This window comes from Stenotrophomonas sp. YJH_SMC_33 (genome assembly GCF_059372295.1).
Map to the genome: position 1 here is coordinate 1 of NZ_JCAFVJ010000001.1, position 113,767 is coordinate 113,767.

The 113,767-nt window shown below is 67.2% G+C and carries 99 protein-coding genes, 1 tRNA gene, 1 other RNA gene and 1 riboswitch (1 of these 102 cut by a window edge); of the genes, 53 read left to right on the plus strand and 48 right to left on the minus strand.

Features of this window, described 5'->3' with window-relative positions; genetic code table 11:
- Window positions 1–415 precede the first annotated feature (415 nt).
- The 5 genes from fdhE (at window position 416) to selD (ending at window position 5,982) form a co-directional block, all read left to right on the plus strand.
- Window positions 416–1,399: a formate dehydrogenase accessory protein FdhE gene (gene fdhE / locus AC5P9W_RS00005; RefSeq protein ID WP_456115440.1), complete on the plus strand. Its 984-nt coding sequence runs from the start codon at window positions 416–418 to the stop codon at window positions 1,397–1,399.
- 4 nt (window positions 1,400–1,403) lie between these two features.
- On the plus strand, window positions 1,404–2,828 hold the full coding sequence (selA, locus tag AC5P9W_RS00010) for an L-seryl-tRNA(Sec) selenium transferase (RefSeq protein ID WP_188250302.1): 1,425 nt from the start codon (window positions 1,404–1,406) through the stop codon (window positions 2,826–2,828).
- The gene (gene selB, locus AC5P9W_RS00015; protein ID WP_329866035.1) at window positions 2,825–4,756 is read left to right on the plus strand and encodes a selenocysteine-specific translation elongation factor; all 1,932 of its coding nucleotides are present in this window, start codon (window positions 2,825–2,827) and stop codon (window positions 4,754–4,756) included. The genes selA and selB overlap by 4 nt, the downstream gene beginning before the upstream one ends.
- Before the next feature lie 24 nt (window positions 4,757–4,780).
- A tRNA-Sec gene (locus tag AC5P9W_RS00020) sits at window positions 4,781–4,876 on the plus strand.
- A 26-nt stretch (window positions 4,877–4,902) separates the two neighbouring features.
- Window positions 4,903–5,982, plus strand: coding sequence for a selenide, water dikinase SelD (selD, locus tag AC5P9W_RS00025; RefSeq protein WP_329866037.1), 1,080 nt, complete (start codon window positions 4,903–4,905; stop codon window positions 5,980–5,982).
- A gap of 57 nt (window positions 5,983–6,039) precedes the next feature.
- Here the strand turns inward: selD and AC5P9W_RS00030 are convergent, their stop codons facing one another.
- The gene (locus AC5P9W_RS00030; RefSeq protein WP_019661992.1) at window positions 6,040–6,900 is read right to left on the minus strand and encodes a YicC/YloC family endoribonuclease; all 861 of its coding nucleotides are present in this window, start codon (window positions 6,898–6,900) and stop codon (window positions 6,040–6,042) included.
- A 124-nt stretch (window positions 6,901–7,024) separates the two neighbouring features.
- On the opposite strand from AC5P9W_RS00030, the gene rph reads away from it, so the two are divergent.
- From rph to pepQ, 7 genes are all read left to right on the plus strand, one after another.
- Window positions 7,025–7,750, plus strand: coding sequence for a ribonuclease PH (gene rph, locus AC5P9W_RS00035; protein ID WP_014648280.1), 726 nt, complete (start codon window positions 7,025–7,027; stop codon window positions 7,748–7,750).
- Window positions 7,747–8,136: a VOC family protein gene (locus AC5P9W_RS00040; RefSeq protein WP_188250306.1), complete on the plus strand. Its 390-nt coding sequence runs from the start codon at window positions 7,747–7,749 to the stop codon at window positions 8,134–8,136. Before rph ends, AC5P9W_RS00040 begins: the two co-directional genes overlap by 4 nt.
- The gene (gene rdgB, locus AC5P9W_RS00045; RefSeq protein ID WP_005410891.1) at window positions 8,133–8,729 is read left to right on the plus strand and encodes an RdgB/HAM1 family non-canonical purine NTP pyrophosphatase; all 597 of its coding nucleotides are present in this window, start codon (window positions 8,133–8,135) and stop codon (window positions 8,727–8,729) included. Before AC5P9W_RS00040 ends, rdgB begins: the two co-directional genes overlap by 4 nt.
- Before the next feature lie 56 nt (window positions 8,730–8,785).
- Window positions 8,786–10,012, plus strand: coding sequence for a radical SAM family heme chaperone HemW (hemW, locus tag AC5P9W_RS00050; protein ID WP_019661994.1), 1,227 nt, complete (start codon window positions 8,786–8,788; stop codon window positions 10,010–10,012).
- A gap of 195 nt (window positions 10,013–10,207) precedes the next feature.
- Complete coding sequence (locus AC5P9W_RS00055) at window positions 10,208–12,487, plus strand: DUF1631 family protein (protein ID WP_329866039.1); 2,280 nt, start codon at window positions 10,208–10,210, stop codon at window positions 12,485–12,487.
- Complete coding sequence (locus tag AC5P9W_RS00060; protein WP_021203954.1) at window positions 12,484–12,858, plus strand: PilZ domain-containing protein; 375 nt, start codon at window positions 12,484–12,486, stop codon at window positions 12,856–12,858. The genes AC5P9W_RS00055 and AC5P9W_RS00060 overlap by 4 nt, the downstream gene beginning before the upstream one ends.
- A 75-nt stretch (window positions 12,859–12,933) precedes the next feature.
- A complete protein-coding gene (pepQ, locus tag AC5P9W_RS00065) occupies window positions 12,934–14,265 on the plus strand; it encodes a Xaa-Pro dipeptidase (RefSeq protein WP_111102389.1) in 1,332 nt (443 codons plus the stop codon).
- Between the two features lie 552 nt (window positions 14,266–14,817).
- Here the strand turns inward: pepQ and AC5P9W_RS00070 are convergent.
- Together AC5P9W_RS00070 and AC5P9W_RS00075 are read right to left on the minus strand one after the other, a co-directional pair.
- A complete protein-coding gene (locus AC5P9W_RS00070) occupies window positions 14,818–16,140 on the minus strand; it encodes an aminopeptidase P N-terminal domain-containing protein (RefSeq protein WP_111098876.1) in 1,323 nt (440 codons plus the stop codon).
- Between the two features lie 5 nt (window positions 16,141–16,145).
- Window positions 16,146–16,694, minus strand: a complete 549-nt coding sequence (locus AC5P9W_RS00075) for a UPF0149 family protein (RefSeq protein WP_495218590.1) — start codon at window positions 16,692–16,694, stop codon at window positions 16,146–16,148.
- Between the two features lie 153 nt (window positions 16,695–16,847).
- Between AC5P9W_RS00075 and AC5P9W_RS00080 the strand changes: the two genes are divergently transcribed.
- From AC5P9W_RS00080 to AC5P9W_RS00115, 8 genes are all read left to right on the plus strand, one after another.
- A complete protein-coding gene (locus AC5P9W_RS00080; protein WP_005410898.1) occupies window positions 16,848–17,069 on the plus strand; it encodes a TIGR02449 family protein in 222 nt (73 codons plus the stop codon).
- Window positions 17,066–17,362 carry a cell division protein ZapA gene (locus AC5P9W_RS00085; RefSeq protein WP_019661999.1) on the plus strand — a complete coding sequence of 99 codons (297 nt, stop codon included), beginning with the start codon at window positions 17,066–17,068 and terminating at the stop codon, window positions 17,360–17,362. The genes AC5P9W_RS00080 and AC5P9W_RS00085 overlap by 4 nt, the downstream gene beginning before the upstream one ends.
- Before the next feature lie 97 nt (window positions 17,363–17,459).
- Window positions 17,460–17,645: non-coding RNA, 6S RNA (ssrS, locus tag AC5P9W_RS00090), on the plus strand.
- Between the two features lie 84 nt (window positions 17,646–17,729).
- Window positions 17,730–18,323: a 5-formyltetrahydrofolate cyclo-ligase gene (locus AC5P9W_RS00095; RefSeq protein WP_021204571.1), complete on the plus strand. Its 594-nt coding sequence runs from the start codon at window positions 17,730–17,732 to the stop codon at window positions 18,321–18,323.
- Window positions 18,320–18,799, plus strand: coding sequence for an EVE domain-containing protein (locus tag AC5P9W_RS00100; protein ID WP_005410901.1), 480 nt, complete (start codon window positions 18,320–18,322; stop codon window positions 18,797–18,799). Before AC5P9W_RS00095 ends, AC5P9W_RS00100 begins: the two co-directional genes overlap by 4 nt.
- 22 nt (window positions 18,800–18,821) lie before the next feature.
- Window positions 18,822–19,469, plus strand: a complete 648-nt coding sequence (gene rpiA, locus AC5P9W_RS00105) for a ribose-5-phosphate isomerase RpiA (RefSeq protein WP_005419003.1) — start codon at window positions 18,822–18,824, stop codon at window positions 19,467–19,469.
- A gap of 21 nt (window positions 19,470–19,490) precedes the next feature.
- Window positions 19,491–19,937 carry a DUF192 domain-containing protein gene (locus AC5P9W_RS00110; protein ID WP_014648292.1) on the plus strand — a complete coding sequence of 149 codons (447 nt, stop codon included), beginning with the start codon at window positions 19,491–19,493 and terminating at the stop codon, window positions 19,935–19,937.
- Between the two features lie 157 nt (window positions 19,938–20,094).
- Window positions 20,095–20,940 carry a SirB1 family protein gene (locus AC5P9W_RS00115; RefSeq protein WP_019662001.1) on the plus strand — a complete coding sequence of 282 codons (846 nt, stop codon included), beginning with the start codon at window positions 20,095–20,097 and terminating at the stop codon, window positions 20,938–20,940.
- Between the two features lie 59 nt (window positions 20,941–20,999).
- On the opposite strand, the gene AC5P9W_RS00120 is transcribed toward AC5P9W_RS00115, so the two are convergent.
- On the minus strand, window positions 21,000–21,224 hold the full coding sequence (locus AC5P9W_RS00120; protein WP_456115443.1) for a rubredoxin: 225 nt from the start codon (window positions 21,222–21,224) through the stop codon (window positions 21,000–21,002).
- A gap of 34 nt (window positions 21,225–21,258) precedes the next feature.
- Between AC5P9W_RS00120 and thiE the strand changes: the two genes are divergently transcribed.
- Window positions 21,259–21,885 carry a thiamine phosphate synthase gene (thiE, locus tag AC5P9W_RS00125; RefSeq protein WP_100446658.1) on the plus strand — a complete coding sequence of 209 codons (627 nt, stop codon included), beginning with the start codon at window positions 21,259–21,261 and terminating at the stop codon, window positions 21,883–21,885.
- Between the two features lie 16 nt (window positions 21,886–21,901).
- On the plus strand, window positions 21,902–23,191 hold the full coding sequence (gene hemL / locus AC5P9W_RS00130) for a glutamate-1-semialdehyde 2,1-aminomutase (RefSeq protein ID WP_019662003.1): 1,290 nt from the start codon (window positions 21,902–21,904) through the stop codon (window positions 23,189–23,191).
- Between the two features lie 71 nt (window positions 23,192–23,262).
- On the opposite strand, the gene azu is transcribed toward hemL, so the two are convergent.
- Window positions 23,263–23,712 (minus strand): azurin, encoded by a 450-nt coding sequence (gene azu / locus AC5P9W_RS00135; RefSeq protein WP_021203640.1) that lies wholly within the window; start codon window positions 23,710–23,712, stop codon window positions 23,263–23,265.
- Window positions 23,713–23,835: 123 nt separating this feature from the next.
- On the opposite strand from azu, the gene AC5P9W_RS00140 reads away from it, so the two are divergent.
- Entirely contained in the window at window positions 23,836–24,438 is a 603-nt protein-coding gene (locus AC5P9W_RS00140) for an HAD-IA family hydrolase (protein WP_495218591.1), read from the plus strand.
- A gap of 93 nt (window positions 24,439–24,531) precedes the next feature.
- Here AC5P9W_RS00140 and AC5P9W_RS00145 read toward each other — a convergent pair whose 3' ends face one another.
- On the minus strand, window positions 24,532–25,758 hold the full coding sequence (locus AC5P9W_RS00145) for an acetylornithine transaminase (RefSeq protein ID WP_134731315.1): 1,227 nt from the start codon (window positions 25,756–25,758) through the stop codon (window positions 24,532–24,534).
- A gap of 63 nt (window positions 25,759–25,821) precedes the next feature.
- On the opposite strand from AC5P9W_RS00145, the gene AC5P9W_RS00150 reads away from it, so the two are divergent.
- The gene (locus tag AC5P9W_RS00150; RefSeq protein WP_206621367.1) at window positions 25,822–26,694 is read left to right on the plus strand and encodes an ion transporter; all 873 of its coding nucleotides are present in this window, start codon (window positions 25,822–25,824) and stop codon (window positions 26,692–26,694) included.
- 102 nt (window positions 26,695–26,796) lie between these two features.
- Here the strand turns inward: AC5P9W_RS00150 and AC5P9W_RS00155 are convergent, their stop codons facing one another.
- The 3 genes from AC5P9W_RS00155 to AC5P9W_RS00165 form a co-directional block, all read right to left on the minus strand.
- A complete protein-coding gene (locus AC5P9W_RS00155) occupies window positions 26,797–27,738 on the minus strand; it encodes a YiiG family protein (protein WP_495218593.1) in 942 nt (313 codons plus the stop codon).
- Window positions 27,739–27,898: 160 nt separating this feature from the next.
- A complete protein-coding gene (locus AC5P9W_RS00160; RefSeq protein WP_021203635.1) occupies window positions 27,899–28,891 on the minus strand; it encodes a YiiG family protein in 993 nt (330 codons plus the stop codon).
- Window positions 28,892–28,984: 93 nt separating this feature from the next.
- Complete coding sequence (locus AC5P9W_RS00165) at window positions 28,985–29,803, minus strand: SDR family oxidoreductase (protein WP_207048897.1); 819 nt, start codon at window positions 29,801–29,803, stop codon at window positions 28,985–28,987.
- A gap of 108 nt (window positions 29,804–29,911) precedes the next feature.
- On the opposite strand from AC5P9W_RS00165, the gene AC5P9W_RS00170 reads away from it, so the two are divergent.
- Window positions 29,912–30,595, plus strand: a complete 684-nt coding sequence (locus AC5P9W_RS00170) for a hypothetical protein (protein ID WP_021203633.1) — start codon at window positions 29,912–29,914, stop codon at window positions 30,593–30,595.
- On the opposite strand, the gene AC5P9W_RS00175 is transcribed toward AC5P9W_RS00170, so the two are convergent.
- From AC5P9W_RS00175 to AC5P9W_RS00185, 3 genes are all read right to left on the minus strand, one after another.
- The gene (locus AC5P9W_RS00175; RefSeq protein ID WP_242542406.1) at window positions 30,535–31,032 is read right to left on the minus strand and encodes a DUF4288 domain-containing protein; all 498 of its coding nucleotides are present in this window, start codon (window positions 31,030–31,032) and stop codon (window positions 30,535–30,537) included. The genes AC5P9W_RS00170 and AC5P9W_RS00175 overlap by 61 nt on opposite strands.
- A 157-nt stretch (window positions 31,033–31,189) precedes the next feature.
- Window positions 31,190–31,678, minus strand: a complete 489-nt coding sequence (locus AC5P9W_RS00180) for a DUF2867 domain-containing protein (protein ID WP_456115445.1) — start codon at window positions 31,676–31,678, stop codon at window positions 31,190–31,192.
- A 14-nt stretch (window positions 31,679–31,692) separates the two neighbouring features.
- On the minus strand, window positions 31,693–32,355 hold the full coding sequence (locus tag AC5P9W_RS00185) for a serine/threonine-protein kinase (protein WP_495218595.1): 663 nt from the start codon (window positions 32,353–32,355) through the stop codon (window positions 31,693–31,695).
- 85 nt (window positions 32,356–32,440) lie between these two features.
- Here AC5P9W_RS00185 and AC5P9W_RS00190 point away from each other — a divergent pair, with 85 nt between their 5' ends.
- The gene (locus tag AC5P9W_RS00190) at window positions 32,441–34,468 is read left to right on the plus strand and encodes a bifunctional DedA family/phosphatase PAP2 family protein (RefSeq protein WP_206621369.1); all 2,028 of its coding nucleotides are present in this window, start codon (window positions 32,441–32,443) and stop codon (window positions 34,466–34,468) included.
- 145 nt (window positions 34,469–34,613) lie between these two features.
- On the opposite strand, the gene AC5P9W_RS00195 is transcribed toward AC5P9W_RS00190, so the two are convergent.
- The 3 genes from AC5P9W_RS00195 to AC5P9W_RS00205 form a co-directional block, all read right to left on the minus strand.
- Window positions 34,614–35,192, minus strand: coding sequence for an LON peptidase substrate-binding domain-containing protein (locus tag AC5P9W_RS00195; RefSeq protein WP_021203629.1), 579 nt, complete (start codon window positions 35,190–35,192; stop codon window positions 34,614–34,616).
- The gene (gene mpl, locus AC5P9W_RS00200) at window positions 35,189–36,553 is read right to left on the minus strand and encodes a UDP-N-acetylmuramate:L-alanyl-gamma-D-glutamyl-meso-diaminopimelate ligase (RefSeq protein ID WP_049437195.1); all 1,365 of its coding nucleotides are present in this window, start codon (window positions 36,551–36,553) and stop codon (window positions 35,189–35,191) included. Before mpl ends, AC5P9W_RS00195 begins: the two co-directional genes overlap by 4 nt.
- Window positions 36,554–36,884: 331 nt before the next feature.
- Entirely contained in the window at window positions 36,885–37,448 is a 564-nt protein-coding gene (locus AC5P9W_RS00205) for an adenylate kinase (RefSeq protein ID WP_019662016.1), read from the minus strand.
- A 136-nt stretch (window positions 37,449–37,584) separates the two neighbouring features.
- On the opposite strand from AC5P9W_RS00205, the gene AC5P9W_RS00210 reads away from it, so the two are divergent.
- The 3 genes from AC5P9W_RS00210 to AC5P9W_RS00220 all read left to right on the plus strand — a co-directional run bounded on the left by AC5P9W_RS00210 (window position 37,585) and on the right by AC5P9W_RS00220 (window position 40,315).
- A complete protein-coding gene (locus AC5P9W_RS00210; protein WP_456115446.1) occupies window positions 37,585–38,841 on the plus strand; it encodes a 6-phosphofructokinase in 1,257 nt (418 codons plus the stop codon).
- A gap of 165 nt (window positions 38,842–39,006) precedes the next feature.
- Window positions 39,007–39,801 (plus strand): hypothetical protein, encoded by a 795-nt coding sequence (locus AC5P9W_RS00215; RefSeq protein WP_019662018.1) that lies wholly within the window; start codon window positions 39,007–39,009, stop codon window positions 39,799–39,801.
- Between the two features lie 121 nt (window positions 39,802–39,922).
- Window positions 39,923–40,315, plus strand: coding sequence for a DUF488 domain-containing protein (locus tag AC5P9W_RS00220; RefSeq protein ID WP_019662019.1), 393 nt, complete (start codon window positions 39,923–39,925; stop codon window positions 40,313–40,315).
- Between the two features lie 74 nt (window positions 40,316–40,389).
- Here the strand turns inward: AC5P9W_RS00220 and AC5P9W_RS00225 are convergent, their stop codons facing one another.
- Window positions 40,390–40,893, minus strand: a complete 504-nt coding sequence (locus tag AC5P9W_RS00225) for a hypothetical protein (RefSeq protein WP_207048894.1) — start codon at window positions 40,891–40,893, stop codon at window positions 40,390–40,392.
- 360 nt (window positions 40,894–41,253) lie between these two features.
- Here AC5P9W_RS00225 and AC5P9W_RS00230 point away from each other — a divergent pair, with 360 nt between their 5' ends.
- Window positions 41,254–43,281 carry a sodium-translocating pyrophosphatase gene (locus AC5P9W_RS00230; protein ID WP_019662021.1) on the plus strand — a complete coding sequence of 676 codons (2,028 nt, stop codon included), beginning with the start codon at window positions 41,254–41,256 and terminating at the stop codon, window positions 43,279–43,281.
- A gap of 43 nt (window positions 43,282–43,324) precedes the next feature.
- Here AC5P9W_RS00230 and AC5P9W_RS00235 read toward each other — a convergent pair whose 3' ends face one another.
- The 6 genes from AC5P9W_RS00235 to AC5P9W_RS00260 all read right to left on the minus strand — a co-directional run bounded on the left by AC5P9W_RS00235 (window position 43,325) and on the right by AC5P9W_RS00260 (window position 46,700).
- Window positions 43,325–43,630, minus strand: coding sequence for a hypothetical protein (locus AC5P9W_RS00235; protein WP_111101879.1), 306 nt, complete (start codon window positions 43,628–43,630; stop codon window positions 43,325–43,327).
- Window positions 43,631–43,747: 117 nt separating this feature from the next.
- Window positions 43,748–44,467: an energy transducer TonB gene (locus AC5P9W_RS00240; protein WP_207048893.1), complete on the minus strand. Its 720-nt coding sequence runs from the start codon at window positions 44,465–44,467 to the stop codon at window positions 43,748–43,750.
- Window positions 44,464–44,889 carry a TonB system transport protein ExbD gene (gene exbD, locus AC5P9W_RS00245; RefSeq protein WP_164144704.1) on the minus strand — a complete coding sequence of 142 codons (426 nt, stop codon included), beginning with the start codon at window positions 44,887–44,889 and terminating at the stop codon, window positions 44,464–44,466. Before exbD ends, AC5P9W_RS00240 begins: the two co-directional genes overlap by 4 nt.
- Window positions 44,890–44,898: 9 nt before the next feature.
- Window positions 44,899–45,627 carry a tonB-system energizer ExbB gene (gene exbB / locus AC5P9W_RS00250; RefSeq protein WP_456115452.1) on the minus strand — a complete coding sequence of 243 codons (729 nt, stop codon included), beginning with the start codon at window positions 45,625–45,627 and terminating at the stop codon, window positions 44,899–44,901.
- On the minus strand, window positions 45,614–46,081 hold the full coding sequence (locus tag AC5P9W_RS00255) for a YbaN family protein (protein WP_021203620.1): 468 nt from the start codon (window positions 46,079–46,081) through the stop codon (window positions 45,614–45,616). The genes exbB and AC5P9W_RS00255 overlap by 14 nt, the downstream gene beginning before the upstream one ends.
- Window positions 46,082–46,112: 31 nt before the next feature.
- Entirely contained in the window at window positions 46,113–46,700 is a 588-nt protein-coding gene (locus AC5P9W_RS00260; protein WP_188250314.1) for a biliverdin-producing heme oxygenase, read from the minus strand.
- 106 nt (window positions 46,701–46,806) lie between these two features.
- Between AC5P9W_RS00260 and AC5P9W_RS00265 the strand changes: the two genes are divergently transcribed.
- A complete protein-coding gene (locus tag AC5P9W_RS00265; RefSeq protein WP_006390068.1) occupies window positions 46,807–47,064 on the plus strand; it encodes a DUF2789 domain-containing protein in 258 nt (85 codons plus the stop codon).
- A gap of 108 nt (window positions 47,065–47,172) precedes the next feature.
- Here AC5P9W_RS00265 and AC5P9W_RS00270 read toward each other — a convergent pair whose 3' ends face one another.
- The 4 genes from AC5P9W_RS00270 to AC5P9W_RS00285 form a co-directional block, all read right to left on the minus strand.
- Window positions 47,173–50,091: a TonB-dependent receptor gene (locus tag AC5P9W_RS00270; protein WP_495218600.1), complete on the minus strand. Its 2,919-nt coding sequence runs from the start codon at window positions 50,089–50,091 to the stop codon at window positions 47,173–47,175.
- A 229-nt stretch (window positions 50,092–50,320) separates the two neighbouring features.
- Complete coding sequence (locus AC5P9W_RS00275; protein WP_495218602.1) at window positions 50,321–51,256, minus strand: FecR family protein; 936 nt, start codon at window positions 51,254–51,256, stop codon at window positions 50,321–50,323.
- 104 nt (window positions 51,257–51,360) lie between these two features.
- Complete coding sequence (locus AC5P9W_RS00280) at window positions 51,361–51,861, minus strand: RNA polymerase sigma factor (protein WP_134731341.1); 501 nt, start codon at window positions 51,859–51,861, stop codon at window positions 51,361–51,363.
- Window positions 51,862–51,933: 72 nt separating this feature from the next.
- On the minus strand, window positions 51,934–52,407 hold the full coding sequence (locus tag AC5P9W_RS00285) for a hypothetical protein (protein ID WP_312546319.1): 474 nt from the start codon (window positions 52,405–52,407) through the stop codon (window positions 51,934–51,936).
- A 185-nt stretch (window positions 52,408–52,592) separates the two neighbouring features.
- On the opposite strand from AC5P9W_RS00285, the gene ppa reads away from it, so the two are divergent.
- Complete coding sequence (gene ppa, locus AC5P9W_RS00290; RefSeq protein ID WP_005410935.1) at window positions 52,593–53,129, plus strand: inorganic diphosphatase; 537 nt, start codon at window positions 52,593–52,595, stop codon at window positions 53,127–53,129.
- Between the two features lie 152 nt (window positions 53,130–53,281).
- Window positions 53,282–54,403, plus strand: a complete 1,122-nt coding sequence (locus tag AC5P9W_RS00295; RefSeq protein ID WP_495218604.1) for an HDOD domain-containing protein — start codon at window positions 53,282–53,284, stop codon at window positions 54,401–54,403.
- A gap of 55 nt (window positions 54,404–54,458) precedes the next feature.
- Here AC5P9W_RS00295 and AC5P9W_RS00300 read toward each other — a convergent pair whose 3' ends face one another.
- The 6 genes from AC5P9W_RS00300 to thiC all read right to left on the minus strand — a co-directional run bounded on the left by AC5P9W_RS00300 (window position 54,459) and on the right by thiC (window position 63,955).
- A complete protein-coding gene (locus AC5P9W_RS00300; protein WP_010483987.1) occupies window positions 54,459–54,668 on the minus strand; it encodes a hypothetical protein in 210 nt (69 codons plus the stop codon).
- A gap of 170 nt (window positions 54,669–54,838) precedes the next feature.
- Window positions 54,839–57,697 carry a TonB-dependent receptor gene (locus AC5P9W_RS00305; RefSeq protein WP_010483986.1) on the minus strand — a complete coding sequence of 953 codons (2,859 nt, stop codon included), beginning with the start codon at window positions 57,695–57,697 and terminating at the stop codon, window positions 54,839–54,841.
- A gap of 49 nt (window positions 57,698–57,746) precedes the next feature.
- A complete protein-coding gene (locus tag AC5P9W_RS00310) occupies window positions 57,747–58,646 on the minus strand; it encodes a helix-turn-helix transcriptional regulator (RefSeq protein WP_010483985.1) in 900 nt (299 codons plus the stop codon).
- Between the two features lie 114 nt (window positions 58,647–58,760).
- Window positions 58,761–61,085, minus strand: coding sequence for a winged helix-turn-helix domain-containing protein (locus AC5P9W_RS00315; protein WP_111101875.1), 2,325 nt, complete (start codon window positions 61,083–61,085; stop codon window positions 58,761–58,763).
- Between the two features lie 260 nt (window positions 61,086–61,345).
- Window positions 61,346–62,017 (minus strand): ion channel, encoded by a 672-nt coding sequence (locus tag AC5P9W_RS00320; protein WP_191863601.1) that lies wholly within the window; start codon window positions 62,015–62,017, stop codon window positions 61,346–61,348.
- Between the two features lie 93 nt (window positions 62,018–62,110).
- Window positions 62,111–63,955, minus strand: a complete 1,845-nt coding sequence (thiC, locus tag AC5P9W_RS00325) for a phosphomethylpyrimidine synthase ThiC (RefSeq protein WP_111098780.1) — start codon at window positions 63,953–63,955, stop codon at window positions 62,111–62,113.
- An 82-nt stretch (window positions 63,956–64,037) separates the two neighbouring features.
- Window positions 64,038–64,138, minus strand: a riboswitch (TPP riboswitch).
- 245 nt (window positions 64,139–64,383) lie between these two features.
- Between thiC and AC5P9W_RS00330 the strand changes: the two genes are divergently transcribed.
- Window positions 64,384–65,961: a BCCT family transporter gene (locus AC5P9W_RS00330; RefSeq protein WP_495218609.1), complete on the plus strand. Its 1,578-nt coding sequence runs from the start codon at window positions 64,384–64,386 to the stop codon at window positions 65,959–65,961.
- A gap of 640 nt (window positions 65,962–66,601) precedes the next feature.
- Here the strand turns inward: AC5P9W_RS00330 and ggt are convergent.
- Window positions 66,602–68,320 carry a gamma-glutamyltransferase gene (gene ggt / locus AC5P9W_RS00335; RefSeq protein ID WP_111099071.1) on the minus strand — a complete coding sequence of 573 codons (1,719 nt, stop codon included), beginning with the start codon at window positions 68,318–68,320 and terminating at the stop codon, window positions 66,602–66,604.
- A 659-nt stretch (window positions 68,321–68,979) separates the two neighbouring features.
- On the opposite strand from ggt, the gene ilvC reads away from it, so the two are divergent.
- The 9 genes from ilvC to leuB all read left to right on the plus strand — a co-directional run bounded on the left by ilvC (window position 68,980) and on the right by leuB (window position 78,634).
- Window positions 68,980–69,954 (plus strand): ketol-acid reductoisomerase, encoded by a 975-nt coding sequence (ilvC, locus tag AC5P9W_RS00340; protein ID WP_021202138.1) that lies wholly within the window; start codon window positions 68,980–68,982, stop codon window positions 69,952–69,954.
- A gap of 39 nt (window positions 69,955–69,993) precedes the next feature.
- Window positions 69,994–71,730: an acetolactate synthase 2 catalytic subunit gene (ilvG, locus tag AC5P9W_RS00345; RefSeq protein WP_495218611.1), complete on the plus strand. Its 1,737-nt coding sequence runs from the start codon at window positions 69,994–69,996 to the stop codon at window positions 71,728–71,730.
- On the plus strand, window positions 71,714–71,965 hold the full coding sequence (locus AC5P9W_RS00350) for an ACT domain-containing protein (protein WP_005410947.1): 252 nt from the start codon (window positions 71,714–71,716) through the stop codon (window positions 71,963–71,965). The genes ilvG and AC5P9W_RS00350 overlap by 17 nt, the downstream gene beginning before the upstream one ends.
- Window positions 71,966–72,061: 96 nt before the next feature.
- A complete protein-coding gene (locus AC5P9W_RS00355; protein WP_459389972.1) occupies window positions 72,062–73,153 on the plus strand; it encodes a threonine dehydratase in 1,092 nt (363 codons plus the stop codon).
- Complete coding sequence (locus AC5P9W_RS00360) at window positions 73,150–74,736, plus strand: 2-isopropylmalate synthase (protein ID WP_495218613.1); 1,587 nt, start codon at window positions 73,150–73,152, stop codon at window positions 74,734–74,736. Before AC5P9W_RS00355 ends, AC5P9W_RS00360 begins: the two co-directional genes overlap by 4 nt.
- A 10-nt stretch (window positions 74,737–74,746) precedes the next feature.
- Window positions 74,747–75,526, plus strand: a complete 780-nt coding sequence (locus AC5P9W_RS00365; RefSeq protein WP_019662044.1) for a class I SAM-dependent methyltransferase — start codon at window positions 74,747–74,749, stop codon at window positions 75,524–75,526.
- A 60-nt stretch (window positions 75,527–75,586) separates the two neighbouring features.
- Window positions 75,587–77,005: a 3-isopropylmalate dehydratase large subunit gene (gene leuC / locus AC5P9W_RS00370; protein ID WP_021202143.1), complete on the plus strand. Its 1,419-nt coding sequence runs from the start codon at window positions 75,587–75,589 to the stop codon at window positions 77,003–77,005.
- Window positions 77,005–77,583 (plus strand): 3-isopropylmalate dehydratase small subunit, encoded by a 579-nt coding sequence (gene leuD, locus AC5P9W_RS00375; protein ID WP_021202144.1) that lies wholly within the window; start codon window positions 77,005–77,007, stop codon window positions 77,581–77,583. Before leuC ends, leuD begins: the two co-directional genes overlap by 1 nt.
- Window positions 77,573–78,634, plus strand: a complete 1,062-nt coding sequence (leuB, locus tag AC5P9W_RS00380) for a 3-isopropylmalate dehydrogenase (protein ID WP_495218614.1) — start codon at window positions 77,573–77,575, stop codon at window positions 78,632–78,634. The genes leuD and leuB overlap by 11 nt, the downstream gene beginning before the upstream one ends.
- Before the next feature lie 107 nt (window positions 78,635–78,741).
- On the opposite strand, the gene AC5P9W_RS00385 is transcribed toward leuB, so the two are convergent.
- Entirely contained in the window at window positions 78,742–79,515 is a 774-nt protein-coding gene (locus AC5P9W_RS00385) for an SDR family oxidoreductase (protein WP_021202146.1), read from the minus strand.
- 117 nt (window positions 79,516–79,632) lie between these two features.
- Between AC5P9W_RS00385 and AC5P9W_RS00390 the strand changes: the two genes are divergently transcribed.
- On the plus strand, window positions 79,633–80,538 hold the full coding sequence (locus tag AC5P9W_RS00390; protein WP_495218616.1) for a LysR family transcriptional regulator: 906 nt from the start codon (window positions 79,633–79,635) through the stop codon (window positions 80,536–80,538).
- Between the two features lie 278 nt (window positions 80,539–80,816).
- Here AC5P9W_RS00390 and AC5P9W_RS00395 read toward each other — a convergent pair whose 3' ends face one another.
- Window positions 80,817–83,978 carry an efflux RND transporter permease subunit gene (locus AC5P9W_RS00395; RefSeq protein ID WP_188250322.1) on the minus strand — a complete coding sequence of 1,054 codons (3,162 nt, stop codon included), beginning with the start codon at window positions 83,976–83,978 and terminating at the stop codon, window positions 80,817–80,819.
- Window positions 83,979–83,982: 4 nt separating this feature from the next.
- Window positions 83,983–85,113 carry an efflux RND transporter periplasmic adaptor subunit gene (locus AC5P9W_RS00400; RefSeq protein ID WP_111099200.1) on the minus strand — a complete coding sequence of 377 codons (1,131 nt, stop codon included), beginning with the start codon at window positions 85,111–85,113 and terminating at the stop codon, window positions 83,983–83,985.
- A 117-nt stretch (window positions 85,114–85,230) separates the two neighbouring features.
- Between AC5P9W_RS00400 and AC5P9W_RS00405 the strand changes: the two genes are divergently transcribed.
- The 3 genes from AC5P9W_RS00405 to AC5P9W_RS00415 all read left to right on the plus strand — a co-directional run bounded on the left by AC5P9W_RS00405 (window position 85,231) and on the right by AC5P9W_RS00415 (window position 88,069).
- Window positions 85,231–85,911, plus strand: a complete 681-nt coding sequence (locus AC5P9W_RS00405; RefSeq protein ID WP_019662051.1) for a TetR/AcrR family transcriptional regulator — start codon at window positions 85,231–85,233, stop codon at window positions 85,909–85,911.
- Window positions 85,912–86,046: 135 nt separating this feature from the next.
- Window positions 86,047–86,694, plus strand: a complete 648-nt coding sequence (locus tag AC5P9W_RS00410) for a protein-L-isoaspartate O-methyltransferase family protein (protein ID WP_019662052.1) — start codon at window positions 86,047–86,049, stop codon at window positions 86,692–86,694.
- A gap of 16 nt (window positions 86,695–86,710) precedes the next feature.
- Complete coding sequence (locus AC5P9W_RS00415; protein WP_005419128.1) at window positions 86,711–88,069, plus strand: TolC family outer membrane protein; 1,359 nt, start codon at window positions 86,711–86,713, stop codon at window positions 88,067–88,069.
- 66 nt (window positions 88,070–88,135) lie between these two features.
- On the opposite strand, the gene AC5P9W_RS00420 is transcribed toward AC5P9W_RS00415, so the two are convergent.
- Window positions 88,136–89,362 (minus strand): APC family permease, encoded by a 1,227-nt coding sequence (locus tag AC5P9W_RS00420; RefSeq protein WP_227852079.1) that lies wholly within the window; start codon window positions 89,360–89,362, stop codon window positions 88,136–88,138.
- Window positions 89,363–89,587: 225 nt separating this feature from the next.
- Window positions 89,588–90,886, minus strand: a complete 1,299-nt coding sequence (gene waaA / locus AC5P9W_RS00425; RefSeq protein WP_111098065.1) for a lipid IV(A) 3-deoxy-D-manno-octulosonic acid transferase — start codon at window positions 90,884–90,886, stop codon at window positions 89,588–89,590.
- A gap of 60 nt (window positions 90,887–90,946) precedes the next feature.
- Here waaA and AC5P9W_RS00430 point away from each other — a divergent pair, with 60 nt between their 5' ends.
- The gene (locus AC5P9W_RS00430; RefSeq protein ID WP_058983548.1) at window positions 90,947–91,864 is read left to right on the plus strand and encodes an LpxL/LpxP family Kdo(2)-lipid IV(A) lauroyl/palmitoleoyl acyltransferase; all 918 of its coding nucleotides are present in this window, start codon (window positions 90,947–90,949) and stop codon (window positions 91,862–91,864) included.
- A 107-nt stretch (window positions 91,865–91,971) separates the two neighbouring features.
- On the opposite strand, the gene AC5P9W_RS00435 is transcribed toward AC5P9W_RS00430, so the two are convergent.
- The 4 genes from AC5P9W_RS00435 to AC5P9W_RS00450 form a co-directional block, all read right to left on the minus strand.
- Window positions 91,972–92,421 (minus strand): REP-associated tyrosine transposase, encoded by a 450-nt coding sequence (locus AC5P9W_RS00435; RefSeq protein ID WP_021204348.1) that lies wholly within the window; start codon window positions 92,419–92,421, stop codon window positions 91,972–91,974.
- Between the two features lie 137 nt (window positions 92,422–92,558).
- The gene (locus AC5P9W_RS00440) at window positions 92,559–93,890 is read right to left on the minus strand and encodes an O-antigen ligase family protein (RefSeq protein ID WP_021204349.1); all 1,332 of its coding nucleotides are present in this window, start codon (window positions 93,888–93,890) and stop codon (window positions 92,559–92,561) included.
- Complete coding sequence (locus tag AC5P9W_RS00445) at window positions 93,871–94,986, minus strand: glycosyltransferase (protein ID WP_019662058.1); 1,116 nt, start codon at window positions 94,984–94,986, stop codon at window positions 93,871–93,873. Before AC5P9W_RS00445 ends, AC5P9W_RS00440 begins: the two co-directional genes overlap by 20 nt.
- A 15-nt stretch (window positions 94,987–95,001) precedes the next feature.
- Window positions 95,002–95,199 carry a zinc-finger domain-containing protein gene (locus AC5P9W_RS00450; RefSeq protein WP_495218619.1) on the minus strand — a complete coding sequence of 66 codons (198 nt, stop codon included), beginning with the start codon at window positions 95,197–95,199 and terminating at the stop codon, window positions 95,002–95,004.
- A gap of 422 nt (window positions 95,200–95,621) precedes the next feature.
- Here AC5P9W_RS00450 and AC5P9W_RS00455 point away from each other — a divergent pair, with 422 nt between their 5' ends.
- Both AC5P9W_RS00455 and AC5P9W_RS00460 read left to right on the plus strand, forming a co-directional pair.
- On the plus strand, window positions 95,622–98,966 hold the full coding sequence (locus tag AC5P9W_RS00455; RefSeq protein WP_206621381.1) for a GH92 family glycosyl hydrolase: 3,345 nt from the start codon (window positions 95,622–95,624) through the stop codon (window positions 98,964–98,966).
- Window positions 98,963–99,706, plus strand: coding sequence for a basic secretory protein-like protein (locus AC5P9W_RS00460; RefSeq protein ID WP_111098063.1), 744 nt, complete (start codon window positions 98,963–98,965; stop codon window positions 99,704–99,706). Before AC5P9W_RS00455 ends, AC5P9W_RS00460 begins: the two co-directional genes overlap by 4 nt.
- Window positions 99,707–100,158: 452 nt before the next feature.
- On the opposite strand, the gene AC5P9W_RS00465 is transcribed toward AC5P9W_RS00460, so the two are convergent.
- The gene (locus tag AC5P9W_RS00465; RefSeq protein ID WP_021204353.1) at window positions 100,159–102,450 is read right to left on the minus strand and encodes an NADP-dependent malic enzyme; all 2,292 of its coding nucleotides are present in this window, start codon (window positions 102,448–102,450) and stop codon (window positions 100,159–100,161) included.
- A 229-nt stretch (window positions 102,451–102,679) separates the two neighbouring features.
- Complete coding sequence (locus AC5P9W_RS00470; protein WP_021204354.1) at window positions 102,680–104,023, minus strand: dicarboxylate/amino acid:cation symporter; 1,344 nt, start codon at window positions 104,021–104,023, stop codon at window positions 102,680–102,682.
- Window positions 104,024–104,351: 328 nt separating this feature from the next.
- Here AC5P9W_RS00470 and AC5P9W_RS00475 point away from each other — a divergent pair, with 328 nt between their 5' ends.
- Both AC5P9W_RS00475 and AC5P9W_RS00480 read left to right on the plus strand, forming a co-directional pair.
- Window positions 104,352–105,521: an OprO/OprP family phosphate-selective porin gene (locus tag AC5P9W_RS00475; protein ID WP_111098062.1), complete on the plus strand. Its 1,170-nt coding sequence runs from the start codon at window positions 104,352–104,354 to the stop codon at window positions 105,519–105,521.
- A gap of 66 nt (window positions 105,522–105,587) precedes the next feature.
- Window positions 105,588–108,230, plus strand: coding sequence for a hybrid sensor histidine kinase/response regulator (locus AC5P9W_RS00480; RefSeq protein ID WP_495218621.1), 2,643 nt, complete (start codon window positions 105,588–105,590; stop codon window positions 108,228–108,230).
- Between the two features lie 558 nt (window positions 108,231–108,788).
- Here the strand turns inward: AC5P9W_RS00480 and AC5P9W_RS00485 are convergent.
- The 4 genes from AC5P9W_RS00485 to AC5P9W_RS00500 are packed head-to-tail and all read right to left on the minus strand — an operon-like array spanning window position 108,789 to window position 112,593.
- Window positions 108,789–109,439, minus strand: a complete 651-nt coding sequence (locus tag AC5P9W_RS00485) for a response regulator (protein WP_005414428.1) — start codon at window positions 109,437–109,439, stop codon at window positions 108,789–108,791.
- Between the two features lie 28 nt (window positions 109,440–109,467).
- Window positions 109,468–110,523 (minus strand): ABC transporter substrate-binding protein, encoded by a 1,056-nt coding sequence (locus AC5P9W_RS00490; protein ID WP_495218623.1) that lies wholly within the window; start codon window positions 110,521–110,523, stop codon window positions 109,468–109,470.
- A complete protein-coding gene (locus tag AC5P9W_RS00495; protein WP_031270791.1) occupies window positions 110,520–111,911 on the minus strand; it encodes a sensor histidine kinase in 1,392 nt (463 codons plus the stop codon). Before AC5P9W_RS00495 ends, AC5P9W_RS00490 begins: the two co-directional genes overlap by 4 nt.
- The gene (locus AC5P9W_RS00500; protein WP_019662067.1) at window positions 111,904–112,593 is read right to left on the minus strand and encodes a response regulator transcription factor; all 690 of its coding nucleotides are present in this window, start codon (window positions 112,591–112,593) and stop codon (window positions 111,904–111,906) included. The genes AC5P9W_RS00495 and AC5P9W_RS00500 overlap by 8 nt, the downstream gene beginning before the upstream one ends.
- 232 nt (window positions 112,594–112,825) lie before the next feature.
- Between AC5P9W_RS00500 and AC5P9W_RS00505 the strand changes: the two genes are divergently transcribed.
- On the plus strand, window positions 112,826–113,767 hold the 5' portion of the coding sequence (locus AC5P9W_RS00505) for an OprO/OprP family phosphate-selective porin (protein ID WP_111098059.1). The gene runs 198 nt beyond the window's last position; 942 of the gene's 1,140 nt are visible here — the first part of the coding sequence; its start codon is at window positions 112,826–112,828; the stop codon falls past the right edge of the window.

The following is a 113,767-nucleotide window of genomic DNA, read 5'->3' on the forward strand; positions in this document are numbered from 1 at the left end:
GCTGTGCGTTCGGGCGCTTGCGAAGCAGTGCTTCGCAAGCAAAGCGCCCTCACCCATGTAAGCTCGGTCGCCGCTTGCTCGTGTGCGCTGTCCTGCGCACACGGCAAGACCGGGGTTGGGCGTCCTGCCCAACCCGCCCGAAGCATGCCTCGGGCCCATGCGGTTCACGCCCCCGCAACCGGCCCCACCCCGCCCTCGACAGTTGGCCGCGATCTGTCGGTGGGTGCCGACCGTTGGTCGGCACTGATCGAATCCCGACCAACGCTCGGGATCCACTTTCAACCAACCGATGGGGTCAGATCCGTTTTCCTGTGGAAAACGGATCTGACCCCAACCTTTCAAATGGCCGGCAACACGCTGGACGCCAGCGCTGACAACGGCGAGGATGGAGCCTGGTTCTTCTGGCTGGCCCTGCATGGCGCAACGGATCCTTGAACCCGGTGAGATCGAGACGCTCGACTCGCGCGATGTTCCGCGCATCATCCTGCCCGATGTCACATCACTGTTCGCTGAGCGCGCGACGCGCCTGCGCAGCCTGGCCGCGCACAGTGCCATCGGCGGCTACCTGCAGCTGCTGGCGGCGTTGGCCGATGCACAGCAGGCGCTGCTGGACGGGCTGACACCGCAACAGCGCGAGGCACTGCAATGGCAGGCACGTGCGCAGCAGTCGAGTGCGGCGGCCGGTGCCGGCATGCCGTTGCGGCCGGCCAACACGCTTCACCTGGATGGACGCTGGCGCGACTGGCTGCGCACGCTGTGCCAGCACTGTGCCAACGAGGCCGGGCTGCCGGTGGAAACCCGCCAGGAGCTGCATCGCGTCGCCGCGGCCGACGATGCCTGGCTGGATGCGCAGGCCCATGCCGTGCTGGAGCGTGATGACGCGCCATCGGTGGATGCGGTCGCTGCACTGCTGGTGATGAACGCACTGCAGGTTTACTGGGCGGTGCTCGCAGCCAGCTTCCGCCCTATCGACCTGAAGCCGCTGGCTGATGCGCCAGGGCTGTGCCCGCTGTGCGGCACGTTGCCGGTGACCAGCGTGGTGCAGGCACGCCCACCCTATGCATCGTACCGTTACCTGTCGTGCTCGCTGTGCGCCTGCCAGTGGCACTACGTGCGCGTGCAGTGCAGCCAGTGTGGTGCCGCCGGCAAGGACATCGCCTATCGCGCCCTGGCCGATGTGGACGGCGACAGCGGCGAGGCGGTGCGCGAGAGCGCGGTACGCGCTGAGACCTGCGACCACTGCCACAGCTATCGCAAGATCCTGTATCTGGAGAAAGACCCGTCACTGGAGCCGGTGGCCGATGACCTCGGCACGCTGGCGCTGGATCTGCTGCTGGCCGAGGAAGGCTATGCGCGTGCCAGCCAGAATCCGCTGCTATGGCAATCCGACGGCGATTGAGGCGATGACAGCCATGCCCCCCGCCCCGGCATCGGCCGCCGCCCTGCCCTCGCTGGACCGGGTGCTGCGCCTGCCTGCACTGGCGCCACTGATCGAAGGCCACGGTCGAAGCCGCATCACCCAGCTGCTGCGTTCGCACCTGCAGGTGCTGCGCGACCGTATCAGCGCCGGTCAGTTGTCGACCGCGCAGCTGCAGGAAGCGGTCGACGGCCCGGCGCTGGCGACGGCAGTCGAGGCCGCACTGGCAGCCGATGCACGGCTGGACCTGCAACCGATGTTCAACCTGACCGGCACCGTACTGCATACCAACCTGGGTCGCGCATTGCTGCCCGAGGCTGCGGTGCAGGCCGTCACCCGCGCGATGACCGCGCCGGTGGATCTGGAGTTCGACGTCATCCGTGGCCGTCGCGGTGACCGCGATGCGCGGGTGCAGGCATTGATCTGCGAACTGACCGGCGCCGAAGCCGCCACCGTGGTCAACAACAATGCGGCGGCGGTCCTGCTGCTGCTCAACAGCCTGGCCAACCGCCGCGAGGTGGTGGTGTCGCGCGGCGAACTGGTGGAGATCGGCGGTGCCTTCCGCATCCCCGATGTGATGCGCAGCGCGGGCGCGCGGCTGCTGGAAGTGGGTACCACCAACCGTACCCATCCGGCCGACTTCACCAACGCCATCGGCGCGCGCACAGCGCTGCTGATGGAGGTGCATGCCAGCAACTACGCGATCACCGGATTCACTGCCAAGGTCGACACCGCGGCGATGGCTGCGATCGCGCACGAACATGGCCTGCCGCTGGTGGTGGACCTGGGCAGTGGCAGCCTGTGCGAGCTGGCGGCCTTCGGCCTGCCGCACGAGCCCACCGTGCAGGAAGCACTGGCGGCCGGCGCCGATCTGGTTTCGTTCAGTGGCGACAAACTGCTGGGCGGGCCCCAGGCCGGGATCATCGCCGGCCGCGCCGACCTGATTGCACGGATCAACCGCAACCCGCTGAAGCGGGCACTGCGCATGGACAAGATGGGCCTGGCCGCACTGGAAGCGGTGCTGGCCCTGTACCGCGAACCCGAGCTGCTGGCACAGCGGCTGCCGACACTACGCACGCTCTCGCGCACGCAGGAGCATATCGATGCGCAGGCCCAGCGCCTGCTGCAGCCGATGCGTGCCTCGCTGGCGGCGGACTACACCCTCGAGCCTGCTTCGATGCACAGCCAGATCGGCAGCGGCGCCCAGCCACAGGCGCAGCTGGCCAGCGCCGGACTGCGCATTACCAGCGCGCGCCGTGGCGGACTGGATCGCTTGGCCAGGCATCTGCGTCAGCTGCCGCGCCCGGTGCTGTGCCGCATTGCCGATGACGCGTTGTGGCTGGACCTGCGCTGCCTGGAACCCGCCGACGAAGCGGCCTTCCTGGCCCAATGGAGCATGCTGCAGGCATGATCGTCGGCACCGCCGGGCATATCGACCATGGCAAAACAAGCCTGGTACGCGCACTGACCGGCATCGAAACCGATCGCCTGCGGGAAGAGCGTACGCGCGGCATATCGATCGAACTGGGCTACGCCTATGTCCCGGTGGAAAGCGGGGACGTCGAAGGTCCGGCCGCGACGCTGGGCTTCGTCGATGTGCCGGGCCATGAACGCTTCGTGCATACGATGGTGGCCGGCGCCACGGGTATCGACGTCGCCCTGCTGGTCATCGCTGCCGACGACGGCGTGATGCCACAGACCCGCGAGCATCTGGCCATCCTGCAACTGCTGGGCGTGAACCGCGGTGCGGTGGCGCTGACCAAGATCGACCGTGTGGATGCGGCGCGCCTGGCCCGGGTCGAGATCGAGGTCGCTGCCCTGCTGGCCGGCACGCCGCTGCAGGATTCCCCTGTGTTCATCTGCAACAGCACCGCACCCGACGATGCTGGCATCAACGCGCTGCGTACCCAGCTGCACGCTTGGGCGGCGGACGACGCCAGCACGCGCCAGGCCGAACTGCGCAGCGAGCTGTTCCGCATGCCGGTGGACCGCGTGTTCTCGCTGGCCGGCCACGGCACCCTGGTGACCGGCGCAGTGCACGGCGGCATCGCCGCGGTGGGTGAGCATCTGCAGCTGATGCCGGCCGCCACTGAAGTGCGCATACGCAGCATCCACGCGCAGAACCAGGCCAGTGACCACGCGATGGCCGGGCAGCGCTGCGCGCTGAACCTGGCGGCCATCGCCCGTGATGACATCCGCCGCGGTGACTGGATCGCCGACGCACGCGCACTGCTGGCCACCACCCGCGTTGATGTGCGGTTGCGGCTGTCCGCGTTGGCCGCACCGTTGCGCGACTGGGCACCGCTGCATATCCACTGGGGCACGATGCACCGGCAGGCCCATGTGGTGCTGCTGGAGGACCATGACCACGGTGATGGGCAGTTGGTGCAGCTGGTGTTCGATGCTCCGGTCTGTGCGATGTGTGGCGACCGCTTCATTGCCCGCGATTCAGCGGCCACCCACACGCTGGGCGGCGGCCTCGTGCTCGATCCGGACCCGCCACAGCGGCGCCGGCGCAGTCCTGCACGGCTCGCATGGCTGGGAGCACTGGAGCAACTGGCCGCGGGTGCGGGAATCGGCCCACTGTTGCAGCAGGCGCCCTTCGGTGTTGCCATGGCCGCGCTGCAGCGCTACTGCCGGCGCGCCGCCGACCGGATCGTTCTTCCCGCAGGCGCACAGCGCGTCATCACCCGCGAAGACACGGTGGTCATCCTCGCCTCGCACTGGCAGGCATTGCGCGAGCAGGTGATCGCCTCACTGCGTGGATGGCATGAGCGACGCCCGGACGAACCCGGTGTCGACAGCGGCCGCCTGCAGCGCAGCACCCTGCCCTCGCTTGCAGCGAGCCTCTGGAATGCCCTGCTGCAGGAGCTACTGGACGACGGCAGTGTGCAACGCGTGGGTGCCTGGTGGCGCCTGCCCGGCCATGACCATGCGCCACCGGAACGCGAGCGTCTGCTGCTGGAACGCGTGCTGCCGCAACTGCACGCCGGGGGCTTCGATCCACCGTGGGTGCGCACCCTGTCCGCGGAGATCGGAATGGCCGAAGACGAGGTCCGCGCCGTCCTGCGCCGCGCCGCCACACGTGGCGAACTGTTCCAGGTGGTACCGGACCTGTTCTATGCACCCGCACGCATTGCCGAACTCGCCGCGATCGTCGCGCAGCTGTCACGGGCCAGCGGCACGGTGGATGCGGCCACCTTCCGCGATGCCATCGGCCTGGGCCGCAAGCGCAGCATCCAGATCTTGGAGTTCTTCAATCGCGTTGGCTACACTCGACGCGTCGGTGACCAGCATCGGCCGCGTGGCGACCTGCAGTGGAACGCAGCCCGCGACTGAGCCCACCGCTACCGCCGTACTTTCGGAAGGCATGCGCATCCGGGCATGCGGCTGGGCTTCAAACCCAGTAGGGGGCGTCGATCGTTCCCTGGTAGGTTCGACTCCTGCTGTCTTCCGCCATTCGTGTTTCCGCTGGAGATGTCGGCATGGCCACGCACGTGCAGTCCCCCGCCCCGTCAACGGCCGATGCCCCGCAACGACTGACATCTCTCGCGCATGGCGGCGGCTGCGGCTGCAAGATCGCGCCGGGCGTGCTGAGCGAACTGCTGCGCGGCGTTCCAGCACTTCCGGCACCGGCCGAACTGCTGGTTGGCCGCGAGACCAGCGACGACGCCGCGGTGTACCGCCTCGATGACCGCCAGGCGATTGTCGCCACCACTGATTTCTTCATGCCGATCGTCGACGATCCATTCGACTTCGGCCGCATCGCCGCCACCAACGCGCTGTCGGACCTGTATGCGATGGGCGCGCGCCCGCTGTTCGCGCTGGCCATCGTCGGCATGCCGATCAACACGCTGCCGCAGGACACCATCCGCGGCATCCTGCAGGGCGGCGAACGTGCCTGCGCCGATGCCGGCATCGTGGTGGCCGGTGGCCACAGCATCGATTCGGTGGAACCGATCTATGGCCTTGCCGCGATCGGCGTGCTCGATCCGCAGCGGCTCAAGCGCAATGCCGATGCCCGCGCCGGCGATGTGCTGGTGCTGGGCAAGCCGCTGGGCGTGGGCGTGTATTCGTCAGCACTGAAAAAAGAAGTGCTGGATGCCGACGGCTACCGGCAGATGATCGCGTCGACCACCCGACTTAACACCGTGGGCGTGCCGCTGGCCGCGCTGGACGGCGTGCATGCCATGACCGACGTGACCGGTTTCGGCCTGCTCGGCCACCTGCTGGAAGTGTGCCGTGCCAGTGGCGTTGCCGCCGAGGTGGACAGTGCACAGGTGCCGCTGCTGCCACAGGCACTGGAGCTGCTGCAGCGTGGCTGCGTGACCGGCGCCTCCCACCGCAACTGGGCTTCCTATGGCACCGAGGTGCGCTTCGCCGAGGGCTTGCCAGCACATTGGCAGCCGCTGCTGACAGATCCGCAGACCAGTGGCGGCCTGCTGGTGTCCTGTGCCCCGGAAGCGGTGGACGCGGTGCTGGCCTGTTTCCACGACGCAGGGTTCGTCCAGGCGGCCGTGGTGGGGCGGCTGGCCGAAGGCGCGCCGGGCGTCAGCGTGCGCTGATGCGCTGGAACGACAAGGGCGCCCGAAGGCGCCCCTGCTGTATCGCTGGATGCAACATCATTCGATGTTCTGCACCTGCTCGCGGATCTGGTCGATCAGCACCTTCAGCTCCACCGCGGCATTGGACGTGCGGCTGTCCACCGACTTCGAGCCCAGCGTGTTGGCTTCGCGGTTGAACTCCTGCAGCAGGAAGTCCAAGCGGCGGCCGACCGGCTCGCGCTGCTTGAGCACGCGGCGGATCTCGACGATGTGGCTGCCGAGCCGGTCCAGCTCTTCATCCACGTCCAGCTTCTGCAGCCACAGCACCAGCTCCTGTTCGGCACGACCAGGGTCGACCGGGTGCGGCAGGTCGGCCAGGCGTGCGGCCAGCTTGGCGCGCTGGCCGTCGCGAATGGCCGGAATCAGCGTGCGCACTTCGGTGGCGATGCGCTCGATGCCGTCCACGCGCTCGCTGATGGCCGCAGACAACTTGCCGCCTTCGCGCTCACGGGCCTCGACGAAGCCATCCAGCACCTGGTCCAGCAGCGCCAGCGCCTCGACCTGCAGGGCGGCGGCATCGGTGGCCTCGCCACGGGTCACGCCCGGCAGTTGCAGCAGGTCGGTGAAGCTGACCTGGAGGTTGGGGAAATCGGAGGTCAGCCGGTGCGCAAGGCGACCCAGCTGGCCCAGCAGCGCCTCGTCCACCTGCAGGTTGGCCGCCGCTTCCGGCGCGCGCAGGCGCATCACCAGATCCAGCTTGCCACGGCTCAGGCGCGCGGCGATGCGCTCGCGCAGCTGCGGTTCCAGCGCCCGCAGCTCCTCGGGCAGGCGGGTGCCGACCTCCAGGAAGCGGTGATTGACCGAGCGCAGCTCGCAGCCCAGCGTGCCCCACGGGGTGACCCGCTCGCCGCCGGCATAGGCGGTCATGCTTCGAATCATGGAATGTGTCCGGTGCGTGCAAAGGGGGAATGGTACCCTAGCGCCCTCACCAGAGCCCCCTTGCCCGCCCCATGAAGGCCGCGGGCGTGGCGGCGTACTCCCTCGCCATTACGGAACCCGCACCATGTCCGATTCCCGCCCCAGCGGCCGCCAGCCCGACCAGCTCCGCCCGGTCGTCATCCAACGCGGCTTCACCCGCCACGCCGAAGGTTCGGTGCTGGTGTGCTTCGGCGAAACCCGCGTGCTGTGCACCGCCAGCGTCGAGAACCGCGTGCCGGGCTTCCTGCGCGGCAAGGGCGAAGGCTGGGTCACCGCCGAGTACGGCATGCTGCCGCGCGCCACCCATACCCGCAGCGACCGCGAAGCGGCCCGTGGCAAGCAGGGCGGCCGCACGCTGGAGATCCAGCGCCTGATCGGCCGCAGCCTGCGTGCCTGCGTGGACCGCAATGCGCTGGGCGAACGCACCATCACCCTCGACTGCGACGTGCTGCAGGCCGACGGTGGCACCCGCACCGCCGCCATCACCGGCGCCTACGTGGCCCTGGTCGATGCGGTGAACGTGCTGATGAAGCGTGGCGACATCAAGCGCAACCCGGTCCTGGGCGCAGTGGCTGCCGTGTCGGTGGGCGTGTACCGCGGCACCCCGGTGCTGGACCTGGACTACGCCGAAGACAGCGACTGCGACACCGACATGAACGTGGTGATGAACGACGGTGGCGGCTTCATCGAGCTGCAGGGCACCGCCGAAGGCCACGCCTTCCGTCGCGATGAACTGGACGCGCTGCTGGGCTTGGCCGAGAAGGGCGTGGCCGAGCTGCTGGCCGCGCAGCAGGCGGCGCTGTCGGCATGAACCGCCGCATCGCCCTGACCACCCTGGTGGTGGCCGACTATGACGAAGCCATTGCCTGGTACACCGGCAAGCTCGGCTTCGCACTGTTGGAGGACATCGACCAGGGCCACAAGCGCTGGGTGGTGGTCGGCCCGACAGACGGCAGCGCCGCCGCCCTGCTGCTGGCCCGCGCCAGCGACGAGGAACAGCGCAGCCGCATCGGCAACCAGACCGGCGGCCGCGTCGGCTTCTTCCTCAACACCGACGACTTCGGCCGCGACCACGCGGCGATGGTCGCCGCCGGCGTCGAGTTCCTGGAAGCGCCGCGCGAAGAACCCTATGCAACGGTTGCGGTATTCCGCGATCTGTATGGCAACACCTGGGACCTGCTGGAGCCCCGTCAATGAAGAAACTGGTACTGGCCAGCCACAACGCCGGCAAGCTGGTGGAGATGCAGGAGATCCTTGCCGATCTGCCGCTGCAGATCACCTCGGCCGCCGAACTGGGCCTGGGCGATGTGGAAGAGACCGGCCTGACCTTCGTCGAGAACGCGCTGCTGAAGGCACGCGCGGCCTGCGAAGCGACCGGCCTGCCGGCGCTGGCCGATGATTCGGGCCTGATCGTCGATGCCCTCGGCGGTGCGCCGGGCCTGTACAGCGCACGCTATGCCGGCCACCCGACCAATGCTGCGGCCAACAATGCCAAGCTGCTGGACGCGATGGCCGACATTCCCGATGGCCAGCGCAGCGCCCGCTTCTATGCGGTGATCGTGCTGCTGCGCCACGCCACCGACCCGCAGCCGCTGATCTGCGAAGGCCGCTGGGAAGGCCAGATCATCCGCGAACTGCGCGGCACCAATGGTTTCGGCTACAACCCGGTATTCCTGGACACAACCCACGGCCTGACCGCCGCGGAAATGGAGCCGGCACTGAAGAACGCCATCAGCCACCGCGCCATTGCCCTGCAGCAGCTCAAGCAGCAACTGGCGACGCTGTACTGACGCCACCCGATCGACCCTGGGAAGCCGGCCAGCGGCCGGCACTACCGAAGAAGCCCATGCCGCACGCCCACGACCACTGCAACCACCTGCCCGGCGAAGCCTGCTCCGCCGACCACGACAACCCGCCGCGGCTGGTGCCGCCACCGCTGTCGTTGTACGTGCACCTGCCGTGGTGCGTGCGCAAATGCCCGTACTGCGATTTCAATTCGCACCAGGCCAAGGGCGAGCTGCCGTTCGACGCTTATATCGATGCGCTGCTGCGCGACCTCGACCAGGACCTGCCGCTGGTCTGGGGCCGGGTGGTGCACAGCGTGTTCTTCGGTGGCGGCACGCCCAGCCTGTTCCCGCCGGAGGCGATCGACCGCTTCCTGCAGCAGGCCAGCGCGCGCCTGCGCTTTGCCCCCAACGCCGAAATCACCCTGGAAACCAACCCGGGCACCGCCGAGCATGGCCGCTTCGACCGCTACCGCGCGGCCGGCGTCAACCGCCTCAGCTTCGGCATCCAGAGTTTCGACGATGCGATGCTCAAGCGCCTGGGCCGCATCCACGACAGTGGCGAAGCCGAGCGCGCGGTAAAGATGGCGCAGGACGCGGGCTACGACAACTTCAACATCGACCTGATGTATGCGCTGCCGGAACAGACCCTGGCCGGTGCCGAGGCCGACCTGGAACGCGCGTTCGCGCTGCAGCCGGCACACATCTCCCACTACCAGCTGACCCTGGAACCGAACACGGTGTTCTTCGCGCGGCCGCCGCAGGGCATTCCCGACGAAGACAACGCCTGGGACATGCAGGAACACTGCCAGGCATTGCTGGCACAGGCCGGTTTCGGCCAGTACGAGGTCAGCGCCTATGCGCGCCCCGGCCGGCAGAGCGCGCACAACCTGAACTACTGGCGCTTCGGCGACTACCTGGGCATCGGTGCCGGCGCGCACGGCAAGATCAGTTCCGGCGCCGAGGAGCATGTGCTGCGGCGTTGGAAGCTGAAGCACCCGCAGGCCTACCTGGACAGCGCCGGCACGCCCGCCTCGTTCGGCGGCGACGACGTGATCGCACCGGAGCGCCTGCCGTTCGAATACATGCTCAACCTGCTGCGCCTGCACGAAGGTTTTGGCCTGCGCGATTTCGAGTCGCGCACGGGGCTGCCGCGCAGCGTGCTGGACGCTCCCCTGGCCGAGGCCGTGCAGCGCGGCTGGCTGGACATGACCGATGGCCATGTGCAGCCGACCGAGCTGGGCCGCCGATTCACCAACGATGTGGTGAGCCTGTTCCTGGAGGAGTGATCTTCGCTTGGCAGAGGGTAGTGCCGGCCGCTGGCGCTCCGGTAAAGACAGCGCTGCCGGCCAGCGGCCGGCAGTACCGCACATCAGGGCCATACCGGGCGGATGCGATTCACGTTCAGCCTAAAGTAGCGCCGACTGCGGCCGACACGGTAGATTCACAAGATCGATCCGCGGGAATCCGGATACCGCCTGCCGATGTCAGCTGTCTTTTCCCTCACCTCCGCCGACAAAGCCCGGCTCGCCGCCAGCAACCTGCCACCGCGGGTGCGCGAGTTGTTGGGTGCGTTGATCGGCCTCTGCCGACAGACGCTGGCCGCGCCGCTGATCCTGACCGTCGAAGCGTTGGAGCAGACCCTGCTGCACGATGCCGATCGCGCACGCAATCCGCAGCAGCAGGCCGAGCTGATGGCCCAGCGTGGTCAGTTGCACGCCTTTTCCGGTCATTTCGCTGACCGCATGCTTGATGCCGTGGCCGATGCGCTGATACGGCTGCGCGAACCCACGGCCCACTTCAGCCCCGGTTCCACGCCACCGCCGCTGCCCGGCATGCTCGGGCTGTCGCTGGTCGATGAACATGAAGTGGACCGCGACCTGCTGCTGACCGAGATGGTGCGGCGGGAGACGCTGCGTTCGACCAACACGCTCAACTTGCTGGGCCAACGCCTAGGCGTACTGGCGGCAGCACCGGCCTTCGAGGCCGACACCCTGCCACTGGCACCGCAGGCACTGTGCGCCATGCTGCGCCGGATTGCCGAACAGGATTCGCTCACTGTCGACGTTCAGCTGGCGCTGTACCGCAGCTTCGAACGCCAGGTGCTGGAACGCCTGGGCGACATCCTCGACCGTGCCAATGCCCTGTTGGCCCAGCACGGCGTGCTGCCCGGCCTGGTCTACACCCCCTATCTGGCGCGTTCATCGAGCACCCGGCGGATCATCACCCAGTCGGTGGGCGGTGGTCGCGCCACGCAGCCGGCAAAGCGTGCCGCCGCGCCACTGACCGGCTGGAACGGATCGGCACCGGCCGGCTCCTGGTCGAGCCTGGTGCAGGACGCTTTCCAGGATGACAGCACAGCCGGCGCGGCCTCGCCGGGCCTGACCACCTCCACGGGCAGCGCGCTGCATGCGCTGCTGCAGCAGGCACGCCATGCCAGCGCAGCACCTGCGGATCGCGATGCAGTGCCGAGCGCGGCCGTGGATGCGGTTCTCGCACGCCTGCAGGCGCAGTCCAGCGCCGCCACCGGCGTAGCCGACCTGCAGGCGGCCGTGGTGGCGCAACTGCGCAGCGAGCATGGCACGCAGGCCCAGCTGGGCAGCCACGACCGCGACAGCCTCGATCTGCTGCACATGCTGATGCAGCAGGTGCAGCAGCAGCAGCGTCCGGACCCGGTGCCGGCCGCCCTGCTGGCGCGCCTGCAGGTACCGCTGGCACGTGCGGCAATGGCCGACCCCGGCTTCTTCGTGCGCGACGAGCACCCCGCGCGTGAACTGCTCAACCAGATTGCCGAAGTCGGCGCCCACTGGCTGGTCGACGATGATGTCGACCCGCAGTTGCTGCAGCGCATGGCGCAGAGCGTGCAGGGCCTGCTGGGCCAGGATGCGCGGGCGCCGGAGGCCTTTGCCGCCGCCAGTGAAGACGTGCAGCAGCACCAGCGTGCGGCGGCCCATCGTGCCGAACTGGCCGAGCGCCGCCATGTGGAAGCCGCCCGCGGCAAGGAGCGGCTGGAACTTGCCCGCCGCCAGGCCACCGCGCAGATCGACCAGTGCTGCGACGCGCAGTCGCCGCCGCGCTTCGTGCAGACCCTGCTGCGCCAGGCCTGGGCCGATGCACTGACCCTCACCCGCCTGCGCCATGGCGACGATTCACCGCAGTGGCAGGAACGGCTGCAACAGACCGAGCGCATCGCTGCCATTACCGCCCAGGCCATCAATGCCCCCGGCGGCACCGATACCGCGCTGGCAGCGGACGTGGAGGCGGCCCTGCTGCAGGTCGGCTACCACGCCGAGGAAGCCGCCGCCGTCGCGCGCAGGCTGGCCACGCCCGGTGGCGAGGATGAAAGCACCTCGCGTACCGAGCTCAGCGCACGCCTGAAGGCACGTGCGCGCCTGGGCGAGCACGCTGGTACACCCACCGGCACCTCGCCTGCAACGCCCCGCAGCAGTGCCGAAGAAGCCGCCTACCAGCAACTGTCCACGCTCCCGTTCGGCAGCTGGTTCGACATCGATACCGGTGATGGCACGCTGCGACGCCAGCGCCTGTCCTGGTACAGCCTGCTGACCGGCCACGCCCTGTTCGTCAATCCGCGCGGGCAGAAGATCGCCGATACCGACCTTGATACGCTGGCCCGGCAGATCAGTGCCGGCCGCGCGCAGCTGGTCACCGAAGACAAGGGCCGGCTGGTCGACCGTGCCTGGGAAGCCAGCCTCGGCACGCTGCGCGCACTGGCCACGGGCCGCGCACAGGAGACCCCCGCATGAAGGCCGTACCGCCGCAGGACACCCGCCGCGCGCCGCGCCGCCAGGTCTCGGACCTGGTGCCGGTCACCGACCAGATGCGCGAATGCGTGGTCGGGCGCCTCGGCAATGTCTCCGAAACCGGCATGCTGATGCTGGCCAGCGTGCCGCTGCGCGAGGATGCGCTGTACCAGCTGCGCTTCCCGTTGCCACTGGGTGATGGCCGCCAGCAGGCCATCGACGTGGGCGTGCATCTGCTATGGAGCGAGCCCGCGCACGTACCCGGGCAGAGCTGGACCGGCTTCCGCTTCCTCACCCTGTCACGCGAGCATCGGCAGCTGCTGCGGCAGTGGGTGGGCGAGGACGGCGACGAGGGACCGGTTTCGACGGCCTGAGTGCCGGTTCCGGCACAGCGGTTTTTCGCGGTATGCGGCAGAATCTAGGACCGTTTTCCGTGTCGAGCCACCGCAATGATCCAGCAAGACCCCGGCGCCCTGTATTCCGACCACCTGGCCGTGCTGTGCCGACGTGCCGAACAGGCGCTGGCCCGCGGCGGCTTCGACCATCTGGTGGTGCCCAGCGGCACCCTCCACTACCAGGTGTTCGACGACCGCGATTACCCGTATGCGGTCAATCCTCAGTTCAAGGCCTGGTTGCCGCTGACCCGCGTGCCCAACAGCTGGATCGTGTTTACTCCGGGCAAGCGCCCGGCCGTGATCTTCCACCAGCCCTTCGACTACTGGCACGTGGTGCCGGACGCCCCCAGCGGCTGGTGGGTGGAGCACTTCGACATCCACATCATCCGCAAGCCGGACGAAGCACTGGCCCTGCTGCCGGCCGACCCGTCACGCTGCGCCATCCTCGGCGAGCCGCAGAGCGCGCTGGGCAACTACGTGCCGAACAACCCGGCGCAGGTGGTGAACTATCTGGAATGGCACCGCGGCAGCAAGACGCCGTATGAGATCGCGCTGATGCGCCAGGCGCAGGTGCTGGGCGTGCGCGGCCACCGCGCCGCCGAGGCCGCGTTCCGCAATGGCGCCGACGAATTCAGCATCCACATGGCGTACTGCCAGGCCGTGGGCCAGGATGCCAACGAGCTGCCGTACGGCAACATCGTGGCGTTGAACGAACACGCCGCCGTGCTGCACTACACCGAGCTGGGTCGCAAGGCACCGCAACCGCTGCGCAGCTTCCTGATCGATGCCGGTGCCAGCGCGGACGGCTACGCCAGTGACATCACCCGCACCTACGCCGCCCAGGGCCACGACGAATTCGCCGCGATGATCGCCGCCGTCGACGCCGCCCAGCAGCAGATGTGCGCGGCGGTGCGCCCGGGCTTCGACTACAAGCAGCTGCACGTGGACGCGCATCTTTCGCTGATGGGCGTGCTGAAGGACTTCGGCGTGATCAAGGTCTCGCCGCAGACCGCGCTGGAGACCGGCGTCAGCGCCGCGTTCTTCCCGCACGGCATCGGCCACCTGATCGGCCTGCAGGTGCACGACGTGGCCGGCTTCGCGGCCAGCGACGAAGGCGGCCGCATCGAACGCCCGGCCGGCCACCCGTACCTGCGCCTGACCCGCGTGCTGGAACCGGGCATGGTGGTGACCATCGAACCGGGCCTGTACTTCATCGACATGCTGTTGAACGAAGTGAAGGACGCCGGCCATGGTGATGCGATCAACTGGGACCGTGTGGACTTCTTCCGTCCGTATGGCGGCATCCGCATCGAAGACGAAGTGCTGTGCACTGAGGGCGAGGCGGACAACCTGACGCGGCCGGCGTTTGCGGCGGCCAACGGCTGAGCCCCTCGTGGTTGGTCGCTTGGAGCAAAAGCCGCGCTTTGCCGGGCGGGGTGGGTCTGCAGGACACGCCGTAAACCCATCCATGGGGGCTCGATGGCGCCATCCATGGCGCCAACGGTCCTGCAAACCCACGCCGCCCGGCCTTTGACAGTTTCCTGCGCGCGTCCAACCACGGAAAAGAAAAAGAAAAGCAGAAGCGGGTCGCTCGCTGCGCTCGCTCTGTGTCGACCACGGTCGACACCTACCCAACAGCCGCAATTGCCAGTAGATCCACGCCATGCGTGGATGATTCATTCGATATCTGACAGATGTGCCGACCAACGGTCGGCACCCACCAACAGCCCCGTGAACCTGTCGAAGGCGGGGTGCTGTGGGTTTGCGGGGTGTGAGCCGCATGGATGCGGCGACCAAGCCTACAAGGACGTACTTGCGGCGGCCCCGCAAACCCACAGTACCCCGCCATCCCACGGAATGCCTGCTGTTGCTGTTGAGGTTGCCGGCCAGCGGCCGGCACTACCGCGGGTGCAGGGCGGCAAGCCCTGCAGGACACCCCTACCCCGCCATCACCGCTTCGATCTCGTCGGCGCTGCGCGCCAGGCCTTCGGTCAGCACGCGATGGCCATCGTCGGTGATCAGCACGTCATCCTCGGTGCGGATACCGATACCGCGCCAGCGCGGCTCCACCGTCGTGTCATCCACGCCGATGTACAACCCAGGCTCGATGGTGAACGCCATGCCCGGCTCCAGCAGACGCGAGTCACCGGCCAAGCGGTAGTCGCCCACGTCGTGCACGTCCATGCCGATCCAGTGCCCGGTCTTGTGCCGGTAGAAGCGCTGGTACAGGCCCTCGGACAGGTTCTTTTCCAGCGTGCCCTTCAGCAGGCCCAGCCGCAGCAGGCCCTCGGTCAAGGTCTGCACTGCGGCCAGATGGCCGGCCTCGTAGGGCACGCCCGGCCTGGCCTGGGCCAGCGCCGCCGCCTGCGCCTCGCCGACCAGGTCGTGCAGCGCGCGCTGCTCGGCACTGAAGCGGCCGTTCACCGGGAAGGTGCGGGTGATGTCGCTGGCGTAGCCGCGGTACTCGGCACCGGCATCGATCAGCACCAACTCGCCATCGCGCGACCGCGCGTTGTTGTCGCGGTAATGCAGGATGCAAGCATTGCGGCCGGCGCCGACGATGCTGCAGTACGCGGGCACCGCATCGTTGGCGCGGAACACGCGTTCCAGCTCGGCCTGCAGTTCGTACTCGTGGATGCCGGCCCTGGCGGCCTTCATCGCCGCCAGATGCGCACGCACGCTGATCTGCGCGGCGTGGTGCATCAGTGCCACTTCGGCGCCGGACTTGAACAGACGCTGCTCGTGCAGCAGGTGGCCCAGCTCCAGGAACTCATGTGGCGGCTGCGCACCGTGGCGTACCTGCGAACGCACGCGGTTGACCCAGCCGATCAGCTTCAGGTCGAAGTCGGCGTCGCGGCCGAAGTGGTAATACACGCGCGAGCGCCCTTCCAGCAGGCCCGGCAGGATGTCGTCCAGATCGTCGATCGGGTAGGCATCGTCCATGCCGTACTGGGCCACCGCGCCTTCCTGGCCGGCGCGGCTGCCATCCCAGGCTTCGCGCTCGGCATCGCGCTCGCGGCAGAACAGGATGGCCTCGCCGTGGCGTCGGCCCGGAATCAGCACCAGCACCGCTTCCGGCTCCGGGAAGCCGCTCAGGTACTGGAAATCCGAATCCTGCCGGAACGGGTAATGGGTATCGAGGCTGCGCACCTTTTCGGCTGCGGCTGGCAGCACCAGGATCGCGTCCTCGCCGGCCATGTCCATCAGCTGGCGGCGACGACGCTTGTATTCGCCGGCCGCAATGCCGGTGCGCTGCTTGATGTCCATCAGTTCAGGCGCTGGCGGTGGCGCGAGGCCAGCACCACGTCGCCGTGCAGCAGCAGCACCGCCACGCGGATGAATTCCTCGATCTCCGACAGCGCTTCGTCGTCATCATCGCCGCCGGCCTCGAAATCCTCGCTGGAGGCGCGTGCCAGGCTGGCCATGTCGGTCAGCGCTTCTTCACCCTCTTCGGACAGGGCCGGGCGACGGCCGCCGCTGCCCAGGCCGAAACCACCCAGGAAGGAACGGGTCCAGCTGAACATGGCATCGGCCTGTGCGGACACCTCGTCGGTGTCAGCCAGCAACAGCTCGAAGGCGAAGTCACGGTCTTCCAGCTGCTTGATGGTGGCCTGCAGCAGCTGCCCCAGCACGCTGTCGGCGGCCACCGGCGGCAGGTTGTCGTCGGCCAGCACGCGCGCCGGCCAGTCGTTGCCGGGGGCACCGCCGGCGGCCAGCCAGCCACACAGCGCACCATGCAGCTCGGCAGCGGTGGCGTCCAGGCCCAGCTCCTGGCTGGCGCGGGTAACGTCGTCGACGGAGGGAAGTTCGGTCATCGTGCGGCTCGTTCGGAAAGGAAACCCGGAGCGCGCACGCGCGCGCCCGTGAGACCCCGTAGTGTAGCAACCCGGCGGCATCCTCCCGGTAGCCCTCCGGCCTTGCTGCGACAGCGCTTGACCGCCCTTGCCCGGCTTGCCTATCGTGCCTGCATGGAACCCGCCGACCCCCTTGCCCAGCTGCAGGACTTCGCCGCCCGCGTGGAAGCGTTGCTTGAACGCAACCAGCGCCTGGCCGAGGAGAACCGCAGCCTGCGCCACCAGCAGGAACAGCTGGTGGCCGAGCGCTCGACGCTGCTGGCCAAGAACGAGCAGGCGCGCTCGCGGGTGGAAGCGATGATCAGCCGGCTCAAATCCCTGGAGCAGCACACATGAGCGCCGAACCGGTCAGCGTCCGCATCCTCGATCGTGAATACACCGTGGGCGTCGGCGCCGACGAACGCGACAGCCTGATGGCGGCTGCGCGCCTGCTCGATGCGCGCATGCGCGAGATCCGCGGCAGCAACCGCATGGCCGCCGTGGACCGTGTCGCCGTGCTGGCCGCGCTGAACCTGGCCCACGAACTGCAGCTGCTGCGCGACGAGAACGCCCGCCAGGCCGTGGCCCTGCAGCAGACGCTGGCGGACCTGAACCGGCGGCTGGACCGCGCCATCGACGGCGGCACCTGAAGACCGTGCACAACGCGTCTTCTCATATCTGAATTGGCACGTACTGTTGCCGACGAACGGCCTATCCAGATCCGGCGCGCTGGCTATAATGGCCATGCGTTCTCTGCGGTACTCGACGGCATGTGCAAACATTCGCCTTGTCCCTTAAGAACGACACCGGGAGCGCGACAGCGCCGGGAGTGCAGGTCCGCCTTGTAGCGGGAAGCCCGATGGTTCTCCAGCGTTCCCACTTGAGCCCCCGGGTTCAAGGTCGTTTCGCATGCATCGACATTGCGGAGAATGCAATATTCCAGCAAGGGCGGCGTCTTCGGGCGTCGCCCTTGTTCTTTCCGGCACAATGACGGCTGTTCCCCCGCCGCACGCTGCCATGACCGACCCGCGCCAGGCCCTGCGCCACGACCTGCGGCAACGCCGCCGTGAACTCTCCGCAGCTGCGCGCATCGCCGCCGCCGAATCGCTGGCCGATGCCCTGCTCGCCCTGCCGTTCGCCCCGCGCGAAGGCGCCGTGGCCGGCTACTGGGCGCTGGATGGCGAGATCGCCCTGCACCGCTGGCAGTTGCAGTTGCCCGAAGGCCTCACCTACTGCCTGCCGGTGCTGGCCGGCGACGTGCTGCGCTTCGCGCCGTGGCGGCCGGGGCAGCCGCTGACCAGCAACCGTTACGGCATTCCCGAGCCGGACGTGGCGCTGGAAGACACCCTGGAACCAGCACAGATGGCGCTGGTGGTGGCCCCGCTGGTGGGTTTCGACACGCAGTGCCGGCGGCTGGGCATGGGGGGCGGCTGGTATGATCGCAGCTTCGCCTTCCGCCACGACCGGCCGGCGCCGCCCTGGCTGGTCGGTGCTGCGTTCGCGGTGCAGCAGGTCGAGTCCTTGCCGGTGGCGTCGTGGGACGTGCCCGTGGATGCGATCTGCACCGAAGACGGCACCCTGTTCCCCTCCGCTGCCCCCGTGAACGCATGACCGCCCGCAAGCGCTACTGGCTGATGAAGTCCGAACCGGACGCCTTCTCCATCGATGACCTGGCCAAGGTCAAGGTCGAACCCTGGAACGGGGTGCGCAATTACCAGGCGCGCAACTTCATGCGCGATGGCATGCAGGTGGGCGACGGCATCCTGTTCTACCACTCCAATACCAAGGTGCCGGGCATCGTCGGCCTGGCCACGGTGGCCAGCACGGCCTATCCGGACGACACCCAGTTCGATCCAAAATCCGACTACCACGACCCCAAGAGCACGCGCGAGAACCCGCGCTGGATGCTGGTGGACGTGGCCTTCGACCGCAAGCTCAAGCAGGTGATCGCGCTGGACGAGATCAAGCTGCACGCCGAAGAGCTCGGTGAAGGCTTCCCGCTGGTTGCCAAGGGCAACCGCCTGTCGGTGTTCCCGGTGACTGCTGCGCAGTGGAAGCTGCTGCTGTCGCTGGAAAAGAAATCCTGATTCCCTGCCTGAGAGTTCTCCCATGTCCGAAGCCAAGCGCCTGGCCGCCGAGAAAGCCATCGAGTACGTTGAAGACGGCATGATCGTCGGTGTCGGCACCGGTTCCACCGTGGCCTATTTCATCGATGCCCTGGCCCGCATCCAGCACCGCATCAAGGGCGCCGTGTCCAGCTCCGAGCAGAGCACCGCGCGCCTGAAGCAGCACGGCATCGAAGTGATCGAGCTGAACCACAGCGGCAACCTGTCGCTGTACGTGGACGGCGCCGATGAGTGCGATCCGAACAAGTGCCTGATCAAGGGCGGCGGCGCCGCACTGACCCGCGAGAAGATCATCGCCGAGGCCAGCGAGCGCTTCATCTGCATCGTCGACCCGAGCAAGCAGGTGCCGGTGCTCGGCAAATTCCCGCTGCCGGTGGAAGTGATCCCGATGGCGCGCAGCCTGGTCGCCCGCCAGATCCGCGACATGACCGGCGGCCAGCCGACCTGGCGCGAAGGCGTGGTGACCGACAATGGCAACCAGATCCTGGACATCCACAACCTGCAGATCACCGATCCGGAAAAGCTGGAGCGCGAGCTCAACCAACTGCCGGGCGTGGTCTGCGTGGGCCTGTTCGCGCGCCGCCGCGCCGATGTGGTGATCGTCGGCGGCGAGCCGCCGGTCGTGCTCTGACCCTTTCGAAGGATCCTGACGATGTCGCTGTTGCGTTCGCTGCTGATGCTCCCGCTGCTGGCCCTGGCTGGCTGCGCCACCGACGCGGCCCGCCACTGGGTCGAACTGGATGGCGCCCGCTACCAGGTCGAGCTGGCCACCAACGATGAAACCCGCGCGCGCGGGTTGATGTTCCGCGACCAGATGGCGGCCGACCACGGCATGCTGTTCATCCACGACCGCGAGGAAATGCAGGCGTACTGGATGAAGAACACCAGGATCGCGCTGGACATCCTGTACTTCGACAGCCAGCGCAGGCTGGTCAGCCAGCAGCGTGATGTGCCGCCGTGCTCGGCCGGCGACATGTGCCCGCCCTACCCCAGCGGTGGCCCGGCACGTTACGTGCTGGAGCTCAACGCCGGCCAGGCCGAGAAGCTGCAGTTGAAGGACGGTACGGAGCTGAAATTCGGCCCGGGCATCGAAAAGTAAGGTGCGGCCGGGCTGCGCCCGGCACGCGCTGTAGTGCCGGCCGCTGGCCGGCACCCCTGCAGGGGTCAGATCCCATTCGCTCGCGAAAGGGATCTGACCCCGGATTTTTCACGCGACACCGCTTGAAACCGCCTGCGAATGACGCCAGTCTGTGGCCATGCAGGACCGGATCACACTCCCCGACTGGGATGCACTGGCCGACCTCGAAGACGAGGCGCTGCCACTGTTGCCGACCGCGCTGCTGATCGCGCGCGATGAATACCCCGATCTGCAGCCGTCGACCTACGACGCGTTGATCCAGAGCCACGTCGACCACCTCCGCTCGGAAGTGGAGAGCATCGACAACAGTCCATTGAAGATGGCGGCGATCAACCGCCACCTGTTCGACGAGCTGGGCTACAGCGGCGACCACGACAAGTACTACGATCCGCGCAACAGCTATCTCAACCAGGTGTTCGAGCGGCGCCTGGGCAACCCGATCTCGCTGGCGCTGGTGCAGATGGAAGTGTCGCGACGGCTGGGGATCCCGCTCGACGGCGTGTCCTTCCCCGGCCACTTCCTGGTGCGCCTGCCGGTGGACGACGGCGTGCTGGTGATGGACCCGTTCAATGGTGGTCGCCCGCTGGACGTGGACGAACTGCGCGAACGCGCCAAGTCACACCTGGGCGGGCAGATGCCCGACGACCAGGTGCTGGCGCAGATTCTCGACCCGGCGCCGGCGCGCGCGATCCTGATGCGCATGCTGCGCAACCTGCACGGCGTGTATGCCGAGGCCGGCGAATGGGATCGCGCCGCGCGCAGTGCCGACCGCCTGCTGAAGCTCGCCCCGGAGCAGGACGATGCGCTGCGTGACCGCGGCCTGGCCTATCTGCAGCTGGAATATCTGGCCGGTGCCCGCCATGACCTGGGGCAGTACCTGAAGCGCAATCCCGAGGCCAGCGATGCGCAGTGGCTGCGCGAGAAGCTGATCGACCTCGGCGGGCCGATGCCGCGGCTGCATTGAGGGCGTCGGTGTGTGGACCAACGGTCCACACCCACCGGATGGGCCGGGTGGCCCTCCAGTCAATCGACTTCGACCATCTCGAAATCGGCCTTGGTCACCCCGCAATCGGGGCAGGTCCAGGTCTCGGGAATGTCCTCCCAGCGCGTGCCCGGCGCGATGCCCTCCCCCGGCAAGCCTTCCGCTTCGCTGTAAAGGAAGCCGCAGACCACGCACATCCAGGTGCGCAAGGTGGTGGGGGTGGCATCGCTCATCGGATAATCAGGGCTGGATTCACGGGCCGCCATTGTCCCATCGCGGCCCACGCACCGGTAGCCATCGATGACTTCTGCTTCCCCGGCGCCCCGCGGCGTCTACCTGATCACCCCGGACGAGCCCGATACCGCGCACCTGCTGGCCCGTACCGCGCCGCTGCTGGCCGCTGGCGCCACCTGGCTGCAGTACCGCAACAAGACCGCCAACGACGCGCTGCGGCAGGAACAGGCCACCGCCCTGCAGGCGTTGTGCGCGGAGCGCGGCGTGCCGCTGATCATCAACGACGACCCGGCGCTGGCCAAGGCCGTGGGCGCGGCCGGCGTGCACCTGGGCGGCACCGACGGTGACATCCCCAGCGCGCGCGCCCTGCTCGGCCCCGACGCCATCATCGGCGCCTCCTGCTACGACCAGCTGGCCAATGCCGAGAAGGCCGTGGCTGCCGGCGCCAGCTACGTGGCCTTCGGCGCGTTCTTCCCGACCACCACCAAGATCACCACCAGCCGCGCCCATACCGACCTGCTGCGGCAAAGCGCCGCACTGGGCGTGCCGCGGGTGGCGATCGGCGGGCTGACGCCGGACAATGTCGGTCCCATCATCGACGCCGGCGCCGACCTGGTGGCCGTGGTCAGCGGCATTTACGCCGCGCAGGACCCGGTCGCGACCCAGCGCGCCTACCTCGCCCAGTTCGCGTAACGCCCAGGAAAGCCCCATGAACCACGACCAGTCCCACGCCCTGTTCTCCCGCGCCCAGCAGCTGCTGCCGGGCGGCGTCAATTCGCCGGTGCGCGCGTTCAAGTCGGTCGGCGGCGAGCCGTTCTTCGTCGAACGCGCCGATGGCGCCTACCTGTACGACGTCGACGGCAACCGCTACATCGACTACGTCGGTTCCTGGGGCCCGATGATCGTCGGCCACAACCACCCGGCCGTGCGCCAGGCGGTGAAGAAGGCGATCGACAACGGCCTGTCCTTCGGTGCGCCGTGCGCGGCCGAAGTGACCATGGCCGAAACCATCACCCGCCTGGTGCCATCGTGCGAGATGGTGCGCATGGTCAACTCCGGCACCGAGGCCACGCTGTCGGCGATCCGCCTGGCGCGTGGTGCCACCGGCCGCAACCGCATCGTCAAGTTCGAAGGCTGCTACCACGGCCACGGCGACTCGTTCCTGGTCAAGGCCGGCAGCGGCATGCTGACCTTGGGCGTGCCGACCTCGCCGGGCGTCCCGGCCGGGCTGAGCGAACTGACCCTGACCCTGCCCTACAACGACTTCGAAGCCGCCACCGCGCTGTTCGAACAGCAGGGTGGCGACATCGCCGGCCTGATCATCGAACCGGTGGTCGGCAACGCCAACTGCATCCCGCCGCGCGAGGGCTACCTGCAACACCTGCGTGCGCTGTGCACGAAGCATGGCGCGCTGCTGATCTTCGACGAAGTGATGACGGGCTTCCGCGTCGCCCTCGGCGGTGCGCAGGCGCACTACGGCATCACCCCGGACCTGACCACCTTCGGCAAGATCATCGGCGGCGGCATGCCGGTGGGCGCCTACGGCGGTCGTCGCGAGCTGATGCAGCAGATCGCCCCGGCCGGCCCGATCTACCAGGCCGGTACGCTGAGCGGCAATCCGGTGGCAATGGCCGCTGGCCTGGCGATGCTGGAGCTGATCCAGCAGCCGGGTTTCCACGCCGACCTGGCCGAGCGCACCGCACGCCTGTGTGCGGGTCTGGAAGCGGCCGCCGCCGACGCAGGTGTGGCCGTGACCACCACCTGCGTGGGTGCGATGTTCGGGCTGTTCTTCACCAGCGAGAAGGTGGAGACCTATGCGCAGGCCACCGCCTGTGACATCCCGGCGTTCAACCGCTTCTTCCACGCGATGCTGGAGCAGGGCGTGTTCCTGGCCCCGTCGGCGTACGAGGCCGGCTTCCTGTCCAGCGCCCACGACGATGCCGTGATCGAGGCGACGCTGGCCGCAGCACGCGTGGCGTTCAAGGCCGCCAAGGGCTGATCGCAAAAAAGGGGACGGAGGGGATCAAGTCGTTTGTGCACAAACGACTTAATCCCCTCCGTCCCCTTTTTTCAACCGAAGACGAATTTGCCCTTCATCATCGCGAAGTGGCCGGGGAACGAGCAGAAGAAGGTGTAGTCACCGCCCTTCTGCAGGCCCTGGGTAGAGAAACGCACACGCGTGGTCTCACCACCGCCGATCACCTTGGTGTGCGCCAGCACGCGCTTGTCGGCCTTCGGCAGGTAGCTGTCAGCCAGCGTCATGCGCATGCCCGCCATCGCCACCGGCTGGTAATCGGCAGTGCGGGTCAGCACCCAGTTGTGGCCCATCGCGGTAGCGGCCAGCTTGCCGGTGTGGCGCAGGGTCAGGTCTACGGCGGTGCAGTCGGCGGCGACCTTGATCTCGCGGCTGCTGAAGCTCATCTGGTCGGTGCTGTCGATGCTCACCGCACACACCCGCGCCATCGCCGACGGCGCCAGCATCAGCGCGCCCAGTCCCACTGCCACCACCCAAGCCTTCATCGTTGCATCTCCTGCGGATTCGAGCGCCATTCTAGGCAGGCCTATGCCCGCCCGGCTGCGACCGTCTGTCGCATGGCAGCTCCAGGGTTTCCCGCGCACTCATCGCAATGGCATGCTCGGCCGATGCGGATCGATCTGTTGCTGCTGGATGTGGATGGCGTGCTGGTGCAGTACCAGCGCGCGCAGCGCGTGCTGTATCTGGCGCAGGCGCTGGATGTTCCGACGCAGGCCGTGCAGGCCGCGCTGTATGACAGCGGACTGGAAGCAGCGCATGACAATGGCACGCTTGATGGCCCGGCCTATCTGGCGCAGCTGGGAGAGCTTCTGGGCACGACTGTCGATGTGGCTGCATGGACCGCGGCGCGACGGGCCGCCAGCCATCCTCAGGCGGCCGTGTTGCAACGATTGCAGGCCCTGCAACTGCCAATCGCGGTGCTGACCAACAACGGCGCCCTGATGCAGCAGGCATTGCCCACCCTGCTGCCGGAACTGTTTCCTGCCCTGCAGGCGCGCGTGTTCTGCAGTGCGGATTTCGGCCTGCGCAAACCTGCACCGGCGGTGTTTCTACGCACGCTGGAAGCGCTGGGCGTGGCGCCTTCGCGCGCGCTGTTCGTCGATGACCTGTTCGCCAATGTGCGTGGCGCGCGCGCTGCCGGCCTGCACGCGGAAACCGTGCGCGATGGCCGGGGATTGGGCAAGGTGTTGAAGCGCTATCGGATCGCGTGACGCGCTGTAGAGCCGAGCCCATGCTCGGCTCCTGTTGCCTGACATCGCGATGAGCCGAGCGTAGGCTCGGCTCTACAGATGCCTCTGCAGGCTTCAGCGCGCGGCAATGAACGCAGCAATCGCCGCGCGCAGGCGCTTCAGGCCTTCGGCCACTTCTTCGTCGGTGATGTTCAACGACGGCACGAAGCGCAGCACGTCCGGGCCGGCCTGCAGGGTCAGCAGGCCCTGCTCGGCGGCATGGTCGAGGATCGCCCCGGCCTGGCCGGCGAAGTCCTTGCCCAGCACCGCGCCCAGCATCAGGCCGCGGCCACGCACGTCGCTGAACACGCCGAATTCTTCGTTGATGCGCGCAAAGCCATCGCGCAGCGCCTTCGACTGGCGGCTGACATTGGCGGCGATCTCCGCCGAGGCCAGCTTTCGCAGCGCAACGCGTGCGACCGCAGCGGCCAGAGGGTTGCCACCGAAGGTGGTGCCGTGCGCACCGAACTGCATGGTTTCGGCCACCTTCGGGCCGGCCAGCATCGCGCCGATCGGGAAGCCGCCACCCAGCGCCTTGGCCAGGGTGACCATGTCCGGCACCACCTCGTCCTGCCAGTGCGCGAACAGCGTGCCGGTGCGGCCCATGCCGGCCTGGATCTCGTCCAGCACCAGCAGTGCGTTGTGCTGGTCGCACAGTTCGCGCACGCGCTTGAGGAAGCCGGACTTGGCCGGCATCACACCGCCCTCGCCCTGGATCGGCTCCAGCATCACCGCCGCCACGTCACCGGCGGCCATCGCGGTTTCCAGCTGCACTTCGTCGTTGAAATCGATGTAGCGGAAACCACCGGGCAGCGGCTCGTAGCCTTCCTGGTACTTCGGCTGGGCAGTAGCGGTCACCGCGCCAAGGGTGCGACCGTGGAAGCTGCCGCGGAAGGTGATGATCACCCGCTTGTCGGCCGGGCGCCCCTGGCTGGAGGCCCACTTGCGGACCATCTTGATCGCCACCTCGTTGGCTTCGGCGCCGGAATTGCACAGGAACACGCGCTCGGCGAAGCGGCTGGCCTTGACCAGCTCCTCGGCCAGGTGCAGCGGCGGCGCGCTGTAGAACACGTTGCTGGTGTGCCAGAGCTTGCCGGCCTGCTCGACCAGCGCGGCCACCAGGTCCGGATCGTTGTGGCCGAGGCCACACACGGCGATGCCGGCGGCCAGATCGATGAACTCACGGCCCTGGCTGTCCCACACACGGGCGCCCTGGCCGCGCTCCAGTACCACCTGGCGGGGCTTGTAGACCGGCAGGTAGTAGTGTGAAAGGGAAATCAGCGGATCGGTCGCGGCGGTCATGGCAGTCGGCAGGGTTCAGGAATGCCCATTCTCGCGCCGGAACCCCTGCGGCACAATGCGCCCATGCGACCGCTTTCCGCCCCCCAGCTCAACCCCGCCACCGAGACCGGCTGGCGCCGTCGGTGGTTCGACATCATCTACCGCCATGACACCCGCCCTTCGCGCAATTTCGACCTGATCCTGGTGGTGGCGATCGTCGCCAGCATCCTGGTGGTGATGATCGACAGCGTGCAGCACCTGCATGCCGAATGGTCCACCGGCCTGTACATCCTGGAATGGGGCTTCACGATCATCTTCACCGCCGAGTACATGCTGCGGCTGGCGGTGGTCAGGCGCCCGCTGCGTTACGCGGTGAGCATCTGGGGCATCATCGACCTGCTGTCGATCCTGCCCGCCTACCTGTCGATGTTCATCCCGGGTGCGCAGAGCCTGCTGGTGGTGCGCGCGCTGCGCATCCTGCGGGTGTTCCGCATCCTCAAGCTGACCCGCTACATCGAGGAAAGCGGCGTCCTGATGACGTCACTGTGGCGCAGCCGGCGCAAGGTGCTGGTGTTCCTGTTCACGGTGATCACCATCACCATCATCGCCGGTGCGCTGATGTACGTGATCGAGGGCCCCGAACACGGCTTCACCAACATCCCGGCCAGCATGTACTGGGCGGTGGTGACCATGGCCACGGTCGGCTTCGGTGACATCGTGCCGCAGACCGTGCTCGGCCGCTTCGTCACCTCGGTGCTGATCCTGATCGGCTACAGCATCATCGCCGTGCCCACCGGCATCTACACCGCCGAACTGGCCAGCACCATGCGCGAGGCCGAACTGGCCGCGCGCCGTGATGCCCGCGGCTGCCCGCATTGCGGGCTGGAGGGGCATGAACCGGATGCGCGGCACTGCCGCAAGTGCGGCGGTGAACTGCCGGACGCATTCAGCCATTGAGGCACATGCCGGCCAGCGGCCGGCACTGCCAACCCCGCAGGGTGCGCGCCGGGCATGGCCCGGTGCCGCCGTGGACGGGTCCACGCCCTGTGTGGATCGCCCTCAGCGCATGCGGTTGCTGGTGGTCACTAGGTCGTTGTAGGCGTCCAGGATCGTCGACTGTGCCCCTTCAGGATCGGTGGTGAGCCAGCTGCCCGACGCCTTGCGCTCGGCGGCCAACGCATCGGCGGTGATCGGCTTGCCCTGCTCCAGACGCTCGACACCGCGACCAGCGGTACGCACCAGCTTGTCGGCCGAACGCTGCACATGGCCCCACATCGGGTCGTCCTTGCCGACACCACTGTTGTGGATTTCCGTCACCAGCGCCTGATAGTCGGCCAGCTGGCCGCGCAACGCCGCAACATCCGGCGCGTCGCTCTGGAACGCCATCGCCAGCTGCTTGCCATCGCCGACAAGGCGCAGGTGGTAATAGGCCAGCGAGCGGCCTTCGCTTTCCTCGATCTGCTTCAGCTGGGCGGCGCGGCGATCGTTCTCGTTCTTTTCCAGCGCCGCATCCATTGCTTCGCTGGCCTTGAAGAAATCAGCATAGGCCTGCATCAGCGGGGCATGCTGGCTGCGCATCCCTTCGCCACCATCGCGACGATAGTCCTCGCGGGTGAAGTACCCATCGGCACGCTCGATCAGGGTGTTCAGTGCCTGGAATGCCTGCTGGTACTGTCGCGCGGGTGCATCCAGCGGCGTGGCAGGGGTCTTTGCCAGCGCCTCGGTCAGCGGCTGGCCGCAGTACTCGACGCGGTGCGACAACAGCTTGCCCGGTGAGCGCGGCTGCGCTTCCTTGCCGGTCGGCCCCGCCTTGGGGTCCTTCATCCAGCCCGTGTAAGTCTGGAAGCCTTCGTGGATGGGCTGTTCGACGCCGTTGTAGCACTCGATGTAGGCGTTCACCTTCTCCAGCCCGGGGTCGGCGACCGCCAGCCCCGCCGGGCTGTTGCAGCCGGCCAGCGCGCCGAGCAGGAGAACGGGAATCAGGCGTGTGGATGCGTTCAAATCAGTTCCTTGCACCAGTGAAAACTGCAGCCATCGTCCTGCATGGCGCGAGCGCGCGCTCCAGCACCTCGGGAAGGTGCTGGCATTCGGGGCTGCGGGGCGTGTCATGTCGCGATCAACCTGCTCGATCGCGACAAAAATAGCGCGTTGAGCTTCCCGCCTACTGGCGGTTGCTCTGGAAAACCAGCGAGTTGTATTCCTGCATCAGCTTGCTGGCAGAGCCGCTCGGCGCCATTGAGGGCGAATCCAGCATGCGCCGTTCGAAATCGGTATAGGGCGTGTTCTCGCTGACGCGCTTCAGCCGCTCCTTGCCTTCGCGCCGGAAGTTCTCGGCCTCACGCTCGAAGCTGTTCCAGTCCAGCTTGCCCGGCTCCTGATCAGCCACCTTCGCATGCGCTTCGTCGGAAATGCGGTTGAACGCATCCAGACGCTCGCGCGCCTTGGCCTGGTCGAAATCGTCCTCGCTCATCAGATCCATGATGGCCTTGGCTTCCAGCATCATCGCCAGACGGTAGTACTCGCGCGTGCGCCCCTCGGCCTGTTCCAGCGCCTTGAGCTGCTCGCGCTGGGCGGCGTCGTTCTGGCGCTCCAGCTCGGCGTTGAACGTTGCGCTGGCAGCCACGAACTCCTTGAAGGCGGCCATCAAGGGCGCATGCAGCTGCTTGCCCTTGGCGAACCGGTCATCTTCGTAGTCCTGGCGATCGTAGTAGTCGTGCGCCTCCTTGCTGATCGGCACCAGTGCCTTCAGCGCCTGCTGGTAATGGCCAGCAGCGGCATCGAGCTCGGCCAGCGCCGGCTTGGCAGCCATCGCCTCGGTCACGGGGCCATCGCACTGCTTCATGTCGTAGTCGCTGATCTCGAACGGACCGTACACCTGGGTCTCGCGCCCGGTCGGGCCGGCCTCGACGTCCTTGATCCAGCGCGTATAGGACTCGATGCTGCCGTGGGTCTTCGAATCAAGCGTGTTGAAGCAGCCGATGTAGGCGTTGAGCTTGGCGGTCAACTGCTGCTGTGTGTCCGACGGCGCCGCGCTGGCGTCGGGCGTGCTGGAAGGGCCGGCGTCGCCAGCGGTTGCAGGCGCCTTGCTGCCGCAGGCAGCCAGGACAATCGACAGCGAAGCGGCCAGCGCCGCGACGGAAAGAGTGCGTGACATGGGTTCACGTCCTTGTTGAAAACGATTACAGCCGCGCATTCTAACGCAGCAGGCCGAAGGTCGCAGCCCTCGGCCTCTGCCGGCGACGCGCGATCACTCCAGGAACAGATCCGGCAACAACGGACGCGATGGATCCACCGCATAGCCGGACAGATCGGTAATACCCGCCTGCGCCAGCACGTCATCGTCGATCAGGAACTGGCCGTGGAAACCCGCCGCCTCGCGCACCAGCACCGCGTGCGCAGCATCGGCCATGATCTGCGGCGTGCGGCAGCCAGCCGCATCCACGCCCGGAATCATGTTGATCGCATCGGTGGCGATGACGGTGCGCGGCCACAGCGCATTCACCGCCACGCCCTGCGGGCCGAATTCCGCAGCCAGGCCCAGGGTGACGAAGCTCATGCCCATCTTCGCCAGCGTGTAGCCGGTATGTGCGCCCCACCACTTCGGCTCCAGGCTCGGCGGCGGCGCCAGGGTCAGGATGTGCGGGTTCGGCGCCTGCAGCAGGTACGGCAGGCAGGCCTGCGCGCACAGGAAGCTGCCGCGCGCATTGACCTGCTGCATCAGGTCGAAACGCTTCATCGGCGTATCCAGCGTGCCGCGCAACCAGATCGCGCTGGCGTTGTTGATCAGGATGTCGATGCCACCGAAGGTGTCGACCGTGGCCGCCACCGCCGCCTGCACCTGCTCTTCCTCCCGGATGTCGCACTTCAGCGCCAGGCCCTGCCCGCCTGCAGCCGTCACCGCTTCGGCGGCGGTGTGGATGGTGCCCGGCAGCTTCGGATTCGGCACCGACGACTTGGCCGCGATCGCCACGTTGGCCCCGTCGCGCGCGGCGCGCAGTGCGATGGCCAGGCCGATGCCACGCGAGGCACCGGTGATGAAAAGCGTTTTGCCCTGCAGACTGCCCACGTTCCGCACTCCAGCGTATGCAATGAGCCGCTAGTATGCCGCGCCGACGCGGAGTTCACCCGCCCTTGACGATACTCGGGCCTCCAGACAACGCACGAGGTACACGCCATGCGCCGTTCCCGCCTGTTGCTGCCTGCCTTGGGGCTTGCCCTGCTGACTGCCTGCCAGGGCCGTTCGCCGGAACCCGGCAAGGAGCCACCCGCCGGTGACACGCCCAGCGCGGAGAAGGCCGCCGCCGACGGCAAGATGCGCTGGAGCGAGGCGGTGGTCTGGGATGGCGACCTCAACGCCTGCCGCCAAGGCGAGAACGCGGCCACACGGGATTGCCTTCGCGACGCGATGCGCGCCGGTGGCGCCAGTGCCGAGGCCATCACCGCCGCCGAGCAGTTGTCCACCGGCGGTGAGTTGGCCTATGTGACCGCGTGGCACGAGAACGAAGGACTGGGCATTGCCACGGTCGAGTATCCGTTCCGCGCCAACACCAATGAAGGTACCCGCCTGGTCGATGCCAGCGGCAAGCGCATCGATGTGGATGCCGTGCAGTTGGACGACACCTTGCGTGCCGACCCCACTGTGCAGGAACTGCTGAAGGCCAATCCGCAAGCCACGCCGTTCGCACCGGCGCAGTCGGCCGGCGCCTCGCCGTTGGAGAATGGTGGCATCCGCCTGCTGTACCGCACACCGCTGCGCGACTGCCACGCCTGCCCGGATGTCGGGCAGTTGCAGATCGCCTACGACTTCGACGCCAAGCGCAACTTCATCGGCCAGCAGGTCGTGCCGGCGACGCCGTAAGGCCACCGGCCTCTGTAGAGCCGAGCCCTGCTCGGCTCATTGAATGCAGCCGAGCATGGCTCGGCTCTACATTTCCATTCCTGGTACAGCACTGCCACGCCATCACCACGGGCAAGCCGCTTCACCTGATCCAACGTGTCCACCGCCATGACGGAGTACGTGACCTCCACGCCAGAGTGCAGGCGCCCCTCGGCAGAGTCCTGATCAATCGCCACTGATATCAGCTTGCGGATTCCGGCGAAACGATAAAGATACGCCCTACCGTCTTCACCCACCAGGCGGCCGGTCAGATCCTCATACCCGGAAGCAAGTGCTTCTGCATTCTCAAGAGCGTGTTCATCGTTGTCGGCACTGATCAGGTACACGTTCTCATGCACCAGGAACGATTCCTGCCCTTTGCTCTCGTAATAGAAAATGGCGTGTGCGCAGTACCACATGCATCACCTCAATGATTCCCTTGCGGGTTGTCCCTGGCTTGGATGTCGCGAGTCTTCTGCTGCCAGCGGAATCCACATTTATGCGGCACTTGGCAATGAGCCGTTTAGCCGTTAAGCAGCCCGCGGATCACAAACCGCATCCACGCATGGCGTGGATCTACCGGTACAACTGCACCTGCTTTTTCAACAGATGCGGCACGATCAATCGATGCACCGGGGCAACCGGCAGCATGTACGCGCGCCCGAAGGCGTTATGCGTATGCACCACGGTCGCCACTTCCAGCACGTCGCCCTGCCACTGCAGCGCCAGCTGCACGCGAAGATGGCGGTCGTCGTCTTCCAGCACGATGGCATCGTCATCCATCGACTGCAGGGTGAAGATGCCGAGCCGCTGGCCGGGTTGAGGATCTTCAACAACCTGCACTGCACGCAACGAACCCAGATGCTTCATGCCCAGCAGGCGCATGCCGTGGTTGCGCAGCGCCATCAGCCCATCGAACCAGCCGGGAATGGTCGCCGCCATGTCGCGGTAGGCCTGCAGTGCGGTACGCCCGTCGCGCCGGGTGGTGGCCTGACAGGCGTGCACGAAGTCGGCACCAGGCAACTGCGCACGCAACACATTGCCCGCGCTCGGCGGGCCGGTCACTATCCGCGAAGCCTTCACGGCTTGGGCCCCTGCCCTTCGTTGTCTTCCCAATGCAGGATGCGGCGGGTGACGAAGCGGTAGACCGGCTTGCCGGTAGCAAACCACAGTTCGCGCACCCACGAGGTGCGCTTGAGCAACCGCTTCTCCACCGGCGTAAGCGATTCACGGCAGTACATGCGCTTGTGCTTGAGCAGGTGGCGCAGGTCCTCGCGCGCCAGCAGCCGCATCCAGCGCGAGCGCGGGTTGCCGATCACCGCCAGCTGGAAGTCGATCAGCGCCGGCCGTCCACCTTCAGTGACCAGCCAGTTGGCCTCCTTGGCCAGATCGTTGTGGGCCACGCCGTTGCGATGCAGCTGCTGCAGCAGCCGGCGCGCGGAACGGAACCAGGCCAGGTCGCCGCGCGGTGGGCGCTGGTACATGGCGTCGCCGGCCATGAAGCTGCGATCCAGGTGATGGCCATTCCAGGCCAGCAGCTGCGGCACATCGGCCATGCCGTGAATGTGCTGCAGCGCGCGGGCCTCGCGGCGGGCCAGCCACCATGCAGGCAGCCGCAACCACAGCGGCGTGGCGCCAAGATCACGGCGCACAGAGGGACCATCGGGCCCTTTCACAAGGAGGATCCGGCCGAAGCTGTCGGCCTTCAAAGCATGCGGTTGAGCGTCGGGCGTATGCGGCATGGGCCCATTCTAGGCGATGGCACTGGTTGCAAACGGTCACCAAGCGGCTGGGAACCAGTCACCTTCACGCCCCTATAATCGGGCAATGGACTCTTCATGGATCGACGCCACGCTCGCGTGGATTGCCGCTCACCCCGTGCTGGCGGGCGCCGTTATCTTCCTCATCGCCTTCTGCGATGCGGTGATCATTCTTGGCGCCATCGTGCCGGCGCTGCCACTGCTGTTCGCGGTGGGCGTGTTCATCGGCCTAGGCCAGATCTCCGGGCCGTACGCGGTGGCGGCTGCGGCATTGGGTGCGTTTGCCGGCGATGGCATCAGTTACTGGATCGGCCGCCGCTGGGGCGACCGCCTGCGCGGCGTGTGGCCGTTCAGCCGTTACCCGCAGCTGCTCGACCGCGGCGAAAACCTGTTCCGCCGCAATGCCTTCAAGAGCATCCTGGTGGCACGCTACGTCGGCGCGATCCGGCCATTCGTGCCCGCCATCGCGGGCATGATGAAGATGCCAGCCAGCCGCTATGTACAGGCCAGTGGTATCGCCAGCATTTCATGGGCGGTCCTGTTCCTGGCCCCCGGCTGGATTCTTGGCGAGGCCTATGACGCGGTGGCGGCGGTGGCCGGTCGGCTGGTGGTGGTGGTCGGCCTGCTGGCGGTGATCCTCGGCCTGGTCTGGGCCATCGTGCTGTACGGCTACCGCTGGTCGGCCGCGCGCATGGACAACTGGTTGGCACGCCTGCTGGACTGGTCCAACCGCCACCCCACGCTGGGCCGCTATACCGTCGGCGTGCTTGATCCCAAGCGCCGTGAATCGGTGCCGCTGGCGATGCTGGCGTTGATGCTGCTGGTACTGGGCTGGGGCTGGTTCGCATTGTTGACCGTGGTGGTCGCGCACGGCGAGCCGCTGGCGATCGACCTGCTGGTGCACCAGGCCATGCTGGCGCTGCGTAACCCGCTGGCCGATTACCCGATGGCCGCGCTGGCGTCGCTGGGCGCCTGGCAGGTACTACTGCCGGCCACCGCTGCAGCGATGGGCTACCTGATCTGGCGCCGGCGCTGGATGGCGGCCGCCCACTGGCTGGCCGCGCTGGCGTTCGGCCTGGCGCTGACCATGCTGCTCGGCGCTACCGTCGATGTGGTGCGCCCGGTCGACGCCAGCAGCGGCTTCGGCTTCCCGTCGGTGTCGGTGACGATGGCCACCATCACCTTCGGCTTCTTCGCGGTGCTGATCGCCCGCGAGATGCCCGGCCGTACCCGCGTCTGGCCGTACCTGGTGTCGGGCATCGTGGTCAGCCTGATCGGCTTCTCGCGCCTGTACCTGGGTGCGCATTGGCTGAGCGACGTGATCGGCGGCATGTTGTTCGGCACGTTCTGGCTGCTGGTGCTGGGCATCGCCTACCGCCGCCGCTTCAACCGCTCGTTCTGGGTGAAGCCGGTGGCGTGGCTGTTCTACGGCGTGTTCGCCGTCGCCGCGATGTGGTACGCACCGCGCAACATCCCGGTGAAGCTGGAACGCTTCGAGCCGACCCTGCCGGCCCCGCAGGCAATGGACACGCAGGCCTGGTGGCAGCACGACTGGGCCACGCTGCCGGCGCGCCGCAACGAGTTCGACGACGACCAGCGCTGGCCGCTGGACGTGCAGGTGGCCGGTCCGTTGGCACCGCTGCAGGCGCAACTGGAAGCGCGCGGCTGGAAGCGACAGGAGCAGGCCGGCTGGCAGCAGGCGCTGCTGATGCTGGACAAGAACACCGGCGCCGATGACCTGCCGGTGCTGCCGGCGACGCTGGACACCCGCGTGGAAGCGCTGTTGATGGTGCGCCAGGGTGCACATCGCGATGAGCGCTACGTACTGCGCCTGTGGCCAGCCCCTGCACAGTTGCAGCCGGGCAATACGCCACTGTGGCTGGGCAGTGCGCAGACCCTGCGCTACCAGCGCCATTTCGAATGGATCGGCATGTGGCATCCACTGCGCGGCGTCGACCCGGCATTGAACGCGGTGAAGGACGCCGTGCAGGACCTGCCGCAGCGCGAGGATGTGCACAGCGAAACCGGGTTGCCGGTGCTGCGGTTGAAGACCACCACGCCCCGACCGGCACCGGCACGCAGCCACCCACTGTAGAGCCGAGCCCATGCTCGGCTGCCTTCGCGGGAACCATCAAGCCGAGCATAGGCTCGGCTCTACAGTAGATCCACGCCATGCGTGGATGGCATTCCCCGCATACCCCAGCGTGTGCACCAGGGCGCACACCACCCGGGGCAGGCTGTTACGGCATCCAGCCCAGCAACTGCTGCAAACGCTGGTGCGGGTCGTCCAACTGCAGCAGCTGCAACCGCTGCTGCTCGCTCAGCGGCAGCAGCTCGGCCAGCCGCCAGCCGACCCAGCTGGCCTGGTCCAGCAGCGCTGGGTTGGCCGGCGCATAGGCCTCGCCGGCCTGTTCGATGATGTGCCCCAGCACCGTGGCCAGCAGCGCATGCTGCGGCCGCAGTTCGTCGTCTGGGTCTTCATCGCACCAGCGCACGTCGGCTACCACCAGCCCGTTGTCACGCACGCGCGTGCGCTCGACATGGAAACGGCGGGTGCCGCGCAGACGCAACTGCAGCACGCCGTCGGCGCCGACATCGAAGTCTTCGATGCGTACCTGCACGCCATACGCGGCCGGCGTTGCCGGGGCTCCCACTTCCTGGCCGTCGAGGATCAGGCAGACACCAAAGCCCTCACCACTGCGGCCGCTGTCGCGCACCAGATCCAGGTAGCGCCGTTCGAACACGCGCAGGCCCACCGCCGCACCTGGCACCAGCGTGGTGTGCAGCGGAAACAGCGGCAGCGAACCGTCGACGCTCATCGGGCCTGCAGCGCGGCAAGGAAGCGGCGCGGTGCGCCGTCGAAGCCACCGTTGGACATGAACACCACGTGGTCACCCCTGCGCGCGCTGGCCTGCAATTGCGCCAGCAGCGCGTCGGTATCGGGCACCGCGTGCGCTTCGCCACGCACTGCGGCGATCACCGCAGCAGCATCCCAGGCCAGTTCCGGGCGATGCAGGAACACCACTTCATCGGCCAGCGCCAGCGAGGGGGCCAGCGCCTGCGCGTGTGCGCCCAGCCGCATCGAATTGCTGCGCGGCTCCATCGCGACCACGATGCGCGCATCGCCCACCTTGGCGCGCAGCCCTTCCAGCGTGGTGGCGATTGCGGTCGGGTGGTGGGCGAAATCGTCATAGACGGTGATGCCCTCGTGGCTGCCGATCACTTCCATGCGGCGCTTGACGCTGCGGAAGCGCGCCAGCGCCGGGATCACCTCGGCCGGCGCAACACCCACCGCATGTGCGGCTGCCAGCGCCGCCAGGCCGTTGAGCACGTTGTGGCGGCCCAGCAACGACCACTGCACATCACCCAGTGCCTGCCCGCGGTGGTGCACGCGGAACGCGCTGCCATCGGCAGCCAGCAGTTCCGCATGCCACTCCAGCGATGGATCGAAGCCGAAGCGCTCAACCGGGGTCCAGCAGCCCATCGCCAGCACTTCGGCCAGATGCTGATCCTCGCCATTGACGATCAGTCGGCCACGCGCCGGCACCGTGCGCACCAGGTGATGGAACTGGCGCTGGATCGCGGCCACGTCCGGGAAGATGTCGGCGTGGTCGTATTCGAGGTTGTTGAGGATGGCCACCAGCGGCCGGTAGTGCACGAACTTGCTGCGCTTGTCGAAGAAGGCGGTGTCGTACTCGTCGGCCTCGACCACGAACTCGCGGCCCTGGCCCAGGCGGGCGGAGACGCCGAAATCCTCGGCGACGCCGCCGATCAGGAAACCGGGAGAACGACCGGCGCTTTCCAGCAGCCAGGTGAGGATGGTGGTGGTGGTGGTCTTGCCATGGGTACCGGCCACGGCCAGCGTGTCGCGGCCCGGCAGCACCTGCTCGGACAGCCACTGCGCACCGGAGATATAGCGCTGGCCGGCGTCGAGCACGGCCTCAACGGCGGCATTGCCGCGCGAGAGTGCGTTGCCGATCACCACCTCGTCGGTGCCCGGTGGCACGCTGTCGGCGCGGTAGCCCTGGTCCAGGGTGATACCCAGCTGCTCGAGCTGGGTGGACATCGGCGGATAGATGGCCTGGTCACTGCCGCTGACCGTATGGCCCAGTTCCCGCGCCAGGGCGGCCACGCCGCCCATGAAGGTGCCGGCAATTGCAAGGATATGTACGCTGCTCATGACCGAGGATTGTGACCGATGACGGCTGTATAGGGCCAATGTCCGCTCTTGGGTAAGACAAGTCCTACACAGGATGTGAGGAAACTCCAATCATCTGTCAGGGAAATCCCGATAGCGATGTTCTGTGAACCCGGACACAATTCGAACTGCCAGCCGCAGTACCCGAACCGGTCCTACTCCCCAAGAGGCCATCCCCAAGGGAGCTCATGCTGCGGGGCCCTGAGCAAGCCCTCTGCTGGCGCCTATCAAACGACACAGGCCTGATCCTCACGGACCAGGCCTGTGTTTTTTTCTGCGCCCGTGCGGCCGGCAGCACGCCGGCCCCGCCGGGTCAGGCGTTGATCGCCGCCAGGATGCGGGCTTCGATCTCGTCCAGCTCACCGACGCCGTCAACCCGGGCCAGGGTGCCGCGGCCAGCGTAGAAGTCCACCACCGGGGCGGTCTGCTCGTTGTAGACCTGCAGGCGCTGGCGCACCGCTTCCGGGTTGTCATCGGCGCGGCCCTGCTCCTTGGCGCGGCCGGCGATGCGGTCCACCAGCAGTTCGGTGGGCACGTCCAGCTGCACCACCGCGTCCAGCGGCTGGCCGATCTTGGCCAGCAGGCCGTCCATCGCATTGGCCTGGGCCACGTTGCGCGGGTAGCCATCGAGGATGAAGCCCTTGGCGACATCGGCCTGGGTCAGGCGCGACTCCAGCATGCCCAGCAGGATGTCGTCCGACACCAGGTTGCCGGCATCCATCACCGTCTTGGCCTGCTTGCCCAGTTCCGTGCCCGCGGCGATTTCCGCGCGCAGCATGTCACCGGTCGAAATGTGGGCGATCCCCAGCTTTTCCTTCAGGCGCGTCGCCTGTGTCCCCTTGCCCGAACCGGGCGGTCCCAACAGAACCAATCGCATTGACCTGACTCCAACGTGTTGAAAACAAAGAAGGTTCGCGTCCCGGACGGGCCGGTATCGCTGCACCGCAATAGCGCCACTTTACCGCATCCGGGTAATGTCCCTGCAATGTCCCCTCCCCCGAGCAGGTAGAAGCATGCGCAACGGTACTCTCCTCTACGCCCAGTCCGGCGGTGTCACCGCGGTCATCAACGCCACGGCGGCGGCGGTGATCGAGCAGGCCCGGGCCAAGGGCATCAAGGTCCTGGCCGCCCGCAACGGCATCCTCGGCGCGCTGCGCGAGGAGCTGATCGACACCAGCAAGGAGAGCGCCGCCGCGATCCGCGCCCTGGCCCATACCCCGGGTGGCGCCTTCGGCTCGTGCCGGGTGAAGCTGAAATCGCTGGACGCCGACCGCGCCCGCTACGACCGGCTGCTTGAGGTGCTGCGCGCGCATGACGTGCGCTGGTTCCTCTACAACGGTGGCAACGACTCGGCCGACACCGCGCTGAAGGTTTCGCAGCTGGCCAAGGCCTCCGGCTACGACCTGACCTGCATCGGCGTGCCCAAGACCATCGACAACGATCTGGCGGTGACCGACACCTGCCCCGGCTTCGGCTCGGCGGCCAAGTACACCGCCGTCTCGGTGCGCGAGGCGGCGCTGGACGTCGCGGCGATGGCCGAGACCTCCACCCGCGTGTTCATCTACGAAGCGATGGGCCGCCACGCCGGCTGGTTGGCCGCGGCCGCCGGCCTGGCTGGCAACGGTGATGACGAAGCGCCGCACATCATCCTGCTGCCCGAGCGCGCCTACGACGAGGCCGCGTTCCTGACCAAGGTGAAGGCCGTGGTCGAGCGGGTCGGCTACTGCGTGGTGGTGGCGTCGGAAGGCATCGCCACCGCCGATGGCCGCTTCGTCGCCGATGCTGGCGGCGGCAAGGACTCGTTCGGTCACTCGCAGCTGGGCGGCGTGGCTGCCCACCTGGCCGCACAGGTCAAGGACCAGCTGGGCCTGAAGGTGCATTGGGCCCTGCCCGACTACCTGCAGCGCTCGGCCCGCCACCTGGCCAGCAAGACCGACTGGGAGCAGGCGCAGGCAGTCGGCAAGGCCGCCGTGCAGCTGGCGTTGAAGGGCCAGAACGGCGTGATGCCGGTGATCGTGCGCAGCAGCGATGCACCGTATCGCTGGAAGATCGAAGCCGCGCCGTTGTCGAAGATCGCCAACCACGAGAAGAAGATGCCGGCCGGTTTCATCCGCCGCGATGGCTTCGGCATCACCGCCAAGGCACGCGCCTACCTGTCGCCGCTGATCAAGGGCGAGGCACCGCTTCCCTATGGCGCCGATGGCCTGCCGAAGTACGTCACCCTGAAGAACGTGGCGGTGAAGCAGAAGCTGCCGGCCTTCGAGGGCTGAAGTGTGCCTGCGTCCTGTGCGGAGCACAGGGCGCATTGCGGCGGCCGGCGAAGCGCCCCACAATCGGGCTCCGGCCCGGGGCAAAGGGGCCGCTGCAAGCCAGATTCGACGCTGCCCGGCCTTCAAGGCCCGGGCCTGTGCTGCCATTCCACAAGGACTGTAACCATGAAGCACCCGATCCTGATCGCCGCGCTGCTGTGCGGTGCCGCCGCACCCGCCTTCGCTGCGACCTGCGAAAGCAACTTCCAGAAGAAGGGCAACCCCTTCGTCGGCACGACCTTCACTTCATCGGTCACCCATCCGGACCTGACCGTGGCCAGTGCCATCGGCCAGATGCGGGTGATCGCCAAGAACGCCAACATGGACGTCCTCAGCGAGGACGTGGAAGGCGGCTCGATGCTGATCGAAGAGCCGGAATCGTTGGCCCACAAGCCGATCCCGATGATCATCAGTGCCACCTCCGAAGGCGGCCAGGGTACCGTCGGCATGGTGGTGAAGGTCAACAAGGGCGCCATTGCCTCGGCCGATGGCGTGCGCGAAGAAATGTGCAAGCTGCTCAACCAGGTCAAGCCGGGCAAGGCTGGCGAACAGGCGGCCAAGGCCACTCCGCAGGCGTCGGTGGTAACGATCGCCGCCGACCGCTTTGGCTTCCAGCTGCGCAACCAGAACAAGGACAACCCGGCCGCGATCGAGCCGCGCTACAAGGGCAAGACCTACGCCATCACCGGTCGCATCACCACCGTGCTGCGCAGTGGCGGCACCTACAACACCAGCTTCGACCTGCCCAGCGATGGCAGCATCGACTTTGAGCGCGTGGCCATTTCCTGCTCGTTCGCAGCCAACCAGGCCGCGTATGCGCTGGCCCTGCGCCCGCGCGAGAAAGTGACGCTGACCGGCGTGGTCGACAGCTATGACCAGGTGGGACGTGTGTTGTGGCTGAAGGACTGCCGCGGCAACTGATTGCTGCAGGCATGGGGAAAATGCCCGGGTGCGCAGGCGCCCGGGCATTTTCCTTTCCACAGCGGTTCACGCCTGGCGCACGAGCATCGCAGGATGATGGACGCCCCGCCTGGAGATCATCATGGCCTTGCGTGTTGTTCGACTGGGAACGCCACGCCAACCCGGCGAGGGGCTGCGTATCGGTACCGTGCGGCGCCCGCCGCGCGGCGTGCCGCGCAGCGAGTTCGCCCGGCAGGACTGGTACGACGTCTGGTTCCCGACCCTGTCACCCAGCGCGGCACTGGTGAAGCAGGCGCACGAGGCGAAAACGGCCGCCGACTGGAACGCGTTCTTCCGCCACTACAAGGCTGAGATGAAGTCCCCGGATGCGGCCCACGCGCTGGACCTGCTGGCTGCGATGTCGCAGCACAGCGACCTCAGCGTGGGGTGCTACTGCGAGGATGAGGCGCACTGCCACCGCAAGGCATTGCGCGAGTTGCTGGTAGCGCGGGGAGCGAAGCTGGCCGGAGAATGATGGCGCGCCGCAGTAGATCCACGCCATGCGTGGATGCGGCATCGGTGCCGACCAACGGTCGGCACCCACCTGTATCAATTACAGGCCTTGCCTTCCATCTGCAGCTGCGCGGCGAACATGGTCACCTGCGGAATCTGGCCGGCCGCGGCCTGCTTCTTGGCCTCTTCCAGATAGATGCGCGACTGGCCTTGACCGTCCAGCTCGACCTTGTTGCTCGACGGCAGTCGCCACACGCGCACCACCGCCTGCTGTGCCGGGCATGCTGCGCTGGGCACGCGGATCACATCATTGAGCTTCCAGCCCTTGTCGGCACTTGGCTGTGCCTTGGTGTAGTCGACGAAGCGCGCGCGCGGCTGGCACTGCTCGCTGGTCCGCACCGGCGCAAAGCGATACGGCTCGGCCGCCTGGCCGGTGAAGGCACCTTCCAGGCGCGCGCAGGCCTCGGGGATCTGGCGCAATGTATGCACCGCACCCACCGCCTGGGGCACGCCCACGGCACGCTGCAGTTCCGGGGTTTCCGCGGCGAATGCCGGCACGGACGGGACCAGGGCGGCAAGCATCAACAGGGACAGGCGCATGTGGGATCTCCTACGGGACTGTGCGCAGGCTTGCAGAGACTGGCTTAACGGGGCGCAAAGGCCTGATGGCTCTCGAATCGTGCCCATGGCCCGGCGGCAGGGCCCGCGCGCATGGCGATGCGTTCCGTCTTGAGGGCGCCCACAGGATCACGAGGTGCGGCTCGTAGAGGCCAGTCGAGCATGGCTCGACTCTACAAGTGGCGGCACGCATACTGCGGGCACCAGGGAATGCTGAACACCGCCATACGTCGGACGACCGCCAAGGTCGGTACGGGTTGGTTCCAGGCTGCAGCCCGTCGTCCCCCTCGTGGTGCCGTTCATCGCCACTGGATGCCTACATCCATTCTGCGGAGGGGTCTAATGCTGGAACGTCACGGGCTTTCATTGGCGCTGGGCTGCGCCATTCTCGCGATCCTGTTCGGAATCGTCTCGGCGCGCTGGATCCTGCGCCAACCCACCGGCAATGAGCGCATGGTCGCGATCGCCACCGCGATCCAGGAAGGTGCGCGTGCCTACCTCAACCGCCAGTACCTGACCATCGGCATCGCCGGCGTGGTGCTGTTCGTGCTGGTCGGGGTGTTCCTCAGCTGGTATACCGCGATTGGATTCGCGGTCGGCGCGGTGCTGTCCGGCGCCGCCGGCTACATCGGCATGAACGTGTCGGTGCGCGCCAACGTGCGCACCGCGGAGGCGGCGCGCCATGGCATCAGTGCGGCGATGGACGTCGCCTTCCGCGGCGGTGCGATCACCGGCATGCTGGTGGTCGGCCTGGGCCTGCTGGGTGTGGCCGGCTATTACGCACTGCTGCTGCGGATGGGCCTGCCGATGGAACAGGCGCTGCACGCGCTGGTCGGTCTGGCGTTCGGTTCGTCGCTGATCTCGATCTTCGCGCGTCTGGGCGGCGGCATCTTCACCAAGGGCGCCGACGTCGGCGCCGATCTGGTCGGCAAGGTGGAAGCCGGCATTCCCGAGGATGACCCGCGCAACCCGGCGGTGATCGCCGACAACGTCGGTGACAACGTCGGCGACTGCGCCGGCATGGCCGCCGACCTGTTCGAGACCTATGCGGTCACCGTCATCGCAACGATGCTGCTGGGCAGCCTGATGCTGGCCGAGGCGGGCGCCAATGCCGTGCTGTATCCGCTGGTGCTGGGCGGTGTGTCGATCATCGCCTCGATCATCGGTGCGCTGTTCGTCAAGGTGAAGCCTGGCGGCTCGATCATGGGCGCGCTGTACAAGGGCGTGATCGTCTCCGGCGTGCTGGCCGCGATCGCGTTCTACCCGATCACCACCGGGCTGATGAGTGACAACGTACATGGACCGATGCCACTGTACGGCTGCGCGTTGATCGGCCTGGTCCTGACCGGGCTGATCGTGTGGATCACCGAGTACTACACCGGCACCCAGTACAAGCCGGTGCAGCACGTGGCGCAGGCCTCGACCACCGGGCACGGCACCAACATCATCGCCGGCCTCGGCATCTCGATGAAGTCCACTGCACTGCCGGTGGTGGCGGTGTGTGCTGCGATCTGGGGTGCGTTCGCGCTGGGTGGCCTGTATGGCATCGCCATCGCCGCCACCGCGATGCTGTCGATGGCTGGCATGATCGTCGCGCTCGATGCCTACGGACCGATCACCGACAACGCCGGCGGCATCGCCGAAATGGCCGAACTGCCCTCGGAGATCCGCGACATCACCGATCCACTGGATGCGGTGGGCAATACCACCAAGGCAGTGACCAAGGGCTATGCGATCGGCTCGGCTGCACTGGCCGCACTGGTGCTGTTCGCCGACTACACCCACAACCTGCAGGCCGCCAACCCCGGCCAGGAATTCCGCTTCGACCTCAGCGACCACACGGTGATCATCGGCCTGCTGATCGGGGGCCTGATTCCCTACCTGTTCGGTGCGATGGCGATGGAAGCGGTCGGCCGCGCGGCGGGGGCAGTGGTGGAAGAGGTGCGGCGCCAGTTCCGCGAGATCCCCGGCATCATGCAGGGCACCGGCAAGCCGCAGTACGACAAGGCGGTGGACATGCTGACCCGCTCGGCGATCCGCGAAATGATCGTGCCCTCGCTGCTGCCGGTGGTGGTGCCGGTGGTGGTCGGCCTGCTGCTGGGGCCGCGCGCACTCGGCGGTCTACTCATCGGCACGATCGTAACCGGCCTGTTCGTGGCCATCTCGATGACCACCGGCGGCGGCGCCTGGGACAACGCCAAGAAGTACATCGAGGATGGCCACTTCGGCGGCAAGGGCAGCGAAGCGCACAAGGCTGCGGTGACCGGCGATACCGTCGGTGACCCGTACAAGGACACCGCTGGCCCGGCGATCAATCCGCTGATCAAGATCATCAACATCGTGGCGCTGCTGCTGGTGCCTCTGTTGTAGATCCACGCCATGCATGAACCCGTAGCGTCGAGCAGGCTCGACGCTACGGCCGCGACCGCCTCATCCATCGGATGACAAGCAGCACCACGACGATCATCCAGCAGGCATGGATCGGCCGGTCCCAGCCATCGAAGAGGCTGAGCGGGCTGCCGATGAAAGCGAGCGAAGCCAGCCACGCACACAGTGCGCCGGGCAGCCACGCGCCACGCCAGATGCAGAAGGCGGCGAACACCAGCAAGGGCCAGGCGAAGATGATCGCCGGCGTGAACGGTGCCAGCGAAAGCACGGCCACGCATGCAGCCAGCAACACGCTGCACCAGGCCAGCACCCGTAACGTCCGTGTCGTCATGCCAACCTCCGCGCGTCCATTGACGGTCGTGCGCGAGCATAACGCCTGCGCGCTGCCTTGAATTCCGGCTCGGGTCAGAGCCCTGTCCTGCGGAAAGGGATCCGACCCCGATGGCGGTCAGCGCCCGCGCAGGAAGAATGACACCGGCACCATCACCTGCACCGGGCCGCCAGGCACCTCGGCCGGCGGCGCGGGGACCGGGCTGGCCCGCTGCACGGTGTCCAGCGTCTCCTGGTCGAGCAACGCGAAGCCGCTGCTGCGGCCCAGCACCACCGCCGAAACCACACCGTCGCGGGCCACGGCAAAGCGCACGTAGACCACGCCCTGCTGGCGCAGCCGCTCGGCCTGGCGTGGATAGCGCCGGTGCTTCTGCAGGTGCGCGAGCAGGCGTCCTTCCCAGGTCGCCTCGGCGCGACTGCGCTCGCCGGCGGTGGTCTGCGGTGCGGTGTAGCGTGCGGCCACATCGGCTGCCACCTGCGGCGGTGCGCTGGTCTGCGCGACATTGGTCTCGGCGGTTTCCGGCGCGGGCATCGGCTCCGGCGTACGCAGCGGTGGCAAATCACCCTGCGGCTGCATCGGCGCCTTCGGTTGCTCACGCAGCACCGGCTTCGGCGCCTGCCGCTGCTGTTGCTGTTGCAGCGGCCCAGTGGCAACCTCGCGCGGCGGCACCGGAGGCGCCTGTGCCATCGGCGCCAGCTCCAGCATCAATGCAGCGGGCGGCGCTGCGGCGGCCACCGCCGGTGCGCGCGCCGCCCACCAGCAGGCCACGCTGACCAGCAACGCATGCACCAGCAGCACGATCGCCAGGCTGGTCGCCCAGCGCCGCAGTCCGCTCATCGCGCGCCCTGCTCCAGTCCAACCAGTGCCACCTTCAGGTAGCCCGCAGCACGCAGCGCATCCAGCGTTGCCATCAGTTCGCCGTAGGGCACGCGGGTATCGGCACGCAGGAACAGGCGTTGCGAGGTGTCACCGTGGGTGGCTACCTGCAGCGCAGCGGCCAGCCCGTCGCGTGCCACCGCCTGCTCGCCCACGCGCAGCGACAGATCGGCCTGCACGGTCACATACACCGGCGCCTGTTCCGGCGGCGTGGCACTGACACTGCTGGCCGGCAGCTGCACCGGTACCGACACGGTGGCCAGCGGTGCCGCCACCATGAAGATGATCAACAGCACCAGCATCACATCGATGAAGGGCGTGACGTTGATCTCGTGCGATTCTTCCGGCGTGTCGTCGCGGTCGGACGCGGTCCTGATCGCCATCGTCGCGCCTCAGTGCACCGCGTGCAGCGGTGCCGCTGCGGCACGCGGCACGGCACGATCAAGATCGCGCGAAACCAGCTGCTGCACGGCCGCCGACAGATCGCCGAGCAGGCCCCGCAGGCCGGCCAACACGCGGCTGAAATGGTTGTAGACCAGTACCGCGGGAATCGCCGCGACCAGGCCGAGTGCGGTCGCCAGCAAGGCCTCGGCGATGCCGGGCGCAACCACCGCCAGGTGGGTGGTGTTGCTGTGGGCGATGCCGATGAAGCTGTTCATGATGCCCCACACCGTGCCGAACAGGCCGACGAAGGGCGCCACCGCGCCGATGCTGGCGAGCACACCGATGCCGCGCCGCTGCACGCGCGCGGTCTCCAGCTCGATACGGTCCAGGCGCGAGGCGATGCGTTCCTTGGTGCCGTCGCGCCCTTCCAGATCCTGCGACAGGCGCAGTTCGGTACGAGCGGCGTCCAGCATGGCGAGTGCGGTGCCCTGCTGCAGACTTGCCTCTCCGCTCTGCGGCGGCAGCTGTGCGGACTGCAGCAACAGCGCGCGCGCCGCGCGCAGCTGCCGGGCCTGACGGGTCAGCTCCCAGCCCTTGGCCAACAGCACGGTCCAGGTGGACAGCGACGCCAGTGCCAGCGCGATCATCACGGCCTTCACCACCACGTCGGCGGCCAGGTACATGCCCCACGGGGTCAATGCGGGGGCGGCCACGGGGGCCAGGTCAGCAGGCAGCATCATCTCGGCTTCCATCAGCATCAGGGGTCGCTGCGCGACTACGGGCCGCGCGCGGATCATTGGCGTCGTCCACTTCCACGACCGGATGGGGCTCCAGCCGGGGGGCCGGTCGGCTCAGCACGTAGCCGGCGCTGACCGCGAAGAACAGGCCCACGCCCAACAGCAGGCGCCAGGACGGATGCGCGCCCCAGCAGAACAGGGCAAAGCCCAGCGCCATGCCGGCACTGGCAAACGCCTTGCCCTTGCGCGATACCGCGCCCTGCTCGCGCCACAACCGCAGCGACGGGCCGTAGCGCGGATGCGCCAACAGGCGCTGCTCGAACTTCGGCGAGCTGCGCGCGAAGCAGCCCACGGCCAGGATCAGGAAGATGGTGGTCGGCATCACCGGCAGCAACGCGCCGATCACCCCGAGCCCGACCATCAGCCAGCCCAGCGCGAACCAGAGCCAGCGCATCAGCGCTGCACCTGTGGGCGCGCGCCGCGCATCAGGCGAATTCCACTTCGACGTGGCCGTGCACGCTGCGGAACGCGGCGTCGGCGGCATCGATCACCTGCTGCTCCTGCTCGACACTCAGCGGTACCGCGTCCAGCGCAGCGGTGAACTCACGCCAGTGGCGCGCCGCGCCATCCGGATGCGCGGCCAGGTGGCGGGCGCCAAAATCACGGTCCAGGCCGAGCCTGGCGGCCATCTTGTACAGAATGGTGCCGCCCAGGTTGGAGCCTTCAGCCACGTACAGCCACCCCAACGCGGCGGGCAGTTCCAGATCGGACGGCAACGCCGCGATGTCAGCCCCCGGCAGGGTCTGCTCCAGGTCCTGCAGGTCGCGCGCGACCTGGGTCAGGCGGCGGCGCTCGCCCAGGTCCGGCAGCAGTGCGTCCAGCGCAGGGTTGGCATACAGCGCATCGATGCTGCGGTGGAAGCGATACTGCACGCGCAGGAAACGGGCGAAATTGCTGCGGTCGGCGAAGATGTCGCCGGCCATGATGCGCTTGTCCAGGGCACCGTGGCTGTCGCGGGTGGCGGACTTGAGCCGCAGGCTGCGGCTTTCTTCAGGGGCGATGTGTGCGTTCATGGGGGATGCCAAGGGGGTCGTCCTGCTGTAGACGTTTGCCACGGGGCTTTCCCCAAGGCTATGTGCGCCGATAATGGCGCATCCCTTCTTACCGCAGGAACCGACGATGATCACCACCGAACCGCGCATGACCAACCTGTTCCTGCAGCTGGGCCTGGACGCCAGCGCCGAGGGCATCGCCCGCTTCATCCGCGAGCACCAGCTGGCCACCGATGTGGAAGTGGTCGAGGCGCCGTACTGGAACGATGCGCAGCGCCAGTTCCTGTCCGAGTCGCTGCAGGCCGATGCGGCATGGACCACCGTGGTGGACGAGCTGAACGAGTCCCTGCACGAAGATGCGGTGAAGGCCGCGACCGGGCTGTAAGTAGACGCCGGGCGTGGCGGGGCGCTGGCGATTGCACGGCGGAAGCGGTGCGGACCAAGGTCCGCACCCACCGAGGGCGGTCCGACCCCACCGCTCATACGCGACCGATCAGTACTTCCAGGTCAGCGCCAGCCGCGCAGTGCGGCCCGGCGCCGGCATCACGCCCAACGCCAGCGGGTCCAGGTAGTAACGATCGGTCAGGTTGTCCACGCCGGCTTCCACCGAGAGCTGGTCGTTGAAGCTCCAGCTGGCGAACAGGTCCACCAGCGTGGTTGGCCGGTACAGCTGCTGGATCGCCGACAGGCCTACGTTCCAGTCCTTGTCCAGCTTGCTGATCGGCCCGGCGTTGTGGACCACGCGGGTGCCGAAGGTCAGGCGCTCCTCGAACAGGCGCGAGCCCAGGGTCAGGTTGACCATGTAGCGCGGCGGGTTCTGGGTATTGGTGTACGAGCCCTCGAAGCCGCCGTCCACGCAGTCGGGCGTGTTGGCCAGTTCATCGTTCTTGCGCTGTGCACCATAGGCGCGGCGCTCTGCGGCGATGTCCGGCGCGCAGGTCTTGGCCTTGAAGTAATAGTGCGCGGAAAGATCGGCAAACACCTTGCCGCTGTCATAGCTGGACTGGAACTCCATGCCCGAGACCTTGAACTGGTCGACGTTGCGGATCAGGCCCGCCGACAGCGTGCGGTAGTCACGGGTGATCAGGTCGTCGATGCGGGTATCGAAGTACGCCAGCTTCAGCGCCAGGCGGTCGCCAGCGGTGAACAGGTCGTAGCGGAGGGTGCTGGCACCGATTTCCCAGCTGCGCGCACGCTCCGGCTTCAGCTCGCCCACCGGCTTGGCGGCGGTGAACAGGCCCAGCGTGGTCTCGAACAGGCTCGGCAGCTTGGTGCCTTCGGCGTACTTCACGTAGACCATGGTGTCTTCGCTGAAGCGGTAGGCCACGCTGGCGGTCGGCGAGAACGCGGTGTCACGGCGGCGGATCGGCTGCGACCACGTCCAGCTGACCGGCACTTCCAGGTCCTGCGCCTTGCCGGCGTCGTAGAAGTTCCAGCCACCGATGTCGGCCACCGTGCCCTTCTTGTACGGTGAGGCCAGCAGCGATTCCTGGGTGAAGTTGCCGTTGGCATCCGGATACCAGTTCAGCAGCGCGATGCGCTTGGCCCGCCACGACGGCAGCGCCGGGTTGCCATTGAGCAGTTCGGTGTAGCGGTACTGGCCCTGCACCTCATAGGCATCGGGCGTGGCCAGGCGGTTGCGGTCGTGCACGTCCACGCGGTTCCAGCGGCCGCCGGCCAGCAGTTCCCAGTGCTCATCGGGCTGCCACTTCAGCGAGGCCACGGCACTGTATTCCTTGCGCTCGGCATTGCGCAGGAAACGGTTGTTGACCAGGTCATCGTGCATGACCGGGCCCGAGCTGCCCGGTGCGATGTCTTCGTCACTGTAGGACAGGCCGTAGTCGAGGGTGAACGCACCGGCGCGGGTATCGAACATCGAGGTGTTGCTGGCATCCAGTCCGAAGCGCTTCTGCCGCAGCGGATTGCGGTAGGCATCCTTGTAGCCGGGGTCGCCGCTGAAGCTGGGCGCGTCGTACCACTCGGTGCGGCGATCGAAGTACCAAGGGGTGATGCCGGTCAGGCTGTTGTACATCACGCTGTCGGTGTCGGTGTATGCGGCATTGACGCGTAGATCGATCAGCTCGCTGTCCGGATTGAAGCGGTAGCGCAGGCTGTAGCTGTCCATGTCGACATGGCCCGGATCCCACTGTGGAATGCGGTCACGATCCACGCGGATGATCTGCGAGGCCATGATCTCGCCAGCAGTGCCTTCATAGCGGCGGTAGCCGGCCTCCAGCGTCTGTGCATCGTCGATGCGCCAGGTGCCCTTGAGCAGCGCCGACTTCGAGCGCGCCGAGGTATTGAAGACCTCGGTGTGCGGCGGGTTCAGCGGCGCCAGCGTGCGACGGGTCTGCGGGAAATCATCGTAGCCGTGCTTGCCGGAGAAATAGTTGCCGTTGTCGCGGTACGCATAGGCGGCCACCAGATCGAAGCGGTCCCAGTGACCGGCTGCGGCCACGTTGAAGAACTGGCTGCCGGTGGCGCTGCGGTCGGAACGCGGCGCGGCGCTGTAGGACGGCAGGTTGTTGGCGCTGGCGTTGGCCAGGCCGCCACGCATGCGTACGCCGAAGTCGCGCCCCTCGCGCAGCACGTCACCGATCTTCAGCGTCTCCATCTCGACCACGCCACCGATGCCACCGGAGGCGTTGGCCTGCAGGCTCGGGCCCTTGGTGATGGTCAGGCTGGAGATCAGGTCCGGGTCGAGGTAGGTGCGCTGTGACTGGCCGGCATAGCCGCGGTAGGTATCCATGCTGGACTGGCCGCCATCGATGATCACCGGCACGCGGCCCTGGCCCTGGATACCACGGATGTTGACGTCGAACCCATTGCCCACGCGCGGGTCACCGGCGGTGACACCGGCCACGCCCTTGACGATGTCGCCGTTGGAAGTGCCGCGGAAACGTTCCAGGTGCGTGCGGCTGAGCGTGGTGGTGGAGCCCACACTGCGATAGCTGTCGAGCAGGCGCGCCTCGTCGCTGGTCGCGCCACTGTCGACGCGGTCGCCGGCCACGCTGAGCGTGTCGGTGACGATCACACCGCTGTCGGCCTGCACCGGCGTCGCCGCTTCCAGAGTGACTGCATCTGCGCTGACGCGGCGCACCGCCAGGCCACTGCCCTGCAACAGCTGCTGCAGCGCCTCGTTGGCCGGCAGGCTGCCATTGACCGCACGCGAGGTTACGCCCCGGGCCAGGGTGGCCGGATACACGACCTGCACGCCGGACTGGCGCATATAGCTGCGCAGCGCTTCATCCATCGGCTGCGCTGGAATGTCGAAGCGCTGCACGGCAGCGTGGTTGCCGGTGGCGCCCTGTGCCAGCACGGACGGTGCGGCGCTGGCCAGGCCGGCGGCCAGCAGGGCGATGCACAGGCGGGACGGGCGCAGCGCGCGGCCCGGGCGGTGGGAGTCGAACATGGGGGAACCTGTCAGGTAATCGGTGCCGCAGGCGCGGCGTCATCCGCAACACAGGCGGACACGGCGACGTACGTGGCGGCGGCGGGTACGTTCGCGGGGTAAGACGGTTGGGCGCGCGGCAACCCCAAGAGCGATTTGCGGTCGCGGCAGGTGCCGACCGGCCGGTGATCGTGGTGGGTGCCGACCGTTGGTCGGCACACTGGGACCTTCATCCACGCATGGCGTGGATCTACTGGTGAATGATGGCGACGCCGAGCGGCAGGCGGGTGACCTGCAGACCTGCTGTTGCGGCCAGTGCATCCAGCGCCTGCTCCGGGCGATCGATGCGCAATGCGGCACTCACTGCGGGTAGTCGCGACAGATCGCCGCGCACGAAGGTCGGGCCGGCGCGATAACGCCCCACCCATTGCACGGCGTCGGCGACGCTGGCCTGCTCCAGCAGCAGCTCGCCTTGCCGCCACGCGCCGACGCTGTCGGCAGCCACATCCCGCAGGCGCGTCACGCCGCTGTGCTCGCCATAGACCGCACGCTGGCCCACCTGCAGATAAGTCCAGCCACCGTCGGCCGGGCTGGCCACGCGCACCCTGCCCTGCCCGACCTGGGTTTCAACCTGGTCATCGCCGCGCGCGACGGTGAACGCGGTCGAGATGTCCTCGATCACGCCGTTGCCCGCACGCACGCTGAAACGTCGCTGCGCATCCGGGCTGACCTCGAACCAGGCACGCCCACGCAGCAGCTCGATCTCGCGTGCATGTGCATTGAAGCGCACGGCAATCGCACTGTCCGCATCCAGCACTGCGCGGCTGCCATCGGGCAATTGCACGTTCTGCGCGACGTGCGTGCTGCGATGGTCGGCCTGCAGCCGCAACCAGGCCTCCGGCCATGCCACCAGCATCGCCAGCGCGGCTGCAGCGGCCATCGCCCAGCGCATTCGATGCGGCCGCGGGCGTTCGGCGGGCTGGACCTGCGGGCGTGGCCCGACACTGCGCCACAGCGCGCGCTCGTGTTCGAAGGCACGGCGGTGCCCGGGTTGTGCCAGCCAGCGCTCGAACTCGCGCATGCGCCCCTCGCCGATGTCACCCGAGGCCAGCCACGCGATCCAGCCCCGGGCCTGTTCGGCCAGGGCATCGTCATTGGCGGCGGGCAGCGTGTTCGGCGGGCTCATCGGCTGGCGGACAGGCGCATTCAAGCGCGGGCGGAGGAACTAGACCGCATCCACGGTCCAGTGATCAAGACGTTCCAGTGAGGGCCAGCCCCAAGCCGGGCCGGTCATCGGCCGCTGCGTGCCCAGGCCAGCCGCTGCAGCGCCGTGCGTACATGGTTCTCGACGGTAGTCACCGACACCCCGAGGCGGCGGGCGATCCCGGCCTGGGTCAGGCCCTGCAGGCGGTTGAGCCGGAAGATGGTGCGGGTCGGCTCCGGCAGGTGCCCCGCCGCATCGAGCACCCGCTGCAGTTCGTCCTGTGCCATGGCCTGTTCCTCGGTCGAGATGACCTCGTCCGGCCCCCACAGGTAGTAGTCGGCCAGCAGGCGGTTGCGCCGGGTCGATTCGCGGCCGTGGTCGGTGGCCAGGTTGGCGGCCAGCCGGTACAGATAGGCCCGCGGGTTGTCGATGGCCTGGCTGTCGTCGACCCCACGGGCCTTGAACCACACCGCCTGGATCACATCCTCGGCGCCATTGTCGCCGCCAAGGATACGCTGCACCCGACGCAGCAGTGCCGGCCGCTCACGGATCAGCAGTTCGGTAAGGGAGGCGGCATTGGAGGACATGCGCGGAACCGGGACGACAGACGGAAGGCGCCGCGCATGCTACTCCGTTAATGAGAATCAGTCACGTTCGCATCAGTGGATGCAGCCGGTCAGCCCGTCATAGACGCTCTCCGACGTGCCGGGCAACGGATCATGCAGCGGATTACGGGCCGCCAGCGCCGCATGGAAGTCCTCAACCGGGGTGCCAGGCACCAGCGGCAACCGGCATAGCCAGGTCGGTTGCCGGGCCACGATCGCACCGTCGTTCCGCGACACGGCCAGGTCACTGGCGGCAAATGCCCACAGGCACTCATGCACCGTGCCGCGCACCGCGTCCACCGAACAGCGCAGGCGCAGCGCCCGGATGTCGCTGTACTCACCCTCGCAGAAGGTGTCGCCGCAGATCGCGTCGAACCCGTGCTGCAGACGCCCTTCCAGGGCAAAGAAGCGGTCCCAGTTGGCTTCCTGGTGCGGATAGTCGATCAGGTCCACGTAGGGAAAGGCCTGGGCGGCGGGCGCGATCAGCAGCGCGCAGAACAGGCCGAGTGACAGGGCGGATGGTTTCATGCGGGAACTCCTCGGGTAGGTACATCCAGCCTGCGCGCCCACGCCACCCGGACCCATCGGTCAACCCCGGCCCGCCGGGTCGGCGCCTTCCTCGCCCTGCCGTCAGCCCCCTCCCCCTGCACAGCGCCCGGCAAAGGCATAAAATGGGGGGCTATCCGTCTATATCCCCCACCTGGAGCACGACCATGGGTCTGGAACTCGTCTCGCCCGGCAAGAACCCGCCGGAAGAAATCAACGTCATCATCGAGATCCCGAAGGACTCGGAGCCGGTGAAGTACGAAGTGGACAAGGAAACCGGCGCGATCTTCGTCGACCGCATCCTGTCCACCCCGATGCGCTACCCCTGCAACTACGGCTACGTGCCGAGCACCCTGTGCGGCGACGGCGATCCGGCCGACGTGCTGGTGGTGCTGCCGCTGCCGCTGGTGCCGGGTTCGGTCGTGCGCTGCCGTCCGGTCGGCGTGCTGAAGATGAGCGATGAGGCGGGCAGCGACGAGAAGATCCTGGCCGTGCCGGTGTCGAAGATCTTCAGTGGCTACGCCCACGTGGAAGACATCGCCCAGGTGTCCAGCCACTGGCTGGAGCGCATCGGCCACTTCTTCGAGCACTACAAGGACCTGGAGAAGGGCAAGTGGGTCAAGCTCGACGGTTGGGGCGGCGCCGCTGAGGCCAAGCAGATCCTGATCGAGGCGCACCAGCGCCATCTCGACAGCAAGGCCTGAGCCTGAACCGGATCGCTCCGGCGGCACCCCGCCGGAGCGATGCGGGTCACGTTTCATGACGACGGCACATCACTCTTGCCGCCGTATTAGGTAAATTGCGTCACTTCACACGTCGTCGACATCCATCGTCGAGACAGCCAGGGGAATGTGTCGTGCGTATTCTGCTTGTTGGGGATGCAGCCAGCCTGCCGGCTGAGCTGACCGAATTCATTGCCGATCTTGGGGAAGACTGGCAGCCGCTGACCGCCACCGATGGCCAGACCGCGATGACCGCGGTGGCCACGCAGGGCGTGGATGCGGTGATCGTCTGCCCGCAACTGCCGGATCTCAATGCCACCACGCTGCTGGGCCAGATCCGGACCTTGCGCCCGGAAACCATCCGCATTGCGCTGGTGGACGCCCAGCACGGCAACCGGCCGCCGCCGGCACGCCTGATCGGCGTGGCCCACCGCTTCCTGCCGTTGCCGCTGGCACCGGAAGTGTTGCTGGAAGCGCTGACCAGCCTGGAAGAGCTGCGTGAAGTGCTGGACAGCCCTCGCCTGCGCGACGCCATCGGCCGTATCGAGAAGCTGCCCTCGCCGCCGCACCTGTACCTGAGCCTGACCCAGGCACTGGAACATGACGACGACGCCGACAGCGCCGACGTCGCCAAGCTGGTGGCCGCTGATCCGGCGATCGCGGCCAAGGTGCTGCAGCTGTCGAACTCGGCGTTCTTCAGCCAGGGCCGCACCATCGCCGACCTGCGCACCGCCGTGACCCGCCTCGGTCTGTCGACGCTGCGCGATCTGGTACTGGCCAGCGAGGTGTTCTCGGCACCGACACTGTCCACGGCCGAGCGCAATTCACTGCAGCAGCGCGCCCTGCTCGCCTCGCGGTTGGCGGCACGCCTGCTGCCCGAATCCAGCGCCGAACTGGGCGCGACCGCCGCGCTGCTGGCCGACATCGGCCTGCTGCTGCCCGGCGTGCGCAACGAGCGCAGCGAACCATCGCTGACCGGTGACACCCGCCCGGGCCACGCCGAAGCCGGTGCCTATCTGCTCGGCCTGTGGGGCCTGCCGATGCCGATCATCGAAGCGGTCGCGTTCCATCTGCAGCCGCAGCGTGCCAATACACGCAGCTTCTGGGTGACCGGCGCAGTGCACGTGGCACTGGCACTGGTCAATGGTGATCCGGTGGACGAGGACTACCTGCAGCGCGCAGGTGTTCTCAACAGGCTGCCGCAGTGGCGGGAGCATGCCAACAGCCTGATGGGACTGGTACCCAGCGAGATCTGAGCTGTCAACGCAGGAAGAACCTCGAAGGCGCGCCCAAAGGCGCGCCTTTTTTGCATCAGCGCGCGCCGCAGGCATCCTGCACGCAGTGGCGATACTGCAGATCACACAGGACCTTCGACTTGCCTGCAGCCAGGCATTCCTGACGCAGCTCCTCGCAGTACAGCCCGCCCCCACAGACGCCACCGGTCTGGGCAAACACCGCACCCACCAATGTTGCATAGATCAGTGCAGCAGCAGACAGTTTGTGCAACAGCGTGCTCTTCATCGCTCTCTCCATGTGCAAGTGTCCGCAAGTGGACCCAGCAACTGTGTTGATTACGACACGACAGGAACGTGACTTCCCTCACCTTCCAAGATATTTCGGAATTCCCCTACAAAGAAAGAGGGCGGACCTTGCGGTCCGCCCTCCCGGTACTGCTGTCGCACTTCGAACTATCAGAAGCGCTGGGTGTACTTCATGTACAGGAAGCGACCGACGTCGAAGCCACCGTAGTAGGCGAAGCTCGAGTTCGGCGCCGAGTACTGCAGCGCACCGCGGTGATCGAACACGTTGTTCGCACCCAGGGCGATGGTGGCATCCCACGGAGCCTTCCAGCTGACCTGCACGTCGTGGAAGGTGTTGGAGCCGGTGTGGCGCAGCGGATCCGGCTCACCATTGGCGTAGTGGTTCGGAGCGTCGCACCATGCGTCGTCGATGCAGCTTTCCTTCATGCCCGAGTAGTAGCGGGCAGTCCAGTTGACGCCGAAGTCACCCAGCTCCCAGTTGACACCCAGGTTCGAACGGACGCGGAACAGGCCCGGCTCACCAACGCGACCGATGGTGATGTTCTCACCCTTCTTGTTCTGGCCGGCTTCGTCGTACTTGGCCAGGTAGCTGGTCTGCCAGTCGATGCTGAACTTGCCGATCGACAGTTCCGGCAGGCGGTACTTGACACCCAGATCGTAGCCTTCGGTCTCCATCGAGCCGAGGTTGGCCAGGCCGTAGGTCAGCGCCTCGATATGGCCATCAGCGGCACGGGTGACGCCTTCGCAGCGAGCTGCGTTGCCCAGCACGTAGCAGTCACGCAGGATGCGATCAACGCTGTCAGCGATGATCATGTTCTTCAGCTCGTAGCGGTACCAGTCGAGCGAGATGTCCAGGCCCTGCACCCAGCGCGGGCTCCAGACCAGGCCAACCGTCTTGCTCTTGGAGGTTTCCGGCTTCAGAGCCGAATTCGAACCGCTGACGAACTGGTCCGGGGTCGCGCACGGGAAGGTGCTGCAAGGCGCGAAGCCCTGGCCGACCTGCACGTAGTTGGCCGGCACGCCAGCCGCGGCGCAGGCAGCATTGCCAGCGACGTTGCCCGGCGAGGTCGAACCGCACGGATCGGTATAACGCTCGAAGCTCGAGTTGGTGCCGCCGTACAGATCGTCAACGGTCGGTGCGCGGAAGCCTTCTGCGTAGGTACCGCGGACCAGCAGTTCGTCGATCGGGCGCCACACCAGGCCGAACTTCGAGTTGATCGTGTCACCGAAGTTGCTGTAGTCAGAGTAGCGGCTTGCGACGTTGAAGGTCAGTTCCTTGGCAAACGGCAGGTCCGACAGGATCGGCACGTTCAGTTCCAGGTAGAACTCATCCAGCGAGTAGTTGCCCGAGGTGGTGGTCGACGCCAGGCCGGTCGACTGGCCCGACTGACGGAAGGCGTCCGGCACGAAGCGGCCTTCTTCCTTGCGGTGCTCGTAGCCCATGGCCACACCCAGGTCACCGGCCGGCAGCTCGAACAGCGAACCGGACAGGTTGGCGGTGTAGCTGGTGGTCTTGGTCACACCAGTGTCGGTGTAGGTCGGGAACAGGAAGTTCTGCAGATCACGGTCGGCAAGCGAGCCCTGGCCGTTGACGCCGTAAGGCAGCAGCGGGTTCCACGGGCGGCACTGGCTCAGCGGGATCGGATTGGCGGCGGTCCCGCACTGAGCAACGCCCTGGCCGTTGATGAACGACTTGCCAAGTGCCTGCTCGGAAGCGATCAGGCTCATGTCGCCGTAGCCGGTCTTGGTCAGCTCGTTGCGGTTCCACAGCGCGCCAACGTCCCAGTCCCAGGTCTTGCCGGCAAATTCGAAGAAGCCACTCAGGCTCGGCGCGAAGCGCAGGGTCTTGAGGTCGCTCTTGGTGGTACGCGGCACTTCCCACAGGCGGCGACGGAACTCGACGTCCTGGCCGATCGGGTTGAACGCGCTGTCCTTCGACAGCGGGGTACCGAACGACAGCGACTGGTACGGGTAACCCGCGATCTGCTGGTCGGTGGTGCGCTGGTTGTACAGCACGTCAGCATTGAAGGTGATCGAGTCAGCCAGATCGTAGCTGCCGTTGACATACACGGACTTACGCTCGATGCCGGTCTGCACCATCATCTGCTGGTTGGCGTTGGAGTACTCGGCCGGAGTCAGCAGGTGGTAGTCGGCCGCATTCTTCGGGTCACCGCCCGGATTCAGGGTCTTCCACTCCGGCTGCGGCTGGCCTGCAGCGCGCGGCTTGCAGTCACCCCACACGCGCGGGTCGCACCAGGTGCTGTTCTGGCTCAGCGGGCTCCAGTCGGCAGAGGTCGAATTCGGGCCCAGGCCGCCGTCGCGGCTGAACCAACGATCCTTCGCCCACACTGGATCCTGCTTGGAGTACTCGGCCGACAGGGTCACGCCGCCACGCTCGCCTTCAGAGCCGAGGGTGAACGAGTAGGTGTTGGTGTCGCCGTCGCCGCGGCCGTACTGGCCAACGTAGACGCTGGCTTCAGCACCATCGAAGCGCTTGCGGGTGATCACATTGACCACGCCAGCAATGGCGTCCGAACCGTAGATGGCGGAGGCGCCATCCTTCAGCACTTCGATGCGCTCGACGGCGGCCATCGGAATCTGGCTCAGATCCTGGTAGCCGGCAGTGGTCGCGCCCAGGCGCTTGCCGTTCATCAGCACCAGGGTGCGCTGCGCGCCAAGGTTGCGCAGGTCGACGTAGTAGCCGCCAACGTTTTCGCCGGAGGACAGCGAGTCCGCGCGGGAAATGGCCGGCGAACCTGCCGAGGTCAGGTTCTGCAGGACATCGGCGACGGTGGTGTAGCCCTGCTTTTCCAGGTTCTCACGGCTCAGCGTGAGGACCGGCTGCTGGGTCTCCATCGAGGCGCCGCGGATGCGCGAGCCCGTGATTTCGATGCGATCCAGGGTGGTCGCATCCTTTGCTTCCTGCGCAGAAGCAAAGGCGGGCGTCAGCGCCAACGCAATGCCAGCCGGCAGAAGGCCCAGCCGCACTGCGGGATTACGAACGTTCATCTATCTCTCCAAGGTACGTGTTAGCAGCGTGTTAAAACACCCCAGCACGTTACGATTGCGTTGCAGCGCTGTATTTGCGCGAGCCAACCGGAGACTTTGCAGATTGTGGCGGCAGCAAGCCGCCGTTTTCCCTGAAGCGCGATGCGGACTGGCCGTAGCGGGCGCGGAACGCACGCGCGAAGCTGCAGCAGTTGTCGAAGCCACTGGCCGCAGCGACCTCGCCAACCATCATGTCGGTGTCACGCAGCAGGTCGGCCGCCCGTTCCAGGCGCAAACGTGCTGAAAGCGACTGCGGGCTTTCCTCGTACAGGCTCTGGAAGGTCTTGGAGAGATACCAGCTGGAGAAGTTGGTCAGCTCGGCCAGTTCACCGATGCGCACCACGCGGTGGCTGTTGCCTTCCAGGTACAGGCGGGCGCGCTGCATGCGGCCGAATACCTGACGCTTGCGGCTGCGCGAGCGACCCGGGCAACGCTGCACGTTGTCGGCCAGCCCACGCTGCAGGCCCGCCAGATGCAGCAGCAGCGGGCGCAGTGCCTGTGCCGGCTGGCCACTGGCCAGCGCATCGCGCCACAGGCGCAGCGCAACGCGGGCATCGCCACGGCTCATGCGGCCACGCCCGGCGTACAGGCCGCAGTCGGCCATCTCGGCCAGCACGCGCAGTGCTTCGACAGTCAGGTTCAGGCCAACGCACAAGCCGTTGCGGCCTGCCTGCACCAGCGGCCGCGACTCTTTCTCGAAGGCGATCCACTCGCCCTGGCGCAAGCGGAAGCGTCCTTCCTTGGCTTCCACCCAGGAGCTGCCGCGCACCTGCATCCACACAGTGAAGCTGCTGCCTGCGGTCTGCAGGCTGCCGAGCCGGGCCACGCCCAGGCAGGTCGGCGCAGCATCGTCGAGCGACCGGTCCAGAGAGACGGTTTGGCCGCGATCGGCCAGCGAGAGTTGACGCATGGGGGCACCACGGTTTGCCTAGTACAGGCCTCCGTTTTGCCAAATCAGGCGGCACCACGTCAGGAAAGTCAGACGAGATCGCCACGAATTCGCGGCGAGGTCGCCACGAAGAAATTACGAAGGCCCATTTCCGTTGAACAACAACAACTTGGAGAACGCCGGAAGTAGCGTCGGCGAGCGCTCGGGCAAGCGCATCACGCCGATGTCGGCACCGTCGCTGACCGCCATTGCCACGAACAGCGTGTGCCCATCGGCGCTGGCACTCAGCCCGTTGCCGGCACTGAGGCGTTCCGCATCCAGGCAGCGTTCCGGTTCCTCGCGCCCGGCCTGGATCAGCACCAGTGTCGTGCCACAACGGGTGGACGTACCGAGGTAGCCGATCGCGTTGCTGCCGGCCACAGTCCAGGCACGGTACCGCCACCGGCTGGGCCGGTCATCGCTGATCTGCTGCACGCTTGCCGGTGCCAACGCCGCATCCACCGACCACAGGCCTCCTGCGGCCAGGCGGGTGAACAGCACACGCCCGCTGCTGCGATCGAACCGCGCCTGCGAAACACCGTCGATGCTGGCCAGGCGGTGCCAGGGCTGCACGCTTCGATCAAACAGGCTCAGCCGGGTCTGTTGCTGGTCATCGCGCTCGACCACCAGCAGCTGGTCCGGGCGTGCCCCGTACAGTGCCTGCAGCGGCTGCTCCGACGGGACAGGCAACGGCTGGACGCGTTCGTCACGTGGGGCGATCTCATAGACCACTGTGCGTCCGTGCTCGTCGCGCCCCACCACCAGCAACCGCCGGCTGTCGGCCGACCAATCCGGTGCCTGACGTGCCTCGGGCCGCAAGCCTTCGATCGGCCGCAGCGAATCGGGGCGCTCCATGTCCGCCCACCACAGCGCGAAGCTGCCTGAACGATCGGACGTGAACACCAGTTGGCGTCCATCCGGCGCCGCCATCGGCTGCCCATCCCGGCCACTGGACGCAAACAAGCGCTGCGGCGGCGAGCCGCCCTCCATCGGCACCTTGAAGATGCCGAACTGCGCGCGCCGATGGACGAAGGCCAGCATGCCCGCGCGGCGTGCAGTGGCCGGCCACTGTGCGTCGTCGAGCCCGGCATCGCGCAGCGTGCGGCTCTCGACGTCCAGGTAGTACAGGCGCACTTCACTGTCGACACGGCGTCCAAACACGATCGTCCGGCCATCACGCAACCAGGCCCAGCCACGCAGTTCAGCGGCCTCGCTGGTCAGCTGCTCGGGCGTGCCACCCGCTGCCGGCATGCGCCACAGGTCGCCCAGCTGCGGATTGCGCACGAACACCAGCCACTTGCCATCAGGCGAGTAGCGCGGCGCATAGTCGAAGTCATCCTCGGCAACACCGTAGTCCAGCGCCTCCCATTGGCCACTGGCCAGATCGAGCTTGCGGATGCCCCGATGGGCATAGCGCCCCACCATGCTGCCGAACACCAGGCCACGGCCGTCCGGCGTCCAGTCGAAACTGAGCAGCTCGGTGCCATCGCACCGCGTGGCCTGGCGCAGGGCACCACCGGTCGCGCTGGCGATCAGCACCTGGCAGCCGCCGTTGTTGCTGAACCGCGCGAAGGCGATCTCGCGTCCATCCGGCGACCAGCTCGGGAAGCGGTCAACCGAGCCGGCCGGCGGAGCCAGCAGCTGCCGCGCTGGCGCGTTGCCGGAGGTCTGTACCTTGATCGCCCCACCCCCTTGCCCGTCTTCGTTGGCGCCTTCATAGGCCACCAACGAGCCATCGGGTGAAAGCGTGGGATAGGTTTCAAAACCGCTGGTTGCGGTGATCAACCGATAGGGACGCTGCGGGCTGCCGATCACGCGCGTGCCGTTCTCCACGGCCGCATCCACCGCTGAACTGCTGGCCGGTGCCCGCCGCAGCAGCAGCGCGGCCAGCACCACCACCGTGGCCAGCATCAGCACGCCCAGCACCAGCAGCACGCGCCGGCGGACGTGGCGCCAGCGGCGGCGCGATGCCTGCACGTGTGCCGGCCTCTCCTCGGCGATGACCATCACCGGTTGCAGGTCCGCGATTCCGTCATCGGCTCCTGCGGACGGCGCCGGCTCGACATCGTCCAGTACCTGCACCGGCACCAGCAGGCGATAGCCGGTCTTGGCGATGGTCTCGATATAGGCCTGGCCGTTGTCGTCGTCGTTGCTGAACGCCTTGCGCAGCTGGGTGACGGCCTGGGTAAGCACATCATTGGTCGGCAGCGTGTCCGGCCAGACTTCCGCGAACAGTTCATCGCGGGTGACAACCCGCCCGGGCTGGCGCAGCAGTACACGCAGCACGCCCAGCGCCTTCGGCGTCAGCCGACGCGGGCGACGCGCACCGACGACCTCGACTTCTCGCGAGGACAGAGTGACAGTGCACTCTCCGATCCGGATCCGATCGAATCCGGGGGGCTGGTTTTCACTGCTGTTCATTTTCCGCTACACAGTAGAGACAGGTCCGGGGCAGCGTTTGCCTTCGATACCCTCCCGTCCTGGGAACAGCAAAAAGCCAGACTCCGCACAAAGCATCGGCGCATACCGCAAAAACAATGAAGCGGGCGAATACTAGCCTATGCGGGTTACCTCGCCTATCGCGTGGTCGACATCCAGGCTCTCTCTCGCCGACGCATTCACATAATTTGCTGCACCATTCGCGCCCTGCGGGGCGCGAAATTTTTATCTGGCGTTCATTTTCACATGCGCCGCAGCATGGTCAATCCGACCAGTCGTGAAACCACCAAAGCCACGTACATCACGCCTGAAAACTGCTCCAGCATGACCAATGCACGCGCCTGCGGATGCAGTGGCACGACGTCGCTCAAGCCGACACCCGAGAGCAAACTGAAGCTCAGATAAAGCAGTTCCATCCAGGTGCGCTGTGCACCGCCGCCGGAGCCCTGGAAACTGCCCGGATACCATTGTTGGCACACGGCAAAAGCAAATGCGAAGGCCCAGGCCAGCAGCGTGAATGTGGCGCCTGCGGCGAACAGTTCATCGCGGGTGACTTTATGGTCCTGGAGCATGTAGGCAATGAGCGCACCGGCCGTATAGAAGTACAGCAGGCTCTCCAGCAGTTGCGCGGTGGTCAGCAGCGCAGTGCGGTCCAGCAGTGCACCGGCCAGCGAGAACACCACCGAGGGAATGGCCAGCAGCAGTGCCAGCCAGGTGCCCAGCGGGCTGCGTTGCACCACCCACAATGCCAGGCCCAGCACCGCCATGCCGAACATGCCCAGCGCCGCGCGGCCCGCAGCGGTGTCATCCAGCGCGGGGTACAGCAGCACCGCGATCAGCTGGGCGCCCAACAGCCAGGCCGAAGGATGACGGCGGGCAATGGCCAGCCAACGGGTGGTGATGGCAACAGGCATGGCGTCCTTTCCCCAGGAAGATGGGCGGAGGATAGCCGGGAGCGGCGTGATGAGCGGTAGTGCCGGCCGCTGGCCGGCACCCCCGCTTCCGCATCACTCCTGGCGATAGACCTCGGCACCGGCCGCGCGGAACTCCGCCGACTTCTCCTTCATGCCGGCTTCGGCGTAGTCACGCACATCCTGGGTGATCTTCATCGAACAGAAGTGCGGGCCGCACATCGAGCAGAAGTGGGCCAGCTTGTGCGCATCCTTCGGCAGCGTCTCGTCATGGAACTCCTTGGCCTTCTCCGGATCCAGGCCGAGGTGGAACTGGTCTTCCCAGCGGAACTCGAAACGCGCCTTGCTCAGCGCGTTGTCGCGCACCTGCGCGCCCGGATGCCCCTTGGCCAGGTCGGCTGCGTGCGCGGCAATGCGATAGGCCATGATGCCGTCGCGCACATCCTGGCGGTTGGGCAGGCCAAGGTGCTCCTTCGGCGTCACGTAGCAGAGCATCGCCGTGCCGAACCAGCCGATCATCGCCGCACCGATCGCGCTGGTGATGTGGTCGTAGCCCGGCGCGATGTCGGTGGTCAGCGGGCCCAGCGTATAGAACGGCGCCTCGCCGCACTCGCGCAGCTGCTTGTCCATGTTCTCCTTGATCAGCTGCATCGGCACATGGCCGGGGCCTTCGATCATGGTCTGCACATCATGCTTCCAGGCGATCTTCGTCAGCTCACCCAGCGTTTCCAGCTCACCGAACTGCGCGGCGTCGTTGGCATCGGCGATGCAGCCCGGGCGCAGGCCGTCACCCAGCGAGAAGGTCACGTCATAGGCCTTCATGATCTCGCAGATGTCCTCGAAATGCGTGTAGAGGAAATTCTCCTTGTGGTGCGCCAGGCACCACTTGGCCATGATCGAGCCACCACGGCTGACAATGCCGGTCACGCGCTTGGCGGTGAGTGGCACGTAGCGCAGCAGCACGCCAGCGTGGATGGTGAAGTAGTCCACGCCCTGCTCGGCCTGCTCGATCAGCGTGTCGCGGAAGATCTCCCAGGTAAGCGCCTCGGCACGGCCGTCAACCTTCTCCAGCGCCTGGTAGATCGGCACGGTACCGATCGCCACCGGCGAATTGCGGATGATCCACTCGCGGGTTTCGTGGATGTGCTTGCCGGTGGACAGGTCCATCACCGTGTCACCGCCCCAGCGGATCGCCCACACCAGCTTTTCCACTTCCTCGGCAATCCCGGAGGACACGGCACTGTTGCCGATGTTGGCGTTGATCTTGGTCAGGAAGTTGCGGCCGATGATCATCGGCTCGCTTTCCGGATGGTTGATGTTGTTGGGCAGCACCGCGCGGCCGCGTGCGATCTCGTCGCGCACGAATTCGGGTGTGATCACCTTCTGGATTGAAGCACCGAACGACTCGCCCGGGTGCTGCTGCAGCAGGCCGGCATCGCGGACCGCGTCGAGCCGCTGGTTCTCGCGGATGGCGACGAACTCCATTTCCGGCGTGATGATGCCGCGCCGCGCATAGTGCATCTGGGTGACGTTCGCGCCGGCTCGCGCACGGCGTGGCAGGCTGCGCGCAGGGAACCGCACGGCATCGAGTTTCGGGTCATGCTCGCGGTCGCGGCCGAACGAAGAACTCAGTCCTTCGAGCTGTTCGGTATCGCCGCGTTCCTCCACCCAGCCGCGGCGCAGCGCCGGCAGGCCTGCGGACAGATCGATGCGTACGCCCGTATCAGTGTAGGGGCCGGACGTGTCGTAGACCGTGACCGGCGCATTCTCTTCGCCGCCGAACAGGGTCGGCGTGCGGGTCAGCGCGATCTCGCGCATCGGCACCAGCAGATCCGGGCGCGAGCCGGCCACGTGTATCTTGCGCGATCCGGGAATGGGCCGGGTCACGGATTCGGAGAGTTGCTGGGCCTGTTGCTGCAGGGCGGAGAGCTGTGCGTTCATCGGGCATCGTCCAGGAAGGTCAGGGACGAAGCGGCGGCGCACTGCGACCCCGCGCGGACGGTCCTTGGGCGGAGTCCGGGCACGGCTGCATTGCAAAGCTTCCCTACGCCGGTATGAGCCGGATCAGGTTCCAAGGGACTGTCTCAACCGTGGCCACATGGCCCGGTACCCCCGCTTCTTGGTGTGCATTAGAGCATAGAACGTGCTGCAGCCCATGGCTGTTCCATCCACGCACGGCGTGGATCCGCTGTTTCTGTATTAACAAAACCGTGACATCGCATTCAGTAACGTGCACGCGCATCCTGCCGCTGCGGCCGATGTTTCCTCGCCGCCTTCGCGGCCCCTGCCCGGTCTGTGCTGCATGTCGCCGGCCCCTCGCAGCAAGCTCTGCTCGCTCCCCTCAATCCCTTGATCGGAGAAGCCCCTTCATGGTGTTTCGCGTTTCCATTGCACTGGTTCTGCTGCTGGTGCTGCTCGCCGGTGTTGCACCCGGTCCCTTCAATACCGTGGTGCAGAGCATCCTCGGCGAACTCATCCGCGGCATCGGCTGGCTCTACCTGCTGGTCGTGTTCCTGGCCCTGGTATTCCTGATGTACCTGGCCTTCGGCCGCTTCGGCAACCTGCGCATCGGCGGAGAGGACGCCGAACCGGAGTTCTCGCGGGCCAGCTGGATGTCGATGCTGTTCGCCGCTGGCATGGGCATCGGTCTGGTGTTCTGGGGCGCCGCCGAGCCCATTTCGCACTTCAGCAAGCCACCGGAAGGGCTGGCACCTGAAAGCATGGACGCCGCGCGTGCTGCCATGCGCTACGTGTTCTTCCATTGGGGCCTGCACCCCTGGGCCATCTATGCGCTGATCGGCCTGGCAATGGCCTGGTTCCAGTTCAACCGCAACGGCCGTGGCCAGATCAGCGATATGTTGCAACCGATCATCGGCCGTCACCATCGTGGCTGGATCGGGCATATGGTCAACATCTCCGCGGTCGTCGCCACCGCGGTTGGCGTGGCTACAGCACTGGGCTTCGGCACGATACAGATCGCGGCCGGCGTGGAACGCGTGTTCGGCGTGCAGGCGGGCGTGCCGCTGCAGCTGACCATCATCGCAGTGGCTTTCGTACTGTACATGGCGTCCACGCTCAGCGGCGTCGGCCGCGGCATGAAATGGCTGTCCAACTTCAACCTTGCATTGGCTGCACTGCTGCTCGCGCTGGTGCTGGTACTCGGCCCGACTGGCGCGATCTTCAACACCTTCACGACGACGTTGGGCTCCTATCTCAATCAGCTGGTGACGATGAGCCTGCGCATGTCACCGTTCTCGTCCAGCACCTGGGTCGCGGACTGGACGATCTTCTACTGGGCCTGGTGGATCTCCTGGGCACCGTTCGTGGGTTCGTTCATCGCGCGCATCTCGCGCGGGCGCAGCGTGCGCGAGTTCGTGATCGGCGTGGTGCTGGCACCGACGCTGCTGGGCTTCTTCTGGTTCTCGGTGTTCGGTGGCACCGCGATCTGGATGCAGATCTTCGGCCAGGCCGACCTGCTGCAGGCACTGGGCAACGGCTATGAAACGGTGCTGTTCACCATGTTCGACAGCATGCCGCTGCCGTTGCTGCTGTCGTGCATTGCGCTGGTGCTACTGATGATCTTCTTCGTGACCTCGGCTGATTCTGCGGTACTTGTGCTGGCCAGCATGTCCACGGACGGCGCGGGCGAGCCATTGCGCAAGCACAAAGTGGCGTGGGGTGTCGGCATTGCGCTCGTGGCGGGTTCCTTGCTGTTGGCAGGGGGACTGGAGGCGCTGCAGGGCATGATCACCATCGCTGCGCTGCCGTTCGCGCTGCTGATGCTTCTTGTGATGGTGTCCCTGTACCGGGTGCTGGACCAGGAATACACCCGGGAGCGGCGGCAGGCGCAGCGCCAGCGGCACATGATCGATGCGTGGATTGCACGCGAGATGGCGGCGCAGGAGGAAACCCAGGCGGAGGCAGCGCGCGCGCACGATCAGGATTGAGGGGGTTTTGCAGCCTGCGGCTGCACCGCTTTTTTCAAGCAACGGCAACAACAACTTCAAAAGCGGCTCTGGATTTCTGCTGGTCTGGCGGTGAGGGGGCCGATGGCGGGACACGCCGCAAGTACGTCCCTGTAGGCTCGGCCACGGCATCCATGCCGTGGACGGTCCCGCCATCGGCCCCCTCCCCGCCTCCGGCAATTTCCCGGTGACGGCAGTAGATCCACGCCATGCGTGGATCAGGTGTATCGGAAAACAAGAAGGGGTCGGATCCGTTTTCCTTCGGAAAACGGGTCCGACCCCAACCCACAGCGCGCGGCTGTTGCTGTTGCTGTTGCCTTTGCTCTTGATCTTCTTCTTTCTCTTCCTGCGGTGGCGGCCGCAGGAAACTGTCCGTGGCCGGGCGGGTGGGTTGGCTGGGGGCGTGAGCCGCATGGGCCCGAGGCATGCCTCGGGCGGGTTGGGCCGGATGCCCAACCCCGGTCTTGCCGTGTGCGCAGGACAGTGCACACGAGCAAGCGGCGACCGAGTTTACATGGTCGTACTTGCAGCGGCCCCCAGACAATCCACCCGCCCGGCCAAACCAAGCATCACTGAAACCCTTACCACCGCAGAGGGGGCTCAGCCCGGTCGCCGGAAAACCTCAATATCCCGCCGCCTGCCCATCCTTGCGGCTCTCCGAAGCACCGTAGTAAACACCGGTCTCGGGATCACGCATGATCGCCTGGTACCCGCCATACGGGCCATCGGCGAACACGATGCGATGCCCCTTGCGCATCAACGCGCGCACCGTCTCGTACGGGAAGCCGGTTTCCAGATTCACTTCACCACCATCGGTCATCGCCGTGGCCTGACCCGTCGGTTCAGTCGAGCCTTCGTGCTGGATGCGCGGCGCATCACCGGCTTCCTGCAGATTCATGCCGAAGTCCACCAGGTTCATCACGATCTGCGCGTGGCCCTGCGGCTGCATCGCGCCGCCCATCACGCCGAAGCTGGCATACGGCTTGCCGCCCTTGGTGATGAACGCCGGAATGATGGTCTGGAAGGGGCGCTTGCCCGGCGCGTAGCCGTTGGGATGGTTCTTCTGCAGCACGAACATCTCGCCACGATCCTGCAGGATGAAGCCCAGCCCCGGCGGCGCCATGCCGCTGCCCATGCCGCGGTAGTTGGACTGGATCAGCGAGACCATCATGCCGTCGGCGTCGGCCACGGTCATGTAGATCGTGTCGCCCTCCTCCAGCTGCTTCGGCGTGCCCGGCTGCACTTCCTTCAACGCCTTGTCCATCGAGATCAGCGCGCGGCGCTGCGCGGCGTACTCCTTGGAAATCAGCTTCTGCACCGGCGCCGGCTGGAATGCCATGTCGGCGTAGAAGCGTGCACGGTCGGCGAAGGCCAGCTTCTTCGCTTCGACGAACAGGTGCACGTGCTCGGGTGAGCCGAACGGGATCTTCGAGAAATCGTAGCCTTCCAGCACGTTGAGGATCTGAAGCGCGGCAATGCCCTGGCTGTTGGGTGGCAGCTCCCAGACGTCGTAGCCACGGTAGTTGCTGCTGACCGGCTCGACCCATTCACCGTGGTGCTCGGCCATGTCCTGATAGCTCAGGTAGCCACCGTTGGCCTTGAAATAGTCGCCGATGGTGCGGGCGATGTCACCCTTGTAGAAGGCGTCGCGTCCGCCATCGGCGATCTTCTGCAGCGTGCTGGCCAGATTCGGGTTCTTCCACATCTCGCCCTTGCGCGGGGCGTGGCCGTTGATCGTGAACTGCTCCTTGAAGCCCGGGTACTGCGACAGCTTGGGTACCGAGCGGTCCCAGTAGTAGGCGATCACTTCGGCCACCGGGTGGCCCTCGCGGGCGTAGCGGATGGCCGGCGCCAGGTTGTCAGCCATTGGCTTGCGGCCGAAGCGTTCGTGCAGCGCGAACCAACCATCGACCGCGCCGGGCACCGACACCGGCAGCGGGCCGGTGGCCGGAATGTCCTTCAGGCCACGGCGCTGGAACTCGGCCAGGGTGAGCGATTTCGGCGAGCGCCCCGAGCCGTTGTAGCCATAGAGCTTCTGCGTCTTCGGGTCCCAGACGATGGCGAACAGGTCGCCGCCGACGCCGTTGCCGGTGGGCTCCATCAGGCCCAGCGCTGCGTTGGCCGCGATGGCGGCATCCACCGCCGAGCCACCGCCCTTCATCACGTCCAGCGCGATCTGGGTGGCCAGCGGCTGCGAGGTGGCGGCCATCGCATGGGGGGCGATCACCTCCGAACGGGAGGCGAAGGTGTGGCCGGTAATGCGGTCGGCGGCAAAGGACAGCGCGGGCACGGCAGCCAGCACGGCGGCGGCGAGCAGGGAACGGGCAAGGCGTCGGGACACGGTCGGGTTCCGATGGACGGGTGGTTCCCCGATCTTCGCCGCTGCGGCCTTCACGCGGTATCGGACAGACGTCATGGACGTTGATCCTGGGGTGGAAGAATCCAACGGATTCCGCGCAAAAACCGCCCAGAAAGGAGTGAATTCGGGTTCACCGAAACACTTTCAGCAGCAACCATCCTTGTGCCGCAAGCGATTGCGCTGGATTCACTGGAAACCGATAAAAAAACCGTCGCGAGGGTTGACACCGCCAAAACGGCTGTGTTTCTCTCGATCACATGTTGCATCACAACACGCCACTGCGAACCCACATCGAAGCCGCCGACACCGGCGCCGCCTCGCTGCGTTCGATTCTTGTGCTCGTACTTATTACCCAGCCACCAGGTGCGGGACGAGCCAGCGTGTAAGCAACAAACACACCGGAACTCATCAAAACCCGCACCCGCCCCGGTGCGGGTTTTTTCATTTCAGGACCTGGTTTCAGACGCAACCACCATGACCAACGCTCAGTGCAAAGCCCGGCCCCAGACCACCACCACGCCTCGTGGTGGCTGTGCCTGTGCGATGCGCAGCGCCTCCTCCACCGCTTTCCCCTGACCGGCCGGTACGTCACCTCGACGACCGGCCGTTCTTTTTTCTTCCCACCGCAAGGAACCTCCCCCATGAGCACCAACGACCTGCCCCAGACCAAGATCGCCGTCATCGGCTACGGCAGCCAGGGCCGCGCCCACGCACTGAACCTGCGCGAATCCGGCTTCGATGTGGTGGTAGGCCTGCGTCCGGGCGGCCCGACCGAGGTCAAGGCGCAGGCCGATGGCTTCACCGTGAAAGCACCGGCCGATGCGGTGAAGGATGCCGACCTGGTCGCCGTGCTGACGCCGGACATGGTGCAGAAGAAGCTCTACGACGATGTGCTGGCGCCGAACATGAAACAGGGTGCGGTGCTGTTGTTCGCGCACGGCCTGAACGTGCACTTCGACATGATCAAGCCGCGCGACGACCTCGACGTGGTGCTGGTCGCACCGAAGGGCCCGGGCGCGCTGGTCCGTCGTGAATATGAAATCGGCCGCGGCGTGCCGTGCATCTGGGCGGTCTACCAGGACAAAAGCGGCAAGGCCGCCGAGTACGCACTCGCCTATGCAGCCGGCCTGGGTGGCGCCCGCGCCAACCTGATCCAGACCACCTTCAAGGAAGAGACCGAAACTGATCTGTTCGGCGAGCAGGCGGTGCTGTGCGGTGGCGCTTCGGCGCTGGTGCAGGCGGGCTTCGAGACCCTGGTGGAAGCCGGTTACCAGCCGGAAATCGCCTATTACGAAGTGCTGCACGAACTGAAGCTGATCGTGGACCTGTTCTACGAAGGTGGCATCTCGCGCATGCTGGAGTTCATCTCCGAGACCGCGCAGTACGGCGACTACGTCAGCGGCCCGCGTGTGATCGATGCCGGCACCAAGGAACGCATGAAGGAAGTACTGAAGGACATCCAGGACGGCACCTTCACCAAGAACTGGGTGGCCGAGTACGAAGCGGGCCTGCCGAACTACAACAGGTTCAAGCAGGCCGACCTGGAGCACCCGATCGAGAAGGTGGGCAAGGAACTGCGCGCCAAGATGGTCTGGTTGCAAGGACAGGCCGCGTAAACGCGCGGCCCTCCCCCACCCGCTTTGCAAGGTTCCCCCATGAACTCTTCGACACATCGCAGCGCGCCGCCCAACGGCGCGCGCTGGCTGACCCAGGCGCTGGAGGCCGAAGGCGTCCGCACGCTGTTCGGCTATCCAGGTGGCACCATCATGCCGTTCTACGACGCGCTGGTGGATTCGTCGCTGAAGCACATCCTGGTACGCCATGAGCAGGGCGCGGCGCTGGCCGCCAACGGCTTCGCCCGCGCCAGCAACCAGGTCGGCGTCTGCGTAGCCACATCCGGCCCGGGCGCCTCGAACCTGGTCACCGGCATTGCCGATGCGATGCTCGATTCGGTACCGATGGTCTGCATCACCGGCCAGGTCGGCACGCCGCTGCTGGGCACCGACGCCTTCCAGGAACTGGATGTGTTCGGCCTGACGATGCCGATCGTCAAGCACAGCTGGCTGGTGCGCAGCGTCGATGACCTGCCGCGCGTGGTGGCCGATGCGTTCCGCATTGCCCGTGAGGGTCGCCCCGGCCCGGTGCTGATCGACCTGCCCAAGGATGTGCAGTTGGCCGATGCCAGCCATCTGCCGGCGCATGTGCCCAGCAGCGTCGAATCGCCGCCGGCGCCGGCCGAGGCCGCCATCGCCGAGGCCATCGCCGCGCTGGCCGCAGCCGAGAAGCCGGTGGTCTACGCCGGTGGCGGCATCGCGCTGGGCGATGCCGTGCAGGACCTGCGCGACTTCGTCGAGGCCAGTGCCATCCCCACCGTGATGACCCTGCGCGGCCTGGGTGCCCTGCCGGCCAGCCATCCGCAGTCGCTGGGCATGCTGGGCATGCACGGCACTCGCGCGGCCAACATGGCGGTGCAGGAAAGCGACCTGCTGCTGGTGCTGGGGGCGCGTTTCGACGACCGTGCCACCGGCAAGCTGGCCGAGTTCGCCCCGTTCGCCCGTGTGGTCCACATCGATGCGGACGCCTACGAGATCTCCAAGCTGCGCAGCGCCGATGTCGCCGTGCCTGGCAACGTCGGTCACGCCATCCGCGCCCTGCGTGCGGCCTTCCCCTCCCCCAAGGCCCACCAGGAGGCGTGGCGCAAGCGCTGTGCGCAGCATCGCGATCGCTTCGCCGCACGCTACGACGCACCGGGCCAGCACATCTACGCACCGGCGTTGCTGAAGCGCCTGAGCGAGCTGGCCCCGGCCGATGCGGTGATCGCCTGCGATGTCGGCCAGCACCAGATGTGGGTGGCCCAGCACTGCCGCTTCAACCACCCGCGCAACCACCTGACCAGCGGCGCGCTGGGCACCATGGGCTTCGGCCTGCCGGCGGCGATGGGTGCGCAGTTTGCCTGCCCCGACCGCACCGTGGTGCTGGTGTCCGGCGATGGCAGCTTCATGATGAACGTGCAGGAGCTGGCGACCATCGCCCGCTGCCGCCTGCCGGTGAAGATCGTGCTGCTGGACAACAGTTCGCTGGGCATGGTGCGGCAGTGGCAGGAACTGTTTTTCGCCGAGCGTTACAGCGAGATCGATCTGTCCGACAACCCGGACTTCGTGGCATTGGCGCAGGTGTTCGGCATCGCCGCCACCCGCATCGACAACCGCGACGACGTGGAAGGCGGCCTGGCCGCGCTGCTGGCCGAGCCGGGCCCGGCCCTGCTGCATGTGGCCATCGATGCACGCGCCAACGTGTGGCCGCTGGTGCCGCCGAACACCGCCAACAGCACGATGCTGGAAAGCAATCCCGCCCATGCCCGCCAGGAGACCCCCAATGCAATACCGGCTTGACCTGGTGCTGCACCCGGCCGAAGGCGCGCTGCTGCGCGTGATCGGCATGGCCGAACGTCGCGGCTTCGCGCCGCGTGCGATCAGCGGCGCGCCGGTAGCTGCCGACGATGGCCGCTGGCACCTGCAGCTGGTCGTGGATGGCCAGCGCCCGGCGGAAACGCTGTGCCGGCAGATCGAGAAGATCTACGACTGCGTGTCCGTACAGGTCACCGCCGTGGAAGGAGTATCGCCATGAACACCCGTACCGTAGCGACCACGGTGCCGGTACGGAGGCGTCTTCTTCGCCGCCCGTGCCCGCATGCGGCGGTCTTCGGCACCGCGCTGGTGGCCCATGCCGGCCGCTGATGCCAGCCAGGAAAGCGATGTCGGCGACGTAAGCGTTGCCGACGTTCTGGCAGCGCAGGCCCGCCTGCGCCGCTTCCTGCCGCCCACCCCGCTGCACCATGCCGAGCGCTTCGGTACCTGGCTGAAGCTGGAGAACCTGCAGCGCACCGGTTCCTACAAGGTGCGCGGCGCGTTGAACGCGCTGCTGGCCGGTCGCGAGCGCGGCGACACCCGCCCGGTGATCTGCGCTTCGGCCGGCAACCACGCCCAGGGCGTTGCGTGGGCGGCCTATCGCTTGGACGTGCCGGCGATCACGGTGATGCCGCATGGCGCGCCGGCGACCAAGATCGCCGGCGTCGCCCATTGGGGCGCCACCGTGCGCCAGCACGGCAACAGCTACGACGAGGCCTACGCCTTCGCGGTCGAACTGGCGCGGCGCCACGGCTACCGCTTCCTGTCCGCGTTCGATGATGCCGACGTGATCGCCGGCCAGGGCACGGTCGGCATCGAACTGGCCGCGCATGCCCCTGACGTGGTGATCGTGCCGATCGGCGGCGGTGGACTGGCCTCCGGCGTAGCCCTGGCGCTGAAATCACAGGGCGTGCGCGTGGTTGGTGCACAGGTAGAAGGCGTTGATTCGATGGCGCGCGCGATCCGTGGCGATGTCCGAGAGATCGCCCCCGTCGCCTCGCTGGCCGATGGCGTGCGAGTGAAGATCCCCGGCTTCCTGACCCGCCGCCTGTGCACCTCGCTGCTGGACGACGTGGTGATCGTGCGCGAAGCCGAGCTGCGCGAAACCCTGGTGCGGCTGGCGCTGGAAGAACACATCATCGCCGAGGGCGCCGGCGCGCTGGCGCTGGCTGCCGGCCGCCGCGTCGCGGGCCGCCGCAAGTGCGCAGTGGTCTCCGGCGGCAACATCGATGCCGGCGTGCTGGCCGGCCTGCTTACCGACATCCGGCCGCGTCCGCCGCGCAAGCCACGGCGACGTCGCAGCGAAACGCCGCGCTCGCCGGGCAAGGCCAGCGCCAACGCTTCGCCCACCTCTTCCCCTACCCCCCTGCAAGCCGTCGCACCCGCTGTCGAGGAGATTTCCCTGTGACCACCATCGAACGAATTACCCCCCCGCGCATCCGCATCTTCGACACCACCCTGCGTGACGGCGAGCAGTCCCCCGGCTGCAGCATGAGCCCGCCGCAGAAGCTGGTGATGGCGCGTGCGCTGGACGAACTGGGCGTGGACGTCATCGAGACCGGCTTTCCGGCCAGCTCGCAGTCCGACCGCGAGGCGATGGCCCTGATCGGCCGTGAGCTGCGCCGCCCGAGCCTGAGCCTGGCGGTGCTGTCGCGCTGCCTGCAGGCCGATATCGAAACCTCGGCGCGTGCCCTGGAAGCTGCGGCCAACCCGCGCCTGCACGTGTTCCTGTCCACCAGCCCGCTGCACCGCGAGCACAAGCTGCGCATGACCCGCGAGCAGGTGCTGGAATCGGTACGCAAGCATGTATCGCTGGCACGCTCGTACATCGACGATGTCGAATTCTCGGCCGAGGATGCCACCCGCACCGAGCTGGACTACCTGATCGAAGTCTCGCGCGTGGCCATTGCCGCCGGCGCCACCACCATCAACCTGCCCGACACCGTCGGCTTCACCACGCCGGAAGAAATCCGCGCGATGTTCCAGCAGGTCATCGCCGGCGTCGCCGACGTTCCGAACGCCGCCAATGTGATCTTCAGCGCGCACTGCCACAACGACCTGGGCCTGGCCGTGGCCAACTCGCTGGCCGCCATCGAAGGTGGCGCGCGCCAGGTCGAGTGCACCATCAACGGCATCGGCGAGCGCGCCGGCAACTGCTCGCTGGAAGAGATCGCGATGGTGCTGAAGGTGCGCCAGGCCTTCTACGAGCAGGACAGTTCGATCAACACCCCGCGCATCGTCGGCACCTCGCAGCTGCTGCAGCGCCTGGTCGGCATGCCGGTACAGCGCAACAAGGCCATCGTCGGTGCCAATGCCTTTGCCCACGAATCGGGCATCCACCAGCACGGCATGCTGCGCCATCGCGGCACCTACGAAATCATGCGTCCGGAAGACGTGGGCTGGGAGGATTCGCAGATGGTGCTGGGCCGCCACAGCGGTCGCGCCGCCGTCGAAGCGCGCCTGCGCGCGCTGGGTTTCTGGCTGGACGAAGACGAACTGAAGCTGGTATTCGAGCAGTTCAAGGGCCTGTGCGAGCAGCAGCGCGTGGTCACCGATGCCGACCTGCAGACGCTGATGCAGGGCGGCTCCAATGCACAGGGCTACCGCTTGGCCTCGATGACCATCAGCGATGTGGGCAGCCGCGCCAACGCGCTGGTCGAACTGTCCGACCCGGACGGCAACCGCGTGGCCGAAACCGCACAGGGCGACGGCCCGGTCGATGCGCTGTTCGGCGCGCTGTCGGCCGCCACCGGCGTGCAGCTGATGCTGGACAGCTACCACGTGCACAGCGTCGGCATCGGCGCGGATGCGCGTGGCGAAGCCAACCTGAGCGTGCGCCACGAGGGCGTGGAGTACGACGGCACCGGCACCAGCAAGGACATCATCGAAGCCTCCGCGCTGGCCTGGCTGGATGTTGCCAATCGTCTGCTGCGCCAGCGCCAGGCCGCCGCCCACAGCAGCACCGACGTTCCCACCCCCGCCACCGCCTGAGGAACCCGCCATGAGCGCCTTCGACACCCCCACCCCGGCCAGCGCCGCTGGCCAGCAGTGGAATGCCCAGGACTATGCGATCGATGCCGGCTTCGTGCCTCTGCTCGGCGGCGCGGTCTCGCGCCTGCTCGACCCGCGCGCGGGTGAACGCATCCTCGACCTGGGCTGTGGCGATGGTGTGCTCAGCACCGAACTGGCGCTGAGCGGTGCGCGCATCCACGGCGTGGATGCCTCGCCGGAACTGGTGATCGCCGCCCGCGCGCGCGGTGTCGATGCCCAGGTGATGGACGGCCACGCACTGTCGTTCGACAGCGAGTTCGATGCAGTGTTCAGCAACGCGGCACTGCATTGGATGGGCACTCCCGACCGCGTGCTGGAAGGCGTGCGCCGCGCCCTGCGCCCCGGCGGCCGCTTTGTCGCCGAATTCGGTGGCCATGGCAACGTGGCCACGATCATCGCGGCGGTACAGGCCGCGCGCGTGGCCCACGGCCATGGCGCCAGCACCTTCCAGTGGTATTTCCCGACGGCCGATACCTACGCCGACCGCCTGCGCCAGCATGGCTTCCAGGTGCAACTGATCGAGTGCACGCCGCGCCCAACGGCATTGCCGACCGGCGTGGCCGGCTGGCTGCGCGTGTTCGCCGCGCCGCTGCTGGACGACCTGCCAGCCGAGGCACGGGCTACGGTGCGCGAGGCCGCGAGCGCGCTGCTGGCCGAGCTGCCGCGCAACGCCGCCGGCCAGCCGCTGGCGGACTATGTGCGGCTGCGCGTGCTCGCCCGCCGTCGCTGACTTGACCGTTCCGCCTTCTTTACTGATGTTCGCTATTTCGTACTTCTGCCAGGCATACGCATGACTTCCGCTCCCCGCACCCTGTACGACAAACTGTGGGACGCCCACGTGGTGGTTCCCGAATCCGACAGCGCGCCCGCCGTGCTGTACATCGACCTGCACCTGATCCACGAGGTGACCTCGCCGCAGGCGTTCACCGAGCTGCGCGAGCGCGGCCTGTCGCCGCGCCGCCCGGACCGCACCAAGGCGACGATGGACCACTCCACGCCGACCCTGCCGGCCGCCGCGGACGGCACGCTACCCTATGCCAGCGCCGCCTCCGAGGCACAGGTCGCCACGCTGGCACGCAACTGCGCCGAGCACGGCATCGAGCTGTTCGACATGGCCTCGGACAATCGCGGCATCGTCCACGTGATCGCGCCGGAACAGGGCTTCACCCAGCCGGGCATGACCATCGTCTGCGGCGACAGCCACACATCCACCCACGGGGCCTTCGGTTCGCTGGCGTTCGGCATCGGCACCAGCGAAGTCGGCCATGTGCTGGCCACGCAGTGCCTGCTTCAGCGCAAGGCGAAGACCTTTGCGATCACCGTCGATGGCCCGCTGGCGCCCGGCGTCGGCGCCAAGGACGTGGTGCTGCACATCATCGGCGTGATCGGCGTCAACGGCGGCACCGGCCACGTCATCGAGTTCCGTGGCAGCACCATCGAAGCGATGGACATGGAACAGCGCATGACCCTGTGCAACATGTCGATCGAGGCCGGTGCACGCGCCGGCATGGTCGCGCCCGACCAGGTCACCTTCGACTTCGTCGCCAACACCCCGCGCGGCCCAAAGGGCGCCGATTTCGAGGCTGCGGTGGCGCGCTGGCAGCAGCTGCGCAGTGATGACGGCGCGCGCTTCGACAGCGAAGTACGCATCGACGCCACCGACATCCGCCCGACCCTGACCTGGGGCACGCATCCGGGCACCGCCATCGCGGTGGATGCGCCGATTCCCGCCGCCAACGATGCCGCTGCACAGAAAGGCCTGGACTACATGCACTTCCAGGCCGGCAAGGCACTGGCCGGCACGCCGGTGGACGTGGTGTTCGTCGGTTCGTGCACCAACGGCCGCCTGAGTGACATGCGCGAGGTCGCGCAGGTGCTGCGCGGCCGCCGTGTCGCTGAGCGGGTGCGCATGCTGGTGGTGCCAGGTTCGGAGATCGTCAAGCGCGAGGCCGAGGCCGAGGGCATCCACGAGATCGTGCGCGCTGCCGGGGCCGAGTGGCGCGAGCCGGGCTGTTCGATGTGCATCGCCATGAACGGCGATCTGGTCGCGCCCGGCCAGCTGGCCGTGAGCACCAGCAACCGCAATTTCGAGGGCCGCCAAGGCCCCGGTTCGCGCACCCTGCTGGCTTCGCCGATGAGCGCGGCGTGGGCCGCGGTCAACGGGCACGTGGCCGATACCCGCGAACTGTTCGCACAGGAGGTGGCGTGATGGCCGGTTTCCGTACCCTGACCTCGGCCAGCGTGGTGCTGCGCCAGACCAACATCGACACCGACCAGATCATCCCGGCACGGTTCCTGTCCACCACCGAGCGTGCCGGCCTGGGCCGCAACGCGTTCAATGACTGGCGCTGGCAGGCTGATGGTTCGCCGGTGGCCGACTTCGCCTTCAACCAGCCGCACAACGCCGGCCGCAGCATCCTGCTGGCGGGCCGCAACTTCGGCTGCGGTTCTTCGCGCGAACATGCGCCGTGGGCGCTGACCGACCTGGGCCTGCGTGCCATCGTCAGCAGCGAGATCGCCGATATCTTCCGCGGCAACGCGCTGAAGAACGGCCTGCTGCCGATCGTGCTGGACGAGGCCGACGTGCAGGCGCTGATGCAGCGCCCGGACGATGCGCTGACCATCGACGTGGCTGCGCGCGAACTGCGCACGCCCGATGGCCGCGTCTATTCCTTCCCGCTGGATGGCTTCTCGCAGACCTGCCTGCTGGAAGGCGTCGACCAGTTGGGGTATCTGTTGGGCCGTGTCCCTGAAATCGAACGTTACGAGAGTGAGCATGCACGCTGAAATTGTTGTCCTGCCCGGTGATGGCATCGGCCCGGAAGTGGCCGCCGCGGCAGTGGCCGTCCTGAAGGCCGTCGCCGAGCGCTTCAACCACACCTTCACCTTCAGCGAGCACGACATCGGTGGCGTTGCCATCGACCGCCACGGTGAACCGCTGCCGGCGTCGACCCTGGAAGCCTGCCAGGCCGCCAACGCGGTGCTGCTGGGCGCGGTCGGCGGCCCGAAGTGGTCCGACCCGAACGCCAAGGTGCGTCCGGAACAGGGCCTGCTGGCAATCCGCAAGGCACTGGGCCTGTATGCCAACCTGCGCCCGGTGCGTACCCACGAAGCCGCGCTGCACGCCTCGCCGATCAAGGCCGAGCTGCTGCAGGGCGTGGACTTCGTGGTGGTACGCGAACTGACCGGTGGCATCTACTTCGGCGACAAGACCCGCGACGCCGACAGCGCCAGCGACCTGTGCCGCTACACGGTGGCCGAGATCGAACGCGTGCTGCGCAGTGCCTTCCGCCTGGCCCAGCAGCGGCGTGGCAAGGTCACCTCGGTGGACAAGGCCAACGTGCTGGAGACCTCGCGCCTGTGGCGTGACGTGGCCGCTCGCATCGGCCGCGAGGAGTTCCCGGAGGTGGCGCTGGAGCACCAGCTGGTCGATTCGATGGCAATGCACCTGCTGGCCAAGCCGCGCGAGTACGACGTGATCGTCACCGAGAACATGTTCGGCGACATCCTCACCGACGAAGCCTCGATGCTGGCCAGCTCGCTCGGCCTACTGCCGTCGGCCTCGCTGGGTGAGCCGGGTGCGGTCGGCATCTACGAACCGATCCACGGTTCGGCCCCGGACATCGCCGGCAAGGGCATCGCCAATCCGTACGCGACGATCTTCAGCGCCGCGATGCTGCTGCGCCATTCGCTGGGGCTGGAAGCCGAGGCTGCGGCGGTGGAAGCTGCAGTGCACGCCGTGCTGGACGACGGCGTGTTCACCGCCGATCTGGCCGCCAAGGGCCAGGCGGTGAGTACCGCCGCTGCCACCGACGCCGTGCTCGCCAAGCTGCGCTGACCCATCGGGCAACACCTGTAGAGCCGAGCCATGCTCGGCTCATGCAACAGCAGTCGAGCATGGCTCGACTCTACAGGTAGCAGGCAGCCACGCCAGGCGTGGCTGCATTATTTGGTGGTGTACCCACCATTGACCAGGATGGTCTGCCCCGTCATCCACCAGCCATCGGTTACCAGGAAGCGGATCCACGGCACGATATCGGCGATGTCGGTCAGCCCGGTGCGGGTGAACGCCGAGAGCGCGGCCGCGGTCTTGTGGTACGCCTGCGCATCGGCACTCTCGGCCGGGTAGAAGAACGGCGTGTCCATCGGGCCGGGCCCGATCGCAGTCACCGAGATGCCGCGCTCACCGAACTCCTTCGACGCCGCGCGGGTGAAGTGCTCGACTGGCGCCTTGGTACCGGCGTAGCTGGAATAGAACGGCGTGTAGGCACCCAGCAATGAGGTGACCAGGGTGCAGATGCGACCACCGTCGTTGACGTGGCGGCCGGCTTCCTTGAGGAAGAAGAACGCCGCCTTGGCGTTGACCGCGCTCATCTCGTCGTACTCCGCTTCGCTGATGTCCAGCAGCGGTTTCTTCAATACCTTGCCGACCGTATTGATGGCGATGTCGGGACGGCCGACTGCGGCCACGGCATCGACGAACAAGCGCTCCATCGCTGCCGCCGAGGTCAGGTCGCCCTGCAGGGCCACCGCCTTGCTGCCGGCGGCCTGCACTGCGGCTACAGTCGCTTCTGCATCGGCCTGGGTAGCGGCACTGTTGTAGTGGATGACGATGGCTTTGGCGCCCTGTGCGGCGAAGTCGCGGGCGATCAGGCCGCCCAGGTTCTTGGCGCCACCGGCGATCAGCACGGTCTTGCCCTTGAGGGATTGCTCGGTCATGGCTTCGGTCTCGGGAGGGGGCTACCCGGGGTGGCAACCCTGCCCTGACGACGATATCGTGCAGAAAAAGCGGATAAAGCCCGCCACATTGACTTAACTTTCCAGAGCCAGCGAACAATGGACCGGATCGATCGCTTCCGCATCTTCACCCGGGTCGTGGAGTGCGCCAGCTTCACCCGCGCCGCCGACCAGCTCGGCCTGCCCCGCTCGACCGTTTCGGCGGCGGTGGCCGAGCTCGAACAGAGGCTTGGCACCCGCCTGCTGCAGCGCTCGACCCGCCGGGTGTCCACCACCCATGATGGCGACGTGTTCCATGCCCGCTGCCTGCGCCTGATCGCCGAGGTCGAGGACGCCGAATCGCTGTTCCGTCAAGACGATGCGCAACCGGTCGGTCTGCTGAAGATCGACGTGCCCAGCCGCATCGGCCGCCGCATCATCGCACCGGCGCTGCCCGAATTCTTCGCGCAGTATCCGCAGGTGGAAGTGGACCTGGGCATGACCGACCGCGCGGTAAACCTGATCGAGGACGGTTGCGATGCGGTGCTGCGGGTCGGTCAACTGGGCGATTCCAGCCTGGTGGCGCGCACGCTGGGCCAGCTCGACTTCGTCAACGTCGCCGCGCCCGCTTACCTGCGCGAACACGGCATGCCGCAGCATCCTGCCGACCTGCCGCAGCACCGCGCGGTGAACTACGCGTCGCCGACCACGGCACGGGTGGAACCGTGGGAGTGGCAGGACGGCGGCCAACTGCGCACGCTGCCGATGCCCGGCTGGGTGCGGGTGAACAGCGCCGAGGCATCGATTGCGTGCTGTGTGGCGGGGTTGGGGTTGCTGCAGATTCCGCGCTACGACGTGCAGGCCGAACTGCAATCCGGCGCGTTGGTGGAGGTGATGCCACAGCACGTGGCGCAGCCCTTGCCGGTGACGCTGTTGCAACCGCATCGGCAACACCGCGCGCAGCGTGTTCAGGTGTTCATCGAATGGCTGCTGCCGGTGCTACGGATCGGTCTGCAGCTGCAGTAGATCCACGCCATGCGTGGATGCATGCATCCGTGCCAACCAAGGTTGGCACCTACCGAGCGATGGCGAATCGCGGTAGATCCACGCCATGCGTGGGTGCTTCTGTAGCGTCGAGCCATGCTCGACTCATCCCGTCATCCCGCGAAGAGCAGCCGAGCATGGCTCGGCTCTACAGAAAGCAGATCCCGCGAGCAGATCAATCCGGGCCATGCGTGGATGCAAGCCGCAGTGCCAACCAAGGTTGGCACCTACCAGAGGCGGTGGCCGTGGAACCCGGGGCGTTACGCCCCGGATTCGTCCGGCTTCACCCGGAACCACGCCGCATACAGCGCCGGCAGGAACACCAGCGTCAGCACCGTACCGACGATCAGGCCGCCCATGATCGAGATCGCCATCGAGCCGTAGAACGCGCTGCGCGACAGCGGAATCATCGCCAGCACCGCCGCCAGCGCGGTCAGCACGATCGGGCGGAAACGGCGCACCGTGGCATCGATGATCGAATGCCAGCGGTCATGCCCGGCATCGATGTCCTGCTGGATCTGGTCGATCAGGATCACCGAGTTGCGCATGATCATGCCGGCCAGTGCGATCGTGCCCAGCAGCGCGACGAAGCCGAACGGCGCCCGGAACAGCAGCAGGAACAGGGTCGCGCCGATGATGCCCAGCGGCGCGGTCACCAGCACCATCGCTGCACGCGAGAAGCTGCGCAGCTGCAGCATCAGCAGCGTGGCCACCACCACCAGGAACAGCGGCATGCCGGCCTTGATCGAGTTCTGGCCACGTGCCGAATCCTCCACGGTACCGCCGGTTTCCAGCAGGTAACCACTGGGCAGCTCGGCACGGATGCCATCCAGTGTGGGCAGGATCTGATGAACCACGTCCAGCGCCTGCATGCCATCACTGATGTCGGCGCGCACGGTCACCGTCGGCAACCGGTTGCGGTGCCAGATGATGCCGTCCTCGAAGCCGTACTCCATCGTCGCCACCTGCGACAGCGTGATGCTGCCACCGTTGGCGGTGGGCATCGACAGGCTGGACAGCAGCTCCAGCTGGTTGCGCTCATCGGCCGGCCCGCGCAGCAGCATCTCGATCTGGCGATTGCCTTCGCGATACACGCTCACCGACTGCCCGGCCAACGAACTGGACAGGAACTGGCTGACCTGGGCGCTGCTAACGCCCAGCGCACGGGCGCGCTCCTGGTCGACCACCAAGCGCACCACCTTGCTCGGCTCGCTCCAGTCCAGGTTGACGTTCATCACGTGCGGGTTTTCCCGCACCTTGGCCTCGACCTGGCGCGCGATCGCCTGCACCTTCTCGATGTGCTCGCCGGAGATGCGCATCTGCACCGGATAGCCGACCGGCGGTCCGTTCTCCAGGCGGGTCACGCGCATCTGCACGTCCGGGAACTTCGGGATCACCTCGTGCAGCAGCCAGTCGCGGGTGCTCTCGCGCGCCTTGATGTCCTTGGCCAACACCACGAACTGGGCGAAGTTGGTCGCCGGCAGCTGCTGGTCCAGCGGCAGATAGAAGCGCGGCGAACCGGTGCCCACATAGGACACGTAGTTGGCAATGCCCTCGCGGTGGGACAGCAGCTTTTCCAGCTTCTCGGCCTGGGCCTGGGTCGAGCGCAGCGAGGCGCCCTCGGCCAGCTCGATGTCCACCATCAGCTCCGGCCGGGTCGAGTCCGGGAAGAACTGCTGGGGCACGAAGCGGAACATCATCAGCGAGAACACGAACAGGGCGATGGTCGCGGCGATCACCCACCAGCGATGGCGCAGGCAGGTATCGAGGAAGCGGCGGAAGCTGCGATAGAACGGGCGCTGGTACGGATCATGGTCGTGCCCATGCTGCGGCGGCGCAATCAGGTTGGCCAGCGCCGGGTAGCGGTCGGCCCACTGCTGGCGCTTGGCATGCCAGCGCGCGGACAGGCTGCCCGGCTTGGGCGGCTGCGGATTGAACAGGTCCGGCAGCATCTTGTCACCCAGGTAGGGAATGAACAGTACGGCCGCGATCCACGACACCACCAGCGCGATGGTCACCACCTGGAACAGCGAACGCGTATATTCACCGGTGCTCGATGCCGCCGTGGCGATCGGCAGGAAGCCGGCTGCGGTGATCAACGTACCGGTCAGCATCGGGAACGCAGTCGATTCCCAAGCGAAACTGGCCGCGCGCAAGCGGTCGTAGCCCTGCTCCATCTTGGTGGCCATCATCTCCACCGCGATGATCGCATCGTCCACCAGCAGGCCCAGCGCCAGCACCAGCGCGCCCAGCGAGATCTTGTGCAGGCCGATGTCGAAGTAGTGCATGACGAAGAAGGTCATCGCCAGCACCAGCGGAATGGTGACGCCCACCACCAGGCCGGTGCGCAGGCCCAGCGAGAAGAAGCTGACCAGCAGCACGATCACCACCGCCTCGGTCAGCACCTGCACGAACTCGCCGACCGACTCTTCCACCGATTGCGGCTGGTCGGACACCTTGCGCAGCTGCATGCCGGCCGGCAGGGTCTTCTGCAGCCGTTGGAACTCGGCATCAAGGTTGGCACCGAGCTTGAGGATGTCACCGCCATCCTTCATCGCCACCGCCAGGCCGATCGCCTCTTCGCCCATGAAGCGCATCTTCGGCGACGCCGGATCGGCGAAGCCGCGCTTGACCTCGGCGATGTCACCCAGGTGCACGGTGCGGTCGCCAGCACGGATCGGGAACTGGCGGATTGCTTCGATGTCGTTGAACTGGCCGGTCACGCGCAGCTGCACGCGATCGGTGGCGGTCTCGAAGAAGCTGGTGCCGGTGACCGCATTCTGGTCGGCCAGCGCCTGCTGTACCTGCTGCATCGACACACCCAGCGTGGCCAGGCGGGTGTTGGACAGCTCGATCCAGACCTTCTCGTCCTGCAGGCCGACCAGGTCGATCTTGCCGACATCGGGCACGCGCTGCAGTTCCAGCTGGATGCGGTCGGCGTAGTCGCGCATCACCGCGTAGTCGAAGCCCTTGCCGGTCAACGCATAGATGTTGCCGTAGGTGTCGCCGAACTCATCGTTGAAGAACGGGCCGACGATCTCGCGCGGCAGCGTCGCACGGATGTCGCCCACGCGCTTGCGCACCTGGTACCACAGGTCCGGGATCTGCCTGGAACGCAGGCTGTCGCGGGCCATGAAGATGACCTGCGATTCGCCGGGGCGCGAATAGGAGCGGATGAACTCGTACTCGCCGGTGTTCATCAGCGCCTTCTCGATCGGCTCGGTCACCTGGCGCGAGACCTGCTCGGCGGTGGCGCCCGGCCACAGCGTGCGCACCACCATCGCCTTGAAGGTGAATGGTGGATCCTCGGACTGGCCCAGGTGCTTGTACGACCACGCGCCGATCAGCGCGAAGGCCAGCATCGCGAACAGCACCAGCGGGCGATTGGCCAGCGCCCACTCGGAAAGATTGAAGCGGCGCACCGGCTTACTCCCTGGCCTTGGCGGCAGCGGCCGGCGCGGCCGGCTTCAGCACCGGGCGGTTCTGCCGGTCCACGGCGATCACCGGCTGGCCCGCTCGCAGCAGGTGGCCACCGGCGGCAACCACCCAGTCACCCGCGTTCACGCCGGACAGCACCGGCACGGTCTCGCTGCCAAACGCACCGGTGGTGACCGAGGCGGCCTTCAGCGTGCTGTTGGCCGGATCGACCACCCACACGCTGGCGGCACCGTTGACACCGCGCTGCAGCGCGCCCAGCGGCAGCTGCAGGGTACCGTGGCGACCGGCGCTGCTGTAGACGCGCGCGCTCTGGCCCAGTTCGACATCGGCCAGCGCATCGGCGGCCAGGCTGACGCGGGTGGCATAGGTGCGTGCCTGCGGATCGGCGGCGGCGGCGATCTCGCGGATCGTACCGGGCAGGCGCTGGCCCGGGCGGTTCCACAGTTCCACCTCGACCGGCTGGCCGACCGCGTAGTCGCGGATGGTGGCTTCAGGCAGGTCGATCAGCACTTCGCGGCCGCCATCGGCGGCCAGGTTGAAGATGGTCTGGCCGGCGGACACCACCTGCCCGGCTTCGGCCTCGCGGCTGGCGATCACGCCATCGGCCGGCGCGCGCAGCTGCGCGTAGTCAGCCTGGTTGCGCAGCACATCGAGGTTGGCGCGGGCCGCATTGGCCTGGCCCTGCGCGGCCTTGAACGCCGCGGACTGCTGGTCCAGCTGCGAGCGGCTGACCAGTTGCTGGTCGGCCAGCACCTGGTAGCGCTTGAGGTCATCGCGGGCACGCACCAGGTCGGCCTCGGCCGCAGCCAGCTGCGCCTGTGAGGCACGGGCCTGCAGCGCGAAGTCAGCCACGTCCAGTTCGGCCAGCACGTCGCCCTTCTTCACCCGCTGGCCGGCATCGACGTGGCGCTTGACCAGGTTGCCTCCGACGCGGAACGACAGCGGGCTTTCCTGGCGGGCACGCACCGTGCCCGGGAATGCCGCCGGCGCCTGTCCGGCCTGTTCGCCGGGGTGAACCACCAGTACCGGCACGGCCGCCTGCGGCGCCTGTTCCTGTCCCGAACAGGCTGCCAGCGCAGCCACCCACACCATACCGCCCATCCAGCGCACGATCTTCATCGGTCAACGTCCTGAAAACGCAGGGTTGCAACAAGGGGGAGCCGCGACTGCCGGCCCAATTTAATAAACCGGCCGGTATAGTATAAATATCGAACCGCTTGGTCTAGTATTGTTGCGATGAGTTCTTCCACTTCCCGCAAGCCGTCGGCCAAGCCTGCTGCCAAGGCCGCCGGACCCGGGCGCCCCAAGGATCTGGGCAAGCGCGCGGCGATCCTTGAAGCAGCCAAGGTACTGTTCATCGAACAGGGGTATACCGGCGTGAGCATGGACACCATCGCCGCCCAGGCCGGCGTCTCGAAGCTGACCGTGTACAGCCACTTCGGCGACAAGGAGACCCTGTTCTCCGAGGCCGTGCAGTCAAAGTGCATTGAAATGCTGCCCGATGCCCTGTTCGTGGCCGACACGGACGGCCCGCTGCGCGACCAGCTGATCGGCATCGGTCTGGCCTTCTTCGAACTGATCACCTCCGACGCGGCGATCTCGATCCAGCGCATGATGATGGCGCCGGAGACCGACGAACGCCTGCGCGAGCTGTTCTGGAAGGCAGGACCGGAACGTACCTGCGAGGCCCTGGCTGACTTCCTGCGGGCACGCGCCGAGCGCGGCGAGCTGGAAATCACCGACTATTCGCTGGCTGGCGAGCAGTTCCTGACCCTGGTCAAGGGCGAAGTGCACATGCATATGATGTGCGGCATGCCACTGTCACCGGTGGAATGCGACCCTCTTGCCCACGTGACCGCCAGCATCGACTTCTTCCTGCGCGCCTACGCGCCGCGAGGGGCCGGAACAGCTGAATAACCAAAACTGAACGAACCGGAGGTCGCGATGACTTCCGGCACTGCGACCCCGGCCCCCGGCAGCTGATGCTCTGGGCGCGCCGCCGGCCTCCGGCACCGGTAAAATGGCCGGCCCACTGCGCTGGATTTGAACCTCATGACGATTGATTACGCCCACGCCCGCGAACTGATGGTGGAACAGCAGATCCGTCCCTGGGACGTGCTGGACATCAAGGTGCTCGACGTCCTGGCCCGCCTGCCGCGCGAGGCTTTTGTCGCCGATGCACACCGGGCACTGGCCTACGCCGATGTCGAACTGCCGATCGGCCACGGCCAGAAGATGATGAAGCCGGTCATCGAGGGCCGTACCCTGCAGGCGCTGGACCTGCAGCCGGGTGACGAAGTGCTGGAAATCGGCACCGGCAGCGGCTTCCTGGCCGCCTGCATCGGCGCGCTGGCGCGCGATGTGCTGAGCCTGGAAATCGACCCGGAGCTGGCCGCCGCCGCGCGTGCCCGCCTGGACGCTTCCGGCCTGGGCAGCAACGTCCGCGTGGAAGTGGCCGATGCCCTGTCCTGGCAGACCGAACGCCGCTTTGACGTGATCTGTGTCACTGGTGCGGTCGACGTGGTGCCGTCACAGTTCGCCTCGTGGCTGCGTCCGGGTGGCCGCCTGTTCGTGATCCACGGCCGCTCGCCGGCGATGGAGGCCCTGCTGGTCAAGGCCGACGGCAGCTCCGAGTCCCTGTTCGAGACCGATATCGATTACCTGCGTGGTGCCGCCCCGGCCCCCCAGTTCCACCTCTGAGTCCAAGGAAGCCGCAATGATCCGCCGATCCCTCGCTGTTGCGCTGGCCACTGCCCTGCTGCCGTTGTCCGCCCATGCCGCCGACCTGCTGCAGGTCTACGAAATGGCCCGCAACGGCGATCCGCAGCTGTCGGCCGCCGAATCGACCCGGCTGTACGACAAGGAAGGCGCCGTGCAGGCGCGTGCCGCCCTGCTGCCGCAGATCAACGGCCAGGCCGCGCTGAACCGCACGCGCAGCGAGCCGAACGCCGACGCCAACTCCGGCTCGTTCACCAACAAGCGCCGCACCTACACGATCGACGGCAGCCAGACGCTGTTCAACTGGACCCAGATCAACAACCTGCGCTCGCAGCGTGAGCTGAGCAAGGCGGCGGACTTCACCCTCGAATCGGCCAACGACAACCTGATCGTGCGCACCTCGGCGGCCTACTTCAACGTGCTGGTGGCGATCGAATCGCTGAACGCCGCGCAGACCAACGAAGCGGCCGCGAAGAAGCAGTTCGACTTCGCCGACAAGCGCCTGGAAGTGGGCCTGGCGCCGATCACCGACGTGCACGAAGCACGCGCCCAGTACGACCAGGCGCGTGCCAACACCATCATTGCGCAGAACACCCTGGCCGATAACTACCAGGCCCTGACCGAACTGACCGGCCAGCCGGTGACCAACCTGCGTGGCCTGCCGGCGGACTTCCGCCCGGAAGTGCCGGCCAACCGCGGCAACATCGATGAGCTGGTGCAGCAGGCCACCACCCAGAATCCGGCGCTGAAGGCGCAGGAGCTGAAGGTCAGTGCGGCCGAAGCTGGCGTGCAGGCTGCCCGCGGTGGCCATTACCCGACCCTGTCGCTGGGCGGCAGCTGGGGCAAGAGCGCGACCTGGGGCGACAGCACCGGCGCCGGCTCGTTGTCGCCGGACGCACGCACCAACAGCATCGGCCTGACCCTGAGCGTGCCGATCTTCTCCGGTGGTGCCACCCAGTCGGGCGTGCGCCAGGCGCTGGCCCAGCGTGACATCGCCCAGGACGGCTACGAGCAGCAGAAGCGTGCCCTGGACCGCAATACCCGCAATGCCTACCAGACCCTGGTGCAGGGCATCAGCGAAGTGGAAGCCCGCCGCTTGGCGGTGGTCTCGGCGCAGAGCGCGTACGACGCTTCGCAGGTCGGCCTGGAGGTCGGCACCCGTACCGTGCTGGATGTGATCCAGAACCAGCGCATCCTGTTCTCGGCGCAGCTGGACTACGCCCAGGCCCGTTACACCTTCCTGCAGAACCGCCTGCTGCTGAGCCAGTCGCTGGGCGCACTGGACGTGGCCGAGCTGCAGGACGTGAACCGCCTGCTGACCCAGGACGCGGGCAATCCGGCAACGACGACGCACTGAGCCGTCGCCTGCCGGCAACGAAAAGCCACCCGCGAGGGTGGCTTTTTTGTGCGCGATGCACGGCCATCAGCCGGGCCAGGCCCGCAGCCACCCGATGGCGGCCAGCATGCACAGTCCGGCGGCCACAGGCGCCAGCAGCGCAAGGCCACGTGCCAACGGTGACTGCCCGCGCAGTACGGCCAGGCACAGGGCGGCCATCACCACCAGCACGACCGGGCCGGGCAGCACCGGCAGAATGCCCGCGGGCACGCCGAAAGCCAGCACCGCCGCTGACAGAATCAACGCGACCGGCACCGCCCGCACATGCATGCCGATTGCTTCGTCACGCCGTGCCGGCCACAGCTGCATCGCCAAGCACAGGCCCACCCGCAGCAGCACCAGCAGCAGCGCGGCCAATCCGGCCGCGCCGGCCAGCGGCAGCAACGGCATCAGCCACTGCAGCTGCGGGTGCGGTTGCAGGGCTACCGCCAGCGGTCGCGTGCTGTCCAATGCAGGGAACTCGACCAGCCCGGCCTGCAATGCAGCGACCACGATCAGCAACAGCATGGCCAGCAGCAGCATGCCCGCCAGCAGCCGCGACTGGCGCGCCTTCACCTGCCCGCCCAAGCCGGGAAATCCAACCGCCAGGCCCACGCTGGCGAACGCACCCAGCAGCGGCACGCTCGCCGCCAATACACCACCAAGCCCAAAGCGATAGGGAGCCGTCGCCTCCGGCAGCCAGGGAATCCAGTGCGCGTAGTGCATGTAACGGGCTGCCAGTGCCACCAGCAGCAGGCCGGTCCCGATCTTCATCGTCAACAGCGCACACGCCACCAGAACCATTCGTCGCCACGGCAGCAACCCGACTACACCAATCAGAAGCACCGCCAGGCTGGCCATCAGCGGACCCGGCACCGCGTAGTCGGCCTCGACGCCACAATAGGCCAGCAGTGCACGCAGATGACGGGCCAGCGATTGCGCCACGCCACCCATGGTCGCCACCAGTTCCAACAACAGCGCGCCGCCGAGCACACCGGCGGATGCCCGGCCCCAGCACGCACGCAACACTCCCTGCAGGCCATCGACAGCCGGCAGCTGCTGGTTGAGGGCGTGCAGGCAATACAGCAGTGGCATCGTACCCAGTGCGGCCAGCAACAGGCTCAGCACGATGGCCGGCCCAGCCTCGGCCGCCGTGTGCTGGCCGATCAGCGCGACCACATTGCCCCCCAGCAGCAGCGTCAGCGCCACCACTGCAAGATACTCCATGCCGGGCCGGGCATCACCGATGCCCTCCGGCCTGCTGCCCCCATCCATCGCAAGCTCCCTTGATATCCGTCCAAGCGCGGTCGACAGCAGGCTGGCAGCCTGCGCCGAAGGGCGGTATCAGAATCCTTGCCGTGCACGCCGCGATGTGACCGCAGACACGCCCAGCGACGCGCACCCGGTTCTGTCGCGACAGAACTCCGCCCGCTAAGCAGAATTGATGCAGTCGATCACGTCAGTCGACGGACTGGGCGCAGGCCTGTGCGGCCGGTGGACTCAGCCGCGCGGCGGCGGCAGATGTGGCGCGACCAGGGCCAGCGTGCGCTGCAAAGCGCCACGGCCATTGCTGATCAACGTGCAGCCTGCCCGCGCCATGTCCTCGCGCGCCTGCGGGTCCTGGAGCAGGTGCTGCAGCAGGTCACCCACCGCTTGCACGTCATCGCCGATCAGCAAGGCACCGGCCTCACGCATGCGGCGGGAGATCTCGGCGAAGTTGTGCAGGTGGGGGCCGGTCACAGCCGCAGTACCCATTGCCGCCGGTTCCAGCAGGTTGTGGCCACCAATCGGCTGCAGGCTGCCGCCGACGAAGGCAACCTGCGCGCAGGCATAGAACGGCATCAGCTCGCCCAGGGTGTCGATGACGAATACATCCGTGCCGGCCTCGGGCCATTGCTTCGCACGACGGGTCGCCACGCTCCAGCCCTGCTCGCGCGCCAGCGCCTCCACCTTCGGGAAGCGCTCGGGGTGCCGCGGCGCCCACAGCAACAACAGGTCGGGGTGCTGCTGGCGCAGGCGCCGATGCAGGTCGATCACCGCCTGCTCCTCGCCATCATGGGTACTGGCCGCGATCCACACCGGGCGCCCGGCGGGCACGCAGGCGTGGAACTGCTCGACGAAGCCCTGCACATCCGGCGTGGCGATATCGAACTTGAGGTTGCCCAGGGCCTGCACCTGTTCCCGCGCCGCCCCCAGCTGCACGAAGCGCGCGGCGTCGTCCTGCGACTGCGCGGCCACGCAGGTGACCGTGCGCAGCGCACGGCGGATCAGCGCCGCCAGCACCCGGTAACCGCGCAGCGAACGCGCAGACAGGCGGGCGTTGAGGATATAGACCGGAACATGGCGGTCGCGGCAGCCGAACAGCATGTTCGGCCACAGCTCGGTTTCCAGGATCAGCGCCAGGCTGGGCTGGAAGTGGCCGAGGAAGCGGTTGACGCTGCCCGGCACGTCGTACGGCAGATAGACGTGGTCCAGCGCGTCCCCCCACAGCGCACGCACGCGCTCCGAACCGGTCGGCGTGATGGTGGTGATGACCCAGCGGATGTCCGGACGCTGTTGGCGCAGGGCATTCACCAGCGGCGCGGCGGCATTGACTTCGCCCACCGAGACCGCATGCAGCCAGACCCGCGGCTGGCCGGTCGGCTGCGGATACGAGGCATAGCGCTCGTCCCAGCGCCGGAAGTATTCACGGACCCGGAAACCGCGCCAGACCAGGTGGTACACGGTGATCGGCAGCAGGATGTAGAGCACGGCCGAGTACAGGCCGCGCAGGATCCATTCGGCAGGGTCTTTGCGCATGCGGCAAGGATACGGGAGCCCCCCGGGAAAGACACGCTGCCGGGTTGGTAGAATGGCGCCATGTCCGATGCCACCACCGCCGTCCGTCCGTCGCTGCGCGATCCCCGCAACTGGCCGATGTTCGCCGCCATGCTCGGCGCCTTCGCCATCGCCCGCCTGCCGTGGATGCTGCAGCGTGCGCTCGGTCGGGGCGTGGGCTGGATCAGCTGGCGCCTGCTCGGCAGCCGCCGTCGCGCCGCCGAAGTCAACCTGCGGCTGTGTTTCCCGGAAAAGGACGAAGCCTGGCGCCAGCGCCTGGTGCGCGACAGCTTCGACGCACTGGGTGTGGGCGTGTTCGAGTGCATCCGCGCGTGGTGGGGCAGCATCGACCGCATCCGCCCACAGGTGCAGATCGAAGGCCTGGAACATCTGCGGCGGATGCAGGCCGAAGGCCGCGGCGTACTGCTGGTGTCCGGCCATTTCATGACCCTGGAGATGTGCGGCCGCCTGCTGTGCGACTACGTCGATCTTTCAGGCATGTACCGCAAGCACAAGAACCCGGTGTACGAGTGGGCGGTGAAGTTCGGCCGCCTGCGCTATGCCAAGGCGATGTTCGCCAACGAGGACATCCGCGCGACCGTGCGCCACCTGAAGAAGGGCGGCTTCCTCTGGTACGCGCCGGACCAGGACATGCGCGGCAAGGACACCGTGTTCGTGCCCTTCTTCGGCCATACCGCATCCACCATTACCGCCACCCACCAGCTGGCGCGGATGACCGGTTGTGCGGTGATTCCTTACTTCCACCGCCGCGAGGGCGGGAAGTACTTCCTGAAGATCGGCGCGCCGCTGGAGAACTTTCCCAGCGAGGATGTGGAAGCCGATACCACGCGGGTCAACCAGGCCATCGAAGCGATGGTGCGCGAGGCTCCCGACCAGTACCTGTGGATCCACCGCCGCTTCAAGCGCCAGCCCGGCGGCCGGAGTGATTTCTACAAATAACGGTGGGGCGGGAGGGTTTCGTCCACGCATGGCGTGAATTTGATGACGCGGAGCATTCTGAAGTAGATCCACGCCATGCGTGGATGCTCTAATCCGGGTGCCGGCACCTACAACGGCCAACGGCACCATGCGTGCGGGTACTCACCCAACGTGCCGGCCAGGCCCGCACGGACCGGATTGGCCAGGATGTACATCGCCTTCTCATGAAGGGATTCATCGCTGCGTACGGCATGATCGTGGTAACCGTGCTGCCACAGCGCCCCTCGTCGCTCCAATCGCCGGTTCAGCAGTCGGCTGCTGCGTGATTTGAGCAGGGCCATGCACTCGGCCAGGGTTCCACTGCGCAGTTCCATCAACCAGTGCAGATGGTCAGGCATCACCACCCAGGCGAGACTGTGGCTGAAGCCCCTACGCTCGACGAAGCGCAGGGTGTCGATCAGGATCGCCATGTTCGCCGCATCGGCGAATAACGGTTCACGGCCAAGGGTTGCCGTGGTCAATGAGTACACGTTGCCGGTTCGGGAATACCGACCGTAGCGAAGTCTGGGGCTGGCCATGCCTCCAGCGTGCGCGAACTGCCGGGGCACCGATAGTGGAGATGTCACCGTGTTCAGGTCGGGAAAGCCTCATCCACGCATGGCGTGGATCTACTGATCGACTCCATGGTTGATCCCTACCATGCGCGGATGCGCGGTCACTTCACCGGCGGGGAATCATCTGCGTCGCGGGCCAGCAGGCTGCCGGCGAACAGGGCTGCCAGCAGCACGGTCAGGCCGCCCCAGAACGCGGAATAGAACGCCAGATGCGTGTTGAGCGGGAACACGGTGACCGCCAGCGCCAGCATCGCAGGGCGGGCCCGGTCACGCGCGGCCGTCGGTGCATAGCGCCAGGCCCGCCAGGCCTGGGCCACGGCTGCCAGCCACAGCAGCAGGCCGATCACCCCGGTTTCTGCCAGGATTTCCAGCACGATCTGATGCGCGTGCAGGGCGGGAGCATCCCCCCATACCGCCAGCCCCTCTTCGGCCACGCAGGCGGGATAGGCATCGCGGAAACCGCGTGCGCCGACGCCGTTGAACGGGTGTTCTTCGATCATGCAGACGGCGGCTTCCCAGATACGCGCGCGCCCCGACAGTGCCTCGTCGACACCGCGTTCGCTTCCATCCCACGCCATCGCGGTACGCGCAAGGCGTTCGCGCAGCTGCGGCACGCCTGCGGTGAGCACGCCGGCGCCCAGCACGCCGAGCAGCGCCAGCAGCAGCATCCGCTTCACACCGAACTGGCGCACGCCGCTGTAGGCCAGCACCAGCGCGAAGGTGATCCACGACGCGCGCGAGCCGGCCAGCAGCAGCACGCAGCCCAGCGCCGCCGCGGCCAGTACCCAACCCGGATTGCCAAAGCGACGCGCCAGCGGCAACAACAGGAACGGTGAGAGACTGGCCAGGACCTGGCCGAACTTCAGGTTGCACGGCCCGAGTGCCCCACTGAGGCGATCGACCACGGCTGCCTCAGTGGCCGGGCACAACGCGTGACCACTCACCGCAAGCTTCAGCTGCTCAAGCGACCAGAACCACGGGCTGGTTCCGGCCAGCGCCTGCACCAGCGCATCCAGCGTCCATGCGCCGGTGATCAGCGCCAGGCCACCGAAGGTCAGCCGCCTGCGTTCCGGCGTGGCCACCGCGATCGCCACCAGCCACATGAAGGGCAGGTAGCGCAGGCCGGCAGCCGCCTTCGTCCACGACGCTGCCGGATCGATTGCATCAAACGCCGAGAACGCCTGCGGCAGCCAATAGCCGAGGAACAGGATGGAGGTCAGCGCCCACGCTGCCGTGCTCAACAGATGCGGGCGGCGCTGCAGGCGGCGCATGACCATGCGCGCGGCGGCGTAGACCGCGCCAAGGCCCAGCACGGTCTCCGCGATGCCCGGCAATGGCCACAGTGCTACGTACGTCAGCACCCACCACGGCGCCCAGCGCCCGGCGCGGTCGTCGCGCACGGTGACGGCGGAGTCAGCCAGCGAGGTCGGCATAGAGGCGGAGGGTATCGCGCTGCATGGCCTGCAGCGTAAACGGGATGCGGGTCGGCAAGAACGGCGGCTGCGCCAGCAGGGCCAGCGCACGTTCACCCAACGCGCGTGCATCGCCCAGCGGCACCGCGCCAGCGGGCTGCAGCTGCCGAAGCAGTTCGCCGACGCCACCATGATCCCAGCCCAGCACCGGACGGCCGACCGACAGCGCCTCGACCACGGTGCGGCCAAACGCTTCCGGTTTGTCCGACAGCTGCAGCACCAGATCGCTGGCTGCATAGGCCTGGGCGATGCGCGCGGTCGGCGTGCTGATCTGCACGGCGTCGGTCACGCCCAAGGCAGTGGCCTGCCGGCGCAGGTCGGCCACGTAGGCTTCGCGGCCCGGTTCATCGGTGCCCAGCATCCACAGCTGTGCCGGCACACCAGCTGCACGTACATCGGCGAGCAATTGCAGCGCATGGGCATGTCCCTTCAGCCGGGTGCCCCGCCCCGGCAGCAGCAGCAGCGGGCCCCCAACCTGCGCCAGCCACGGGTAGTCGGCTGCCAGCGCCAGTCGTGGCCGGCGGTCGGCGCGGGCCACGCGCGGAAACTGTGTGACATCGACGCCGCGCGGAATCACCTGCAGCTTCGCTTCGGGTACCGTCGGATAGTGCCGCTGCACGTAGTCGCGCACGGTGTTGGACACGCAGATCACGCGTTCACCGCTGGTCATCACCGCGCTGTAGCGACTGGGCGAATTCAACCCGTGCACGGTGGTTACCCAGTGCGGGCGCTGGGCGGCGGGCATGGCACGGATCGCGTACAGGCCCAGCCATGCCGGCAGCCGCGAACGGGCGTGCACGATGTCCGCGCCGACTTCAGCGAACAGGCGGCGCAGGGTCGGCAGGTGGCGCAGCGTCAGCAGCGATTTGCGGCCGATGTCGAGGGTGAGGTGCTCGGCACCGCTATCGAGCAGGGGCTGCACCAGGCGGCCACCGGCGGAGACCACCAGCGCACGATGGCCGGCAGCGACCAGGGCCGCAGCGATTTCCAGGGTCGAGCGCTCGACACCGCCGGAGTGCAGCGCCGGCAGCAACTGCACCACGGTCAATCGGCGCATCGAAAAGGCCGCCGTTTAGTCGGCCAGCACGAACACGGAACCGCAGTACGGGCACTGCGCTTCGCCATTGGGCTCGTCCTCGATCGGCAGGTATACGCGCGGATGCGAGTTCCACAGCGCCATTTCCGGGGTCGGGCAGCTCAGCGGCAGATCGCTGCGGTGCACGGTGTAGCACTTCTCGGCGTTGGCGGGCGCAGTGGCGGTATGGCTCATGGCGGATGTCGATGAACGGGTTGCGAGGCCTGTGATTCTAGCATCCGGGCCGCCCCGACATTGCGCAACAACAGGTCTTTGCCCGCCGCAGGGCGTCTCCTTGCGCGGTTGCGCGGCAGATCCAAGGCCTCGCACTGGCGGAAATCCTTCAATCGATCCAGCGGGTTCACGCTGGAAACCCGCCGACTGCGAAATTTGCCGCATTTGGATCGAACTAAATGGCACTTGTCAGGCTGCTGCCGCTGTTGCAGGATCGGGCCAGGCCGTGAATCGGCCCACCCCAATCCGACCCGATCGCATGGCCCGCCCCCACCGGACCGGCATCGCCTCTTCCACTGCCCTCCCGGCGGGCGGAGCGATGCTGTCCGTGGTGTCCGCCGATGCGGGTTCTGCCTGCCGCCTGCCTCTCGGGAGACCCTTGCATGACCCTGTCTGATCCACGCCGCGCCCTGCTTCCGCTCGCTCTGGCCCTGGCCTGCGTGACCACTGCGATGCCGGCGCTGGCGCAGGGGCTGCACACCTCGTTCGAACCGGGCGAGCCTGTCCCGGCGCAGGCCACCAGTGCGCTTCAGGTCACGATCGGCAATGGACCGGCCGCGCCCTACGCCGCCAAGCGCAACGCCGGCTACAGCGGCCTGCATGCGCTGCGCTACAGCAGCCAAGGCGGCAGCGCGCGGCGCGAACTGTTCAAGGCCGACCTGCCCATCGAGGCCGATACCACGCTGTCGTGGCTGGTGCTGCCGGAAATCGTCGGCAAGGACACCGTCGCCTCGACCTATGTATCGCTGGACCTGCTGCTGGACGATGGCAGCCGCGTTTCGGCTGGCACGGCACGCGACCAGCATGGCGTGGCCCTTGGCGCCCATGCGCAGGGCGAGTCGAAGACGCTGTACCCGCAGCAGTGGGCGCGCAAGGCGGTGCGGCTGGGCGACGTGCCCGCGCTGAAAGGCCGCCGCGTGGTGGCGATCGAGCTGGAGGTGGCCAGTGCCGAAGGTGCGCCGGTCTCCGGCTGGATCGACGACGTATGCCTGGATGCGCAGCCGCGCCAGCAGCCGCAGCGCGTCTCGGACTGGGTGCTGACCACACGCGGCACCCAGGCCAACGGAACGTTCTCGCGCGGCAACAACCTCCCGGCCACGGCGGTGCCGCACGGGTTCAACTTCTGGACCCCGGTGACCGATGCCGGCGCACTGAACTGGCTGTACCGCTGGAACGAACAGAACGATGCGCAGAACCGCCCGCAGCTGCAGGCGCTGGCACTGAGCCACCAGCCCAGCCCGTGGATGGGCGACCGCCAGACCTTCCAGGTGATGCCTTCGGCCAGCCGTGGCGCGCCGGACGCCGACCGCCGCAAACGCGCGCTGTCGTTCGACCGCCGCCACGAAAGCGCCCGCCCGTACCGTTACGACGTGCGCTTTGACAATGGCATCGCTGCCGCCATCGCGCCGACCGATCATGCCGCACTGTTCCGATTCGACTTCCCCGAGGGCGGCGACGCCAACCTGCTGTTCGACAATGTCGATGCGCGCGGTGGCCTGACCCTGGACGCCGCCACGCAGACGCTGTCCGGCTACACCGATACGCGCAGCGGCCTGTCCAACGGAGCCAGCCGCATGTACGTGGTGGCCAGCTTCGACAAGCCGTGGCGCAGCAGCGGCCGCCTCGACACCGGCCGCCCGACCGGCTACATCAAGTTCGACGCCGGCAGCGACCGGCGGGTGACGATGCGCATCGCCACCTCGCTGATCTCGGTCGAGCAGGCGCGGCACAATCTGGCACTGGAAATCAGCGCTGCCGATACGCTGGAGAGCGTGGCCAGCCGTGCGCAGGATGCATGGGACGCGCGCCTGGCCCGTTTCGACATCGGCAACGCCAGCGACGACCAGAAGACCACGCTGTACTCCAGCCTGTACCGGCTGTACCTGTACCCCAACTCCGGCCATGAAAACGTGGGCAGCGCGGCCCTACCCGACTGGCGCTACGCCAACCAGGCCAGCGCCAGCGATGACAACACCGATGGCAGCGCGACCCGCAGCTATGCGGCCGTGCGCGACGGCAAGGTCTTCGTCAACAACGGCTTCTGGGATACCTTCCGCACCACCTGGCCGGCCTATGCGCTGTTTACGCCCGACGATGCCGGCCAGCTGGTGCAAGGCTTCATCGAGCAGTACCGCGCCGGCGGCTGGATCGCGCGCTGGTCGTCGCCGGGCTACGCCGACCTGATGGTCGGCACCAGCTCGGACGTGGCCTTCGCCGATGCCTGGCTGAAGGGCATCGGCGGCTTCGATCCGGCCGAGGCCTACGCCGCCGCGCTGAAGAACGCGACCGTGGTCCCGCCCGACCGTCATGTCGGCCGCAAGGGCATGGACCGTTCGACCTTCCGTGGCTACGCCAGCGCGGACGTGCACGAAGGCATGTCATGGACGATGGAAGGCGCGCTCAATGACTTCGGCATCGCCAACATGGCCGATGCACTGGCCAAGCGCGCCACCACGCCGGCTGCACGCGAGCGCTACAGCACCGAGGCCGAGTACTTCCGCTATCGCGCCGCCAGCTACGCGACCATGTTCGACCCGGCCGCCGGCTTCTTCCAGGGCCGCAAGGCCGATGGCCGCTGGCGCGTGGACGCCAAGGATTACGACCCGCGCGTATGGGGCCACGACTACACCGAATCCAATGGCTGGACCTTCGCCTTCACCGCCGCCCACGATGGCGAAGGCCTGGCCGCGCTGTACGGTGGCCGCGACAAGCTGGCGGCGAAGCTGGATGCCTTCTTCGCCACGCCGGAAACCGCCGACCCGGCACTGGCCGGCTCCTATGGCGGCACCATCCACGAGATGACCGAAGCGCGCGACGTGCGCATGGGCATGTACGCGCACAGCAACCAGCCGGCGCACCACATCCCGTGGATGTACCTGTACGCCGGGCAGCCGTGGAAGACCCAGCAGCATGTGCGCGAGATCCTGTCGCGGCTGTATGTGGGCAGTGAGATCGGCCAGGGCTATCCCGGTGACGAGGACAACGGCGAGACCTCGGCGTGGTACGTGCTGGCATCGCTGGGCCTGTACCCGCTGCGCATGGGCGCACCGGAGTACGTGATCGGCTCGCCGGCCTTCGAACATGCGCGCGTGGAACTGCAGGGTGGTGCCGTGCTGACCGTGAACGCGGCCAACAACTCGCGTGAGAACGTCTACGTGCAGTCGCTGACGATCAACGGCAAACCGTGGACGAAGACCTGGGTGCCGCACGAGCTGATCGCCAAGGGCGCGACCCTCGACTTCGTGATGGGCCCCCGTCCCTCGCGCTGGGGCAGTGGCGTGGATGATGTGCCGCGCTCGTTGACCGCACGCGGCCAGCGCCCGCAGCTGCTGCACGACCTGCTCGGCAGCGGCGCGAAGGCGACGTTGGCCGATGGCCGCGCCCTGCCCGCGCTGGTCGATGACGATGCCGGCACGACGGTGGGCCTGGGCGGCGGTGCAACCATCGCGCTGGCCGGCCTGGCTGAGGGCACCCCGACGATGTACACGCTGACCAGCGGTGACAGCCGTATCCAGGGCGGTGAGTGGACACTGGAGGCGCGCAACGGCAGCGGCAGCTGGGCCGTGCTCGACCAGCGCAGCGGCGAAGACTTCGAATCCGCCCGCCAGACCCGTCCATTCCGCATTGCAAAACCCGGTCGCTACAGCGAATACCGCCTGCGCCTGGCGGCACCGGCACGGCTGCCGCTGGCGGAGATCGAACTGCTGGCGGCCGGCACCGTACAATGAGCGGCATGCGCTTCCGTTTTCTGCCCTTGGCCCTTGTTGCCCTGTCCTTCTCCAGTTTCGGCCAGACCCAGGCGTTCGATACGCAGCTGACCCGCGACGGCGTGACGCTGAACTACCAGGACGCCCGTGGCGCCCTGGCCGCGCCGCAGCGCAAGCGGGTGATCGATACGTTCTTCTTCGCCTACCTGCGCGAACGTGCGGACTTCCACCCGGCCGCGCCGGCGATGGTGCGCATCGTGATCGACCCGGCCTACACCGGCATCGCCTTCGTCGGTGACAAGGACCAGGCCGCAACGATCACCATCAACCCGGGTTGGCTTGCGCAGCACCCCAACGACATCGACCTGGTCACCCATGAGGCCATGCACATCGTGCAGGGCTATCCGGGCTATGGCGACGCACGGGTGCCGGGTTGGCTGGTGGAGGGCATCGCCGACTACGCACGCGACCGCTACGGCATGGACAATGCCGCTGCGGGCTGGGCACTGCCGGGCAAGGTCGAGACGGGGCAGAACTTCGACAGCGGCTACCGGGTCACCGGTGCGTTCCTGAAATGGGCCGACGCCGAACATCCGGGCCTGGTGCTGGCACTGGACAAGGCCCTGCGCGACGGCCGCTATGCACCGGTGCTGTGGCAGAAGCACACCGGCAAGGCACTGCCTGCGCTGTGGACGCAGTATGCCAAGCCGCGTTCGGATGCACCGCCGCCGGCACCAGCGCGCCGCGGCAAGCGGCGCTGAGCCCCAACGCACTTTACGTTCGCCGGGCATTGCCCGGCGCTACCGCATCGCGGCCTCAGCGCGACTGCACGAAGCCGGCGTACAGCGCGAACAACTGCTGGAAGTACCGCCGCGTCACTCGATTGCGCATGACACCCTCGTCCATGGAAAGTTGGTCGGGCCCAGGGTGGGGAGGCCGGTCCGGTCCCTTCCCACGGCCAGGCCGCGTGGGCGTATTGGGCCGCAGCGGCGTTGCAGGGAAATGACCGGGGTGCGTAGCGCGTGTGGCAGCGGTGGGACCGGCATCGGGACCGGTAGAGTCGACTGTTAGTCGACTATCGCGCGATCGCGCGGGATTTTCGGTGGTTGTAGGAAAGGCAGTCGACTAACAGTCGACTCTACCCGTTTCCGCTGGGCGGAAACGAAACGCGCCCCGAAGGGCGCGTTTCTGCAGATCGCAGCGGAACGAAGGCTTACGCCTTCTTTTCCGCTTCGATCTGCTTGCGGATCTGCGCATCGACCGCCGCAATCGCGGTCATGTTCAGGATCCGGCGCGAGGTCGCGCTGGTGGTCAGGATGTGCACCGGCTTGTTCACGCCCATCAGGATCGGACCGATCGCCACGCCGTCGGTGAACACGCGCACCAGGTTGTAGGCGATGTTGGCCGCTTCCAGGTTCGGCAGCACGAACAGGTTGGCTCGGCCCTGCAGGGTCGAGCCCGGCAGCAGCTTCTGGCGCAGCGCTTCATCCCATGCGGTGTCGCCCTGCATTTCGCCATCCACGTTCAGGCGCGGGTTGCGCTTGAGCAGCAGCTCGCGCACCTGGCGCATCTTCAGTGCATCCTTCGAATCGTGGCTGCCGAAGTTGGAGTGCGACAGCAGCGCCACCTTCGGCTCGATGCCGAACAGCTTCATGCGGTAGGCCGCCTGCAGGGTTGCTTCGCACAGCTGCTCGGCGGTCGGGTCTTCCTGCACGTGGGTATCGACGAAGAAGAACACGCCCTGCTGGTTGATCACGCCGGTCATCGCCGAGGTCGAGGTGACCTTCGGCTCCAGCGGCAGCACGCTGCGCACGTAGCCCAGCTTCTTGTGGAAGCGGCCGACGATGCCGGTCAGCATCGCATCGGCTTCGCCACGGGCCACCATCACCGCTGCGATCAGGGTCGGGCGCGAACGCATCAGGTTCTTCGCCGCGGCCACGGTCACGCCACGGCGGCCGGTCAGGCCGTGGTAGTACTGCCAGTATTCGTTGAAGCGCGGGTCGTCGTTGATGTTGGTGACTTCAACGTTCTCGCCGATCTTCAGGCGCAGGCCGAGGCGCTCGATGCGCGACTCGATCACTTCCGGGCGGCCGATCAGGATCGGATGCGCCAGGCCGTCATCGACCACGTTCTGCACCGCCTGCAGCACCACTTCCTCTTCGCCCTCGGCGTACACCACGCGCTGCTTGTCGCTGCGCGCGCGGTCGTACACCGGCTTCATCATCAGGCTGGTGCGGTAGACGAACTGGGCCAGCTTGTCGCGGTAGGCGCCCATGTCCTCGATCGGGCGCGAAGCCACGCCCGAGTCCATCGCGGCCTGGGCCACGGCCGCCGACAGCTCCACCAGCAGGCGGCGGTCAAACGGACGCGGGATCAGGTATTCACGGCCGAAGCTCGGGGTCTCGCCGCCATAGGCCGAGCCCATGTCGGTGGCCGCGCGGCGCGCCAGCGCGGCGATGGCACGCACGCAGGCGATCTTCATTTCCTCGTTGATCGCAGTCGCGCCCACGTCCAACGCACCACGGAACAGGTACGGGAAGCACAGCACGTTGTTGACCTGGTTCGGGTAGTCCGAGCGGCCGGTGCCGATGATCGCGTCCGGACGGGCGGCGCGCGCCACCTCCGGCATGATTTCCGGAGTCGGGTTGGCCAGCGCGAAGATCACCGGATCCGGGGCCATGGTCTTGACCATCTCGGCGGTCAGGATGCCCGGTGCCGACAGCCCCAGGAAGATGTCCGCGCCGTCGACGATCTCGGCCAGGGTGCGCTTGTCGGTATCGCGCGCATAGCGCTGCTTTTCCGGGTCCAGGTCGGTACGGCCGGTGTGGATCACACCCTCGCGGTCGAAGGCCAGGATGTTTTCCGGCTTCAGGCCCAGCTGCACCAGCATGTTCACGCAGGAAATGCCGGCGGCGCCCATGCCCGTGGTCGCCAGCTTCACGTCCTCGATCTTCTTGCCGGTGATCGCCATGGCGTTGAGCACCGCTGCGCCGACGATGATCGCCGTACCGTGCTGGTCGTCATGGAACACCGGGATCTTCATGCGCTCGCGCAGCTTGCGCTCGACCACGAAGCACTCCGGCGCCTTGATGTCTTCCAGGTTGATGCCGCCGAAGGTCGGCTCCAGCGAGGCGATGATGTCGACCAGCTTGTCCGGGTCGGTTTCATCCACTTCGATGTCGAACACATCGATGCCGGCGAACTTCTGGAACAGCACGCCCTTGCCTTCCATCACCGGCTTGCCGGCCAGCGCGCCGATGTTGCCCAGGCCCAGCACCGCGGTGCCGTTGGAGATCACCGCCACCAGGTTGCCGCGGGCGGTCAGCTCGCTGGCCTGCTGCGGGTCGGCCTTGATCGCTTCACAGGCATACGCCACGCCCGGCGAATACGCCAGCGACAGGTCGCGCTGCGTCAGCATGGGCTTGGTAGCGGAAACCTTGATCTTTCCCGGGGGGGACATCCGGTGGTAATCGAGGGCGGCCTGTTTGAAATCTTCGTTGGACATCGATGTGGGTTACATGAATGGGCAGAAGGGACAGGGGATCATACCCCCGTTGGAGCGTCTGGACCTGTCGCTATCCTGTCGCAGCCATGCTGCGACCGCACAATTCCGTGCCGTATGCGGCGGGGCCCCAGACCAGCATCGGCGTTGCCCATGACAGTCATGGGACGCCTTGAAACGCCGCGGGGCCGTACCACTGTCGTGGCCGGCCCCGCGGTACCACACACCTGGATCAGCCCTTGGCCGGCAGCGCCTCGGGCAGCGCATCGACCGGCGGCGGCAGTTCGCTCTCGCGGCCGTCCAGCGCCAGCTGCAGGCGGTTGCGGTCCAGCGCACCTTCCCAGCGCGAGACCACCACGGTGGCCACCGCATTGCCGATGAAATTGGTCAGCGAGCGGCATTCGCTCATGAAGCGGTCCACGCCCAGGATCAGCGCCATGCCGGCCACCGGCACCTCCGGCACCACGGCCAGGGTGGCGGCCAGGGTGATGAAACCGGCGCCGGTGACACCGGCCGCGCCCTTGGAGCTGAGCATCGCGACCAGCAGCAGGGCGATCTGGTGTCCCAGGGTCAGTTCGGTGTTGGTGGCCTGGGCGATGAACAGTGCCGCCAGGGTCATGTAGATGTTGGTGCCGTCCAGGTTGAACGAGTAGCCGGTCGGGACCACCAGGCCCACCACCGACTTGCTGCAGCCGGCGCGTTCCATCTTCTCCATCAGCGACGGCAGCGCCGACTCCGACGAAGAGGTGCCCAGCACCAGCAGCAGCTCGGCCTTCAGGTAGCGCGCCAGCTTGAACACCGAGAAGCCACACAGTCGGCAGACCAGGCCCAGGATCACCGCCACGAACAGGAAGGCGGTGAGGTAGAACGAGCCCACCAGCCAGGCCAGGTTGATCAGTGAGCCGACGCCATACTTGCCGATGGTGAAGGCGATCGCGCCGAAGGCACCGATCGGGGCGGCCTTCATCAGGATGTGCACCAGCTTGAACACCGGGGCGACCAGCGCCTCCAGGAAGTTCACGATCGGCCTGCCTTTCTCGCCCACCGAGGCCAGCGCGATGCCGAACAGCACCGCGATGAACAACACCTGCAGGATGTTGCCATCGACGAAGGCGCTCACCAGCGTCTTCGGGATGATGTCCATCAGGAAGCCGACCAGGGTCAGGTCATGCGACTTTTCGACGTAGCTGTGCACCGCGGTCTGGTCCAGCTCGGCCGGGTTGATGTTCATGCCGGCGCCGGGCTGCACCACGTGCGCCACGATCATGCCGACGATCAGCGCCAGCGTGGAGAAGAACAGGAAGTACGCCATCGCCTTGGCAAACACCCGGCCCACCGTGCGCAGGTGGGTCATGCCGGCGATGCCGGTGACGATGGTCAGGAAGATCACCGGTGCGATGATCATCTTCACCAGGTTGATGAAGGCATCGCCCAGCGGCTTCATCTTTTCGCCCACCAACGGTTCGTAGTGGCCGAGGATGGCGCCGAGGACGATCGCCACGATCACCTGGAAGTACAGCTGGCGATAGATCGGCAACGGCTTTGCAGGCGCCGGGGCTGCGGTCGGGATGTGCATGGCGGACTCCGGAAGGGGCGTTTTCAGGCACGTACGGCCCCGGGACTGCACGGGAACCGCTACCGTGGAAACTGATCGCCCTGTGCTGCACGCGCAGGAGGTGCGACCAATGGACGCCTTTGTACGCGCTGGGCACGTCGGCGCAGATAACCTATTGGTACTAGCCCCCCGGTTCAGGTGGCGCAGGTGCCTACACTGGCGCCACACCGCCCAGACACGGGAAGGCCGGTGGCCCGGGCTGAACGGCCGGGCGCGTCCTTGCGAAAGTTTCGGCCCCTGCGGCCGTTGTTGTCCTGTCCACACGCAATCCGAGAGAGCCGCACCCAACATGCGCCCGAATCCCACCTTGCTGGCCCTGTCGCTGGCCGCCCTTCCCGCCTTCGCCTCGGCCGCCGATTTCGACAACTGGCCGACCAAGTACGCCTTCGGCGACGGCACCGAACTGGCCGCTACCGCCAACATCGCCTACGACTACAACGATTTCTCCTCGGGCAGTGGCCTGGAGGATGACGACGCGGTGCGTCGCAAGGAGTTCGGTGCGACGCTGAAGAAGAAGGGCGTTTACGACGCGATGGTCTACTACGACTTCCAGTCCGATACCTGGCTGGACGTGTTCGTGCGCTTTGAAAGCAAGGCCTTCTTCGGCCGCGACATCGGCCGCTTCCGCTTCGGCTACATGAAGACCCCGGTCGGCCTGGACGCGAACACCTCTTCGCGCGCCGGCAGCTTCCTGGAAACCGCGCTGCCCGTGCAGGCCTTCTACGCCGGCCGCCGCACCGGCGTGGAATGGGTGCTGGAGCGCCCGCAGTACCTGCTGCAGGCCGGCGCCTATGGCGGCAAGGACCTGCAGGGTGACAACCCCGGCACCACCCAGGCCGTGCGTGCGGTGTGGACCCCGGTGAAGGCGCCGGGTGACGTGATTCACCTGGGCCTGGCCTATTCGCAGGAGAATCCGCGCGGCTACAGCGATGGCCGTGACGTGCACCACGAGGCCAGCGCGCGCTTGCGTGCACGCCCGGAAGCCGGCCTGACCGACATCCGCTATGTCGATTCCGGCGCGCTGGTCACCGCCGACCAGATCCGCCGCACCGGCCTGGAAGGCATCTGGATCCGCGGTCCGTTCTCGCTGCAGGCCGAAGCCCTGCGTGCCACGGTCACCCGCCATGACGGCAAGCCCGACTACACCGGCAGCGGCCAGTACGCGATGGCCAGCTGGGTGCTGACCGGCGAGTCGCGCCCGTACAACGCAGGTGCCGTGGCCAACATCAAGCCGGCGCACGACTACGGCGCGGTGGAACTGGTGGCCCGTTACAGCCGCTTGGACCTCGACGATGGCAGCATCCTTGGTGGCCGCCAGCACGACCTGACCCTGGGCGCGAACTGGTACCTGACCAGCCACTTCAAGTTCCAGGCCAACTATGTGAAGGTCGACGCCAGCCGTCGCGGTGTGCACAGCACGCCGGAGATCTTCGAACTGCGCGCGCAGATGCACTTCTGACCCCTTCCACGTCAGACCCCGGCGGGCGTGCACGTCACGCCCGCCGGCCCTGCGTAGACTGCCGCCATGTACCGGCTCAGCCGCCACCGGATGCTGTTGCTGACCCTCCTGGTGATGGTCGGTGGCACCGTGCTGTGTGCGGTCGCCGCCGGCCACTACGCCTGGCGGCGCGCCCTCGGCGAGGAAAGCAGCCAGGTGCAACGCCAGCTGCAGCTGTACGGCCAGGGCCTGCAGCAGCGCATCGACCGCTTCGGCACGTTGCCGCAGGTACTGGCGCTGGATCCGGATCTGCTGCACGCCCTGCGTGTGCCGCCCTCGCCCACCGAACAGCAGCGGCTGAACCTCAAGCTGCAACGCGCCAATGAAGTCACCCGTGCCTCGACCCTGACCCTGGTCGGCCACGACGGCGTGGCAGTGGCGGCCAGCAACTGGGACCAGCCGACCAGCAACGTCGGCGAGAACTACAGCTACCGCCCCTACTACCGGCAGGCACTGGCGCAGGGCCGCGGCCGCTTCTACGGCATCGGCATGACCACCGGCGTACCCGGCTACTACCTGTCGCAGGCCATCGAGGAAGGTGGCAAGCGGCTCGGCGTGGTGGTGATCAAGGTCGAGCTGTCGGCGCTGGAACAGGAATGGTTGAGCAGCCCGGACGTGGTGCTGGCCAGCGACGACCATGACGTGGTGTTCCTGGCCAACCGTGACAGCTGGCGCTACCGCCTGCTGCGCCCGCTGGGCGCCGATGAGCGCCGCGAAATGCTGGACGCCCGCCAATACGCCGACCGCGCGTTGCAGCCATTGCGCGCGCGTACTGAAGACGTGCTTGCCGATGGTGGCCGCATGGTGCGCCTGCTCGATCCCGTACTGCCGCAGCCGATGCTGTGGCAAAGCCTGCCGCTGCCCGCCGAAGGCTGGAACCTGCATCTGCTGCACGACGCCGGCGCCGCCACCGCCGCCGGCCGCGCGGCCGCACTCACCGGCGGTGCCGCGTGGCTGGCGCTGGGCTTCCTGGTGCTGTTCGTGCAGCAGCGCCGACGCCTGGCCAAGCATCGCCTGCGCAGCCGCCGCGAACTGGAAACCCTGCTCAAGCAGCATGCACAGGAACTGCGCACCGCACAGGATGGCCTGCTGCAGGCGGCCACCGACGCCGACAGCGGACTCAGCCGCAGCCTCGAACACCTGCCGCAGGGCGTGGTGGTGATCGACCGCGAACTGCGCCTGGTCGCGTGGAATTCGCGCTATCTGGAACTGTTCCGGTTCCCGGCAGACCTGGTCCGCGTGGGCCGGCCGATCGAGGAGTTGTTCCGCTTCAACGCACGCCGTGGCCTGCTCGGTCCGGGCCCCGTCGATGAAGCAATCGAGCGTCGCCTGAACCACCTGCGCAGCGGCCGCCCGCACATGCGCGAGAGCGAGAAGGACGACGGCACGGTGCTGGAGATCCGTGGCAATCCGCTGCCTGACGGCGGCTTCGTCACCAGCTATGCCGACATCACCAGCTACAAGAACGCCGCGCGCGAACTGCGCTCCCTGGCCGATGCGCTGGAACACCGCATCGCCGAACGCACCTGCGACCTGGACGAAGCACGCCGCGAAGCCGAGCAGGCCAACCGCTACAAGACCCGTTTCGTTGCCTCGGCCGTGCACGACCTGCTGCAGCCCCTCAACGCGGCGCGCATGTTCGTCTCGGTGCTGCGCGGCAAGCTGAGTGACCCGGCGCAGCAACAGACCAGCGACCACATCGATGCTGCATTGGCCGCGCAGGATGCGATCCTCAACAGCCTGCTGGATATCGCGCGCCTGGAATCGGGCAGCCTGCCCACGCGCGTACAGGCGTTCCGGCTCGGGCCTTTGCTGCAGACGCTGGCACGCGAGTTCGGCATCGCCGCGCAGTCACGTGGGCTGGTGGTCGACTGGGTCGATACCGCTGCGGTGGTGGTCAGCGATGAAGCGCTGCTGCGCCGCATCCTGCAGAACTTCCTGTCCAACGCACTGCGCTACAGCGAACGTGGCCGCGTGCTGCTCGGCTGCCGTCGCCGCGAAGGCCTGCTGTGGATCGAAGTTCACGACCAGGGCCCCGGCATTCCCGATGCGCTGCAGGGCGAGATCTTCGAGGAGTTCCGCCGCCTGCACGACGGCCAGCAGCGCGGCGCCGGCCTTGGCCTGGCGATCGTCGACCGCATCGGTCGGCTGCTCGGCCACCCGATCCGCCTGCGCTCGCAGCTGGGCCAGGGCAGCGTGTTCGCGGTGGGCGTGCCGTTCGGCGAAGCCAGCGCGATTCCCGCTACTGCTCCTGTGCCGGTGCTGATGCAGGAACCGGCCGCGGACAACCCGCTTCGCGGTCGCCGGGTGTGGGTGATCGACGACGATCCGCACGTCTGCGCCGCCAGCCGCGCGCTGCTGGAGCGCTGGGGCTGCGAGGTGGCGCTGGCCGACGGCCCGCAGGCGGCGCTGCAGCTGGCGGCAACAGGCGCGGTGCCAGAGCTGGTGCTGCTGGATGTGCGCATGGGTGACCACCATGGCCCGGTGCTGTACGAGACATTGGCAGAGCTGTGGCAGGCCCGTCCGCCGGTGGTGCTGGTCACCGCCGAGCGCGATGCGGGATTGCGTGAGATGGCTGCCGAACGCGGTTGGGGAATGATGGCCAAGCCGGTGAAGCCGCCGGCGCTGCGGGCGCTGATGAGTCAGTTGCTGATCCGGCATCGCGGGTAGTTTCCAGCCAACGGCGCAGCCCCTCGTGGTTGGTGTCTGGTTGGTCGTGGAAAGCAAAAGCCGTGGGTGGGCCGGTCGGGCTGGGTGCGCGGGGGACGCCGTGAATCCGTCCCTGGAGACTTGGCAGCCGCATCCATGCGGCTGACACCCCCGCGCACCCAACCCGACCGCCCTCCGACAGATTTCGGTGGCCTGCACCCACGAAGAAGAAAATAAGATCAAAAGCGGGTCGCGCGCTGCGCTTGCTCGTGTAGAGCCGAGCCCATGCTCGGCTTCACGGACCGTCCAGAAAGCAGCCGAGCGTGGGCTCGGCTCTACAAAAAGCAGCCTGTCAGGCTGTCTTTGCTTTTGATCTTCTTTTCTCTTCCGCGGGTGGACGCGCACGGAACGTGTCCGTGGCCGGGCAGGTGGGCTGCGCAGGGGCGTGAGCCGCATGGATGCGGCGACCGAGCTTACATGGACGTACTTGCAGCGGCCCCTGCGCAGTCCACCTGCCCGGCCTCACCCATGAACTGCTCTACGTGTCCACCCACGAGGGGCTGCGCCGTTGGCTGGAAACTACAACCCGATGCCGGCGTCGCCCTCAGGCTCCAGCGCCTTCACCAGTACCGCTGCCTGTGTGCGGCTGTGGCATTCGAGCTTCTTCAGGATCGCAGTGACATGTACCTTCACCGTGTTCTCGGCCAACCCCAGCGTGTAGGCGATCTGCTTGTTGAGCAGGCCATCGGCCAGGCACAGCAGCACACGGAACTGCTGCGGGGTCAGCTGGGCCAGGCGGCTGGCCAGCAGTGCGTCGGCCTCGGAGCGTTCGGCGGCCATCGCCGGGAACCACAGGCCACCATCGAGCACCGCCTGCACCGCCTCGCCGATGGTCTCGGCCGGAGCAGACTTTGGAATGAAACCCGCCGCGCCGAACTGCTGGGCACGACGGATCACCCGCGGATGGTCGTTGGAGGAGAGGATCACCACCGGAATGTCCGGATGCGAGCCGCGCACGTGCAGCAGCGCGGAGAAACCGTGCGCGCCGGGCATGGTCAGGTCCAGCAGCACCAGGTCCACATCCGGGTGGGCATCCAGCGCTTCGGCCAATGCCTCGGCGCTGGCGACTTCGCGCACCTGCGCCAGCGGCAGGCTCTGCCGCAACGACTGCACCACCGCCGAACGCAGCAGCGGGTGGTCATCGGCGATCAGGATGGTGTATTCGCTCATGCCGCCATTGTACGGGCAGGTCGCCGCCTCAGCGCCCGGCCGGCTCGACGCTGCTGCGCCAGGCATCGAGGAACTGGCGACGCTTGAGCGCGTCCAGGTACACCAGCAGGCCCGGGCCGAGCTGGATCGGGCGGCGGCTGCGGCCCGGCGCATCATCGCCGCGCGCGTTGCCGGTCACGATCGGCATCAGCCGTGCCTCGCGCGACAGCACCTGCTGGCCGCGTGGCGACAGCAGGTAGTCGAGGAAGCGCCGGGCTTCTTCCGGGTGTGGGCCGGTACGCGGGATCACTGCGGTACGCAGCACCACCAGCGTGTAGTCCTCGGGCTCCACAATGCCGAGCGGGGCACCCGCATCGACGCGCGCCTGCGCGTAGGAGCCGAGCACGTTGTAGACCAGCGACAGCTGTCCGCTGGCCAGCTTGTCCAGCAGCACGCCGGTGCGCTCCTCGCGCACCACGTCGTTGTCACCCAGCGCGCCCAGCAACGCACCGGCGATGCTGCCACGCTGCGCATCTTGGGTAGACAGCAGGTAGCCGACGCTGCTGCGCTCGATGTCATAGGTGCCGACCCTGCCGCGCAGCGGTGCTCCCTCGGCGCGCAGCCGGTCCAGCAGCTGCCGACGCGTGTGCGGCACCTTCGCGGCCGGCAGCATGCGGGTGTTGTAGACCATCACCACCGGCTCGTAGCTGATACCGAACGCCTCGTTGCGCCACTGTGCCCAGGCCGGCAGTGCGGCGGTCTGCGCCGAACGGTGTGGCAGCGCGTGGCCATCGTTGACCAGCTTGGTCTGCAGATCCATGCCGCTGGAGATCAGCAGGTCCGGCGATGCCGGTCCGGCGCGGTCGTGCAGGTAACGCGCGTACAGGTCCTGGGTGATGATGTCCTCGTACACCACCTCGGTGCCGGGATGCAGGCGCTGGTAATCGGCGATCACCACCGCGAACACTTCGATGTCGGTGGTGCCGTGAATGCGCAGCTGCGCAGTGGCCTTTGCCTGGGCCGGGAAACGGCGTACGTCGCCGGGCGCGGCCAGTACCGGCAGGGCCAGCAGCAAGGCAACGGCAGCAGCGAACAGGCGGATCATGGACTGCTCCGTGGCAGGCGGATGGTGGCGACCAGCCCGCCCTGCGGGCGGTTGCTCAGGTCAATGCGGCCGCCATGGCTGTCGACCACGCGCTTGACGATGGCCAGGCCCAGCCCGGCACCACCTGAGGGCGCGCCTTCGCCACGTGCGAAACGCTCGAATACGCGCTCGGCATCGGCCGGGGCGATGCCTGCGCCGTGGTCGGCGATGGTCAGCACGGCCTGCTCGCCTTCCACGGTAAGGGCAATCTGCAGGTCGCCGTCACCGCCGTACTTCAGTGCGTTGTCGACCAGGTTCTTGATCGCCTCGCGCAGCAGCAGCGCATCGCCGTGCACCAGTGCCGGTTCGGCGGTCATCGCCAACTGCACGCGCGGCGCCGGACCGGCCTGCGGCAGCGCTTCATGCAGGGCCTGGTGCACGGTCTCGGCCAGGTCCACCGCTGCAAAGCGCTGCAGATGCGAACGATGGATCACGCTGGCATCGCTGAGCAGCTGGTTCAGCAACCGGCTCATGTGGGTGGCATTGCGCTCGATCGCCTGCAGGCTGCGCCGCATGTCTTCGGGGTCGTCGTCGTCCAGCGCAAGCTGTGCCTGCGCGCGCAGGGCAGCCAACGGCGTGCGCATCTGGTGCGCGGCCTCGGCCATGAATGCGCGCAGTGTCTCGTTGCTGCTGGACAGGCGTTCCATGAAGCGGTTCAACGCCGCCACCATCTGGTCCATCTCGCGCGGCACGCGCGCGTCGAGGGGCTTCAGGTCGGACGGTTCGCGGCGCGACAGCTCGCGTTCCACCCGCACCAGTGGGCGGAACGCGCGGTGCACGCCAAACGCCACCAGCGCCAGCAGCAGGCCGGACAGCACGCCGATCGCCAGCAGTGCGCGATTGACCATGTCCTGCGCGACGGCTTCGCGCGCACGCCGGGTCTGGCCCACCTGCACCTGCACCTCGCCCTGCGCCGAGGCCGCGGCGAAACTGCGGCCGACCACCACGAAGCGCACGGTCTCGCCGCTGTACGCCGCATCAAACAGTTGCGGCTGCGTGCCCGGACGGCGCGGCGGCGACGGCAGATCGCCATAACCTGTGATCAGGTTGCCGCGGCTGTCGGCCACCCGATAGAACACGCGGTCTTCCGGGGCCATCGCCAGGAGGTCCAGCGCCGCATAGGGAAGATCGACCTGCCACTGGCCGTCGACCAGCGCCACCGAATCGGCGATGGACAGCGCCGAAGACACCAGCAGGTGATCGTAGGAACGGTTTGCCGCACGCTGGCCATAGTCGCGCGCGGCGAACAGCAGCGCCACCGCGAATACCGCCAGCAGCGCGCCGAGGTAGAGCAGCAGCGTGCGCCGCAGCGAACCCGGTGCGGCGTTCGCAGCGCGTGCGTCAGCCATCGGCGTCGGCGCTGCCATCGCTGGCTTCCAGCAGGTAGCCGACACCGCGCACCGTGGTGATGCGCAGCGGTGCGCCCGCCAGCTTCTTTCTCAGGCGGCCAACATACAACTCGATGGCATTCGGGCCCGCTTCGTCATCGAAACCGAACAGGCCGTTGCCGATCTCGTCCTTGCCGACCACCTGACCAAGACGGCCGACCAGGATCTCCAGCAGGCGGTACTCGCGATTGGGCAGTTCGATCGGCTCCCCGTCGAGGCTGACCCGGTGCGCAGCGTTGTCGAACTGGAAGCCGCCAATCTGCACCACTTCGCTGGCCTGCCCACGCGCGCGCCGCAGCAGTACGCGGCAGCGTGCTTCGAACTCGCGGAAGTCAAAGGGCTTGCCCAGGTAGTCGTCGGCGCCCACATCCAGCGCCTGCACGCGATCCTCGATGCCATCGCGCGCGGTCAGCATCAGCACCGGCGTGCTGTCACCGCGCTCGCGCATGCCGGCCAGCACGCGCAGGCCGTCCAGCTTGGGCAGGCCGATATCCAGCACCACCAGGTCGAAGCTCTGGTAGCGCAGCACGCTGGCAGCGGCCAGGCCGTCGGCCTGCCAGTCCACGGCATGGCCACTGCGACGCATGCGACGGATGATCGCATCGGCCAGATCCGGGTTGTCTTCGACCAGCAGCAGGCGCATGGGCACGACGGTGGGAGGGGAAGCGAATGCTACCGCATGACGCCGGGGCCGCCCGCCGGGCCATGCCTGGCGACCATTTACGCTGCACCGCACAAACCGCTGACAGGACGATGACAGCTACGGCGACCCAGACTGCGGCCGCGCACCGTCCGGTGCCCACGATTGCCGCGCGCCTGGCGCGCACCTGGGAGGGTTTGTGGAATTCACGTTTGCCTGGCGGCGTCCTGCCGCCATGATGGCGCTGGCTGTCCTGTCGGCGCCGGCCTTCGCTGCCGAAGACGACCGTCCGGTCACCGCCACCCTGGGTGGCCGCCTGCACCTGGACTTCGCCACCTTCGATAATGACAACCGGGGCACCCCGAACAAGGACGACACCGAAATCCGCCGTGCGTGGGTTGACGTGTCCGGCAAGTTCTTCGTGGTCGACTACAAGCTGGAAGCCGATTTCTCCGGCGACCGCGTCGAGGCCAAGGACGTGTACCTGGCGCGCAGCTTCGGCAAGGCCGGCAAGCTGACCGTCGGCCAGTTCAAGCAGTACTTCTCGCTGGATGACCGCACCAGCTCCAACTACGGCAGCTTCCTGGAGCGCGGCAATGCCGGCACCACGCTGGCGCCGCTGTACCGACTGGGCGCGTCGTGGCAGGCCAATCCGGGTGACTTCACCTGGGCCGCCAGCATCTACAGCCTGGAAAGCATCGACGCTTGGCAGGTGAAGGGGCGTGCTGCGGGTGGCCGTGTCACCTGGGCGCCCTCGCCCGCCGATGGCGACGTGCTGCACCTGGGCCTGTCGCTGGCCCGCGAGGCCTATGACAACCCGGGCGCGAACGGCGTTCCGGGCCTGAAGATCCGTCCGCGCCCGGCCGGCCACCTGTCCGACAACAGCCGCCTGACCCTGGTGGACTTCTCCGCCGGCCGCGATACCGATGTCAACAAGTGGTCGCTGGAGTACGCCCAGGTGCGCGGCCCGCTGTCGTGGCAGGGCGAGTTCAGTGGCGCCACCTTCGATGACGGTGCGCAGCGTGGCGACGTGATGGCCGCCTACGGCATGGTCAGCTGGTTCGTCACCGGCGAAAGCCGCGCCTACGACCGCAAGACCGGCCGCTTCGCGCGGGTGAAGGACATCCGCCACAAGGCCGGCGCGTTCGAAGTGGCGCTGCGCTACGACCAGATGTGG

Bases quoted from the DNA above. Each gene is read 5' to 3' on its own strand.
- fdhE (WP_456115440.1), top strand. From the start codon at position 416: ATGGCGCAACGGATCCTTGAACCCGGTGAGATCGAGACGCTCGACTCG.
- selA (WP_188250302.1), top strand. From the start codon at position 1,404: ATGACAGCCATGCCCCCCGCCCCGGCATCGGCCGCCGCCCTGCCCTCG.
- selB (WP_329866035.1), top strand. From the start codon at position 2,825: ATGATCGTCGGCACCGCCGGGCATATCGACCATGGCAAAACAAGCCTG.
- selD (WP_329866037.1), top strand. From the start codon at position 4,903: ATGGCCACGCACGTGCAGTCCCCCGCCCCGTCAACGGCCGATGCCCCG.
- AC5P9W_RS00030 (WP_019661992.1), bottom strand. From the start codon at position 6,900: ATGATTCGAAGCATGACCGCCTATGCCGGCGGCGAGCGGGTCACCCCG.
- rph (WP_014648280.1), top strand. From the start codon at position 7,025: ATGTCCGATTCCCGCCCCAGCGGCCGCCAGCCCGACCAGCTCCGCCCG.
- AC5P9W_RS00040 (WP_188250306.1), top strand. From the start codon at position 7,747: ATGAACCGCCGCATCGCCCTGACCACCCTGGTGGTGGCCGACTATGAC.
- rdgB (WP_005410891.1), top strand. From the start codon at position 8,133: ATGAAGAAACTGGTACTGGCCAGCCACAACGCCGGCAAGCTGGTGGAG.
- hemW (WP_019661994.1), top strand. From the start codon at position 8,786: ATGCCGCACGCCCACGACCACTGCAACCACCTGCCCGGCGAAGCCTGC.
- AC5P9W_RS00055 (WP_329866039.1), top strand. From the start codon at position 10,208: ATGTCAGCTGTCTTTTCCCTCACCTCCGCCGACAAAGCCCGGCTCGCC.
- AC5P9W_RS00060 (WP_021203954.1), top strand. From the start codon at position 12,484: ATGAAGGCCGTACCGCCGCAGGACACCCGCCGCGCGCCGCGCCGCCAG.
- pepQ (WP_111102389.1), top strand. From the start codon at position 12,934: ATGATCCAGCAAGACCCCGGCGCCCTGTATTCCGACCACCTGGCCGTG.
- AC5P9W_RS00075 (WP_495218590.1), bottom strand. From the start codon at position 16,694: ATGACCGAACTTCCCTCCGTCGACGACGTTACCCGCGCCAGCCAGGAG.
- AC5P9W_RS00080 (WP_005410898.1), top strand. From the start codon at position 16,848: ATGGAACCCGCCGACCCCCTTGCCCAGCTGCAGGACTTCGCCGCCCGC.
- AC5P9W_RS00085 (WP_019661999.1), top strand. From the start codon at position 17,066: ATGAGCGCCGAACCGGTCAGCGTCCGCATCCTCGATCGTGAATACACC.
- AC5P9W_RS00095 (WP_021204571.1), top strand. From the start codon at position 17,730: ATGACCGACCCGCGCCAGGCCCTGCGCCACGACCTGCGGCAACGCCGC.
- AC5P9W_RS00100 (WP_005410901.1), top strand. From the start codon at position 18,320: ATGACCGCCCGCAAGCGCTACTGGCTGATGAAGTCCGAACCGGACGCC.
- rpiA (WP_005419003.1), top strand. From the start codon at position 18,822: ATGTCCGAAGCCAAGCGCCTGGCCGCCGAGAAAGCCATCGAGTACGTT.
- AC5P9W_RS00110 (WP_014648292.1), top strand. From the start codon at position 19,491: ATGTCGCTGTTGCGTTCGCTGCTGATGCTCCCGCTGCTGGCCCTGGCT.
- AC5P9W_RS00115 (WP_019662001.1), top strand. From the start codon at position 20,095: ATGCAGGACCGGATCACACTCCCCGACTGGGATGCACTGGCCGACCTC.
- AC5P9W_RS00120 (WP_456115443.1), bottom strand. From the start codon at position 21,224: ATGGCGGCCCGTGAATCCAGCCCTGATTATCCGATGAGCGATGCCACC.
- thiE (WP_100446658.1), top strand. From the start codon at position 21,259: ATGACTTCTGCTTCCCCGGCGCCCCGCGGCGTCTACCTGATCACCCCG.
- hemL (WP_019662003.1), top strand. From the start codon at position 21,902: ATGAACCACGACCAGTCCCACGCCCTGTTCTCCCGCGCCCAGCAGCTG.
- azu (WP_021203640.1), bottom strand. From the start codon at position 23,712: ATGAAGGCTTGGGTGGTGGCAGTGGGACTGGGCGCGCTGATGCTGGCG.
- AC5P9W_RS00140 (WP_495218591.1), top strand. From the start codon at position 23,836: ATGCGGATCGATCTGTTGCTGCTGGATGTGGATGGCGTGCTGGTGCAG.
- AC5P9W_RS00145 (WP_134731315.1), bottom strand. From the start codon at position 25,758: ATGACCGCCGCGACCGATCCGCTGATTTCCCTTTCACACTACTACCTG.
- AC5P9W_RS00150 (WP_206621367.1), top strand. From the start codon at position 25,822: ATGCGACCGCTTTCCGCCCCCCAGCTCAACCCCGCCACCGAGACCGGC.
- AC5P9W_RS00160 (WP_021203635.1), bottom strand. From the start codon at position 28,891: ATGTCACGCACTCTTTCCGTCGCGGCGCTGGCCGCTTCGCTGTCGATT.
- AC5P9W_RS00170 (WP_021203633.1), top strand. From the start codon at position 29,912: ATGCGCCGTTCCCGCCTGTTGCTGCCTGCCTTGGGGCTTGCCCTGCTG.
- AC5P9W_RS00175 (WP_242542406.1), bottom strand. From the start codon at position 31,032: ATGTGGTACTGCGCACACGCCATTTTCTATTACGAGAGCAAAGGGCAG.
- AC5P9W_RS00185 (WP_495218595.1), bottom strand. From the start codon at position 32,355: ATGCCGCATACGCCCGACGCTCAACCGCATGCTTTGAAGGCCGACAGC.
- AC5P9W_RS00190 (WP_206621369.1), top strand. From the start codon at position 32,441: ATGGACTCTTCATGGATCGACGCCACGCTCGCGTGGATTGCCGCTCAC.
- AC5P9W_RS00195 (WP_021203629.1), bottom strand. From the start codon at position 35,192: ATGAGCGTCGACGGTTCGCTGCCGCTGTTTCCGCTGCACACCACGCTG.
- mpl (WP_049437195.1), bottom strand. From the start codon at position 36,553: ATGAGCAGCGTACATATCCTTGCAATTGCCGGCACCTTCATGGGCGGC.
- AC5P9W_RS00205 (WP_019662016.1), bottom strand. From the start codon at position 37,448: ATGCGATTGGTTCTGTTGGGACCGCCCGGTTCGGGCAAGGGGACACAG.
- AC5P9W_RS00210 (WP_456115446.1), top strand. From the start codon at position 37,585: ATGCGCAACGGTACTCTCCTCTACGCCCAGTCCGGCGGTGTCACCGCG.
- AC5P9W_RS00215 (WP_019662018.1), top strand. From the start codon at position 39,007: ATGAAGCACCCGATCCTGATCGCCGCGCTGCTGTGCGGTGCCGCCGCA.
- AC5P9W_RS00220 (WP_019662019.1), top strand. From the start codon at position 39,923: ATGGCCTTGCGTGTTGTTCGACTGGGAACGCCACGCCAACCCGGCGAG.
- AC5P9W_RS00225 (WP_207048894.1), bottom strand. From the start codon at position 40,893: ATGCGCCTGTCCCTGTTGATGCTTGCCGCCCTGGTCCCGTCCGTGCCG.
- AC5P9W_RS00230 (WP_019662021.1), top strand. From the start codon at position 41,254: ATGCTGGAACGTCACGGGCTTTCATTGGCGCTGGGCTGCGCCATTCTC.
- AC5P9W_RS00235 (WP_111101879.1), bottom strand. From the start codon at position 43,630: ATGACGACACGGACGTTACGGGTGCTGGCCTGGTGCAGCGTGTTGCTG.
- AC5P9W_RS00240 (WP_207048893.1), bottom strand. From the start codon at position 44,467: ATGAGCGGACTGCGGCGCTGGGCGACCAGCCTGGCGATCGTGCTGCTG.
- exbD (WP_164144704.1), bottom strand. From the start codon at position 44,889: ATGGCGATCAGGACCGCGTCCGACCGCGACGACACGCCGGAAGAATCG.
- exbB (WP_456115452.1), bottom strand. From the start codon at position 45,627: ATGCTGCCTGCTGACCTGGCCCCCGTGGCCGCCCCCGCATTGACCCCG.
- AC5P9W_RS00255 (WP_021203620.1), bottom strand. From the start codon at position 46,081: ATGCGCTGGCTCTGGTTCGCGCTGGGCTGGCTGATGGTCGGGCTCGGG.
- AC5P9W_RS00260 (WP_188250314.1), bottom strand. From the start codon at position 46,700: ATGAACGCACACATCGCCCCTGAAGAAAGCCGCAGCCTGCGGCTCAAG.
- AC5P9W_RS00265 (WP_006390068.1), top strand. From the start codon at position 46,807: ATGATCACCACCGAACCGCGCATGACCAACCTGTTCCTGCAGCTGGGC.
- AC5P9W_RS00270 (WP_495218600.1), bottom strand. From the start codon at position 50,091: ATGTTCGACTCCCACCGCCCGGGCCGCGCGCTGCGCCCGTCCCGCCTG.
- AC5P9W_RS00275 (WP_495218602.1), bottom strand. From the start codon at position 51,256: ATGAGCCCGCCGAACACGCTGCCCGCCGCCAATGACGATGCCCTGGCC.
- AC5P9W_RS00280 (WP_134731341.1), bottom strand. From the start codon at position 51,861: ATGTCCTCCAATGCCGCCTCCCTTACCGAACTGCTGATCCGTGAGCGG.
- AC5P9W_RS00285 (WP_312546319.1), bottom strand. From the start codon at position 52,407: ATGAAACCATCCGCCCTGTCACTCGGCCTGTTCTGCGCGCTGCTGATC.
- ppa (WP_005410935.1), top strand. From the start codon at position 52,593: ATGGGTCTGGAACTCGTCTCGCCCGGCAAGAACCCGCCGGAAGAAATC.
- AC5P9W_RS00300 (WP_010483987.1), bottom strand. From the start codon at position 54,668: ATGAAGAGCACGCTGTTGCACAAACTGTCTGCTGCTGCACTGATCTAT.
- AC5P9W_RS00305 (WP_010483986.1), bottom strand. From the start codon at position 57,697: ATGAACGTTCGTAATCCCGCAGTGCGGCTGGGCCTTCTGCCGGCTGGC.
- AC5P9W_RS00310 (WP_010483985.1), bottom strand. From the start codon at position 58,646: ATGCGTCAACTCTCGCTGGCCGATCGCGGCCAAACCGTCTCTCTGGAC.
- AC5P9W_RS00315 (WP_111101875.1), bottom strand. From the start codon at position 61,085: ATGAACAGCAGTGAAAACCAGCCCCCCGGATTCGATCGGATCCGGATC.
- AC5P9W_RS00320 (WP_191863601.1), bottom strand. From the start codon at position 62,017: ATGCCTGTTGCCATCACCACCCGTTGGCTGGCCATTGCCCGCCGTCAT.
- thiC (WP_111098780.1), bottom strand. From the start codon at position 63,955: ATGAACGCACAGCTCTCCGCCCTGCAGCAACAGGCCCAGCAACTCTCC.
- AC5P9W_RS00330 (WP_495218609.1), top strand. From the start codon at position 64,384: ATGGTGTTTCGCGTTTCCATTGCACTGGTTCTGCTGCTGGTGCTGCTC.
- ilvC (WP_021202138.1), top strand. From the start codon at position 68,980: ATGAGCACCAACGACCTGCCCCAGACCAAGATCGCCGTCATCGGCTAC.
- ilvG (WP_495218611.1), top strand. From the start codon at position 69,994: ATGAACTCTTCGACACATCGCAGCGCGCCGCCCAACGGCGCGCGCTGG.
- AC5P9W_RS00350 (WP_005410947.1), top strand. From the start codon at position 71,714: ATGCAATACCGGCTTGACCTGGTGCTGCACCCGGCCGAAGGCGCGCTG.
- AC5P9W_RS00355 (WP_459389972.1), top strand. From the start codon at position 72,062: ATGCCGGCCGCTGATGCCAGCCAGGAAAGCGATGTCGGCGACGTAAGC.
- AC5P9W_RS00365 (WP_019662044.1), top strand. From the start codon at position 74,747: ATGAGCGCCTTCGACACCCCCACCCCGGCCAGCGCCGCTGGCCAGCAG.
- leuC (WP_021202143.1), top strand. From the start codon at position 75,587: ATGACTTCCGCTCCCCGCACCCTGTACGACAAACTGTGGGACGCCCAC.
- leuD (WP_021202144.1), top strand. From the start codon at position 77,005: ATGGCCGGTTTCCGTACCCTGACCTCGGCCAGCGTGGTGCTGCGCCAG.
- leuB (WP_495218614.1), top strand. From the start codon at position 77,573: ATGCACGCTGAAATTGTTGTCCTGCCCGGTGATGGCATCGGCCCGGAA.
- AC5P9W_RS00385 (WP_021202146.1), bottom strand. From the start codon at position 79,515: ATGACCGAGCAATCCCTCAAGGGCAAGACCGTGCTGATCGCCGGTGGC.
- AC5P9W_RS00390 (WP_495218616.1), top strand. From the start codon at position 79,633: ATGGACCGGATCGATCGCTTCCGCATCTTCACCCGGGTCGTGGAGTGC.
- AC5P9W_RS00400 (WP_111099200.1), bottom strand. From the start codon at position 85,113: ATGAAGATCGTGCGCTGGATGGGCGGTATGGTGTGGGTGGCTGCGCTG.
- AC5P9W_RS00405 (WP_019662051.1), top strand. From the start codon at position 85,231: ATGAGTTCTTCCACTTCCCGCAAGCCGTCGGCCAAGCCTGCTGCCAAG.
- AC5P9W_RS00410 (WP_019662052.1), top strand. From the start codon at position 86,047: ATGACGATTGATTACGCCCACGCCCGCGAACTGATGGTGGAACAGCAG.
- AC5P9W_RS00415 (WP_005419128.1), top strand. From the start codon at position 86,711: ATGATCCGCCGATCCCTCGCTGTTGCGCTGGCCACTGCCCTGCTGCCG.
- AC5P9W_RS00420 (WP_227852079.1), bottom strand. From the start codon at position 89,362: ATGGATGGGGGCAGCAGGCCGGAGGGCATCGGTGATGCCCGGCCCGGC.
- waaA (WP_111098065.1), bottom strand. From the start codon at position 90,886: ATGCGCAAAGACCCTGCCGAATGGATCCTGCGCGGCCTGTACTCGGCC.
- AC5P9W_RS00430 (WP_058983548.1), top strand. From the start codon at position 90,947: ATGTCCGATGCCACCACCGCCGTCCGTCCGTCGCTGCGCGATCCCCGC.
- AC5P9W_RS00435 (WP_021204348.1), bottom strand. From the start codon at position 92,421: ATGGCCAGCCCCAGACTTCGCTACGGTCGGTATTCCCGAACCGGCAAC.
- AC5P9W_RS00440 (WP_021204349.1), bottom strand. From the start codon at position 93,890: ATGCCGACCTCGCTGGCTGACTCCGCCGTCACCGTGCGCGACGACCGC.
- AC5P9W_RS00445 (WP_019662058.1), bottom strand. From the start codon at position 94,986: ATGCGCCGATTGACCGTGGTGCAGTTGCTGCCGGCGCTGCACTCCGGC.
- AC5P9W_RS00450 (WP_495218619.1), bottom strand. From the start codon at position 95,199: ATGAGCCATACCGCCACTGCGCCCGCCAACGCCGAGAAGTGCTACACC.
- AC5P9W_RS00455 (WP_206621381.1), top strand. From the start codon at position 95,622: ATGACCCTGTCTGATCCACGCCGCGCCCTGCTTCCGCTCGCTCTGGCC.
- AC5P9W_RS00460 (WP_111098063.1), top strand. From the start codon at position 98,963: ATGAGCGGCATGCGCTTCCGTTTTCTGCCCTTGGCCCTTGTTGCCCTG.
- AC5P9W_RS00465 (WP_021204353.1), bottom strand. From the start codon at position 102,450: ATGTCCAACGAAGATTTCAAACAGGCCGCCCTCGATTACCACCGGATG.
- AC5P9W_RS00470 (WP_021204354.1), bottom strand. From the start codon at position 104,023: ATGCACATCCCGACCGCAGCCCCGGCGCCTGCAAAGCCGTTGCCGATC.
- AC5P9W_RS00475 (WP_111098062.1), top strand. From the start codon at position 104,352: ATGCGCCCGAATCCCACCTTGCTGGCCCTGTCGCTGGCCGCCCTTCCC.
- AC5P9W_RS00480 (WP_495218621.1), top strand. From the start codon at position 105,588: ATGTACCGGCTCAGCCGCCACCGGATGCTGTTGCTGACCCTCCTGGTG.
- AC5P9W_RS00485 (WP_005414428.1), bottom strand. From the start codon at position 109,439: ATGAGCGAATACACCATCCTGATCGCCGATGACCACCCGCTGCTGCGT.
- AC5P9W_RS00490 (WP_495218623.1), bottom strand. From the start codon at position 110,523: ATGATCCGCCTGTTCGCTGCTGCCGTTGCCTTGCTGCTGGCCCTGCCG.
- AC5P9W_RS00495 (WP_031270791.1), bottom strand. From the start codon at position 111,911: ATGGCTGACGCACGCGCTGCGAACGCCGCACCGGGTTCGCTGCGGCGC.
- AC5P9W_RS00500 (WP_019662067.1), bottom strand. From the start codon at position 112,593: ATGCGCCTGCTGCTGGTCGAAGACAACCCGGATCTGGCCGATGCGATC.